Genomic DNA, 109,625 nt, shown 5'->3' with positions numbered 1-109,625 from the left:
ACGCGCTGGCGCTGGGCTCGTGATGAACTCGACCACCCTCGCAAGCCGCAACGCCGCCGCCGCTCCCGCTTCGCCGCGTCACTCCAGCGACGAACTGCTGATCGACGCGGAGGCCGACAGCCTGCCCGCGCCGCGCCCCACGCCGGCGCCGACGCTCGCGCGCCGCATCCTGCTGGGCGCCAGCGTGGTGCTGATCGCCTTCAACCTGCGCCCGGTGTTCGCCAGCCTCTCGGTGGTGCTGCCCGAAATCATCAAGGCCACGGGCCTCTCGGCCACCGCCGCCAGCTTGCTGACCACGCTGCCGATCGTCTGCCTCGGCGTCTTCGCGCCGCTCGCGCCCGGCCTGGGCCGGCGCTTCGGCACCGAGCGCACGCTGCTCGGCTGCATGGTGCTGATCCTGGTCGGCACGGTGCTGCGCGGCACCGGCAACATCCCGCTGCTGTTCCTGGCCTCGGCCATCGCGGGCAGCGGCATCGCGGTGTCGAACGTGCTGCTGTCGGGCCTGGTCAAGCGCGACTTCGCCTCGCAGGCGGCGCTGATGATGGGCCTCTACACCATGGCCGTCTGCGGTGGCGCGGCCAGCGCGGCCGGCCTCACGGTGCCGATCGAGCACGCGCTGGGCGGCGGCTGGACCATGGCGCTCGCGATGTGGGCGCTCCCGGCTGCGCTGGTCACGCTGATCTGGGCGCCGCAGGCGCTGCCGGTGAAGCCGGTGGCGAGCGAATCGGGCTTCACCGTGCGCGGGCTCTGGAGCGACCGGCTCGCCTGGCAGGTCACCTTCTTCATGGGCCTGCAGTCCGCCCTCGCCTACATCGTGATGGGCTGGCTCGCGCCGATCCTGCGCGAGCGCGGGCTGGGCAGCGAGACGGCCGGTTACGTGGTTTCGCTGTCGGTCATGACGCAGGTGGTGACCTGCCTCGTGATACCGGCGCTGGCGGTGAAGCTGCGCAACCAGCGCGGCCTCGCGGTCGTGCTGGCGCTGCTGACGGTCGGCGCGATGCTGGCGATGCTGTTCGCGCCGCTGGGCGGCGTGTTCGGCGTGTGGGCCTGGGCGGTGCTGCTGGGCATCGCGCAGGGCGGCACCTTCGCTCTGGCGCTCACGATGATCGTGCTGCGCTCGCCCGACTCGCACGTGGCCGCGCATCTCTCGGGCATGGCGCAGGGCGTGGGCTACATGGTGGCGGCCTTCGGGCCGCTGGTGGCCGGGCTGCTGCACGGCTGGACGGGGAGCTTCCGCGCCTCGTCGTGGCTCTTCATCGGCCTGGGCATCGCGCTCGTGATCGCGGGGCTGGGGGCCGGCCGCACGATGCACGTGGGCACGACGACCGTGCCGCGCCGCTGAGGCGCGGGCCCGCTGCCTACTGCGGCCCGCCGCAGAAGCCGGCGCGCTCGGTGGTCTTCGCGGTGAACAGCACGCGCGTGGTGGTCGCCGCGCTGCGCGGCTCGTTCTGCGGCCACTCGGTCTGCACCCAGGTGTATTGCCAGTCGTAGGGCGCGCCGGGCTTGAATGTCTCGCCATAGGCGATGCGCAGGCTGCCGAAGCTCTCGTCGTGGCAGTGCTTCGAAGTCTTGTATTCCTTCTCGCTGAAGCAGGCGCGGATCATCTTGGAGCACGAGAAGGGAATGCCCTCCTGCACCGCCTTGCCGCCTTCGAGCGGCACGAAGTCCGCGGTGTCGAACGACGCGCCGCCGCCCGAATAGCCTTCCGACACCGTCTGCAGCACGGCCACGGCCCATCGGCCCTCGGCCACCGGGTAGAGCGCCGGCGCGAGCGAGAGGCGCGCCTCGGAACGGCTGGCGTCGCTGTCTTTCTTCAGGGCCTGCGCGTAGTCGGAGAAATCATGGAGACGAGCGAGCTGCCAGGTCTTCGCGTCGCCTGCATCCCGCCTGATGCGCGCCATGGCGAGCGGCTCGGCGGACAGCACCACGTAGTCGCCGGCCGCGGCGCCGCGCGGGCGGTAGAGGCCCAGCTGCTGCGCGTTGCAGGGCTGCGGCAGCAGTGCGCACAGCCGCGTGCGCCACTGCGCATCGATCGAATCGGGCTTCTTCACCGCATCGAACACCTGCGCCGACGGCGCGGAAAGATCGGGAGCGGCAGACACCGCAGCGGCGAACGGCAGCAGGGCGAGCAGGAGCGGCAGCTTTCTCATGGAGCCGGATGGTAGCCAGCGACGGCGCTTCTGGTTGATAAAGTCGCACGCGACCATGAATCCTTTTTCTCCCGCCCTCCTCCGGATCGACGCACTGCGTTTCGCCTACCCCGACCAACCCGCGCTGGTGTCCGGCTGGAACGCGTCCGTCGGCCCGGGCGTCACGCTGCTGTACGGCGATACCGGCACGGGCAAGTCGGCGCTGCTGCAGGTGATCGCCGGCACGCTGGCCGCCTCCTCGGGCCGGCTGACGGTGGCGGGCGCGAGCCTCGACAGCGCGCCCGAGGCCTATCGCCGCCAGGTGTTCTTCGTCGACCCGACGACCGACCGTTTCGACCAGCTCACGGCCCGCGAATGCACGGCCTCCCTCGCCGAGGGCGACGCCGGCTTCGACCACGCGAAGTGGCAGGCCATCGCCGACGGCTTCTCGCTGGCGCCGCACCTCGACAAGAAGATGTTCATGCTCTCGACCGGTTCGAAGCGCAAGGTGTGGATGGCCGCCGGGCTTGCCTCGGGCCGGCCGCTCGTCCTGCTCGACGAACCGACCGCCGGGCTCGACATGCCCTCCACGCGCTGCCTGTGGGCCACGCTCTCGGAACTGGCGGCGCAGTCGAAGCAGGCGGTGATCGTGGCGAGCGCGGCGCGCATCGACACCGTGCCGCTCGCGGCCACCATCGAACTGCCGCTGCGCGAAGGCTGACCCGTCTTCAGGCCGGGTCGAAGTCGGTGCTGCGGCTCAGGGCTTCCCAGGCCTCCAGGTCCTTGAGCATCGCCTGCGCATGGGCGCGCACCGCGTCGACCGAGTCGCCGCCCAGCGGCAGACGCAGCGGCGTGTTCTCTGCTTGCAGCGCCTTCGCGATGGCCACGGCCGCCTTGCGCGGATCGCCGGCCTGCGTGTTGTGCATGCTGTGCGCGAACTCGCGGGTGGCGCCCACCACCGGCTGGTAGGCCTCGATCACCGGCATGTGGCGCATGCCGCTGCCCGCGAGCTGCGTGCGGAACTGGCCCGGCTCGACGATCAGCACCTTGATGCCGAAGGGCGCCACCTCCTGCGCCAGCGCTTCCGAGGCGCCCTCCAGTGCGAACTTGGAAGCCGAATAGGCGCTGAAGCCCGCGAACGACAGCTGCCCGCCCAGGCTGGAAATGTTGACGATGGCGCCCGACCTCTGCGCACGCAGCACCGGAAGCGCGGCACGGGTAACAGCCATCGCGCCGAAGAAGTTGGTGTTCATCAGCGCGCGCAGCTCTGCGTCGGACGTTTCCTCGAGGGCGCCGACCACGCCGTAGCCCGCGTTGTTGACGAGCACGTCGATGCGGCCGAAGCGCGCGACCGCGGCCTGCACGGCGGCCTCGGCGGCACCGGCCGCGTCCACGTCGAGCGGGGTGGCCAGCACGCGGTCGGGCGCCAGCGCCACGAGGTCGACCAGGCGGCTTGCGTCGCGGGCGGTGGCGACCACGTTGTGGCCCAGGGCCAGGGCGTGCTCGGCGAAGGCGTGGCCGAAACCGGAGGCTGCACCGGTGATGAACCAGGTCTGGCGGGCTTGCGAGGAGGTGGTGGCGATGTTGGAGGCGTTGGACATGAGGCTGGCTCCTTGAGGGGTTGAGGGTTGCCGTGAAGGCATGGCGTGACTGTTCCAGCAAACCCACTCAACGACTAGCCAGTTCAAATTGAAAGCACTGTGCGATACAGTGCATGAATGGACCGCAACCTGCTTCCGCATCTCGCGATCGTGCTGGCGGTGCACCGGCGCGGCGGGTTTGCCGCGGCGGCGGCCGAGCTGGGCATGAGCGCCTCGGCCGTGAGCCACGCGGTGCGCGCCGTCGAGGACCACCTGGGCCAGCCGATCTTCGCCCGCACCACCCGCAGCGTGCGGCTGACCGAGGCCGGCGCGGGCTTCATCGACATGCTGGCCCCGGCCATGGGCGAGATCGCCGACGCGGTGGACCGCTTCGGCGAGTCGCTCGGGCGGGTGAGCGGCGTGCTGCGCGTCAACGCCCCTCACGTGGCGCTGCCGCTGGCCATGACCCCGCTGGTGGCCGAAATGGCGCGCCGTCACCCGGGGCTGGTGATCGAGATCACCTGCGACGACGGGCTGGCCGACATCGTGGCGAGCGGCCACGACGCCGGCGTGCGGCTGGGCCACACCGTCGCGCAGGACATGGTGGCGGTGCGCCTCACCCCGCCCTTCGAGGCCATCCTGGTGGCCACGCCGCGCTACCTGGCCACGGCCGGCGAGCCGCGCAGCATCGCGGCGCTGCAGCAGCACAACTGCATCGGCTTCCGCTTCGTGACTTCGGGCGGCGTCTACGCCTGGGACCTGCGCGACGAGGGCGGCGCCCATGTCTCGGTCGAGGTGCCGGGCACCGTGCGAGTCACCGACGCGCTCTACGCCCGCGACCTGGCGCTGGCCGACGTGGGCATCGCCTACATCTTCGAGCCGCTGGTGCGCGCCGAGCTGCGCGAAGGCCGGCTGCGCCAGCTGCTGCCGCGCTCGGCCTTCGGGGAGCCGGGGCTCTTCTTGTACTTTCCGCGCCGGGCGGCCCAGGCGCCCAAGCTGCGCGCCTTCGTCGACCTGGCCCGGGAAATGCTCGAAAAGTCCGTTTCCGGCCAGCCGGAGGCCCTTTAAGACTCGCTTCCGGCCGGGGCTTGGTAACCCGCATGGCGAAACACGGTCCCGGCGGGCGACAATCGGGGGCTCCGGCAAAAACGGGCCATCCCCCGGACAGCCGGAAGTTCCAGCCAACCCGACAACCAGGATCTACGGAAGCAAGCGCATGAGCTCGAAGCAACCCACCATCGTCTACACCCTCACCGACGAGGCGCCCCTGCTGGCGACCTACGCGTTTCTGCCCATCATTCGCGCCTTCACGAATCCGGCCGGGATCAACGTCGAGACCAGCGACATCTCCGTGGCGGCCCGCATCCTGGGCGAATTCCCCGACTACCTGAGCGACGAGCAGAAGGTGCCCGACAACCTCGCCGAGCTGGGCAAGCTCACGCTCAAGCCCGAAGCCAACATCATCAAGCTGCCCAACATCAGCGCCTCGGTCGCGCAGCTGAAGGCCGCCATCAAGGAACTGCAGGGCAAGGGCTACAAGATCCCCGACTACCCCGAGAACCCGACCACGGACGAGGACAAGGACATCCGCGCGCGCTACAACAAGTGCACCGGCAGCGCCGTGAACCCCGTGCTGCGCGAAGGCAACTCCGACCGCCGCGCACCCAAGGCCGTGAAGGAATACGCGCGCAAGAACCCGCACAGCATGGCCGACTGGAGCCAGGCCTCGCGCTCGCACGTCTCGCACATGCACGGCGGCGACTTCTACCACGGCGAGAAGTCCATGACGCTCGACCGCGCGCGCAACGTCAAGATGGAGCTGATCACCAAGAGCGGCAAGACCATCGTGCTCAAGCCCAAGGTCGCCCTGCTCGACCGCGAGATCATCGACTCCATGTTCATGAGCAAGAAGGCGCTGCTGGCCTTCTATGAAAAGGAGATCGAGGACGCGCACAAGACCGGCGTGATGTTCTCGCTGCACGTGAAGGCCACCATGATGAAGGTCTCGCACCCCATCGTGTTCGGCCACTGCGTGAAGATCTTCTACAAGGAAGCCTTCGAGAAGCACGGCAAGCTGTTCGACGAGCTGGGCATCAACGTCAACAACGGCATGGTCGACCTCTACAACAAGATCGCCACGCTGCCGCAGAGCACGCAGGACGAGATCAAGCGCGACCTGCACGCCTGCCACGAGCACCGCCCCGAGCTGGCGATGGTCGACTCGGCCAAGGGCATCACCAACTTCCACTCGCCCAACGACATCATCGTGGACGCATCCATGCCCGCGATGATCCGCAACGGCGGCAAGATGTGGGGCGCCGACGGCCGCCTGAAGGACGTGAAGGCCGTGATGCCCGAATCGACCTTCGCCCGCATCTACCAGGAGATCATCAACTTCTGCAAGTGGCACGGCGCCTTCGACCCCAGGACCATGGGCACCGTGCCCAACGTGGGCCTGATGGCCCAGAAGGCCGAGGAATACGGCTCGCACGACAAGACCTTCGAGATCGCCGAGGACGGCGTCGCCAACATCACCGACCTGGACACCGGCGAAGTGCTGATGAGCCAAGAAGTTGAGCAAGGCGACATCTGGCGCATGTGCCAGGTCAAGGACGCCGCGATCCGCGACTGGGTCAAGCTGGCCGTCAACCGCGCGCGCAACTCCGGCATGCCGGTGGTGTTCTGGCTCGACGCCTACCGTCCGCACGAGGCGCAGCTGATCACCAAGGTCAAGATGTACCTGCACGAGCACAACACCGCGGGCCTGGACATCCAGATCATGAGCCAGGTGCGCGCCATGCGCTACACGCTGGAGCGCGTGGTCCGCGGCCTGGACACCATCAGCGCCACCGGCAACATCCTGCGCGACTACCTGACCGACCTGTTCCCCATCATGGAACTGGGCACCTCGGCCAAGATGCTGTCGATCGTTCCGCTGATGGCCGGCGGCGGCATGTACGAGACCGGCGCGGGCGGCTCCGCTCCCAAGCACGTGCAGCAGCTGGTGGAAGAGAACCACCTGCGCTGGGACTCGCTGGGCGAATTCCTCGCGCTCGCCGTGAGCCTGGAAGACCTGGGCCTGAAGACGAACAACAAGAAGGCGGCCATCCTGGCGAAGACGCTGGACACGGCCACCGGCAAGCTGCTCGACAACAACAAGAACCCTTCGCCCAAGACCGGCCAGCTCGACAACCGCGGCAGCCAGTTCTACCTGGCGATGTACTGGGCGCAGGAACTGGCCGCGCAGACCGAAGACCTGGAGCTGCAGGCCGCCTTCGCCAAGCTGGCCGAGACGCTCGCAGCCAACGAGCAGAAGATCGTCGACGAGCTCGCGGCCGTGCAGGGCAAGCCGGTGGACATCGGCGGCTACTACCTGGCCGACCCGGTCAAGTTCTCGGCCATCATGCGCCCGAGCGCCACGCTGAACGCGGCGCTGGCCTCGGCGTAAGAAGGTCGATCGACCTCGTGCGGGCGGCAGCCATGAAGCCCTTCAGGCTCGCGATGCTTCCCGCCGTGCTGGCCCTGGCCGGCGCGGCGGTCAGCGCACACGCGGCCGAGGACTGCGAAGCCCTGCGCACCCGCATCGAACAGAAGATCGCCGCGAGCGGCGTGGCGCGCTTCACCGTCGCCGTCGTCGATGCCAACGCATCGGCCGACGGACAGGTGGTGGGCAGCTGCGAGCTCGGCACGAAGAAAGTCGTCTATCTGAAGGACGCGGGGGCTGCAACGGCTCCTGCTCCTGCTCCCGCATCTATCCCTGCATCTTCTGCCCCGAAGCCGGCTCCGGCCCAGGGCGCGGACGAACCCATGATCACCGAGTGCAAGGACGGCACCGTGACCATGGGCGACTGCAGAAGGCAGTAGCGGCAACCCGGCGGCAGCTGCTGCCCGGCCCTGCCCGCCCCATTCATTCCTGTGGCCGGATCGATCCGGCCCTTCAGCCCTTCGCCACCACCCGCGCGATCCACGCGAGCAGCACCGCCTCGACCTCGTCGCGGTTGGTCTCGTTCAGCGCCTCGTGACGCGCGCCGCCGAAGACGTGGCACGACACGTCGCGCAGCCCCGCCTGGCGATAGCGCTCCACCAGCGGGTAGAACCACTCGGCCTTGTTGCTCACCGGGTCTTCGCCGCCGATGAACAGGTACAGGGGCAGCTCGGGGCGGATGGTCTTGCGCATCGCCTCCGGCGTGAGGTCGCCCAGCTTCGCGAACATCGAGCCCAGCCCCTCCGGCGAGACCGTGAAGCCGCACAGCGGATCGGCGATGTACGCATCGACCTGTGCCGGATCGCGGCTGAGCCAGTCGAAGGGCGTGCGCACGTCGGGCAGCGCGGCGTTCATGTCTTCCAGCTTGAAGCCCGACTGCAGCGCGGTTCCCAGCAGGTCGAGCGCCGAAGTGCCGGACAGCGCAGCACCCGCGAGCAGCGAGCCGTGCTCGACCAGGTAGTACTGCAGCGCGAACGAACCCATGCTGTGGCCCAGCAGGATCAGCGGCAGGCCCGGATGCACGCCGCGCACATGGCGGCTCAGCAGCGCCATGTCGTCCACCAGCCCGGCGAACGCGCGCGGACCGAACTCGCCCAGCTCGCCGCGCGCCTGCGCGCCCTTGCCATGGCCGCGATGCTCGTTCGCATAGACCACGTAGCCCGCCTGCACCAGCGATTCGGCCAGATGACGGTAGCGCAGCGAATGCTCGCCCATGCCGTGCGCGAGCTGGACGATGGCGCGCGGCTTCGTCACCGTGCCAAGCCACCGATGAACCTCCACCGTGACGCCGTCGTTGGCGGTGAGCTCGAAGTGGGTCTCGGTGGTCGGCATGCAGTGCTCCATTCAGTGATTGATGGAGCCGATCCTAGGGGCTGGTGCGCGGCGATTCGATCAGGGGTTTCCTGCTTCTGTCGCGCGGTGGACAGCCAGCACCTGCGCCATCTTCCGCAGAGCCGCCTCCGGCGTCGCCTCGATGTGGATCGAACACGCCAGCATCAGGTTCAGCTGCTGCCCGAAGTCCTCGACCGCGATGCCGGTGCCGGCTTCGCGCAGCACGCCGTTCGCGTCGACCTCGCATGGCAGCGCGGCGCGCACGCGGTCCGCGTAGCTGCCTTCGGGCACGCCGTAGGCAACGACCGGGATGCCCAGCGCGATCGCCGCGCCGACCTCGAACACGGTGCCGGAATCTGGCTCCATGCCCCTGAAGCTCGCAAGATTGGCGACCACGCCGTCCGCACCGCGAAGGCGCTGCATGTTGGCTTCGTATATCTGCTTCTCGGGCGCGTCGGAGGTCTGCTCTTCGTTGCCGTCCGCCGGCAGCAGGGCCGCGAGGCCGGCTGCGTCGCAGGCGGCCGACAACCTGACGAAATGCGCCCTGGCGTCGGGGCGAAAGACGTCGGGCCCCGCGAGGTAGATGCGCGGGCGGGCCGTGTTCGGGGAAGGCTTGTTGTCCATCGGCGCAGCATCCGCGATTTCCGGCTCTTGCTCAATCCTTGCGACATGGTGCAAAGCGAATTACCGATGGATGCATCGGCCGGCAGCACCGGCCGATGCGGCTTCGGGGAATCAGGCAAGAAACTCGCACGAAGCGACTAACGCCCCACCCGCGCCTTTTTCAAGAATGGACGCTCCATCCACGAACCAAGGCGCACCATGAACACCGCACGTCGCACAGGCGCACTCACCGCGCTCTCGCTATCGCTTGCCATGGCCTCGGGCCCTTCGCAGGCACAACCCCAACGCCCCAGGCTGCTCGAAGACCCGAACCGCTTCGTGGGCATGTGGGTGACACAAGACGGCCACATCCGCCACGAACTGCTGCCCAACGGCCGCTACGACGAGGCGCGCGGAACGCGCCCGAGCGCCTACCGGGGCAGCTACAGACTGACGGGCAACCACATCGACTACGTCGACGACACCGGCTTCACGGCCGACGGCGAGTTCCGCGACGGCGTGCTGTACCACGCGGGCATGGTGCTCTACCGCGAAAGCACTACGCGGCGCTGAGCCGGGCGAAGCGGCGGACGCAGTCGGCATCGCGTTTTGCAGGATCAGGCAAAAACCGCGTTCGATTCGTCTACCGCTTCGGGCCCGCGAAAACGCACACTTCTCTGCATGCCCGGCTCACGCTCATTCCAGTGTGTGCCCCACGGCAGACAGATCAGCACGAGGAGTTCACCATGACCACGATCCAGGAAAAAGTCGTACTCATCACCGGCGCGAGCAGCGGCATCGGCGAAGCGACCGCCAGGCTGCTTGCGCGGCGCGGCGCCAAGGTGGTGCTCGGTGCGCGCCGCACCGACAGGCTCGCCGCGCTCGCGGCGGAGATCACGGCCACGGGCGGAACGGCGAGCTACCAGCGCCTCGACGTGACGCACCGGCCCGACATGGAAGCATTCGCCGAATTCGCGCTCGAGACGCACGAGCAGATCGACGTGCTCGTCAACGCCGCGGGCGTAATGCCGATGTCACCGCTGTGGAACCGCAAGATCGAGGAGTGGGAACTCATGATCGACGTGAACCTGCGCGGCGTGCTGCTGGGCATCGCGGCGGTGCTGCCGACGATGCAGGAGCAGGGCTGGGGCCACATCGTGAACGTGGCGCCGGTGGCGATGCATGGGCTGTCGCCGGGCTCGGCGGTGTACCACGGCACGCAGTACGCGGTGAACGCGGTCTCCGAGGGCCTGCGGCAGGAGCATGCCGGCCGGCTGCACGTGACGGTGGTGAGCCCCGACGTGCACGGCCCCATCGATCCGCTGGCCGAGCGCATCGCGGCCAGCTACGCACGCGAACGCATGCGCACCAACCGGCGCATCGCGGTGCCCGTTGATGCGGTGGCACGCTCGATCGCGGGCGCCATCGAGGGCTACGGCATCACGGCCGGGGCGATGCGCCCGCCTGCCAGGCAGCAGAGGCCGCGCCCGGCCGAATACGCTCAGTAGGTCTTGTAGGGCAGGAACTTTCCCGACAGCACCACGTTGACGCGGTCGCCCTTCGGGTCGGCCTCGCGCTGGATGTCCATGCTGAAGTCGATGGCGCTCATGATGCCGTCGCCGAATTCCTCATGGATCAGTTCCTTGATGGTGGTGCCGTACACGCTCACCACCTCGTACCAGCGGTAGATGAGCGGATCGGTAGGCACCGGCGTGGGCAGCGAGCCCTTGTAGGGCACGACCTTCAGCCACTTCTGCTCCTCGGCGGTGAGGCCGAAGATCTTGCCGATGATCTTCGCCTGCTTGTCGTCGAGCGTCATCTGGCCGAGGCAGGCGGCGGTGGTCCACTCCTTCGAGAGGCCGACCTTCGTGGCCACGTCGGCCCACTGGATGCCCTTGCTGACCTTGGTGGCGATGATCTTCTCGGTGACGTCGTTGCGGTTCATGGGGTTTGCTCCTGATCGATATGAACGTGATGAAGGGGTGAAGGCGAGGTCACGCCGCCTTCGCGCGCGTGACGAGGAAATCGACGATGTGGTTGCGCAGCGCGTAGTAGCCGTCGAGGTGGTGCAGCGAGGCGCGCGTGCGCTCGCGCGGCAGCGGGTTGACCACCGTCTCGACGATGTTCCCCGCGCGGTACCCGCCCTGCGGCAGGTCGGTGCCGTTGCTCATGAGCAGGATGCGGTCGGCCAGCAGGATGGCCTCGTCCACGTCGTGCGTGATCATGAAGACGGTCTGCTGCGTCTGCCGCACGATGGCCATCAGCTCGTCCTGGATGGTGCCGCGCGTGAGCGCGTCGAGGGCGCCGAAGGGCTCGTCGAGCAGCAGCATCTTGGGGCTGATGGCGAAGGCGCGGGCGATGCCCACGCGCTGCTTCATGCCGCCCGAGAGCTGCGAGGGCTTCTTGTCGATGGCCGCCTGCAGCCCGACCATGGCGACGAAGCGCTCCACCTGCGCATCGACCTGCGCGGCCGACCACTCGGGCCAGCGCGAGACCACCGCGAAGGCGATGTTCCTGCGCACCGTGAGCCACGGCATGAGCGCATGGCTCTGGAACACCACGCCGCGCTCCAGGCTGGGGCCGGCCACCTCTCGCCCATCCATGAAGACATGGCCCGCGCTCGCCTGGTCGAGGCCCGCCAGCACGTTGAGGATGGTGGTCTTGCCGCAGCCCGAGTGGCCGATGATGCAGACGAACTCGCCGCGATCGAGCGTGAACGACACGTCGGCAAACACGGGCCGCGCGGGCATGAAGGCCTTGGCAAGGCCCTCCACGCGCAGGAAGCCGCGGGCGCCCGGCGCCTCCACGGCAGCGGAAACGACAGGCTGGGTCATGGCTTCACCTCGGGCGGCAGGAACGGCGCGCTCACTCCACATAGGTCACCTTCCGCTGCAGCGCCGCGAAGGCCTGGTCGAGCAGCATGCCCACCACGCCGATCAAAAGGATCGCGAAGATCACGTTGGTGAGCGACAGGTTGTTCCACTCGTTCCACACGAAGTAGCCGATGCCGGTGCCGCCCACCAGCATCTCGGCTGCCACGATGACCAGCCACGCGATGCTCATGCTGATGCGCATGCCCGTGAGGATGGTGGGCGCCGCCGCCGGCAGGATGACGCGGAACGCGCGGCGCAGCGGCTTCACCTCGAGCGTGCTGGCCACGTTGAGCCATTCGCGCTTGACCGAGGCCACGCCGAAGGCGGTGTTCAGCAGCATCGGCCAGACCGAGCAGATGAAGATCACGAAGATGCCGCTGACCGACGAGTCCTTGATGGTGTAGAGCGCCAGCGGCATCCACGCCAGCGGCGAGATCGGCTTGAGCACCTGGATGAAAGGGTCGAAGGCCTTGTGCAGCAGCGGCGACATGCCGATGACGAAGCCCAGCGGCACCGCCACCATGCACGCCAGCGCGAAGCCCAGGCCCACGCGCGCCAGCGACCAGGCCAGCTGGATGGCGATGCCCTTGTCGTTGGGGCCGTTGTCGTAGAACGGATTCGACAGGTGCTTCCACGCGGTGGCGGCCATCTCGGCGGGCGTGGGAAAGCCCGAGCTCTTCACCTGGCCCTGCGTCGGGTCCTTGCCGAGCATCTTCTGGTATTCGATCTGCTCGGCTGTCATGCCTGCCGCGGCGGAGGTGCCGCCGGCCGGTGCGGTGGCGACCTGCCACACGCCCACCAGCAGCAGGAACATCAGCAGCGACACCAGCGCCGCCTTGAACGAAAGAGCCTTCTTCCGCATGGCTCAGGCCATCTTCGCGATGGCGAAGCTCTTGAGGTAGTCGTCGGGCTTCGCGGGGTCGAACACCTTGCCCATGATGGTGAACTTCGGGTACGCCCCATCGGGCACCGGCTGGCCCAGGTCCTTCATGCGCTTCTTCGCGTCGGTGAGCAGGAAGACCTTCTCGGCGATACGCCTGTAGTCGATGTCGCCCTTCACGTAGCCCCAGCGCTTCATCTGCGTGAGCATCCACACGGCCATCGACTGCCAGGGGATCGGGTCGAAGTCGGCGCGGTCCGGCACGGTGCGGATGTTGCCCAGGCCGTCGGCGAACTTGCCGGTGAGCACCTGCGTGAGCACGGTCTCGGGCTGGTTCAGGTATTGCGCGGGCGCGATCACCTTGGCGATGAGTTCGCGGTTCTTCGGATCGCGCGCCATGGCCGACGCGGTGAGCACCGAGCGCACCAGCGCGGCGAAGGTGTTGGGGTTCTTCTCGATGAACTCGCTCGACGTACCGAAGGCGCAGCACGGGTGGCCGTTCCACAGGTCCTTGGTCAGCAGGTGGATGAAGCCGATCTCCTCGAACACCGCGCGCTGGTTGAACGGATCGGGGCCGAGGTAGCCGTCGATGTTGCCGGCGCGCAGGTTGGCCACCATCTCGGGCGGCGGCACCACGCGGATCTGGATGTCGGTGTCGGGGTTCAGGCCCGCTTCCGCCACGTAGTAGCGCAGCAGGAAGTTGTGCATGCTGTACTCGAAGGGCACGGCGAACTTCAGGCCCTTCCAGGTCTTGGGGTCGCGCTTGTCCTTGTGCTTGTTGGCCAGCGTGATGGCCTGGCCGTTGGTGTTCTGGATGGTCGCGACGTTCATGGGCACCGCGTTGGAGCCCGCGCCCATCGAGATGGCCAGCGGCATCGGCGACAGGAAGTGCGTGGCGTCGTACTCCTTGTTGAGCATCTTGTCGCGGATGAGCGCCCAGCCCGCCGTCTTCACCACCTCCACGTCGAGGCCCTGCTTCTGATAGAAGCCCAGCGGGTGCGCCATGATGAGCGGCGTGGCGCAGGTGATGGGAATGAAGCCGATCTTGAGCTTCGTCTTCTCCAGCGGCGCCTTCTCCTGCGCCATGGCCTGCAGCGCGCCCAGCGGAAACACCGAGGCGATGGCCGCGCGCGCGGTGCCCGCGCCCACGGCGCGCAGGAAGCCGCGCCGCACGCTGTCGACGGGGAACAGCGCCTTCATGAGGCTGGCTTCCAGCTTGTCCTGCGGCAGCACGCCTGCGCGCTCCGCGCCATGCACGCGCCCGCAGGCGCAGCGCATGTTCAGCGGCCGGTCGGCATCGTAGGGATCGCAGGCGGTCGGTTCGTGCGGGTCGGACATGGTGGTGCACCTCGTTGGAAAGATGCAGCCGCCGTTGCAAGCGCCGGGCCGGAAAGTCCCTGCGCAGGCCGTTGCGGAGCTCGCGGCATCAGATCGTGCCGCCGATGTCGAGGCCTTGTAGGGCTGGCACTACAAGCCGGTGCACGCCGGCGGCGCGTTCGGGCTCTTTTCAGCCTGGAGAGCCCTGCTTGCCGTGGCGTTCGGCATACAGGGCCAGCTCCACGTCGTTCTTGGTGCCGGTCTTCTCGAGGATGCGTGCGCGATATGTGCTCACGGTATTGGGCGCCAGGCCCAGCTGCGCACCGATTTCGCTCACGCTGTGCCCCGCGCTGAGCAGCCGGTACACCTGGTGCTCGCGGTGCGAGAGCACCTCGGCGCCCTGCCCGGCGCCTCGCCCCACGGCCGAGGCCAAGGCCTCGGCCGTGGCCGCGGACACGTAGAGGCCGCCGCCCGCCACCTTGCGCACCGCACCGACCATGTCGTCGGCGTCGGCGCTCTTGTTGAGATAGCCCGATGCGCCCAGCTTGATGCAGCGCACCGCGTATTGCTTCTCCGGATAGGTGCTCAGCATCAGCACCGGAAGCGATGGCCATTGCTTGCGCAGCGCCTGCAGCACGTCGAGCCCGTCGCGGCCAGGCAGGGCGATGTCGAGCAGCACCACGTCGAGGCCCTCGGGTCCGCCGAGCGCCTGCACGGCTTCCAGCACCTCGGGGCCGGTCTGCGCCTCGGCGCGCACGACCATCGCGGGCAGTCCGTTGGAGAGGTCGCCCAGCATCTGCTTCAGGCCCTCGCGCACGATGCGGTGGTCGTCGCCGATGAGCACGCGGATGTCGCTCATTGCGCGCCTCCGTGCGCATCCACGTGCAGCGGCAGCTGCAGCCGGAAGGTGCTGCCCTCGCCCACGCGGCTCTCGATGTCGATGCGCCCGCCGAAGTGGCGCGCTCGCTCGCGCATGCCGAGCACGCCGTAGGAGGTGGCGGCCTCGAAGGCCTGCGCCGGCGCGCCGACGCCGTCGTCTCGCACGCTGATGCTCAGCCGCGCCTGCTCGACGCCGATGCGGATGCCGAGGCTGCTCGCCCTGGCATGGCGCCCGACGTTGCTCAGCATCTCCTGGAAGATGCGGAACACCGCGATGGCCGCGGGCTCGGGCAGCTCCACGCCGGGCGGCACGTCGAAGCGCCAGTCCAGCTCCAGCTCGGCCGCCTGCACGAACTCGTGCGCCTGCCATTCGAGCGCGGCCCACAGGCCCTGGTGGTCGAGGATGCTGGGGCGCAGGTCGGTGATGATGCGTCCCACGTTGTCGACCGCGCGCTCGATGAGCTGGCTCATGTTCGTGCACTTGCAGCGCATCTGCTCGCGCATGGCCTGCGCCGCGTCGGGCGTACGCTCCTGCTGTTCGCCCAGGCGCTTGCCGATCCAGTTGACGTCCATCTTCAGCGCCACCAGCAGGCTGCCGAGTTCGTCGTGCACCTCCCGTGCGATGCGGGTGCGCTCCTCCTCTCGCACCTTGTCGAGCCATGCGGAGAGCTCGCGCAGCTGCGCCAGCGCATCGCTGAGCTCGCGGGTGCGCTCCTGCACGCGCAGGCCGAGTTCGTCCTTGGCCTGCTGAAGCGCCTCCGCCTGGCGCCGGCGTTCGGTGATGTCGACGAAGGTGATGACGGCGCCGCGCACCTGCGTGCCGTCCATGATCGGGTGGCTCGAATACTCGACCGCGAAGGCGCTGCCGTCGCGCCGCCAGAACACCTCGGTGTCGATGCGGCAGGGCAGGCCGCGCCGGAAGGCGTTGAAGATGGGGCAGTCGGTATCGGCGTAATGCGAGCCGTCGGGGTGCGAGTGGTGCGTGAGCTCGTGCATGTTGGAGCCGAGCACGTCGCCCACCTCATGGCCGAGCATCTGCGCGCCAGCCCGGTTGATGAACATGCAGTGGCCGTCGAGGTCGATGCCGAAGATGCCCTCGCCCGTCGATTCCAGCAGCAGGCCGAGCTGGTGCTGCCACAGCGGGTGGCTGGCGGCGGGGTTCAGTACGGGCGTCTCCATGCACCAAAAGCAAGCAACAGCCGTGCCCGGGGCTTGCTCCCTCTCCCCGAGGGGAGGGCAACGCGGGAGCAACGCAGTTCAGCGCGGCTCAGCGCGCCCAGTGGAACTTGCGGTCCGATTCCTTGATGGGCTGGTCGTTGATGCTCGCGAAGCGCCTCTGCATCAGGCCGTTCTCCGCGAACTCCCAGTTCTCGTTGCCGTGGCTGCGATACCACTGGCCCGCGTCGTCGTGCCACTCGTACTCGAAGCGCACCGCGATGCGGTTGTCCATGAAGGCCCAGAGCTGCTTCTTGAGGCGGTAGTCGAGCTCGCGCGCCCACTTGCGCGACAGGAACTCCACCACCTGCTCGCGGCCGTTGACGAACTCGGCGCGGTTGCGCCATTCGGTGTCGGGGGTGTAGGCCAGGCTCACGCGAACGGGGTCGCGCGAGTTCCAGGCGTCTTCGGCGGCCTGCACCTTCTGCGTGGCGGATTCGAGGGTGAAGGGCGGCAGCGGCGGGCGTGATTCCATGGCGGTTCTTTCGATCGAGGTTGAAGGGGAATGCGCCGGAATGTGCCACATGTAGACAGACCTGTCTACATGCCTACAATCGCGCCATGGACATCTCCTCCATCTCCGAACTACCGGCGCGCGAGCGCATCCTTCGCACTGCGCACGACCTCTTCTACGCCGACGGCATCCGCGCCACGGGCATCGACCGCGTCATCGCCGCATCTGGCGTCACCAAGGTCACCTTCTACCGGCACTACCCCTCGAAGGACGACCTGGTGCGGGCCTTCCTCGATCACCGCCACGGCCTGTGGATGGCATGGTTCGTCGATGCGCTCGGCCGGCTCGGCGCGCAGCAGCGCATCGGCGGCGGCCAGGCGCTGGAGGTGCTGGCCGACGCCATGGCCGAATGGTTCGCCGACCCGGCCTTCCGCGGCTGCGCCTTCATCAACTCGGTGGTCGAGGTGGGCGGCAGCGTGAGCGGCGCGAGCGACATCTCGCGCGAGCACAAGCGCGAGATGGTCGAGGTGATCGCCGGGCTGCTGCCCGAATCGCTGGAAAGCCCGCGCCGCATGGCCGTTGCGCAGGCCGCCGCGCTGGGCGTCGACGGCGCCATCGTCAAGGCGCAGATGGGCGGCGCCGCGCTCGCGCGCGAAGCGGTCGACGACCTGCGCCGGCTGCTTCAGGCGCTGGCGGCGACGCTGCCCGCCTCGGCAGCCGTCACTTCACGACCATCAGCGTGAACGGCCACACGTAGGCCTGCAGCGTCACGTAGAAGCCCACGAGGCAGGCCAGCGCGATGGAGTGGAAGAACACGTAGCGCAGGATCTCGCCTTCGTGGTTGAACCAGCGCGTGGCGGTGGAAGCCACCACGATCGACTGCGCATCGATCATCTTGCCCATCACGCCGCCCGAGCTGTTGGCCGCGCCCATCAGGTTCGGGCTCAGGCCGAGCTGGTCGGCCGCCACCTTCTGCATGCCGCCGAAGAGCACGTTCGATGCGGTGTCGGAGCCGGTGAGCGCCACGCCCAGCCAGCCCATCAGCGTGCCGAAGAAGGGATACAGCACGCCGGTGTTGGCGAAGGCGAGGCCGAGCGTGGTGTCCAGCCCCGAGTAGCGCGTGAGCGTGCCCAGCGCGAGCATCAGCACGATGGTGAGCAGCGAGAACTTCACCAGCCACAGCGTGCGGCCGTAGGCGGCCACGAGCTGGATCGGGTTGTACTTCATCACCAGCCCGCCCACGAGCGCCGACACCAGGATGCCGGTGCCCGTGGCCGAGAGCAGCAGCAGCTGGTAGACGGCGCCCTCCTTCGTCGGCTTGGGCACCACCGGCGCCACCTTCTCGACCATGTTGTGCAGCCCGTCGATCGGGAAGCTCGGCGCGAAGATGCCGTTGAGCCAGGTCTTCACCGAGGGCAGGCCCCAGATGAACACGAACACGGTGAGGATGAGCCATGGCGTCCAGGCGCGGATCACGGCGGCGCTGGAATGCTTCGTCGGCGCGACGGCCGCGGAGGCCTCGCCGCCATCGGCCTCGTGCCCCTTGAGCGACACCGAGGTCCAGACCTTCTTCGGCTTCCACACGCGCAGGAACGCGACCAGGCACACCATCGAGACGATGGCCGCGATGATGTCCACCAGCTCCGGCCCGATGTAGTTCGACACCAGGAACTGCGGAATCGCGAAGGACACGCCCGTCACCAGGATGGCCGGCCACACCTCCATCATTCCCTTGCGCCCCGCGAAGGCCCAGATGAGCCAGAAGGGCACCAGCAGCGAGAAGAACGGCAGCTGCCGCCCGATCATCGCGGTGACCGCCATCAGGTCGTAGCCATGCACCTTGGCCAGCGTGATGACCGGCGTGCCCAATGCGCCGAAGGCCACCGGCGCGGTGTTCGCGATGAGCGAGAGTCCCGATGCCGCCAGCGGCGAAAACCCGAGCCCGATGAGGATGGCCGCGGTGACCGCCACCGGCGTGCCGAAGCCCGCCGCGCCCTCGAAGAAGGCGCCGAAGGCGAACGCGATGAGCAGCAGCTGCAGGCGCCTGTCTTCCGTGATGCCGGCGATGGAGTCCTGCAGTATCTGGAAGCTGCCGTTCTGCTGAGTGAGCTGCTGCAGGAAGATGATGTTCAGCACGATCCAGCCGATGGGCAGCAGGCCGGTGATGCCGCCGAGGAAGGCGGCCTTGCCCGCCATGTCGGCCGGCATGCCGAAGGCGAACACCGCGATGAGCACAGCGCTCAGCAGGCCCAGCCCCGCCGCATAGTGCGCCTTGACGTGAAGCAACCCGAGGCACACCAGCATCACCACCACCGGTATCGCGGCCAGCGCCGTCGATACGATCATGTTGCCGAAGGGGTTGTAAACCTGTTGCCAGACCATGCGCTCGTCTCCTGTTGTTTTGGGAATTCTTCTGAGCCGGTGCTTCGGCCGGGGCAGGGCCGGAAGCGTTCGATACCATCCTACCCCGCTACCCCTTCCGACAAAAGATGGTTTCTCCGCGTCTCCCCTCGACACAGGGCCTGCAGGCCTTCGAGGCCGTCGCACGGCTGCGCAGCGTGAACCTCGCGGCCGAGGAGCTCGCCGTGACGCCCAGCGCCGTGAGCCACCGTATCCGCCAGCTCGAGCTGCTGCTCGGACTCAAGTTCTTCACCGGCAGCGACTTCAGCCTCAGCGCCGACGGCATGGCCTACCTGGCGCGCGTGCGCGAGGCCATCGCTGCGCTGCGGCAGGTGCCGGGGCGCGAGCCCGAGTCGCAGGTGCGGCGGCTGCGCGTGGCGGTCACGCCGACCTTCTCGCGCCAGATGCTGCTGCCCCGGCTGGCGCGCTTTCGCGACGCGTACCCGAACATCGAGCTGATGCTGCAGGTGACCATGCCGGTGCGCAACACCACGGCGGAAGAGGCCGACATCGAGCTGCGCTTCGGCACCGGCCCCTTCCATGACCGCGAGTTCGCCCAGCTGCTGGCCGACGACGTCTCGCCGGTGTGCAGCCCCGCCTACCTCGAACGCCACGGACCCTTCGAAGGCTTCGAGACCGACGCCGAGGTGTCGCGCGCGCAGCTGCTGCGCACGCCGCTGGAGTCGTGGCGCACCTGGTTCAAGGCCTGCGGCATCGGCCTGCCCGAGCCCGCCACGGGCCACCAGTTCAACGACCTCGGGCTGGCGCTGGATGCCGCGGCGGAAGACTTCGGCGTGGTGCTGATGCACCTGCGCCTGGGCAGCGCCTGGCTCGACAACGGCCGGCTGGTGCGGCTGTCGCGGCGCAGCGTGCCCTCGCCCAACGCCTACTTCCTGTGCTGGAAGCCCGGTGCCATGGAGCGGTGGGAGTGCGCCACCTTCGTCGAATGGCTGCGCGAGGCCTTGCGCGAGCGCGCGGCCTGATCAGGCTGTCGGGCTGAATTTTTTTCAGCAGCAGGGCCGGCTTTTTTCAGGTGGCGCCCCGCCCTGCCTGCAGATAATGGCCGGTTAGCTTCCGCCGATCCACCAAGAGAACCCGCCAGGAGACCGCCCGTGCCCGACCTTTCCAAGATCACCAACATCGAAGACCTGCGGGTGATCGCCAAGCGGCGCGTGCCGAAGATGTTCTACGACTACGCCGACTCCGGCGCGTGGACCGAGGGCACCTACCGCGCCAACGAGAGCGACTTCCAGAAGATCAAGCTGCGCCAGCGCGTGGCGGTGAACATGGAGGGCCGCTCGCTGCGCACCACCATGGTCGGCCAGGAAACCGCGATGCCCGTGGCCATCGCGCCCACCGGCCTCACCGGCATGCAGCACGCCGACGGAGAGATCCTCGGCGCGCGCGCCGCCAAGGCCTTCGGCATTCCCTTCACGCTGTCCACCATGAGCATCTGCTCGCTGGAAGACATCGCCGAGAACACCGGCCGCCATCCCTTCTGGTTCCAGCTCTACGTGATGAGGGACCGCGACTTCATCGAGCGCCTGATCGAGCGCGCCAAGGCCGCCAACGTGACCGCCCTGCAACTCACGCTCGACCTGCAGATCCTCGGCCAGCGCCACAAGGACATCAAGAACGGCCTCACCGCACCGCCCAAGCCCACCCTCAAGAACCTCATCAACCTCGCCACCAAGCCGCGCTGGTGCATGGGCATGCTGGGCACGAAGCGCCGCACCTTCGGCAACATCGCGGGCCATGCCAAGGGCGTGAAGGACCTGTCGTCGCTGTCGTCGTGGACCGCCGAGCAGTTCGACCCCGCGCTGAGCTGGGCCGACGTGGAGTGGATCAAGAAGCTCTGGGGCGGCAAGCTCATCCTCAAGGGCATCATGGACGTGGAGGACGCGCGCCTCGCGGCCTCCAGCGGCGCCGACGCGCTCATCGTGTCGAACCACGGCGGCCGCCAGCTCGATGGAGCGCCCTCCTCCATCGCGGCGCTGCCGGCCATCGTCGATGCGGTGGGCAGCGAGATCGAGGTGTGGATGGACGGCGGCATCCGCAGCGGGCAGGACGTGCTCAAGGCCCGCGCGCTGGGCGCCCGCGGCACGCTCATCGGCCGCAGTTTCCTCTACGGCCTGGGCGCCTTCGGGCAGGAAGGCGTGACGCGCGCGCTGCAGATCATCCAGAAGGAGCTCGATATCACGATGGCCTTCTGCGGCCGCACGAACATCGACGAGGTCGACTCGAGCATCCTGCTGCCGGGTACCTTCTGAGCTAGCACCCGAGCCCCCCGGAAAGCCATGTCGGAGGGAGGCCGATGCGGCATCGGCCGACACGCGCGCGTCACATGCCGGCGCAGAATGTTTTGGAAACAACACATTGCCTGCACGGCACAAGAAGGCACCATGAGCGCAGTCACGCCTACCTCGGGAGGCCCAGCGGCCTCTGCTTCATCTCCCCCGCACTACACGGCCGAAGAAAAACGCCACCGCGTCTTCGCGATCATGGCGGCCTCCTCCGGCAACCTGGTCGAATGGTTCGACTTCTACGTGTACGCCTTCTCGGCGCTGTACTTCGCGCCGGCCTTCTTTCCCAAGTCCGACCCCACAGCGCAACTGCTGAACACCGCGGGCGTGTTCGCCGCGGGCTTCCTCATGCGGCCCATCGGCGGATGGCTCTTCGGGCGGCTGGCCGACCGGCTGGGGCGCAAGACCTCGATGCTGATCTCGGTGACGATGATGTGCGGCGGCTCGCTGGTCATCGCCTTCCTGCCCACCTATGCGCAGATCGGCGCATGGGCGCCCTTCCTGCTGCTGGTCTTCCGGCTGTTCCAGGGCCTCTCGGTGGGCGGCGAATACGGCACCACCGCCACCTACATGAGCGAGGTGGCGCTGCGCGGGCAGCGCGGCTTCTTCTCGTCGTTCCAGTACGTCACGCTGATCGGCGGACAGCTGCTCGCGGTGCTAGTCATCGTGGTGCTCGAGCAGTTGCTGACCGAGGCCGAGCTCAAGGCGTGGGGCTGGCGCATTCCCTTCGTGATCGGCGCCATCGCCGCGGTGGTGGCACTGCTGCTGCGCCGCACGCTGCACGAGACGCAGACCGACGAGGCCAGGAAGAACAAGGAAGCCGGCAGCATCGGCGGCCTCTTCAGGCACCACACGCCGGCGTTCCTCACGGTGCTGGGCTACACGGCCGGCGGCTCGCTGATCTTCTACACCTTCACCACCTACATGCAGAAGTACCTGGTGAACACGGTGCACCTGCCGATCAAGACGGCGAGCTACGTGATGACCTGCGCACTCTTCGTCTACATGTGCATGCAGCCGGTGTTCGGCGCGCTGTCGGACCGCATCGGGAGGCGCAACAACATGCTGCTGTTCGGCGGACTCGGCGCGCTGACGACAGTGCCCATCCTCACCGCGCTGCAGCACACCACGAGCCCGGTGCTGGCATTCGTGCTCATCATCGTGGCGCTGGCCATCGTGAGCTTCTACACCTCGATCAGCGGCATCGTGAAGGCCGAGATGTTCCCGCCCGAAGTGCGCGCCCTGGGCGTGGGGCTGGCCTACGCGGTGGCGAACGCGATCTTCGGGGGCTCGGCCGAATACGTGGCGCTGGGCCTCAAGTCAATGGGGCACGAATCGGCCTTCTTCTGGTACGTGAGCGCGATGATGGTCATCGCCTTCCTCGTGAGCCTGAGGCTGCCGAGGCAGGCGAGCTACCTGCACCACGATCACTGAAGCGGGCAATAAAAAAGGGGCTATTCCGCCCCTTCCAGCCGCTGTGCCACCTGCTGCTTGCCTAGCCCTCGCACGGCCGCGAGGCTCAGCAGCTGCGCGGCCCTGGGCCTGGCCTTGCCCTGTTCCCAGTGATAGATCGTCTGGCCGGAAACGCCGACCAGCTTTCCGTAGGCGGCCGCGGAGATGCCCAGCTTCGCGCGATGCGCAGCCAGGCGGCCGGCGCTGAACCTGCGCTTGGGACCTTCATCGCCGGAATCGTCCGGTGCGCTCGCCCGTACGCCGCGGGAGGTGCCCCTGGCGACGTTGCGCAGTTCCTTTTCCAGCGAACTGATCTGGCGGCGCAATGCCGCAATGGCCGCACGATGGTGAACCGATGCCTTCTTGAGGGTTTCCATTTCCGCGCGAACTTCCTTGCGGGCGACGCGCGAGATCTCGGATTTAAGAATGGATGCAATGTTTGGCATGGCCGGCATTGTGCCCAGTAAATGTAAACCCGGGCAAAAAACCGAAGCTCGATCAAACTTGAATCTTTTGATTACAAGCAGAAGATTTGCTGCATCGCGGTCCATTTCTCGCCTTCCGGCGTCCATGGCGTGGGTGCCTGGAACTTCCACATCAGCTCTTCCCACTGCCTGATCTTCGGATTGGTGCGCGTGGCGAGAGCCATTGCCTGGGCGTCGTAGCAGGCGTCGTCGGTTTCCATCAGCATCACCATCCGCGTGCCGATCCGATGGATTTCCATGGCCGTCACGCCATGCGAATCCAGATGCGCGCGCACCTCGGGCCAGATATCGTGGTGATAAGCCTCATATTCGGCGATCAGTGCCGGGTCGTCTTTCAAATCGAGAGCAAGGAAATGGCGCATGCACAACTCCAGTCAGGACTGCGAAGCGATCAGGTCAGCGCACGGTCCAGGTGCGTGTAGCCGCCATCCACGAACACCCATTGACCGGTCGTGTGCGAGGCCCGCTCCGACAGCAGGAACACGACGTTGTTCGCGATCTCCTCGGGCGTGGTCATGCGGCGGCCCAGCGGGATCTTGTCGGTGATGTCGGCGAGCTTGCGGTCGGGCTCGTCGAACGCGGATATCCAACGCTGGTAGAGCGGCGTCATCACCTCGGCCGGGATCACCGCGTTCACGCGCACGCCGTCCTCCAGCAACGAGGCGGCCCATTCGCGCGTGAGCGACAGCTGCGCGCCCTTGGCCGCCGTATAGCCGCTGGTGTTGCCCTGCCCCGTGACCGCCGTCTTCGACGAGATGTTGACGATGGCGCCCCTGCTCGCCTTCAGGTGCGGAAGGCAGTGGTGCGCCATCACGTAGCAGTGGATGAGGTTGCGCTCCAGCGAGGAGACGAATGCATCGCGGCCCGCCTCCAGCCCCACGCTGTCGTTCACGCCCGCGTTGTTGACCAGCCCGTCGATGCGGCCGAACTCGGCAGCCGTGTCGGCAACGGCCTTGGCGCAGGCAGCCTCTTCCATCAGCTCCAGCTGGAAGAAGCGCGTGCGCGGCTGCAGCCCGCGAAGCCCTTCCTCGAAGGAAGCATCGAGCGGGTTCTTGCCGAGGATCACCGGCACCGCGCCTTCCTGCGCCAGCGTCGTCGAGATGGCCGCGCCGATGCCGCTGCCGCCGCCGGTGACGATCACCACCTTGTCCTTCAGATGCAGATCCATGTCGTGCGATGCCTTTCCTTATCCGCGAAAGCGGTACTGCTCCAGCGATTGCGCCTTCATCTCGATGGAGAAGCCCGGCCGCTTCGGCGGCATGTAGGCCGCATTGCGGACTTCGCAGGGCTCCACGAAATGCTCGTGCAGATGATCGACGTACTCGGCCACGCGGCCCTCGCGAGTGCCGGAGATGCAGAGGTAGTCGATCATCGAGAGGTGCTGCACGTACTCGCACAGCCCCACGCCGCCCGCATGGGGGCATACGGGCAGCTTGTACTTCGCGGCCATCAGCATCACCGCGAGGATCTCGTTCACGCCGCCGAGCCGGCAGGCGTCGATCTGCACCACGTCGATGCCGCCGCGCATGATGAACTGCTTGAACATGATGCGGTTCTGGCACATCTCGCCCGTGGCCACCTTCACGGGGGCGATACCCTCGCGGATCCTGCGGTGGCCCTCCACGTCGTCGGGGCTGGTGGGCTCCTCGATGAACCACGGCCTGGCGAAGGCGAGCTGACGCACCCAGTCGATGGCCTGGCCCACCTCCCAGACCTGGTTGGCGTCGATCATCAGGTGCCGGTCCGGCCCGAGCACCTCGCGCGCCACCTTCAGGCGGCGAATGTCGTCCTGCAGGTCGCGCCCCACCTTGAGCTTGATGTGGCTGAAGCCCGCGTCGATCGCCTCCTGCGCGAGCCGCCGCAGCTTCTCGTCGGGGTAGCCCAGCCAGCCGGCGGAGGTGGTGTAGCAGGGGTAGCCCTCGGCCTTCAACGTGGCGATGCGTTCCTGCTTGCCCTTCGATGCCTCGCGCAGCAGCGCGAGCGCCTCGTCGGGCGCGATGCAGTCGGTGATGTAGCGGAAGTCGATGCAGCGCACCAGTTCCTCGGGCGACATGTCGGCCACCAGCTGCCACACGGGCTTGCCTTCGGACTTGGCCCACAGGTCCCACATCGCATTGACGATCGCGCCGGTTGCGAGATGGATCGCGCCCTTGTCGGGGCCGATCCAGCGCAGTTGGCTGTCGGAGGTCACGTGCCGCCAGAAGCGGCCCATGTCCTCGGCCACCCATGCGAGGTCGAGCCCCACCACGAGATGCCGCATGGCCTCGATGGCCGCGCAGCAGATCTCGTTGCCGCGGCCGATGGTGAAGGTGAGGCCGTGGCCCTCCAGTCCGGGCTGGTCGGTCTCGAGCACGACGTAGGCCGCCGAGTAGTCGGGGTCGGGGTTCATCGCATCCGAACCGTCCAGATGCTGCGAGGTGGGAAAGCGCACGTCGAGCACGCGCATGGAGCGGACGATGGTCATTTGAATCTGTCTGGAGAGATCGAAGGGGACCGGGCAGCCGAGCGCAGGGGGCGCGAAAGACGAAGTCAAGAAATGATCTGCAGTCTTTTTGGCGGCCTTTGCGCACCTCGACTTTGTTCTGCGTTCGGCTGTGCTTGCTCCGCCTAGTCGTACAGCACCGCCGCAATCTTGGGGTCGGCGATGTTGGTCTTGTCGTACCAGAAGAAGCCGGTGTCGACGATCTTCGGCAGCTTCTCGCCCTTGATGGCCTTCACCGCCATCTCGACGGTCTTGTAGCCCATGCCCACCGGGTTCTGCGTGATGGCGCCGGCCATGCTGCCGTCCATGATCGCGTTCTTCTGCTGCTTGCCCGAGTCGTAGCCGATGACCACGACCTTGCCGGTGCGCTTCATCTCCTTCACGCCGTTGACCACGCCGATGGCCGAGCCCTCGTTGGCGCCGAAGATGCCCTTGATGTTGGGCGACGCCTGCAGGATCGACTTGGTGATCTCGGTGGACTTCAGCTGGTCGCCGCCGCCGTACTGCACGCTCACGATCTTGACGTTGGGGTAGGCCGTCTTGATGCGGCTGACGAAGCCATCGCGCCGGTCGACGCCGGTGCGGCTGGTCTGGTCGTGCACCACCAGCGCCACCTCGCCGCTCTTGCCGATGAGCTCGGCCATCTTGTCGGCGGCCAGCGCCGCGGCGGCCTTGTTGTCGGTGGTGGTCGTGGTCACGGGAATGTCGCTGTCCACGCCCGAGTCGAAGGCCACCACCGGGATCTTCGCGGCCTGCGCCTTCTTCAGCAGCGGAATCGCGGCCTGGCTGTCGAGCGCGGCGAAGCCGATGGCCTGCGGCTTCTTGGCGAGCGCGGCCGAGAGCATGTCGATCTGCTTGTCGACCATGGCCTCGGTCTCGGGGCCCTCGAAGCTCACCTTCACCTTCAGGTCCTTGGCGGCCTGCTCGGCGCCCTGCTTCACCGCCTGCCAGAACTGGTGCTGGAAGCCCTTGGACACGAGCGGGATGTAGATCTCCTGCGCCTGCTGTGCCTGCGCGAACGCCGACACGCTGGCAAGGGCCGCGCCCAGCGCGCAAGCGACGACTGTTCTTCTCTGGATCATGCGATGTCTCCTGTGGTTGTGGGGGAACGAACGGATCGGGGAGGCAGGAAGTTCAATGCACCTTGCTGCCGCTGCGGCGGCGCAGGATGTCGGCGTACACGGCCAGGATGATGATCACGCCCGTGACCACCGTCTGCCATTCCTGCGCAACCGACAGGATGCGCAGGCCATTGGTGAGCACGCTCATGATGAAGGCGCCGATGATGGTGCCCACGATGGTGCCGGTGCCGCCGCTGAGCGAAGTGCCGCCGATGACCACCGCCGCGATGGCGTCGAGTTCGTAGCCCTGCCCCAGCGCGGGCTGCGCCGAATTCAGCCGCGAGGCGATCAGCAGCCCCGCGATGCCGCAGATGCCGCCGCTGACCGTGTAGACCACGATCTTCCAGAAGTCGGTGTTCACGCCCGACAGGCGCACCGCCTCCTCGTTGCTGCCGAGCGCGAAGGTGTAGCGCCCGAGCAGGGTCCTGTTGAGCACGATGCTCGCGGCCACCGCCACCAGGAAGAGGATCAGCACCGCGTTGGGAATGGGCAGCGCCGGAACGATGTCGCCGATCAGCGAGTCCTGCGAGATGGCGGTGAAGCCCGGCGTGTCGTTGAAGTAGATCGGCTTGGTGCCCGAGATCACCAGAGACAGGCCCTTGAGCAGCATCATCATGCCCAGCGTCGCGATGAACGGCGGGATCTTCAGCTTGGCGATCAGCAGGCCAGAGACGAAGCCGCTGAGCGCCCCGAAGAAGATGGCCGCGCAGATGCCCAGCCACAGCGGCATGCCCATGTAGGTGAGCACCACGCCGGTCATGACGGCGCAGAAGGTCATCAGCGTGCCCACCGAGAGATCGATACCCGAGGTGATGATGACGAAGGTGCAGGCGATGGCGAGCACGCCGTTCACCGCGGTCGACTGCAGGATGCCCACGAGGTTGTCGGCCTGCAGGAACTGCGGCGAGGCGAAGCTGAAGAACACCATCAGCACGACGAGGCTGGCGAAGGCCAGGAGCTTCTGCCGCGTGGCTGGACGCAGGAGCCGGTCCTTCAGCGTCTTCGGCGAGAAGCCCGGCGCAGCGGCGGTGGTGGTCACGGTGGGGGTCGTCAAGGGCAGTCTCCGGTCGTGTTCAGGGGGCGGCTTGTGCGGTCTCGCGCCGGGTGGCGAGCTGCATGATCTTTTCCTGCGAGGCCTCGCGCGCCGAGAGTTCGCCGGTGATGCGGCCCTCGCACATCACGAGCACGCGGTGGCTCATGCGCAGGATCTCGGGCAGCTCCGAGGAGATGATGACGATGGCCTTGCCCTGCGCGGCCAGTTCATTGAGCAGGCGGTAGATCTCGGCCTTGGCGCCCACGTCGATGCCGCGCGTGGGCTCGTCGAAGAAGAGCACGTCGCAGTCGCGCAGCAGCCACTTGGCGATGACGATCTTCTGCTGGTTGCCGCCCGACAGCAGCCGCACCTGCTGGCGCACCGAGGGCGTCTTGATGCCGAGCTGCCGCACGTAGCGCTCGCCGGCCGAGGCAAGCGCAGCCTGGTCGACGAAGAAGCCTGCCGACAGGAAGCGCTTCATGCTCGCGAGCGCAATGTTGGTCTCGACGTCCATGCCGGTGGCGAGGCCGAAGTGCTTGCGGTCTTCCGAGAGGTATCCGATGCCGTGGGCCACCGCGTCCTGCGGCGAGGCGATGGCCGCCTTCCGGCCCTTCACGAAGACTTCGCCAGCGTCGATGCGGTCGGCGCCGAACACGGCACGGGCCAGTTCGGTGCGGCCCGCGCCCATGAGCCCGGCAAAGCCCAGGATCTCGCCGCGCCGCAGCACGAAGCTCGCGTCGCGCACCATGCCGCCCCTGCGGATGCCCCTGGCCTCCAGCACCACTTCGTTGGCGGAGGTGTCGGGCATCCCGTGCTCGGCCTCGGCGAGCTGGCGCCCGACCATCATCGCGATGAGCGTGTCCATCGGCGTGCTCGCCATCGGCACGGTGGCGATGTACTGGCCGTCGCGCATCACGGTCACCCGGTCGGCGATGCGCTTCAGCTCATCCATCTTGTGCGAGATATAGACGACGGCCACGCCGCGCGACTTCAGGCGCGCGATGATGCGGAACAGGTCGGCCACCTCCTCGTTGTTCAGCGCGGCGGTGGGCTCGTCCATGATGAGCACGCGCGAATCGAACGACAGCGCCTTGGCGATCTCCACCATCTGCTGCCGGGCCACCGTGAGCTCGCCCACCGGCGTGCGCGGGTCGAGCTTCAGTTTCATGCGCTCGAAGATGCGCTGCGCCTCGCAGCACATGGCTTCCTCGTCGATGAAGACGCCGAAGCGCCCGCGCGGCTCGCGGCCGATGAAGATGTTCTGCGCGGCGCTCAGGTGGTTCATCAGGTTGAGCTCCTGATGGATGATCCCGATGCCCAGCGCCTGCGCGGCGCGCGGGCTTTCGATGTCGACCGGCCGGCCGTCGAGCAGCACCTCGCCCGAATCCTTGCGGTACACGCCCGCCAGCACCTTCATCAGCGTGGACTTGCCCGCGCCGTTCTCGCCCATGAGTGCATGCACTTCGCCGGGCAGCAGCTCGAATTGCGCCCTGTCGAGCGCGCGCACGCCGGCGAAGGACTTGCTCAGGTCGCGGATGGTGACGATGGGTTGCATGGCTGTTCAGTCCGCCGAGAGGCCGTAGAAGCGTTGCGCGGTGCCGTGCCACACCTCGGCCTGCTCCCACGCGGAAAGGCTGCCGATGCAGGCCTGGCTCACCGCGATCCAGCCTGCATAGTCGCCGGCCAGCGTGAGCACGGGCCAGTCGCTGCCCCACATGAGGCGCGAGGGGCCGAAGCACGCCAGCAGGTGGTCCCACACCGGGCGCAGCACGCGGGTGAACACTTCCGCATCGCGCTGCATCGAGGACGGCGCCTCGGTCCACAGCCCCGAGAACTTGCAGCAGACCTGGGGCAGTGCCGCCAGGGCCGCGATGTCTTCGCGCCAGCGGGCGAAGTCTTCGCCGTCCTGGGCGCCCACCGGCGGCTTGGCGCCGTGGTCGATCACCATCGGCAGCTGTGGCCACCGCTTCGCGAACTGCAGGAGCCACGGAAGGTGCCTCGGATTCACGAGCGCGTCGAAGCGCAGGCCGAGCTTCAGCATGGCGTCCACCGCATCGGGGTGCGGGCGGCGCGCGATCCAGTCGTCTTCGGGCAGGTCCTGCAGCATCGGCCGCACGCCCTTGAACTTGGGGTGCCGGGCCATCCGCTCGAGTGAAGCGGCGGCGTCGGCGCGGCCCAGGTCGACCCAGCCGACCACGCCGCCGATCTCGTCGCGGCTGCCCGCGAGGTCGAGCATGAAGTCGGTCTCGGCCAGGGAATCGGCCGCCTGCACCAGCACCGTCCGGCTCACGCCTTGGGAATGCAGCAGCGGCTGCAGGTCTGCGGGCATGAAGTCGCGCAGCAGCGGCGCCAGCGCGGGCACGTCGGCACGCAGCCACGTGTAGTCGCCGCGCGCGGGCCGCCAGAAGTGCTGATGCGAGTCGATGCGCTGGATCATTTTCGGGTCGCCACGGCAGGTCTGCCGTTCGCCTTGCCTCTCTAGTCCATTCGTGAACAGAGTATTTACATACGAACTTTCAGCGTCAACCTCATCCGATGAGTGCTTACCCGTAGAACGAAACTTGCAAGCTCCGTCTCTTGCTGTTGAAATTCATTGGTGAACAAAACAACTCAAAACGACATCTTGAGCAAGCCATCCGACGACCAGGAACAGCAGGACCGCTACCGCGCCCCCGCGCTCGACAAGGGCCTGGACATCCTCGAACTGCTTGCCGACCAGCCCGAGGGCCTGACGCGCGGCGAGATCGTGAAGGCGCTCGACCGCGGCCCGAGCGAGATCTACCGCATGCTCGAAAGGCTGGTGGCGCGGCAATACGTGCTGCGATCGCTCGCCGGCGACCGCTACAGCCTGAGCCTGAAGATGTTCGACCTGGCGCACCGCTACCCGCCGAACCACAGGCTGGTGACCCAGGCGCTGCCGGTGATGGACCGCTACGTGAAGGAAGCCGAGCAGTCCTGCCACCTGGGCGTGTACGACAGGGGCAACGTGCAGATCGTGGCGCAGGTCAACAGCCCCGCGGCGAGCAGCATGACGGTGCGGCCGGGCACGCGCGTGAACCTGCTCGACACCGGCTCGGGCCAGGTGCTGCTGGCCTGCGAGTCCGAGGAGCGTCGCCGGCAGATGCTGGCCGAGCACGTCGCGCTCGACGGCGAGGTGCAGATTCCGCCCGACGAGCTGGAGCACATGCTGGAGGCGGTGCGCGCCACCGGCTACCGGCAGCGCGAGAGCATGCAGTACTTCGGCGTGATCGACATCTCCTGCCCCATCCTCGGCCCGCGCGGGCATGCGCTGGCGGTGCTGACCACACCATACATCCGCCGCATCGACCGGCATGCGATCCCGTCGCTGGACCGCGCGCGCGAGCTGATGCTGCAGGCCGCGCGCGATCTCTCGCTGCTGGCGAACGCCTGAGCGCGCGCCCTGCTCAGGCGAACAGCTTTCCGTTGAGCGCGATCCGCACCGTCTTCACCGTGAGAACCGCCAGCGCCACGTTCAGCGCGGCCAGCAGCAGGATGGCGATCACCCACAACGGCGCGCTCGCATGCGACTCGGCGTACTTCAGCGCGGCATTCGCGAGCGCGGCCATCGGGAAGCCGATCGCCCACCAGCTCGGCGCGAAGCTGGCGCCGCGGCGGAACACCTTCGGCGCGACCACCGCGAACATGAAGAGGCCGAAGTAGAAGAGCAGCGAGGCGAAGCGATCGATCTCGCCGACGATGTTGGTGTAGGCCAGGAAGCCCACCGCGAAGGGCGCCACCAGAATCATCAGCGAGGGCTCCATCGCGGGAGCGAGCGGGTCGCGGTGCACGAGGCGGCCGACGATCATCGTGAAGAGCACGAGCGCGAGCACCACGCCGATCGCGCTCGCGGCCAGGTTGACTTCAGGAGCCCACGCCATCGGCATGTGCGCACCGGTCACGGGAATGTCCAGCGTGGCAACGCCGGGGATGATCCACGCCGGCACGGCGAGCGCAGCGTCCACCTGCCCCTTCAGCAGCCGCGACAGGCCGATGAAACTCAAGGCAAAGGTCGCGAGCAGCCCCGCCGTCCAGGCGAAGTGCGCGAGAGGCGCGCTGTAGGGCGCGACGATGGCCGACAGCAGCAGCACGGAGATCGCGATGGTGCCGAAGAAGTTGCCTGCCACCGGGTGATGGAACTCCGCGCGCACCGCTTGCGGATGCCGCGCCAGCTTCGTCAGGTAGCCCGCCGCGATCAGCAAGAACACGAGCAGCGCGAAGGCCCCGATGGCCTCGCCGACGATGGCCGGCGCGCCCAGGCTGTCGTGCGCCAGCCGCCAGGCGAGGGCCAGGCCCGACAGGCCCATCACGGAAGCGAAGAGGTTGACCGGGAGATTGCGCACGGAGCCCTGCACGCGCGGCGCGGCCGCCGGGGAGGAAGGATTGAGGGGATTCAGAGGGTCCAGAGCCTGTTCCTGCATGTTGTTCTCCTTGGCTGGATTTGCATTAGTTGGTATTTTCCGCCAGACTCGCCAAGCCATTTCACTCAACTCACGGCGTTTTCCGCCAATCCCCGGGCCTTGTCCGCCATGCGTGTCGCCATCCTCGCCTTCCCCCGTTTCCAGCTGCTCGACGTGGCCGGCCCCGCCGACGTCTTCGCGGAGGCGTCGCAGCAGCTGGGCGACCGGCGCGCCTATCACGTGCAGGTCATCGGCGCGGGCGAGGGCATGCTCAAGAGCAGCAGCGGGCTGCGGCTGGGCGTGGATTCGACGGTCGCCACGCATCGCGGCGCCATCGACACCCTGCTGGTCGCGGGCAGCCCGCGCGTGGAAGACATGGCGGCCGACACGCAGCTGCAGGAGTGGCTGCGGCGCCAGGCGCGCACGGTGCGCCGCTACGGCTCGGTGTGCAGCGGCGCCTTCGTCCTGGCCGCCAGCGGGCTGCTCGACGGCAAGCGCGTGGCCACGCACTGGAAGCTCGCCGGCCAGCTCGCATCGGACTACCCGCTCGCCAACGTCGAGTCGGACGCCATCTACGTGCGCGACGGCCAGCTCTTCACCTCCGCCGGCGTCACGGCCGGCATGGACCTCGCGCTGGCGATGGTGGAGGAAGACCACGGCCGCGACCTCGCGCTGAGCGTGGCGCGGCAGCTGGTGATGTTCCTCAAGCGCCCCGGCGGACAGAGCCAGTTCAGCGCCCACCTGGCGGCGCAGACCTCGGAGCGGTCCGCCATGCGCGAGATACAGGACCACGTGCTCGCGAATCTGAAGGACGACCTCTCCGTGCCCGCCCTCGCCCAGCGCGCCGGCATGAGCGAGCGCAACTTCGCGCGCATCTTCCGCAGCGAGACCGGCACCACGCCGGCCGAGTTTGTCGAGAATGCGAGGATCGACGCCGCCCGCCGGCTGGCCGAGGAATCCGACCTGCCGGCCAAGCGGCTGGCCGACGCGGTGGGCTATGCGAACGTGGACGGCTTCAGGCGCGCATTCGGCCGCCGCCTGGGCGTGAGCCTGGTGGAGTACCGCAGGCGCTTCGCCAGCTGAGTGAGAGAGAGTCGAGAGCCGCCGCACGACGACAACCGGAGCGCAGCATGCAGATCGAGCCATTCGACGAGGGACTGGACCAGCGCAACATCCTCGCCTACGACCCGGCCTACGCCGAAGTCTTCGCCGACGCCCGCGCGTACGTGCAGTCGAGGCTGCCCGGCGTGGAGCTGGTGCACATCGGCAGCACGGCCGTCGTCGGGCTGCGCGGCAAGCCCATGATCGACATGGCCGCCATCACCGCGCGCGAGAACCTGCGCGAGGAGCAGGCGGCGTTCGAGCGCATCGGCTTCCACCGCCGCCCGGTCTGGGTCGACCGCGACGAGAAGCCGTATGTCTGCGGTTCGGTGCTGCACGGGGGGCGGCGCTTCAACCTCAACATCCACGTCTGCCACCGCGGCGACCCGGTCCACAAGGATTCGCTGGCCTTCATCGACATCCTCGAGCGCCGCCCCGACCTGCGCCTCAGATACGAGCAGGCCAAGGACCGCGCCCACGCCGTCGATCCGGCCAATCCCCAGATATACAACCGCGAGAAAGAGGCTGTAATCAAGGAAATCGAGGCCCAGATTCCCAGGGAGTGACAGTTCCAGCGACGCACCGGGCCGCACTGCCCGACCGATGCACGGAGGTGAACCGAGATGCCCGCTGCCATGTTTGCCGCCCTGTTCTTCACGGTGGCGCTGCTCGTCACGACGGCCTACTTCATCATGGGCTCGATCCCGCTGCTGGTGCTCAAGCACGACACGCCGCTGGACGCGCGCTTCGTGCGCGGCTTCTTCAACCTCTACTACGTCGCCGCCTTCATCACCGCGAGCGCGACGGCGGTGAGCTTCGCGTCGGCGGGCCGGCTGGGCATCGCGGCCGGTGCTGCGGCACTGGCGGCAATCGCCGTGGTGCTGCGCAGGAAGGTCATCCCGAAGATGGACGCGCTGGGCACGCAGATCCAGGCGAACTACATGGACGCGATCCCGGGGTTCCGCAGAACCCACGTGGTCGCGATCCTGATCAACATCGCACAGCTCGTGGCGATCGTCTGGACGCTGATCGCCATGAGCCGCCAGGCATAGCTTCCGTTCAGTCGGCGTAGACGCCGGCCGCCTTGATCACCGGCGTCCACTTCGCGATCTCGTCGATCACGAACTTCTTGTGGCCCGCCGGCTCGATGCGGCTGTCGGTCGCCACCACGGCGCCGAGCTGCTCTTCGCGGTGGATGAAGTCGGGGTCCTTCAACGCGACCTTGAGCGCATCGTTGAGCTTCTTCAGCACCGGCGCGGGCGTGCCCTTGGGCGCATACAGGCCGTGCCAGATCGTGACCTGGAAGTTCTTCAGGCCGGCCTCGTCGAGCGTGGGCAGGTCCTTCAGCATCGGCAGCGCGAGCCGCTTCGAGGTGGTGACCGCGAAGGCCTTCACCTTGCCCGCCTGGATCTGCGGCGTGGTGTTGGTGGTCTGGTCGCACAGCAGGTCGATCTGGCCGCCGATCAGGTCGGTGATGGCGGGGGCCGTGCCCTTGTACGGCACGGGCGTCATCTCGGTCTTGGTCGCGCTCTGGAAGAGCAGCCCGCACAGGTGCGAGGCCGAGCCAACGCCGGCGTTGCCGAGATTGATCTTGCCCTTGTTGGCCGCGATCCAGCCGCTCAGTTCCTTGTAGTTGGCGGCCGGGATGCTCGGCTTGGAGATGAGCGTCATCGGCACGTCGTTGACGATGCCCAGGTACTCGAAGTCGGTCTCGACCTTGAACGGCACGTTGCGCACCAGGCTCGGCACGGTCGCCATCGCGATGTGATTGAGCAGCAGCGTGTAGCCGTCGGGCGCGGCGCGCGCCACCTTGGTCGCGCCGATGGAGCTGCCCGCGCCGGGCACGTTGTCGATGATGACGGTGCTGCCGCCCAGCGGCTTGCGCAGCGCCTCGGCGAGGTCGCGCGCGACGCGGTCGGTCGGGCCGCCGGCCGCGAAGGGCACGACGATGGTGACGGGCTTGCCGCCCGGAAAGTCCTGCGCATGGGCAGCGACTGCGGCGGCGGCGATCGCTGCGAGGGCGAACAGTTTCTTCATGATGTCTCCGTGACGTTGGATTGAAAAAGGATTCAGGGCGCGCGTGACGGCACGCGGCTTTCGAGCGCGGGCGGCTGCCACGCGGGCTGGATGTGGCAGCCGTTCCTGCCGTCGGTGTCGTAGCGCGGCATCAGCGACTTGCAGCGTTGCGCAAGGCCTTCGGGCGTGGGCTTCTCGCCCTTGTCGATCCAGTCGAGCAGCGCGGCGAAGAGCGCGGGGTATTCCGAATCGCTCAGGTAGCTGTGCTCGCGCTCGTTGCTGAAGCTCTGAACCAGCAGGTCGCCGGTGCCTGCCGCGTCGCGGATGCGGCGGTAGGAGTTCTCGAGTTCGACGAAGGCCGTGGGGTCGTCGATGGCGTGCAGGCCCACTGTGGGCAGCGCGGTGCGGCCGGTGGGCTGGCTGTCGGCGGCGAGCGCACCCTTGGCCTGCGGGTCGGCCGCGTAGCGCAGCACGCCGGCATTGAGCGCCGCGTCGTCGGCCGAGCCGCTGTAGACCACGCCGATGTTGCCGAAGGGATTGCGGCCCTCGAGCCGCTTCTGCACCAGATCCTGGAAGAGCCACGTCGCCCAGGTGAGATGGCCCAGCAGCGAGCGTTCCTGGATCTTCACGACCGAAACAATGGTCTTGAGCCGCGCCGCCTGTTCGGGCGTGCGCTGCGCGGCGGGCAGGCCGATGCCGGTGCACTCCTTCACGCGCGCGGCGAGGTCGGCGCGCGTGAGCTTCGAATCGAGCGGCAGGCCCATCCACAGCGGGTACTGCGGCTCGTCGGGGCGCGGATGGTTGCGGCAGACGTACTGGTAGACCACGCGCAGGTCGAGCCGGAAGTCGTAGGCGCTGTTGCCGCCGCCGAGCACGCCGCTGGTGAGCAGCAGGCCGTCGTAAGGCGATTTGGCGCCGCCGCCCGGCGCATAGAGCTCCGCCGCCTTCGCCGCCACGCCCGCTCCATAACTCTGCCCGTGCAGCAGCGTGCGGTGCGGCTGGCCGAAATGGCGCACGAAGATCCGGCGCAGGCGCTCGGTGTCTTCCGCCGCCATGGTCACGCCGTAGCCGCCGCGCCGGTAGGTGGAGGCGGCCCATGCATAGCCGGCCTTCACCGTGACGGCCCAGCGCTTGAGGTCTTCCTCGCTGCGCTCCAGCTTGGGCGGACCGGTCTCGGGGCCGCCGTGGGCGTGCATCACGAGCACACGGCCGGCGTTGCTCGTCCAGCCCTGGGGAATCGCGATCCAGTAGAAGGAGCCGGCGCCGTCTTCACCGGTGTAGCAGCGGGCCGATTCGGGCACGGGCGAGGGGCAGGCTGCGGGCTTCGGGCCGGAGGGTGCGGCCTGTGCATGCATGGCGGATGCCGCACCCAGCAGTGCGAAGGCCGTGGATACCGCAAGGCGGGACAGGGGGTTTTTCAATGACGTACTCCGAGTTCGAGCGCCGCCTTTGTCGCGTCCGTCGAAACGAATGCGAGGACGCCGCTGTTGAAGATGAAATTGCCCGGCCGGCCGGCATCGGCCTGTGCCACGCCGAGCACCGGTGTGTCGTAGCCCAGCGTGGCCGCGGTACCTGCGAGATTGAAGCCGCTGCCGGCCACCGTGGCATCGTGGTTCTCGCCCTTGACGCTGAGCAGCGCATAGCTTCCGTCCGCCGTGCCGCTGACCAGGCTCTGCTGCAGGCCGAAGAGGCGCATGCCCGCGTTTGCCGCCGACTCGCGCACCAGGTGCACCGGCATCGCCGCGCCGTTGACGAGCCCGATGACCATCGAGCCGGTGAGCGTGCCGCCGGTGGTCACGGCGCTGCCGGTCGGCGATGTAGTGAACAGGTCGAAGGCGTCGCGGGTGCCGTTGTAGGTGATGTAGCCCTTCTCGGTCTGCGCGCAGGTCGTGTCGTAGATCATGAAGCCGTTGGCGGCATCGCGGCAGTACTGGAAGGTGCCGGCATTGCGCAGACGCACCGCCAGCGCCTGCGCGGTCGTGCCGCCGGTGCCCTGCTGCACGCCCACCGCATTGAAGATGTTCGACACCGGGTTGAACACCGTCGGCGTCGCCGCATTCTGGAAGGTGTTCTGGAACGCCAGCAGGGGCGCGAAGCCGCCGCCGCTCGGGGCGTTCACGCCGCCCGACAGCACCCCGCCGGCACCGAAGCTGAACACCGCCCCGCTCTCCGCGCTGGCATAGCTGCAGTTGCCCTCCGACACCAGCGTGCCGGTGCGCACCGTGCCGGCCGTGCGCTGCAGGCTCGCGTCGATGGTCACCGTGTAGGCCATCGTGCCCGGGTCGATCTGCACGCGCAGCTCCTCGCCGAAGCTGTCGCCGCCCTTGTAGGTGGTGACGGCCGCAGGCAGGTTCGGGCAGGCCAGCGGATCGCCGACCTCCGTCACGCAGCTGTAGTTGACGGCCGCGTCAAGGCTGCCGCTGCCGCGGTACTTGGGCCAGGCCGGGAACAGGCACAGAGGACGCGTGCGGCCGTAGGTGCCGGCCACCGCGTCGACCACAACGCCGGTGGCGGGCGCGAGGCCGTTCTCCACCCAGCCTTCGAGCGCGGCCAGCGAGTCCCAGTTGGGAATGAAGCTGCCGGTGCCGTGGCCCATGCCGGGCACGGTGTAGAAGCGCACGCTCCGGTCGACCGACGCCTGCCCCAGCGTGGCGACGAGCTGCTTGTAGTAGTCGATGGTCGAGTTCGGGCTGATCACTTCGTCGGCCAGGCCGTGCAGCATGATGAGGCGGCCGCCGCGTCCGAAGAAGGGCGCGAGGTTCGGGTTGGTCGCGTCGGTGAGGTTCGACACCTCGGTCACGCGCGCCGCGTAGCTGCCCGGGTTCAGCGGGTCGAAGCCCAGCGTGTCGAAGTTCGCGATGCGCGTGACGAAGAACTTCACCCACTGGTCGCCGGTGACGTACATGTTGGCGTCGGCCGACGTGGCGGGGTTGCCCGGCACCTTGCGCGTGCCCAGGTCGCGCGTGGTGAAGGGGCCCGCCACCAGCGCGCCTTCGAGCAGGTTGTAGCCGCCCGCGCGCTTCACGCCGTTGGCCAGCGAGTAGGTCGTGAAATCGAGCGGCGACTCGATGGCCTTCACTGTGTCGAGTTGCGCGTCCGACAGGCAGGTCTTGGCCGTCTTCGTACCGCCGGGGCAGCGCAGCGAGGCCAGGAGCTGTGCATTGAGCTGGCGGCAGCTCTCGACGTTGCTCACGATGTTGTCGGCCGCGCCGTCAAGCTTGTCGCAGGCCTGCATCGCGGCCTTCTGCACCATCAGCGTCTCGCTCAGGTCCATCCAGCCTGCGGCGCTGTTGTTGTAAAGGGCGCGGCCCACGGCCACGTTCGACAGGCGCGTGCCGGTGTAGTTGAGCGCGGGTTCGTTGGCGATCACGCCGTCGTAGTCCAGCGGCCAGCGCTGGATGTAGCTCAGCGCATCGCGCCCGCCCGTGGAGGTGCCCAGGAAGTAGGCGTGCTTCGGCGCCACGCCGTAGCGCGCGAGCACCAGGGCCTGAGCCACGTCGCGCGTCTTCTTGAGCGAGTTGCCGCCGTAGTTGGCGAGCTGCTCGTCGTTGGCCGCGAACTTGCCGTCGGTGATGCTGCCCGACTGGTGGCCCGAGTCGTCGCCGTAGGTGGCGTAGCCCAGCGCGAGCGGCGCGGGCTTGCCGGCGGGGCCGAAGCGGATGACCTCGGTGCCGTCGATCAGCACGCCGTCGAAGCCGCCGCCGCCGAAATGGATGGTCTTCTGGTTCCACTTCTCGGGCAGGTTGACCGCGAAGTTGATGGACTGCGAATTCGGGTCGACCGGCTGGATGGTGCCGCGCACGCGGCAGTAGTCGCCGAGCGTGTTGCCCGCATCGCTCGCGGCGACGGGCGTGGCACTGGTGACGGTGGCGCCCTGCGTGGGCAGGCTGATCAGCGAGGCCGGCAGGCTCCGGCCTGCGAGGTCGGCGCAGGATGCGACCGGCTGCACGGCCGGAGGCGGCGTGTTGTCGGGCGGGTCGCCTGCCGGTGGGTTGTCGCCCACGCCGGCGGGCGGCGTGCTGGTCGGGGGCAGGAAGGCGAAGCCGCCGCCTCCTCCCCCGCCTCCTCCCCCGCCTCCGCCGCCGCAAGCGGCCAGGGCCAATGAGATGCCGATCGCACTGGCGACGGCGAGGTACTTCGATGCAGGGCGCTCTTTGCGCATGGACTTGTCTCCGGCATGCGGCCTCGTTGGACCGCTTGTTCTTGAATGGGCGGCCGGAAGATAGATTCGGTGTGACCTAGGGTCAAATAAAATAACAAGGCACTTCTCATATCAAAAACATATGGACATACGGGCACTGCGCTACTTCGCCGCCGTCGCCGAGACCGGCCACATGACGCGCGCGGCCGAGCAGTTGGGCATCCAGCAGCCGCCTTTGAGCCTGCAGGTCAAGGCACTCGAACGCGAGCTGGGCGTGCTGCTGTTCCGCCGCCATCCGCGCGGCGTGGCGCTCACCGATGCGGGCCGGCTGTTCCAGGCCGAGGCGCTGCGCATGCTGCAGGACATGGATGCGATGAAGCAGCGCATGACCCGGGTGGCCAAGGGCCAGGCAGGCAGGCTGGCGGTGGGCTTCACCAGCTCGGCGGCGGCGCACCGCTTCATGCCCGACGCGCTGCGCGAGTTCCGCCGCGCCTACCCCGACGTCGAGCTGCAGCTGCGCGAGGACAACGCGGCCGAGCTCACCGAGGCGCTGGCGGCCGGCCGCCTGCACTGCGGCCTGCTGCGCGTGCCGGTCGCGCGGCCCGTGGGGCTCCTGTTCGAGACGCTGCTGCGCGAGCCGGTTCTGGTCGCCATGCCGAGCGACCACCGCCTTGCCCGTGGCCGCGACAAGGACTCGCGGGCGCTGCCGCTCGCCAGGCTCTGCGAGGAAGGCATCATCCTCGTGCGGCGTCCGGGCGCGCCGGGCCTGTATGCCGACCTGCTCGCGCTGTGCCACGTCAAGGGGCTGCGCCCGCGCGTGGTGGCCGAAGTCGATCGAATGATGACCAACCTCAATCTCGTGGCCGCAGGGGTCGGCCTCTCGGTGGTGCCTGCGTCGATGCACGGCGTGCACGCGCACGCCATCGCCTACGCGCGACTGGCCGACGGCGGGCAGCTCGACGCGCCGCTCACGCTGGTCTCGCGCGCCGAGGAAGACAACCTGCCCGCGCTGAATTTCGCGGCGCTGCTGCGCAGGCTGGCGCAGGAGAACCCCGGCTCATGACACGACTGGGCCGCCGCCACCTGCTGCAGCGCGCAGGCACCCTGCTGGCCGCGGCCTGCGCATTGCCCGGCGTGCTGCGTGCGGCACCCGCGCAGTGGCCGAACAAGCCGGTCCGCCTGATCGTGGTCTACCCGCCCGGCGGCGTGAGCGACGGCATGGCGCGCGTGCTGGCCGAGCCGCTCGCACGTTCGCTCGGCGTGCCGGTGATCATCGAGAACCGCCCCGGGGCCGGCGGCAGCCTCGGCATGGATACGCTCGCCCGTTCGGCCCCGGACGGCAGCACGCTGGCCTTCTCCGCCATCAGCCCGCTCACGCTGCACCCGCTGCTCGCGCGCGTTCCCTACGACCCGATGCGCGCCTTCGTGCCCGTGGCCAGCGTGATGCGCACGCCGGTGCTGGTGGTGGGCACCCCCGCCTTCACCGGCCGCGGCTTCGGCGAACTGATCGCGCGGGCGCGCAGGCAGCCCGGCGAGGTGCGATGGGCCACCTCGGGCGTCGCCACCATCGGTCACCTCGTGCTCGCGCAGGTGCGCGTGCAAAGCGGCACCGAGATCACGCACATCCCCTACCAGGGCGGCGGCCCGCAGCTCAACGATGCGCTCAGCGGCCAGTTCGAGGTGCTCTCCACCAACGTCGCCGCGCAGCAGCTGCAGTACGTCGAAGGCGGCCGCTTCCAGGCGCTGGCCGTGGGCGCTCCGGCACGCATCGATGCACTGCCTACGGTGCCGACCCTCGCGGAACTCGGCTTCGAGAAGGCCAACCGCGATTCGCTCTTCGGCATCTTCGCGCCGGCCCGCACGCCGGGCGCGGTGGTGCAGATGCTCAACGCCGAGATCAACCGCGTGCTTGAAAGCGACGCGGTGCGCTCCCGGTTGCGCGCGGCCTACAACCTGCCAGCGGGCGGCGGCAGCGACGCCTTCGCGCACGAGATCGCGCTGGACAGGCGGCGCAACCGGGAGCTGGTGACGGGGGATCGGTCGCAGTTCGACTAGGTCGCATCCGCTGCGCCAGATTCGTTATCCCGGCATCACCATTTCTGGTGATGGCCGTTTGCATACAAAAGCGTTTCAATTGTTAACGTGCACTTTCGGGTGCATGCCCAAGCTGCATCGGCGGGGTGGACCTGCAGCTGCATCCCTCATCCGGCAATGCCGGAACAAGTGTTTTTTCGGTCCGGGCCAGTGCCCGGTGTCCGAGGCTGGGGGCTGCTTGGGACTTTCATAAAAATCACCAAGGAAAAAAGGCAATGGATCGCAGAAAGTTTTCGCTCACGATGATCGGTTCCGCTGTGCTGGCGGGATGTGGAGGAGGAGGTGGTGGTGGCGGCGGATTTGCTTTTCCTCTGGTCTCGGCTGCGCCGCCTGCTCCGGCTCCAACTCCAGCGCCGGCTCCTGGCATCGCCCCTCCGGCCCCGGCACCCGCTCCAGTGGCCCCGCCCGCGCCCGAACTCGCGACGGCCACATCGCTGCCGGCCGGCATGAGGTTCCTGCAGACCGTTGCCGCGACCGACGGCGACAACTCGATCGCACCGGGGCAGGCCAACATCTGGGACCTGAGCCGTGGCTTCTCCATCATCGACGGCGGCAACGATCAATTCGACGGCGCGCTGCAACTCTCCGTGGCCGTCGAGGGCGCGCGCGTCGACTTCCCCTCGGACCAGACCTATGCCGAACTGACCGCCCTAGGCCCCGAGATGGGACCGACGGACGGCCTCAAGTCGGTCACGTTCACCGACGACACGGCCTTCCTGAACGGCTCAGGCCGGTATGCCTACCTGCATCCGGGCCTCACGGTGCGCCTGCAGCAGACCCTGAACCTGACCGGCGCGGTCGGCCCCGCGATCTCTCTGACATGGAACGGCACACGCGCTCCCGGCAACACGGTCGACCCGATGTCGGACCCGGACCAGTACGGACAGGTGGTCGTGCGCGATACGGCAGGGGCGCTGCTGGCAACGCTCTTCAAGGCCGACGGCTCGGGTGTCGCGGGGGCATGGGGCTCGGCCTCGCTCGCGGCGTTCGCGGGGCAGACCGTGGTGCTCTCGTTCGAGCAGCGGGTCTGGGCGAATAGTCCGAACGAAGATAACCAGATCGGCGCAGGCACGGCCATCGACAACGTGTCCGTCAAGGACAGCGCCAACACGGAGTTCGTCGTCAACGGCGACTTCGAAGCCCAAGGCACCGGCTGGACCGTGCTTGCCTCCAAGGCCGCGCAGAACGTGCGCACGGGCACGAGAACGCTCCATGGTCTGGAAGTGCAGCGCACGTTCTATACCCAGCCCAATCTGCTGTGGGCACGCATGACCGACGTCTTCCACAATCCCACCGCTGCACCGATCGTGGCCGAGGTTTCCTACGAAACCAACCTCGGATCCGATGGCTTCGGCATCATCTACCCCACGCCCGGCGCCACCGGAAAGGCACTGAGCGCCTGGGATGGCAGCTCGAGCGGTAGCAGGTCCGGCGACCGGGACGTCGGTTTCGCATTCGGCGCAGCCGACCTCGTCGACTACAAGTCCGCCACCGTGCTCGGTGTACGCGACGGAAGCGACGATCCGCTCTTCAAGTTCAACATCACCGTCCCCGCAGGCGGTACCGTCACGCTGATGAACTTCGTGGTGATGACAGGCACGGATACAGGCCTCACCGCGACGGACATCAACGCACGCGCCAGCGAAGTGGACACGCAGCTCGCCGACATTGCCAGCAACTTCCGGACGAACTTCGCCTACCAGCGCGGCCTCACGCAAGCCCAGCTGGATACCTTGAAGAACTTCTGAGTTCGCTTCGAATGACTACTTCTCGGCCACCCAGAGCCGGGGGTAGTCGGCGACGAAGCTGTCGGCCGTCACGCTCAGCGTGGCCGCGTAGTCGAAGCGCTTCGCCTCGTAGGCGTATTCGCTCTCGCTGCGCCGCTCGTAGCGTTGCATCAGTTCGCTGAGCACGCCGCCGCCGTCGATGTCGAGCCACGCGGCGGGGGCGTCGGCGCCCTCGCCCTTCGCGAGGCCCAGGCGGCGCAGCTGCAGCAGGTTGGTGGCGGGCGTGAAGCCCAGGTCGAGGTCGATGCAGTGCGAGAGGTCGGACACGGGCTCGTCGTTGAGCTTCCAGTGGCCGCGCGCGTCGCGGGCGATCGAGAGGTCGACCGCCGAGTCGCCGAGCCATCCGCGCACCGTGCCCCACTGGGTGTGCCATAGCAGGTCGCAGCGCACGCGGTAGTGCAGCTGGCCGATGCGGCCGTCTTCCAGCCGGAACACGGCTGCACCGTCGAGTTGCCAGGCCGAGGCATTGCGTTCGAGGCGGCAGGCATCGTGGCCCGGTACGTCGAGCCTGCGCCAGAGGATGGAGGCGACCGTTTGCATGGCGCGCATGATGGCACCGGCATGCAGCGCGGCGCAAGCAATGACCCGCCGCCCCGCAGGTGCCAGTCAGGTTCGGGGGAGACGATTTCCGTGCATGACGCCACCGGCAGACACCCCTCCCCCCGCGGACTCCGCGCAGCCCTCCGGTCCGCCGGCGCCGCGCTGGCTCGACTGGATCGACCGCGTCGCGATGACCTTCGCCGTCGCCATCGCGCTGCTGCTCTTCGCGCAGTGGCCGCTGCGCGACCTCGCCGGCTCCGGCAACGGCCCGACGCAGGCCAACGACCTCGCGCAGTGGCTGTTCGCGCTGTATGTGGCGGTGGCGCTGAGGCACGCCGGACGGCGCGGCGCGCACCTGGTGGCCCGGCCCGACCTGGCGGCCGACACCGCCGGGCGCCATGCGCGGCTGCGCCGCATCGGCGCGGCGCTGTGCGTGCTGCCCTGGTCGCTGTTCCTGGTCTTCACCGCGGCTGCGCCGGTGATGCGCTCGGTGGAGGCGCTCGAACTCTTTCCCGACACCTTCAACCCCGGCTATTTCATGATCAAGGTGGCCTTGCTGCTGCTCGCCGTGCTGCTGGCGGTGCAGAGCGCGCTCGACCTCCGGCAGGAGCTGCGCCCGGCGAACCCGCCAGAAGACACCGGCCAACCCGGACAGCCCGGCCCGTAGATGCCCTGGCTCGGACTCGCCCTGCTCGCGCTGGCCCTGGCGCTGATGATGACCACCGGCTGGCCGACCTACGCCGTGCTGCTGGGCACATGCACGATCGGCGCGCTGGCCGGCCTGGCACTGGGTGCCTTCGACCTCGCGCTGCTGCAGAACCTGCCATGGCGCATCGTCGGGCTGCTGGAGCACGACCTGCTGCAGGCGCTCGCGCTCTATGCGCTGGTGGGCGCACTGCTCAACCGGCTGGCGCTCGCCGGCCACCTGTACCACGGCCTGCGCAAGGTGCTGGCCCTGGTCGCGCCGCGCGCGGCCCCCGAGCTCGCCGGCATGGTTCTGGGGCTGCTGCTCGCGCCGATGAACGGTTCGGTGGGCGCCAGCCTGCTGACGCTCGCCCGCACCGCCGGCCAAGGCTGGACGCGCGAGGGACTGCCCCCGGCGCGGCGAACTGCGCTCGTGGCCGTGACCAGCACGCTGGGCGTGATCGTGCCGCCCTCGCTGGTGCTTCTGCTGCTCGGCGACGCAATGCTGCGCGCGCACACCGAGGGCATGAACATGGCACGCGAACTGGCGCTGCCTTCGGCGAGCACGGCCAGCCGCGTCGTCAATACGCAGGACATCCTGCAGGCCGCGCTGGTGCCGGCCGCCGCGCTGCTGGTCGGCTGGCTCGCCGTGGCATGGCTAGGCGCGCGCGGCAAGCCAAGGGACGCCGTGCCGCGCGAACCGCTGAGCCGCGGTGAGGGCTGGACCTTGCTGCTGGTGCCGCTGCTGATCGGCGCGCTGCTGGTGCTGGTCACGCTCGGCAGGGTGCGCGCGGTGGAAGGCGCGGCTGCCGCCTGCGTGCTGCTGCTGGCGTGGGGCCTGCTGTCGCGCCAGCTCACGCGTGCGGTGCTGTGGCAGGTGCTCGACGACGCGATGGCGCTCACCGGCGCGCTCTATGCGCTGCTGGTGGCGGCCACCACCTTCTCGCTGCTGCTGCGCGGCTTCGGCACCGACGGGCTGATCGCGCGGCTGATGCTGTCGCTGCAGCAGCATCCGATGATCGGGCTCGCGGTGGTGCTGGCGGTGCTGCTCGCCTTTGCCTTCGTGCTCGACGCCTTCGAGCTGATCTTCCTCATCGTGCCCATCGTCATGCCGCCTGTGCTCGCACAGCTCGACGACGCGGCCTGGATCGCCACGCTCACGCTGCTGGTGCTGCAGGCCGGCTTCCTGCTGCCGCCCTTCGGCTACGCGCTGGTGCTGGCGCGCGGACAGGTGAGGCCGCGCCCACCGGCCGCCGCCCTCGCGCGGGTGCTGGCGCCGTATCTCGCGGTGCTCGCCACTGTCACCGCGCTGGTGATGGCGCTGCCACAGACCACGCGCTGGCTGCGCGCCTCGCCCACCGCGCTCATGCCCGCCGGGCCGATGAACGAGGAGGCGGTGGAGCGCCTGATGCGCGAGATGGCGCCGCCCGATACGGGCGACAGCGCCCCGCCGCCAGAGGAGAAATAGCCACGCATGGCGTGACGCACAATGCGCGTCCATGACCTTCCGGCTCCCAGCAGTCATCGCCCTCGCACTGTCTCTGCTTCTGGCCGGCGCCGCCCGCGCGTCGACGCGGCTGAAGGACGGCGACATCGTCTTCCACACCTCGCGCTCGGCCCAGAGCCTCGCGGTGCAGCGCGCGACCGGCTCGCGCTACAGCCACATGGGCATCGTGCTGACGAGGAACGGCAAGCCCTACGTGTTCGAGGCGGTCTCCACCGTGCGCTACACGCCGCTCGCGCAATGGACGGCGCGCGGGAACGGCGGGCACTACGTGGTCAAGCGGCTGCGCAATGCCGACACGCTGCTCACGCCGGGCGCCGTTGCAAGGCTGCGCGCCGGCACGGCCGACTTCGAAGGCCGCCCCTACGACCTGACCTTCGAATGGTCCGACCAGCGCATCTATTGCTCCGAACTCGTGTGGAAGCTCTACCAGCGCGCGCTGGGCGTGCGCATCGGCGAGCTGCAGAAGATCCGCGAATTCAACCTGAAGGACCCGGCCGTTCGCGCCAAGATGCGCGAGCGCTACGGCGACAGGGTGCCGATGGACGAGCCCGTGATCTCCCCCGTGGCGATGTTCGACTCGCCGCTGCTGGTGACGGTGGAGACGCGCTGACCGGGCCGGGCGAATCGCCCCGCACGCGCAAGCACCGCCCAGCCGCGAGACAATTGTTTCCGTGAGCTCCCAGACCCCATCGGCACCGAAGATCCGCCGCATCGCGCACCTCGACATGGACGCCTTCTACGCGTCCGTCGAGCTGCTGCGCTACCCGCAGCTCAAGGGCAAGGCGGTGGTGATCGGCGGCGGGCGCAGGCGCGTGGACGAGGCCATCCGCAACCTGCCCGAAGGCGGCACGCTGGCCGATATTCCGGTCGAAGACTTCCCGCTGCTCAAGGACTACACCGGCCGCGGCGTGATCACCACCGCCACCTACCCCGCGCGGCAGTTCGGCGTGGGCTCGGCAATGGGGCTCATGAAGGCGGCCAAGCTGTGCCCGCAGGCGATCATCCTGCCGGTGGACTTCGACGAGTACCGCCGCTACTCGCGCGCCTTCAAGAAGATCATCCTGGAGGTCGCGCCGCTCATGGAAGACCGGGGCGTGGACGAGGTCTACATCGACTTCACCGACGTGCCCGGCGGTCAGCGCGAGGGCGGGCGCTCGCTGGCCCGGCTGCTGCAGAAGGCCATCTTCGACGCCACCGGGCTCACCTGCTCCATCGGCGTGGCGCCCAACAAGCTCATCGCCAAGATGGCGAGCGAGTTCAACAAGCCCAACGGCATCTCGATCGTCTACGAGGACGACCTGGAAAAGCTGATCTGGCCGCTGCCCTGCCGCAAGGTGAACGGCATCGGCCCCAAGGCCGACGAGAAGCTCAAGCGCTTCGGCATCGAGACCGTGGGCCAGCTCGCGGCGCGCGACCGCGACTGGCTCATCGCCAACTTCGGCAAGGCCACCGGCGCGTGGATGCACGAGGTGTCATGGGGTCGCGACGACCGTCCCGTGGTGACCGAGAGCGAGCCGGTGTCGATGAGCCGAGAGACCACCTTCGACCGCGACCTGCACGCGGTGCGCGACCGCGCCGAACTGGGCGCGATCTTCACCAGGCTGTGCGAGCAGTTGGCCGCGGACCTGCAGCGCAAGGGCTACGTGGGCAAGACCATCGGCATCAAGCTGCGCTACGACGATTTCAGGATCGCCACGCGCGACCAGACCATCGACCGCTTCACCGACGACGCCAAGACCATCCGCCACACCGGCGGCCTGTGCCTGAAGCGCGTGCCGCTGGAGCGCCCCCTGCGCCTGCTGGGCGTGCGCGTGGGCACACTGGCGAAGGCCGGCAGCCCCGAGGCCCTGGCGCCCGCCGCCACCGGCACGCACCGCGTGGCGGCCGAGCCGGTGGCGACCACCGCGTCGCTCTTCTGAGGGCGCGATGGCCGGACGCTGGCTGCGGCGCATCGTCTTCACCCTGCTGGGTTTCGTCTCACTCGTGGGCCTGTACGTGGCCACGGCCTGCGCACTGGTGCTGTGGCCCGCCAACGCCGAAGCACCGAAGAATGCGGTCGCCGAGGTGCAGGCCTGGGTGCTGAGCAACGGCGTGCATACCGACTACGTGTTCCCGATCCGCTCGGCCACCGTCGACTGGCTGCAGCTCTTTCCGCTGAAGGACTTCAGGGCGCCGCCACCCGACGCCGAATTCATCGCCATCGGCTGGGGCGACCGCGAGTTCTACCTGAACACACCCACCTGGGCCGACCTGACCGCATCGCGCGCGCTCGCAGCCCTGGCCGGAGGCAACCGCGCGCTGCTTCACGTGAGCTACCTGCGGCGCGGCCAGCTGGGGCAAGTCGCCTTCGCGCTGCCGCTCACGCAGGCGCAGTACGCGCATCTCGCAGCCTACGTGCGCGCCGCGCTGCCATCGGGCCGCGCCACACCCATCGCGGGCGCGCACTACGACAACCAGGACGCCTTCTACGAGGCCGAAGGCGGCTACAACCTCTTCGAGACCTGCAACACCTGGACCGGCCGCGGCCTGAGGCAGGCAGGCGTCACCGCGAGCCGCTGGACGCCGTTCGACTTCACGGTGACGTGGCACCTTGAGCCGGTGCGGCCCGGCGCGATCCGGTAGAAGTCAGTAGAGGTGCGGCTCCTCGTTGAACACGCGCACCGGCGGCGTGCTCGCGAAGACGTCGAGCGCGTGCGTGCGATCCACGCACATGAGGTTGGTCGCGCGCCTCTCCCAGGCCCAGCCATCCCACCCGTTGGCACGCCGGTGCGTCACCACGCGCAGCCACTGGCCGGGCCGCAGGACGCCCAGCGGTTACGGCCGACCGGTGTGCCGCACCGCGCCGCCGTGCCACCATCCGATGGCCATGCCGCCCGGCTGCGCGCGCCATTCATAACCCTGCTCGCGCAGCTGGTGCGCGTTCCATGACTTCCAGGCGGCTGGCGCGACAGACTGGCTCTCTAACGCCCCGCCGTCGGGACGCAACGAGATCTCCTGCCACAGCACGCCGCCCACGACGGGCGGCTCCAGCAGTTGCATCTCGAGCCCGGTGAGGGGCAGGCGCATCGGCGCCTGGTTGCGCAGCCTGCCTTGCTCCGCATCGCGCCCGGCTTTCGTCCAGAGGCAGCGGATGCTCTGCACGGCCAGCCACATGGCGGGATCGTCCGTCACGTTCAGGGCTTCGGCACTCCGCCCGACCACTTCGACCAGTTCGCGACGATGTGATCGACCACGCGGCTGCCCACCAGCTCGATGTTCTCCACCGTCTCGGCGAAGCCGCCGGCCGTCTCGCCCGGTGCGGGGTCGAGGTGCTGCAGCGTGGTTTCCTTCGGGTTGCCCTGGTCGAAGTTGACGGCGCCGCGCAGGCTCATCACGCGGTCGGTGCCGTGGGTGCGCTTGATGACGAGGGTGATGGCGGCGGCCTCCATCTCGGTGATGACGTAGTCGTCGGCGCCGTAGAGCTTGGCGATGTACTGCGCCTGCTTCGACATGCCGGGGCCATGGAAGAAGGTGTCGCCGGTCATGTGGGTGCCGGTGCCGACGAAGGGTGCGCGGCGCGCGGCCGCGTCGGGGTAGCGCAGGCGGTACTTGCGGGCCGATTCGGAGTCCTTCAGGGGCGTGTCGGCCGAGAGCTTCATGGCCCAGCTCACGAGATCGGGGTTGAGCTTGAAGCGGCGGTATTCCTCGTAGCCCTTGCGCGGCATGAAGGTGGGCTCGCCGGGCTTGTTCTCCTCGGGCGCCCAGCGGTGGCCCAGGTCGTAGTCGACCAGCCATGTGGCCCAGCTGACCTCGCCGATGGTGCCGCGCGAGGGCGGCGTGCCGGCCACGCCCGAGATGACGTAGTAGCTCTGCGAGAAGTCGAACTGCGGGTTCAGCAGGATGGCCTGCATCGACGACGACGAATTCACCTTGCCCATGCCGAGCACCGAGCCGCACACGCCGTCGGCGTTGCAGTACACGGGCTGCAGCGCGCCGGGCACCGTGATGGCCTTGGCGTCCTTCCAGTAGCGCTCGTACCAGTGCTGGAACTCGCCGGCGCGGTCGCCGGTGTTCTTGCCGATCTCGAACATGGCGGCGACGAAGACCTTGACCTTCACGGGCGCGGCCGCAGCAGGAGCCGTGGTCGTGGACGTGGAGGCGCAGGCGGTGAGCAGCAGCGCCGCTGCCGGCACGGCCAGCCAGCGGACGGCGAAAAGGGAAGACTTGGACGAACTCATTCTGGAACCCGGTAAGAGAGAGAAAACTGCGGAGAAGAACGGAGGCACCGGCGCCGCAAGCGCACCCGGCGCACCGCCGGCGCCTGCGGCGTCCTACACCCGTGGATTGTCGGTGCTGGCAAAAGCAAGGTGTAACGCCACCACGCAAGCCCCATGCCGGCACCTTCCTCTTCTTCCTCCTCCTCGACCGCCAGGCCCCCGTCCAGGCCGACGCCCATCGCCAACGGCCTGGTCTACGTGAACCCCGACATGCCCGGCATCCGCCGCCTGAAGCACGGCGACCGCTTCCGCTACCGCGACGCCCGCGGCATGTGGGTGCGCGACGCCGACGAGCTCTCGCGCATCCGCATGCTGGCCATTCCGCCGGCCTACACCCAGGTGTGGATCTGCCCGCTGCCCAACGGCCACCTGCAGGCCACCGGCATCGACGCGCGCGGCCGCAAGCAGTACCGCTACCACGCCGACTGGCGCTCGATGAAGGACGAGACCAAGTTCGAACGGCTCGAAGCCTTTGCGCTCGCGCTGCCGGGCATCCGTGCCCGCGTGGCGCGCGACCTGCGGCTGCCCCCGGGCCGCAAGATGCCCGGCCGCGCCCAGGTGCTCGCGGCGCTGGTGCGGCTGCTCGACACCACGCTGATGCGCGTTGGCAACGAGGAATACGCGAGCAGCAACGGCTCCTTCGGCCTCACCACGCTGCGCAACCGGCATGCGACGGTGAAGGGCCAGGCGCTCAAGCTGCGCTTCCGCGGCAAGAGCGGCGTGATGCACGAGGCGCAGCTCGACGATCCGCGCGTCGCCAAGGTGGTGCGGCAATGCCAGCAGCTGCCGGGGCAGGCACTTTTCCAGTACGTCGACGAGGATGAGGAAGGCAACGGCAAGACCGGCGAGCTGCGCGGCGTCTCGTCGACCGACGTGAACGACTACCTGGCCGAAGCCGCCGGCGGCGAACGCTTCACCGCGAAGGACTTCCGCACCTGGCACGGCACGGTGCAGGCGCTGGAGCTCACCCGGCTGGCCTGCGAGCCCGGCCGCACCGCCGCCGACGGCAGCCGCTACAGCGCCAAGGACATCCTCGGTGCGGTGGCCAAGCAGCTGGGCAACACACCCGCCGTCTGCAAGAAGGCCTACGTGCACCCTGCGGTGCTGGCGCTGGGCAGCGCGCTGTCGGATGGCGACGAGGCCACCGCCGCGCTGTTCGAGAAGATCGGCGGCAGCCGCACCGCGAGGCCTTCGCGAGGGCTGCATGCGGCGGAACGCCGGCTGCTGTCGTTCCTGAAGGCGCATCGGCGCGACCAGGCCCGGCAGACGCGCGAGGCCGCTCGCGAGAAGAACGGACGGACACGGCGCGAGCAGCGTCGCGCCGCGCGGCCCGTGGCCGGAAAGCAAAAGCCTCAGTTGCGGGTGGCGAGCACCAGGCGCACGCTGGTCGCATCGAGCGCCACGGCGTAGCCCAGGTCTTCCGCCAGGTTCTGCAGCGCAACCGCGTCGATGGCCAGGGCGCGCGGCGCGCGATGTGCGTCGAGCACGGCTTCGGAAGCGTCCGCTTCGCGCGGCAGCGCCACGAGGCGCAGCGCATTCGCGCCGTCGGCCTCGATGCGGATGGTGCCGGCCTCTTCGGCGCCGTCGTGCAGGTAGCCCATCGCACCCAGGAAGAGGTAGCGCAGCGCGGCCGCTGCAGGCCAGCGCTGCTCGTCGTCGGACGGGTTCAGGGACTCGTCCTTCTCGAGCGTCACGCCGTGCAGGTCGAAGGCGGCGCGCATCAGGGTCACGCACTGGGACACCAGCGCGCTGCGGGTGATGCCGTCGTCGACAGTCGCGAGCTCCCAGTCGCGCAGCGAGCGGATCGCCTCCACCAGTTCGGAAACCTGGGTGTCGATCAGCCCCACCCGCTCTTCGCAGGCCGTGGTGTCGACGGTCGGCGCGCTGATCTGCCGCTTGAGCATGAGCAGCGCCATGCGGATCACCGAGACCGGGGCGGCCATGTCGTGGCGCAGGGCGGGCAGCGCGCGCGTGAGGAGTTCGTGACGCACGCCGGCCGCGATCCAGCTGCGCGCACTCGGCGAGGATTTCATCGGGCGGCGGACACGGGCATCGGGTTGATCATCGGCAGGGTCAAGAGCAGCTTGCCTCCAGAAACGTTCTGGTAACAAGTATGAAGTATCAGGCCCTCCCACAGGTGTAGGAGGGTGCCTACCGTGATGCCGCCTCCGCCCGGGCCCCTGCCGGAGCTCCGGAGCCTCCGGAACCGGATTCAGGGCTTGCCGAGGTACGCGCGCACGTCCTTCACCTGCACACCCGCCGCCGCGATGGCCGAGCGCAGCTGCGCCTCGGTCACGCCGAGCGTCTGGGTCCAGTAGCGCACCTCGTGCGCCTCGTTCACGTTGATGCGGGCGCCATCCTGCGGCCCGCGCTTGTTCAGGTCATCGGCCATGGTGTTTTTCCTTTGCAGAAGGCCTTACCTTGCGAGCCGCATCGAGAGCCTTCTGGCAGACGGCGGCGCACCCGCTTGCAGGAGAAGTCCGTACGAGCCGGGTGTGAGGGCCGAGGCACGCGAAGGCCTTCGGCGAAGGCGCTCGCGCCCGCTCAGCCGGCCGCCGGCACGCAGCGCGCCTTCAGCTCGCGCTTGAGCAGCTTGCCGTTGGCCGTGGTGGGCATCGCATCGATCAGCTCGATGCGCGCGGGGCGCTTGTAGGGCGACAGGTTCCCGGCCAGGTGCGTGCGCAGCCCGGCCTCGTCGAGCGTCGCCCCCGGCTTCAGCTCGATGAAGGCGACCACCTGCTCGTTGCCGTCGGCCTCGGGCACACCGATCACCGCGCACAGGTGCACGCCCTCGAAGCGGCCGATGACCGCCTCGATCTCCGCCGGGTACACGTTGAAGCCCGAGCGGATGATCATTTCCTTCAGCCGCCCGACCACGAACAGCGCGCCGTCGTCGCCGAAGCGCCCCAGGTCGCCGCTGGCGTACCAGCCGCCGGGTCGCATCACCTGCGCGGTGGCCGCCGCGTCGCGGAAGTAGCCCAGCATCAGGCCGGGGCCGCGCAGCCAGATCTCGCCCGTGTCGCCCTGCGCCACGTCGTTGCCTTCGGGGTCGACGATGCGCGCCTCGCCGCCCTCCACCGCATGTCCGGCAGACGTATCGGCGCGTGGCGACTCGGTGCGCGTGAGAAACACCGAGCCTGCGTATTCCGACAGCCCGTAGCCGTAGTGCAGCGGCTGGCCGAAGAGCCGCTCGACACGCTGCTTGAGCGCCGGATCGAGCGGCGCCGAGCCGGTGTAGACGTAGCGCAGGTGCGGAAAGCACGGCGCCGCATGCTCGGCCTCGATGTGGGCCAGCAAGCGCGCATACATCGTCGGCGGGCCGAGCAGGTTCGACACCTGCTCGCTGGCCAGCGCGTGCAGCACGTCGGCCGGCGAGAAGCTGCCGCGCAGCACCAGCGAAGCGCCTCCGCTGAGCGCGGCCATCAGCACGGTGCCGATGCCGAAGATGTGCGTCATCGGCAGGAAGGCATAGACGCGGTCGTGCCCGCCCAGCGCGCGGATCCGCGCCGACACGCGTCCGAAGTGCAGCAGGCCGCGATGCGACACCATCACGCCCTTGGGCGTGCCCGAGGTCCCGGAGGTGAAGATGATGGCGGCCGTGTCGGCCAGCGCCGCGTCGGGCTCGGTGCGTGCGCCTTCGCGAGTGGCCGAGCGCATCACGCCTTCCAGCGAAGCCGGCTTCGCACCGGCCCTGCCCGCATGCTGCGCAGCGGCCTCGGAGGCTCCCGTCGTGTAGCAGCACAGCCGCGTATCCGCCTGCTCGGCGATCGCCGCGATCTCGCCCGGCGACATGCGCGCGTTCACGCCGCAAGACCACGCGCCCACGCGGCTGCAGGCCATGATGAGCGCGATGTGCGCGGCGCAGTTCTCCGCCACCAGCAGCACGCGATCGGTCGGCCGCACACCGGCGGCAAGGAGGTCTTGCGTGGCGACTTCGACCATGGACTGGAGCTGCGCGTAGCTGGTCGTGCCGTGGGGCTCGAAGAGAAAGACAGCATCGGGCGTGCTCGCCGCACGCTCTTCGAGCAGGTGATGGATCCGCCGCATCGCTTATTCCGCCTCGATGCCCTTGGAAGCGGTCGCCCACAGCTGCCGGTCGGACCTGCCCTTTGTCGCCAGCACCTCCGCCGCACCCGACCACACGTCGTAGCCCTGCTCGCGCAGCCGGCCGGCGATGTCCTCGCGCGCCAGCATCTTCTGCGCGGCGGCGTTGATGCGCGCGACCAGCGCCGGGTCGATGCGCGCCGGCCCGTACAGGCCGAACCAGCCGCCCACGTCGTAGCCCGGCAGGCCCGACTCGACCATGGTGGGCACATCGGGCAGCATGCGGTTGCGCTGGCGCGAGGTGACGGCCAGCGCACGCACCTTTCCCGTCTGGATGAAGGGCCTGGAGGTGGCGATGATGTCGAACATCATGGTCACGTTGCCGGCCATCACGTCGGCGAGCGCGGGCGCGCTGCCCTTGTACGGTACGTGGGTGAGCTGCACGCCGGCCATCTTCTCCAGCAGCGCGCCGCTCAGGTGGTTGGAGGCGCCCACGCCGGCCGATCCGTAGAACACCTTGCCCGGCCGCGCCTTCGCATAGGCCAGCAGCTCGGCCACGCTGCGCACCGGCACCTCGTTGTTGACGACCAGCACGTTGGTGTAGTCCACCAGCGGCGCGATGGGCGCGAGGTCCTTCATCGGGTCGAAGGCCATGTGGCGCTGCACGTTGGGGTTGATGGTGATCGTCGGGCTCGCGCCGAAGAACAGCGTGGCACCGTCGGGCGCGGCCTTGGCCACTGCGTCGCCGCCGAGCGAGCCGCTGGCGCCGGGCCGGTTGTCCACGATCACCTGCGTGCCCAGCTCCTGGCTCAGTGCGGGCGCGAGCAGGCGCGCAGCGCCGTCCACGGGACCGCCGGCCGAATAGCCGACCACGAGCTTGACGAGCGGTGGCAATGGCTGCTGCGCGAACACGCGCGAAGGCAGAGCGGCCAGCGCCGCGCTGCCCGCCAGCGCCGACAAGATGTGGCGGCGCGAAAGGTCGATGGAAGTCATGAGCGTTGTCTCCTTTTTTGATCTACAAGTCAGGCTCGAAAGCCAGGCAGGACCGTTCTTTCGTGGAACACCGCGGAACCGGCTTTGCCAGGCCGCAGGTGTCGCCCCCGGCAGGGGGTTGGCGCGGCGACACGAAGTGCGCGAAGGCCGGGGGTGAGCCTCATGCGGGCAAGTCCAGAACCTGCCGCGCGAGGATGTTGCGCTGTATCTCGTTGGTGCCGCCATAGATCATTGCGGCGGTGGAGCCGATGAGCGGCGAGAGCACGTTGAAGGTCTGGCCGTCGAGCACCTGGTCGCCGGCCACGGCGCCCTGCTCCTCGCCGGCCTCGACCAGCAGCGCGCCGATGCGGTGGTAGGTCTCGCTCGCCCAGATCTTCAGCAGCGACACCGAGGCCGGCAGCGGCTTGCCCGCGCGCACGATGTTCGCGAAGCCGGTGTAGGCGGCCGAGAGGTCGAGCACGTCGAGCCGCAATGCCGCGAAGCGCTGCGCGAACACCGGGTCGGCGAAGAGACGCCGCGCCTGCGCCAGCCGCGCGAGCTGGCCCAGTGCGTACTGCGACTGCTTGGGGCTGCCCAGGAAGATGCGCTCGAAGCCCAGCAGCGCCTTCGCGATGCTCCAGCCGCCGTGCAGCCTGCCCACGAGGTTCTCGGCCGGCACGCGCACGTTGTCGAAGAACACCTCGCAGAACTCCGGCTCGCCCGCCAGCGTGTGGATCGGCCGGATGGTGATGCCCGGCGTGCGCAGGTCGCACAGCAGGAAGCTGATGCCCTCCTGCTTGCGCGCGTCCTTGTCGGTGCGCACCAGCATGAAGATGTGATTGGCGTCCTGCGCGAGCGTGGTCCATATCTTCTGGCCGTTGACGATGAAGTGCTCGCCCTGCGCGTCGCGCGCCGGCATCGCCTCGGTGCGCAGGCCCGCGAGGTCGGAGCCGGCATTGGGCTCCGAATAACCCTGGCACCACACATGCTCGCCGCTGAGGATGCGCGGCAGGAAGCGTTGCTGCTGCTGCGGCGTGCCGTGCTGGATCAGCAGAGGCCCGATCATCACGATGCCCTGGTCGGGCGCGCGCGCCACGCCGAACTGCTCCAGCTCCTCGATCCATGCGATGAGCTTGTCCGCGGGCAGCCCCATGCCGCCGTGCGACTGCGGCCATGCCGGCGCGATCCAGCCCTGTGCCGAGAGCGTGAGGTACCACTCGCGCATCTCGCTCCAGCGCGCACGGTGCGAGAGGTAGCGCAGCTGCTGCGGATATCGCTGCTGCAGGAAGGCGCGCACCATGCGGCGGAAGTCGGCCTCGGGCATGGCGGACCAGTCGGCGGTGCGCGGAAACTCGCCGTTCCACCCGGCCACGCCGGACGCGGCCTCCGCATCGCCCGACAGCACGGCATGCCTGCGCTGATGCGCGCTCGCGTTGCCCAGCCATGCCGAGAGGCACAGCACCCGCTTGTAGAACAGGCTCAGGTCGCACTCCTGCGTGTAGCCGATGGCGCCGTGCAGCTGCACGGACGCTCGCGAGGCCTGCAGCGCGGCGGCGGTGCAGCGCGCGTTGACGCGGCTGGCCTCGGCCTCGAGCCGCTGCGCCGGCAGGCCCTGCGCCGCGAGCGCCAGCACTTCGTCCAGCGTGGCCTTCGCCACTTCGAGGTGGATGAACATGTCGACGCATCGGTGCTGCAGCGCCTGGAAGCTGCCGATGGGCTTGCCGAACTGCGAGCGGGTGCGCAGGTAGGCCAGCGTCTGCGCCAGCATCGCCTGCCCCGCGCCCAGCAGTTCCGCCGACTGCAGGATCTGGCCGGCCGCGAGCGCATGGCGCAGCGCCTCCTGCGCGGCCGGGCCATCGGCGAGCACCGCATCGGCCGGCAGCACGACCTGCTCGAAGCGCAGGTTCGAAGCCTGGCTGCCATCGACCAGCGGTACCGGCGTTTCGATCACGCCTGCGGTGCCGCGCGGCACCCACAGCAGCACGGCGTCGTCGTCACCGCGCGCCGACACCAGCCAGCCGCTGGCGGCCGCGCCGGGCAGCACCATCAGCTTCTCGCCCTGCAGCAGCACGCCGCCCCCGGGTCGGGCCTCGCAGCCGCAGGCCAGCGGCACCGCGCTCAGGTCGCCCGCGCTCTCCTGCCATGCGAGCGCGGGCAGGCTGCGGCCTGCGACCAGCTCGGCGAGCAGCGCGTTCGCGCCGGGCGTGCCCAGCCGCGCCAGCAGCAGCGCGCCGAGGCCGGCCACGGCCAAGAGCGGCTGGGGTGCCGCATGCTCGCCGGCTGCGCGGAAGATCTCGCCAGCTCCGTCGAGCCCCAGCGCCAGCCCTGCGGCCGACTCGGGTGCCAGCATGCCGGTCCAGCCGAGTGCGGCGATGTCCTGCCAGCCCTCGGCCTCGTCGCCGCCGGGGCGCTCCATGCGCTCGCGCCGGCGCTGCAGGGCACGGCTGCGTTCGAAGTAGTCCAGTGCCGATTCGCGCACTGCAGCAAGTGATTCGAGGTCCATCGCCGCAGCGTGACAGAAGGCCCCGCAAAGCGGCATTTGCATTTGCCGAAGGGAGGGTTTCGCAATCAGAGAGCCGCTGCGCGCGCGTGCGGGCTAGATTCGGCCCCATGACCACCAAGATCAAGAAATCCCTGCACACGGAGCTGGGCCGCAGCACGCCCGACCGGATCACCGTGCGCGGGCGCGACCTGCCTTCGGAGATCCTCGGCCACCTCAACCTGGGCGACATGGCTTTCCTGGAGCTGACCGGGCGCATTCCCACGCCGCAGGAGTCGGTGACCTTCAACGCCATCGTCGTCACGCTGGTGGAGCACGGCGTCACGCCCAGCGCGCTGGCGGCGCGCCTCACCTATGCAGGCGCACCCGAGGCGCTGCAGGCGGCCGTGGCGGCGGGTCTGTGCGGGCTGGGCACGGTGTTCGTCGGCAGCACCGAGGGCGCCGCGAAGATGCTCTACGAGGCGATTCCCTTCGGCGAGACACCCTCCCGCCCGCTGGCAGACATGGCCAAGGACATCGTGGCCGACCACCGAGCGCGCAAGCTGATCGTGCCGGGGCTGGGCCATCCGCTGCACAAGCCCATCGACCCGCGCACGCCGCGGCTCTTCCAGATCGCGGCGGAGAACGGGCTTTCCACGCACTACGTCGCGCTGATGCAGGCGGTGCAGGAGGAAGCCGAGCGCGTGTCGGGCAAGTCGCTGCCGATCAACGCGACCGGCGCCATCGGCGCGATCGCGGCCGAGTTCGGCTTTCCCTGGAAGATCATCCGCGGCTTCGGCGTGATGGCGCGGGCCATCGGGCTGGTGGGCCACATCCTGGAAGAGATCGACGACCCGATGGCCGTCGAGATCTGGCAGCGCGTGGAGAAGGAAGCGGGCGAGCCGCGCCAGGACTGAACAGCAGCAGCAAGAACCGATGAACAACGCCAACGACAAGAACTTTCCCGACATCCGCGATGCCGTGCGCGACCTGTGCGCGCAGTTTCCCGACGCCTACTTCCGCAGGATCGACGAGGCGCGCGGCTACCCCGCCGAATTCGTCGACGCGCTCACCAGGGCCGGCTGGATGGCCGCGCTGATTCCGCAGGAGTACGGCGGCTCTGGCCTGGGCCTGACCGAGGCCTCGGTCATCATGGAAGAGATCAACCGCTGCGGCGGCAACTCGGGCGCCTGCCACGGCCAGATGTACAACATGGGCACGCTGCTGCGCCACGGCAGCGAGGCGCAGAAGCGCGCCTACCTGCCCAAGATCGCCAACGGCGAACTGCGCCTGCAGTCCATGGGCGTGACCGAGCCCACCACCGGCACCGACACGACCAAGATCAAGACGACCGCCGTGAGGAAGGGCGACCGCTACGTCGTCAACGGCCAGAAGGTGTGGATCTCGCGCATCCAGCACTCCGACCTGATGATCCTGCTGGCGCGCACCACGCCGCTTTCGGAGGTGAAGAAGAAGTCGGAAGGCATGTCGATCTTCATCGTCGACCTGCGCGAGGCCATCGGCAAGGGGCTGGAAGTGCGGCCCATCCTCAACATGGTGAACCACGAGACCAACGAGCTGTTCTTCGAGAACCTGGAGATCCCGGCCGAGAACCTCATCGGCGAGGAAGGCCAGGGCTTCAAGTACATCCTCGACGGGCTCAACGCGGAGCGCACGCTGATCGCGGCCGAGTGCATCGGCGACGGCTACTGGTTCATCGACCGGGTCACGAAGTACACGAAGGAGCGCGTGGTGTTCGGCAGGCCCATCGGCCAGAACCAGGGCGTGCAGTTCCCCATTGCCGAGTCGTTCATCGAGGTGGAGGCGGCCAACCTCATGCGCTACGAGGCCTGCCGCCTCTTCGACGCGCACCAGCCCTGCGGTGCGCAGGCCAACATGGCGAAGTACCTCGCTGCCAAGGCGAGCTGGGAGGCGGCCAATGCCTGCCTGCAGTTCCATGGCGGCTTCGGCTTCGCCTGCGAATACGACATCGAGCGCAAGTTCAGGGAGACGCGGCTGTACCAGGTGGCGCCGATCTCGACCAACCTCATCCTGAGCTACGTCGCCGAACACATGCTCAGCCTCCCCCGTTCGTTTTGACTAACCCCCAGGCTTCGCGCACTTCGTGTCGCTTCGCCAACCCCCTTGCTGGGGGCAACGCCTGCGGCCCGGCAAGGCCGGTTCCGCGGCATTCCACGAAAGGATCATTCATGACGTCCGCCGCTGTCGACCATCCGAGCAAGGTGCTCGCCACGTTCGCTGCCGACCTGAAGTTCGACGCCATCCCCGCGCCCGTGCTTCGCCGCACCGAGGACCTGATGCTCGACTGGCTGGGCTCCGTGCTCGCCGCGCGCACGGCGCGTCCGGTGCGCAGCATCGAGCGCTTCGCGCAGATGATGGGGCCCGCCGAAGGCCCCAGCGAACTGCTGACCTCGCGGCGCACCACTTCGCCGGTGTTCGCCGCGCTGGTCAACGCGGCGGCCTCGCATTTCGTGGAGCAGGACGACGTGCACAACGGCTCGGTGTTCCACCCGGCCGCAGTCGTCATCGCGCCAGCCCTGGCCGTGGCGCAGAGCATCGGCGCGAGCGGTGCGCAGCTGCTCACGGCCGTCGTCGCAGGCTACGAGGTCGGCATCCGCGTGGGTGAATTCCTCGGCCGCTCGCACTACAAGACCTTCCACACGACCGCGACGGCGGGCACCCTCGCGTCGGCCGCGGCGGTGGGCCGGCTGCTGGAGCTCTCGCCGCAGCAGATGCTGCACGCCTTCGGCTCGGCAGGCACGCAGTCGGCCGGCGTGTGGGAGTTCCTGCGCGACGCGGCGGATTCCAAGCAGCTGCACTGTGCGCACGCCGCCGCCAGCGGGCTGATGTCGGCCTACCTCGCGCAGGACGGCTTCACCGGGGCCGCGAAGATCCTCGAAGGCGCGCAGGGCCTGGGCGTGGGCATGTCGAGCGATGCCGACCCGGCGAAGCTCACCGACGGCCTGGGCACGCGCTGGACGCTGGCCGAGACCTCCTTCAAGTACCACGCCTCCTGCCGCCACACCCACCCCGCCGCCGACGCGCTGCTGCAGGTGATGCAGCAGAACAGGCTGAAGCCGGCCGACGTGTCGCGCGTGACCACGCATGTGCACCAGGGCGCCATCGACGTGCTGGGCCGCGTCGACGTTCCAGCCACGGTGCACCAGGGCAAGTTCTCGATGGGCACGGTGCTGGGCCTGATCGCCGTGCACGGCCGCGCGGGCCTGGGCGAGTTCGACCGCGACTTCCTCGCGCCCGAGGTCTCGGCCTTCCGCGAGAAGGTGACGATGCAGCTCGACGAGGAAGTCGACACGGCCTACCCGGCACGCTGGATCGGCAAGGTCAGCGTGCAGACCGCCGACGGCCGCACGCTGCAAGGCCGCGTGGACGAGCCCAAGGGCGACCCCGGCAACAGCCTGAGTCGCACGGAGATCGAGGACAAGATGCAGCGCCTCGCGCACTACGGCGAAGGCGCCACGGCCGAGGAGGCGAAGGCGCTGTGCCGGCGCGTCTGGCAACTGGCCGACACGCCGCGCGTGGGACGCTGGCTGGCTTGAGCCCGTTCAGGCTGGCGCGGTCCAGGCGAAGAGCCGGCCGCAGCCCGGCGAGCGCGCATCGAGCCCCGCTGTGCGCACCAGGTCCCAGAAGCCGGCTGGCGAGCTGGACACCACGGGCACCTGCAGGCGCTCCTCCACTTCGCGCACCGCGTCGAGCGTGACCAGCCCGCCGCAGGAGATCAGGATGCCGTCGGCTCCCGGCTGCGCCTCGAACACCTTCACGCACAGGTCCACCAGCGCCTGGGTCGGCACCTTGCCGACGGCCTGCACGTCGGAGATCGACAGGCCTTCGAGCGCCAATGGCTCGAAGTCGCTCTGCTCCAGGTAGCCACGCAGCTGCTCGTTGACCTCGTCGATGTAGGCCGTGGCCACCGCCACGCGCCGCACCTTCAGGTGGCGCAGCCCGTTGACGATGGCGTTGCTCATGGTCGTGCAGGGCAGGCCGGTGGCACGCGCCATCTCGACCTCGAGCTGGCGGTTGAAGGCCGCGCCGCGGAAGAAGCTCAGGGAGGTGCCCATGAGCGAGATCGCGGAAACGCCCTCTTCCTTCTTCAGTGCCACCGCCTTCTCGACCACCGAGTCGATCACGTCGAGATAGCCGCGCGTGGAGATTTCCCCCAGGCCCAGGCCGCGCGCGCTGAAGCGGATGCGCTCGCCGTACAGCAGCGGGCCGTCCACCGGCACCGCGCCCGCGGCGGGCGGCACGATCAGTCCAAGGTGAGGCTGCGCCATGCTCAGCTCCCCTCGGCCACGATGTGCTGCTCCGCGATGATCTTCTTCCATCGCGCGGTCTCGGCGGCCATGTCCTTGCCGAGCTGGGCCGGCGTGGCGTACGCGCGCAGCGTGCCCTGCGCCGCCGCGGCGGTGCCGGCCTCGGGCGTGTCGAGCACTGCCTTCACGGCGGCCGAGAGCTTGTCGACGATCTCGTTGGGGGTGCCGGCCGGCGCCAGCACGAAGATGCGCGGCGCCACGTCGAAGCCCGGCAGGGCATCGGCCAGCGGCGGCACGCTCTCGGCGCCTTCGAGCTTGGCGGTGTTCATCATCGCGAGCGCGCGCAGCTTGCCCGCCTTGGCCTGCGCCATGCCGGCGGTGGCGCTCACCACGCCGATCGGAATCTGGCCGCCGATCACGTCGGGCACGATCTGCGCCGCGCCGCGATAGGGCACGTGCACCACCGGGCTGCCGGTGGCCTGCTTGAGCATCTCGAAGCCCAGGTGCTGCACCGTGCCCACGCCCGAGGTCGCGTACGAGTAGCGCGAGGCGTTGGCCTTGAGCTCCTTCACCAGCTCCGCCGGAGTCTTGGCGGGGAAGTCGTTGCCGACGACGATCATCAGCGGCGAGATGAAAGCCCCCGCCACCGGCTTGAAGCTGGTGAGCGGGTCGATCGCGATCTTCGGCTGCAGCAGCTTGGCGGCGAGCAAGGCGCTGTCGCCCATCATCAGCGTGTAGCCGTCGGGCGGCGCCTTGGCGACGAAGTCGGCCGCGATGAGCCCGGTCGCGCCGGTGCGGTTCTCCACCAGCACCTGCTGGCCCAGCACGTTCGACAGGCGCGTGCCGAGCAGCCGCGCCACCGCATCGACGCCGCCGCCGGCGGAGTAGCCGACGATGAGCCGGATGGGCTTGTCGGGGTACTTCTGGGCCTGGGCCCAGGCCGCGGGCGCCGAGAGGGCTGCAGCGAGGCCCAGGGCGGCCATCGCGCGCAACGCATGGCGGTGCGCGGGTGGTCGAATCGCTTGTGTGGCTTTCATCATGTCTCCGTTGTCTTTGATCGGACGCCGGCCGTCTGTCGCGGCCTGGTCGTGAAGGAAGAAAGTGTCGCGCGAGGGGTGGCGCCGGCCGCTCAGGCCTTGCCCTTGCCGTGCGAGGTCGGCAGCTTCGCCAGCTCGCGCACGCGCTCGGCGTTCGGAGCGAAGCCCAGGCCCGGCGTCTCCGGCAGCGTGAGCCAGCCCTGCTCGGGCACGGGCAGGCCGTCGAAAATCTGCTTGAGCATCTGCACCGCCACGTAGTGGTACTCGACCAGCCCGCCGTTCGACACGCCCGCATGCAGGTGCATGTTGTGGAAGGGCCAGGCGCCGCCGTTGTCGATGGGCACGTTGAAGGCCTGCGCCATGCCGGCGATCTTCAGCACCTGCGAGTAGCCGCCCGAGATGGTCACGTTGGGCTGCAGCACGTCGGCCGCCTGGTTCACCAGCAGGTCGCGGAAGCGGAAGGCCAGGCCCTCGTTCTGCCCGCAGGCCAGCGGGATGCGTGTGCGCGCGCGCAGCTGGGCCATCTGGCGCACGTCGTTCTGCGTGAGCGGCTCCTCGAAGAAGCTGATGCCGTAGGGCTCGATGCGGTGCGCGAGCTCGGTGGCGTGGAACAGGTCGAGGCCGCAGTTGGCGTCGACGTAGAGCTTCACGTCGGGGCCCACGGCCTCGCGCACGGCGGCGACGCGGCGCACGTCTTCCGCAATGACTTCGTCGAGCGGGCGTGGCTCGTCGCGGCGCGCGAGCGCATGGTTGCCGACCGTCATCTTCAGCCGCTGGAAGCCCTGCGACACCCACAGTTTGGCGGCGGCGGCAAGCTGGTCGCGCTCGAAGAAGCCGAAGCCGAAGGTGGCGTACACCGGCACCTTCGCGCGCGCGCCGCCGAGCAGGCGCCACAGCGGCTGGCCCAGCGCGCGGGCCTTGATGTCCCACAGCGCGATGTCGAGCGCGGCGATGGCGTGGCTGGCGTAGCCGGTCTGGCCGCGCGGCGAGAGCAGCCAGTAGAGCTTCTCCCACAGGCGCTCGGTGGCCATCGGGTCCTCGCCGATCAGCGCGGGGCCCGCCACCTCGCGCACGGCGGCGGCGATGATTTCTTCTTCCGTGATGGCCGTCATGCCGTGGCCGACGAGGCCGGTGTCGGTCTCGATCTCGGTGAGGCACAGCGACAGCGAGGTCTGCTTGTTCATGCCGACCACGTCGATGGTGACGGGAATGTTCAGCGGCGTGGCGCTGACGCGAACGATCTTCAAGTGTGTCTCCTTCGTTGATGCACGCATCTTTGCGTGCGAACCGCGGGAGAACAATTCGTTTTTGGCGAGTCCGAGCCTTCGCGTGCCACGAAGGCTGGCCTGCGGGCAGGCTCAGTCGGGTCGGCCCAGGTGCTCCAGCACCGAGCGTGCGGCCACCGTCAGCTCCTGCTGCCTGCGCACGCACAGCAGGTGGCGCCTGTGGGCCCAGGGCGCATCGAGCTTCAGGCAGCGCAGCTTCAGTATCTGCAGTTGCGGCAGGATGGCCGCATAGGGCAGCACGCCGATGCCCGCGCCCTGCTCCACCATGCGGCAGACCATGTCGAAGCTGCCCACCTGCATGCGCACCTTCAGCGGCACGCCGGCCTCCAGCGCCGCGGACAGCAGCACGCGGTGCAGCGCCGTGCCTTCGCGCACCACGATGTGGTCGTGGCTCAGCACCTCGTCGACGCCGATGCGCCGGCGCCGCGCGAGCGGATGGTCGCGCGCCACCACCACCGCCAGCTCGTCGTTGCGGTACGGCAGGCATTCGAGCCCCTCGGCGGGCGTGTTGCCCTCGATCACGCCGATGTCGGCCAGGCCGGCCTGCACCGCCTTCACCACCTCGGTGCTCGCACGTTCCTGCAGGTCGATCTTCAGCACCGGATGCAGGTGCAGGAAGGAGCCGATCTGCGACGGAAGGAACTGCGCGATGGTCGATGCGTTGGCCGTGATGCTCACCACGCCCGCCACACCGTTCTGGAAGTCGTCGAGCTCCGCGCCGAGACGGTCCATGGCAGACAGCACGGCGCGCGCATGCAGCAGCAGGCCGTGGCCCGCCGAAGTGAGCGTGACGCCGCGCGCATGCCGCACCAGCAGCGGCAGCCGCGCGCGGGCCTCGAGGTCGGAGATGCGCTTGCTGGCTGCAGCCAGCGCGATGTGGCAGCGCTTGGCGCCTTCGCTGATGCTGCCGTTGTCGGCAACGGCGACGAACAGGCGCAGCGACTTCAGGTCGGCCGACATGGCTGCGGCCTCCTCAGCGCGTCGCGAGGTGGTCGAACAACTCGCGCGCCAGGGCGGGCAGCTGCTCGCGGCTGCGCGCGATCAGCTTCAGCTCGCGCTCGGCCCAGGTGTCGCTGAGCGCCACCGTCGAGATGCGCATCGCCATCGACAGCCGCTGCGCCGACGACGCCGGCAGCACGCCGATGCCCACGCCCGCCTCGATCATCAGGCAGATGGCCTCGAAGCTGCTGACCTGGATGCGCGGGTTGAAGCCGCGCCCCGCGAGTTCGGCCCGGCGCTGCAGGAAGCGGTGGATGGCGCTGCCGTGGTGCAGGCCCACGTGCTGTTCGTCGAGCGTGTCGGCAAAGGCCACCGAGGGCGCTCCGGCAAGGCGATGCGTGACCGGCACCACCAGCACGAGCTGGTTGCTGCCGAAGGGCCGCGAGTCGAAGTCGCCCGTGTGCACGTCGCCTGCGAGGATGCCGATGTCGGCCTCGCCGTCGGCCACCGCGCGCACGATCTCCTCGCTGAGGTATTCGCGCAGGTCGACCTGCACGGCCGGATGCTGCGTGAGGAAGCCCGCCAGCTTCTGCGGCAGGTATTCGGTGATGGAGGTGGTGTTGGCGAACACCCGCACATGGCCCTTGATGCCCTTGCCGAAGTCCTGCATGTCGCAGCGCAGATGCTCCATCTGCTGCATCACGCGCTTGGCGTGGTAGAGCACCGCCTGGCCCGCCGCCGTGAGGCTCACGCCCTGCGCACTGCGGTGCAGCAGCTTGCCGCCCACGGCCTCCTCCATCTGCTTGATGCGCGTGGAGGCGGCGGCCAGCGAGATGCAGGCCTTCTCCGCGCCGCGCGTGAGGCTGTGCGCGTCCGCCACGTAGACGAACAGTTTCAGGTCGAACAGGTCGAAGTGCAGGTTCACCGGGCGCCGGAATCAAGGGGAAGCGGAACGCGCATTGTCCGGCGAATGGCCTCCCGCATGGCCTGATGCGGGTTTGTCCTCAGACCGGGTCCCAGCTGAACACGTCTGCCGAGCGGTCGAGCTCGAAGAAGCTGGCGCGCATTGCGGGCATGGCGTGCTCGGCGATGCTCTGCGGCGTCCAGCCCTCCGAGCGGTGGATGGAGCGCACCGGCCGCGGCTGGCTGATGAGCGAGATCTCGTTGTTGCGCACCGAGAAGATCTGGCCGTTGACCGCCGCCGCGGCATCGCTCGCAAGGTACACGGCCAGCGGAGCGACCTTGGCGGGCGTCATCTGCTTGATCTTGTCGACGCGGGCGCGCTGCTCGTCGGTATCGGTGGGAATGGCGCCGATCATGCGGCTCCAGGCGAAGGGCGCGATGCAGTTGGAGCGCACGTTGAATTTCTGCATGTCCAGCGCGATCGACTTCGACAGCGCCACGATGCCCAGCTTGGCCGCCGCATAGTTGGCCTGGCCGAAGTTGCCGATCAGGCCCGACGTGGAGGTCATGTGCACCAGCGCGCCCGACTCCTGCTCCTTGAAGTGCGTGGCGGCGGCGCGGCTCACGTAGTAGGCGCCGTACAGGTGAACCTTGAGCACCGAGTCCCATTCGTCGACCGACATCTTGTGGAAGAAGCGGTCGCGCAGGATGCCCGCGTTGTTGACCACCGCGTCGATGCGCCCGAAGCAGTCGATGGCGCACTGCACGATGCGCGCCGCGCTCGCGGCATCGGCCACGCTGTCGGTGCTGGGCACCGCCTGCCCGCCGGCCGCGCGGATCTCGTCGACCACCTGCTGCGCGGGGCCGGCGCTGCCCCCTGCTCCGTCGAGCGCCGCGCCGATGTCGTTGACCACCACCTTCGCGCCATGCGCCGCCATCGCCAGCGCGATGTCGCGCCCGATCCCGCCACCCGCGCCGGTGACGACGACCACTTTTCCTTCAACCATGCTTGTCTGCGCTCCAGATGTTCGTTCGCCCGCGGGGTCGCGGGCGAAATCCAGAATGCCACAGGGAGGGGTGAAGCGGGTTTCGGGTTTCCGAAGAGGGGCTTCGGCAACGCCCCCGACTACTGCCTCGCCGTGCGGATGTTCGGCGGCAGCGCCTGCGGCCAGCTCGTGCGGAAGGGGTTGATGTCGAGCCCGCCGCGGCGCGTGTAGCGCGCGTACACCGCGAGCTTGTTCGGCTTGCAGCGCGTCCAGATGTCCGTGAACATGCGCTCGGCGCAGGGCTCGTGGAACTCGTTGTGGTTGCGGAAACTGACGATGTACGCGAGCAGGCCGGCCTGGTCGATGGGCGGGCCGCTGTAGCGGATCTGCACGCTACCCCAGTCGGGCTGGCCGGTGACGAGGCAGTTGCTCTTGAGCAGCCGGCTGGTGAGGGTTTCGTTGACGGGCGCCTGCGTGGCGTCGCTGCTCAGCAGCTCGGGGGTGGGCTGGTAGTGGCTGCACTCGATGTCGAGGCGGTCGAGGTCGAGGCCGTCGAGTTCGTGCACCGGCTCGCGGTCGAACATGTCGGGCGCCAGCAGGGTCACGCCGATGGTGGCCTGCTGGTCGCTGCCGCGCCATGCTGCCTCGGACAGGTCGGCGCGCAGGCGCTCGCGCACCGCGTCGACGCTCGCGAACTGGCTGTTGTTGAAGCTGTTGAGGTAGAGCTTGAAGCTCTTGCTCTCGATGATGTTGGGCGTCTCGCAGGGGATGGTGAAGTGCGCGATGGCCAGCTGCGGCTTGCCGCGCAGGTTGAGCCAGCTCACCTCGAAGGCGGTCCAGAGGTCGGCGCCGAAGAATGGCAGCGCGCCTGTCCTGATGCCCATGGCCTCGCGCTGCGTGGCGCGCGGAATGGGAAAGAGCAGCGTCGGGTCGTAGTGGTCGGCGTAGGCGGACGCGCGGCCCAGCTGGGATTGCTCGGGGGTGTTGGGGTTCGGGTCTTGGCTCATGATGGTCTTGTCTGGGCGGCATCCGCCGCGTGCGCGAAAGGCGCGATGTGGTTGGCGAGGATGTCGCACACCTCGGGCGGCAGGTCGTGGCCCATGCCGGGAACGGAAACGAACTTCGAGCCCGGGATGCGCCGGGCCGTGTCTTCGCCGCAGGCGATGGGCACGAGCGCGTCAGCCTCGCCGTGCAGCACCAGCGTGGGCGACTGGATGCGCGGCAGCAGCGCGGGGCGCTCGTCGTCGGCGCCGATGGCGAGCATCTGCCGCATCAGGCCGGCCGGGTGGTAGGAGCGGCGCATGCTGAAGACGAGCCGCTCGGAGAGCTCCTCGTCGGTCTGCGGATAGGCCGGGCTCTGGATGAGCCGCAGCAGCCGGATGCTGTGCGCGACCAGCGCGGCCTCGTCGCGGCCCATCGGTCGGCGCATGAGCATGGCGGCGACCTGGCGGCGCGGACCGGGCAGGCCGCGCGCCCCGCTGGAGCTCATGATGCTCACGAGGCTGGCCGTGCGCTGCGGCGCGGCGGCAGCGATGCGCTGGGCGATCATGCCGCCCATGGAGGCTCCGACGATGTGGGCCCTTTCGATGCCGAGCGCGTCGAGCACGCCGAGCGAATCGAGGGCCATGTCCTGCAGCGCGTAGGGCGAGCGCACCTTCAGGCCGAGGCGGTGGCGAATGGTCTCCCACACGATGTTGCCCACGCCCGCGTGGTCGAAGCCCTGGCTCAGGCCGATGTCGCGGTTGTCGTGGCGCACCACGCGGAAGCCCGCGTCCACCAGCTGCTGCACGAAGGCCGTCGGCCATGCAACGAGCTGCATGCCCAGGCCCATGATGAGCAGGATGACGGGGCGACCCTCGCCCCCCGTGTCGTCGACCTCGATCTGCAGCCCGTTGGCGGTGACTTTCATCGATTGCTTCGTCGTGCCTGCGCTTCTTACTTGAACTCGCGCTCGCGCAGCCACTTGGTGGCGACCCACTTCTCGCCCGCGAGCACCGGCGCGCCGCCGTGCAGGGTGCGGGTGACGGGGTCGGGCCGGTCGTAGCTGAAGAACACGCCGCAGCCGCGCGCCGGGGCCACTTCGAGGCCCACGTCGGGGAAGGTGGTGGCGCCGCCGCCCTCGGGCTCCTGCAGGTACATCACCAGGGTAGCCACGCGCTGGCCGCCGCGCTTGAGGATGGTGGGCGTGCCGGGTTCGTTGGGGTCGAAGTAGTCGTAGTGCGGGCGGTACTGCGCGCCGGGGGCGTAGCGCAGGATCTGCAGGCCCTCGCCGAACTCGAGCGGCCAGCGCAGCAGCTCGGCGATGCGCTGCTCGACGCGGGCGACGATCTCGTTCTCGCCGCGTTCGAAGAACATGCCGTCGCTGGTGCGGTCGACGTTGAGCACCTCGCCGCCGGTTCGCGTCTCCACCGTGAGCGAACGCGCGAGCCGCACGCGCGCGGCGGCGATCAGTCCTTCGCATTCCTCCGCCGACAGCAGGTTGCCGAAGACCACCACGCGCGGATGCCGCATGGTCTGCAGCACCTGCACGCGGCGGTCGCCCGCGTCGATGTACAGCGGCGCGCCGTCGAGGTCGGGCCCGGGCATCTTCGCCTGCACGGCCGGCAACGCGACCTCCACGTTGGGAAATCCGGCTTCGAGCTGCGCCAGCGCCGTATCGGCGGCGGCGTCGTGCCAGCCGGCCGCGCGCATGGAAGCGCGCAGCGCCGGCACCGAATGCCCGGCGGCGAGCTGGGCTACCAGCCACTCGCGCAGTTCCGGACTGATCGCTTGCGACATATCAATTACTCCTCCACGCTGCGGCAAGCCCCGCAACGCATGAAAAAACAGCCACGCCCCATTCCAGGAACACCGCGGAACCGGCTTTGCCGGGCCGCCGGTGTTGCCCCCTGCAAGGGGGTTGGCGAAACGACACGAAGTGCGCGAAGACTGGGGGTCAGCCCAGCCTTCTCCTGAACACCAGCCTGTCGGGCCTGGATACGGATGCATCGAAACCATAACCTTCGAGGTCGAACTTTTCCAGTGCCTTGGGCGTGGCCGCCTTGTGCTGCACGGCCCAGCGCGCCAGCAGGCCGCGGGCGCGCTTGGCGAAGAAGCTCACGATCTTGTACCGGTCGCCCTTCCACTCCTCGAAGACGCATTCGACCACGCGGGCCTTGAGCACCTTCAGGTCGACCGACTTGAAGTATTCCTGCGACGCCACATTGACCACCACGGGAGTGCGGTCGGCCGCGAGGCGCTCGTTCAGGTGCTCGGCGATGCGCGGGCCCCAGAAGGCGTAGAGGTCCTTGCCGTGGCGGTTGGCCAGCTGGGTGCCCATCTCCAGGCGGTAGGGCTGCAGCAGGTCGAGCGGGCGCAGCAGGCCGTAGAGGCCGCTGAGGATGCACACGTGCTCCTGCGCCCAGGCCAGCTGGGCCTTCGTGAGGCTGCGGGCGTCGAGGCCGCCGTAGACGTCGCCGTCGAAGGCGAAGGCCGCCTGGCGGGCGTTCTTCGGCGTGCTCTTGCTGGACCAGGCCTCGTAGCGAGCCACGTTCAGGGCCGAGAGCTTGTCCGACAGGCTCATGAGCTCGGAGATCTGCTGGGGCGACTTCTCGCGCAGCAGCTTGATGAGCTCGACCGAGGGGCCGCGGGGCGATTCGAAATGGGGCTGGGTGGCGGGGATTTCGGCGGGGACGGGGGTTTCGTAGTCGAGCGACTTGGCGGGGGAAAGCAGGAACAGCATCCCGGAATTATCAGTGGCGGCCGTGACGGGGAGCCGCCCCGGTAAAATCGCCGGCTACCCACCTGTGTCCCCCCAGACGGCGCCCCGAGAGGGCCGTTCTGCATTTCCGTTCTGCATTTCCCATGAGCGAACCCACCACCCCTCCCGCCCAGCCTGGTCTGGACAGCCTTTCCAAATCGTTCGAGCCCGCCGCCATCGAGGCGCACTGGGGCCCCGAATGGGAGAAGCGCGGCTATGCCAAGGCCGGCTTCCGAGGCACGCAGCAACCCAAGGAAGGCGCCGAGTCGTTCGCGATCCAGCTGCCGCCGCCCAACGTCACGGGCACGCTGCACATGGGCCATGCGTTCAACCAGACGATCATGGACAGCCTCACGCGCTACCACCGCATGAAGGGCGACAACACGCTGTGGGTGCCCGGCACCGACCACGCCGGCATCGCCACGCAGATCGTGGTGGAGCGCCAGCTGCAGGAGCAGAAGGTCAGCCGCCACGACCTGGGCCGCAAGAACTTCGTGGCGCGCGTGTGGGAATGGAAGGAGAAGTCGGGCAACACCATCACCCAGCAGATGCGCCGCCTGGGCGACACGGTGGACTGGAGCCGCGAGTACTTCACCATGGACGACGACCTCTCCAAGGTCGTCACCCACACCTTCGTGAAGCTGTACGAAGAAGGCCTGATCTACCGCGGCAAGCGCCTGGGCAACTGGGACCCGGTGCTCAAGACCTCGGTGAGCGACCTCGAGGTCGAGAGCGAGGAGGAAGACGGCTCGCTCTGGCACATCGCCTACCCGCTCGAAGACGGCAGCGGCACCCTGACCGTGGCCACCACCCGACCCGAGACCATGCTCGGCGACACGGCCGTGATGGTCCACCCCGAGGATGAGCGCTACAGGCACCTCGTCGGCAAGCGCGTGAAGCTGCCGCTGGTGGACCGTCTGATCCCGATCATTGCCGACGACTACGTCGACAAGGAATTCGGCACCGGCGTCGTGAAGGTCACGCCCGCGCACGACTACAACGACTATGCGGTCGGCCAGCGCCACAAGCTCGAGATGATCGGCGTGCTCACGCTCGACGCCACCATCAACGACAACGCCCCCGAGAAGTACCGCGGCCTCGACCGCTTCATGGCGCGCAAGGCCATCGTGGCCGACCTCGACGCGCTGGGCCTGCTGGTCGAGGTGAAGAAGCACAGGCTGATGGTGCCGCGCTGCGCGCGCTCGGGCGCCATCGTCGAGCCGATGCTCACCGACCAGTGGTACGTGGCCATGACGCGCCCCGGCGCCGACGGCCAGTCGATCGCGCAGAAGGCCATCGACGTGGTGAAGTCGGGCGAGGTGCGCTTCGTGCCCGAGAACTGGGTCAACACCTACAACCACTGGATGGAGAACATCCAGGACTGGACCATCTCGCGCCAGCTCTGGTGGGGCCACCAGATTCCGGCCTGGTACGACGAGGAAGGCAACGTGTACGTGGCGGAGGACGAAGCCGCCGCCCAGGCCAAGGCGCCCGGCAAGAAACTGACGCGCGACGAGGACGTGCTCGACACCTGGTATTCGTCGGCGCTGGTGCCCTTCTCGTCGCTCGGCTGGCCCGAGAAGACGCAGGACCTCGACCTGTACCTGCCCTCCACGGTGCTGGTGACCGGCTACGACATCATCTTCTTCTGGGTCGCCCGGATGATCATGATGACCAAGCACTTCATCGGCAAGGTGCCCTTCAAGCACGTGTACATCCACGGCCTGGTGCGCGACGCGCAGGGCAAGAAGATGAGCAAGTCGGAAGGCAACGTGCTCGACCCGGTGGACCTGATCGACGGCATCGAGCTGCCCGCGCTGCTCGACAAGCGCACGCAGGGCCTGCGCAAGCCCGAGACGGCACCCGCCGTTCGCAAGAACACCCAGAAGGAATTCCCGGAGGGCATCCCCGCCTTCGGCGCCGACGCGCTGCGCTTCACCTTCGCCTCGCTCGCGTCGCTCGGCCGCAGCATCAACTTCGACTCCAAGCGCTGCGAGGGCTACCGCAACTTCTGCAACAAGCTGTGGAATGCCACGCGCTTTGTGCTGATGAACTGCGAGGGCCAGGACTGCGGCCTGCTGGAGCACACCAAGGAAGAATGCCAGGTCGGCGGCAAGGCCCATGGCTACCTGAAGTTCAGCCGCGCCGACTACTGGATCGTGTCCAAGCTCCAGCGCGTGGAAGCCGAGGTGGCCCAGGGCTTCGAGGAATACCGCCTCGACAACGTGGCCACCGCGATCTACCAGTTCGCCTGGGACGAGTTCTGCGACTGGTACCTCGAGATCGCCAAGGTGCAGATCCAGACCGGCGACGACGCGCAGAAGCGCGCCACGCGCCGCACGCTCATCCGCGTGCTCGAGACCCTGCTGCGCCTCGCGCACCCGGTGATTCCGTTCATCACCGAAGAGCTGTGGCAGAAGGTGTCGAAGGTTGCAGGACGTGAGGGCGAGTCGATCATGATCGCCGCCTATCCGAAGAGCCAGCCCGAGAAGATCGACGAGGCGGCCGAAGCGTACGTCGCGCGCCTGAAGGCGCTGGTGGATGCATGCCGGACGCTGCGCGGCGAGATGAACGTGTCGCCCGCCACGCGCCTGCCGCTCTACGCCGTGGCCGACGACGCAGAAGGCGCGGCCTTCCTGCGCGAATCGGCGCCGGTGCTGCAGGCGCTGGCCAAGCTCAAGGAAGTGAAGGTCTTCGACGACGAGGCCTCCTGGTCGGCTGCCGCCGAGGCTGCGCCCGTGGCCGTGGTGGGTGCCGCACGCCTGTGCCTGCACATGGAGATCGACAAGGCCGCGGAGAAGGTCCGCATCGGCAAGGAAGTCGCCCGCGTCGAAGGCGAGATCGCCAAGGTGCACTCCAAGCTGGGCAACGAAGCCTTCGTCGCGAAGGCTCCGCCGGCCGTGATCGAGCAGGAACGTAAACGTCTGACTGACTTCACCGCCATGCTGGAGCGCCTGCGCGACCAGCTTGTACGCCTCGGCTGACAGACCGGGGGCTTCGAAGACGTATAGGATGCCAGGAGCGGCTGCGCGCCGTTTCGCATCCTGCCATCCCCCTCTTTGACGAAAGACGCTGAACCGCCCATGTCCACTACCGCGACCCGCATCCGCAAGGCCGTATTCCCCGTTGCAGGCTTCGGCACCCGTTTCCTGCCGGCCACGAAGGCGCAACCCAAGGAAATGCTGCCCGTGGTCGACAAGCCGCTGATCCAGTACGCCGTCGAAGAGGCGTACGCAGCCGGCATCCGCGACATGATCTTCGTGACCGGCCGCAACAAGCGCGCCATCGAAGACCACTACGACACCGCCTACGAGCTCGAGAGCCAGCTCGAAGCCAGCGGCAAGACCGCCCTGCTGAACATCGCCCGCTCGGTCATGCCCGACGACATGACCTGCTCCTACGTGCGCCAGCCGCGCATGCTGGGCCTGGGTCACGCGGTGCTGTGCGCCGAGCACCTGGTCGGCAACGAGCCCTTCGCCGTGCTGCTGGCGGACGACCTGATGGTCGGCCCCGACGGCGGCCAGCCGGTGCTGGCTCAGATGACCGAAGCCTTCGGCCGCCTCGGCGGCTCGCTGCTCGCGGTGCAGGAAGTGCCGCTCGAGCACGTCAAGCGCTACGGCATCGTGGCCGGCGACAAGGTCGAGGAAGGCCTGGTGAAGGTCAGCCGCATGATCGAGAAGCCGAAGCCCGAAGAAGCGCCCTCGCGCCTGGGCGTGGCCGGCCGCTACATCCTCACGCCGGGCGTGTTCGCCGAGATCCGCAACCAGCCCAAGGGCGCGGGCGGCGAGATCCAGCTGACCGACGGCATCGCGGCGCTGATGAAGAAGGAATCGGTCTACGCGTACTCGTACAAGGGCACCCGCTACGACTGCGGCAGCAAGGAGGGCTTCCTGCAGGCGTCGGTGGAACTGGCGCTGGCGCACCCCGAGGTGGGCGCGGATTTCCGCGAGTACCTCAAGAGCCTGAAGCTGTAATCCTTCGCTTCGCGCTCATGCAGAAAGGGCCGCAACAGCGGCCCTTTTCTTTTTGTAATGCCTGCCGTTTCGTCAACGGCGCTTCAGCACGTGGATGAAGTCGGTACCGACGGTTTCCTGCTCCATCAGCTCGTTGCCGGTCTGGCGCGCGAAGGCCTGGAAGTCGCGGATCGATCCGGGGTCGGTCGACACAACCTTCAGCAGCTGGCCGCTCGCCATGTCATTGAGCGACTTCTTCGCCTTGAGGATGGGCAGCGGGCAGTTCAGCCCGCGCGTGTCGAGTTCGCGATCAACTTGCATTGCCCGGCTCCGGCGGCAGGTTCAGGCCGCGGCGGCGCTCCTCGTTTTCCGCGGCGGTGAAGAACACGGGCTCGTGCCCGCGCGTGCGCAGCCAGTCGGCCAGCGCATAGCCGGTGCCGGCGGGCCAGCACTTGAGATCGGGCAGGTCGTAGAGGCGGTAGTCGACCAGCTCGGGCGAGAGCTTCACCTCGCCGTCGGCCACCACGTGGTAGGCGATGATGACCTGGTTCATTCGCTGGAAGTCGTAGGCGCCGACGATCTTCGTGGCGCTCACGTCGAGGTTGGTCTCTTCCTTCACCTCGCGTGCGATGCCCTCCTCGGGCGTCTCGCCGGCCTCCATGAAGCCGGTGATGAGCGCGAACATCTTGCCCGGCCACGCGGCATTGCGCGCCAGCAGCACCTGGCCGCGGTACTCGACGATGGCCGCGAGCACGGGCGTCGGGTTGTTCCAGTGCGTGTGGCCGCAGTTGGGGCAGCGCAGCCGCTCCTTGGGGCCGCCGTCTTCCATCAATGCAATCCACTCGAGCGGCGTGGCGCAGACCTGGCAGTACTTGGGATGGGGCATGGGGTTCTCAGCCTTCTTGTTGTTGAGTCGTGGCCCCTTCCGGGAACACCGCAGAACCGGCTTTGCCGCGCTGCAGGTGTTGCCCCCGGAGGGGGTTGGCGAAGCGACACGAAGTTCGCATGGCCTGGGGGCGGGCCTTGTCAGGCGGGGAAGACGCCGGTGGAGAGGTAGCGGTCGCCGCGGTCGCAGACCACGAAGACGATGGTGGCGTTCTCGACCGTCTTCGACACTTCGAGCGCAGCCCACAGCGCGCCTGCGGCCGAAATGCCGCCGAAGATGCCCTCCTCGCGCGCGAGGCGGCGGCACATCTCTTCGGCATCGCTCTGGCTCACGCTGATCTCCTCGTCGACGCGGCTCGGATCGAAGATCTTCGGCAGGTACTCGGCCGGCCACTTGCGGATGCCTGGGATGCGCGAGCCCTCTGCCGGCTGCGCGCCGATGATGCGCACCGCGGGGTTCTTCTCCTTGAGGAAGCGCGACACGCCGGTGATGGTGCCGGTCGTGCCCATCGCGCTCACGAAGTGCGTGACCTTGCCCTTGGTGTCGGCCCAGATCTCGGGGCCGGTGGTCTCGTAGTGGATGCGCGGGTTGTCGGGGTTGGCGAACTGGTCGAGCACACGGCCCTTGCCCTGGGCCACCATCTGTTCGGCGAGGTCGCGGGCATACTCCATACCGCCGCTCTTGGGCGTGAGCACGAGCTCGGCGCCGAAGGCCTTCATGGTCTGCGCACGCTCCACGGAAAGGTCCTCCGGCATGATGAGCAGCATGCGGTAGCCCTTGATGGCGGCGGCCATCGCGAGCGCGATGCCGGTGTTGCCGGAAGTGGCTTCGATCAGGGTGTCGCCAGGCTTGATCTCGCCGCGCTCCTCGGCGCGCCGGATCATCGAGAGAGCGGGCCGGTCCTTCACGGAGCCGGCGGGGTTGTTGCCTTCGAGCTTGCCGAGAATCACGTTGCCGCGCCGGGCATTTTCTGCGGCATTGATGCGTTGCAGTGCGACCAGAGGGGTCTTGCCGATGGCGTCTTCGATCGTCGGATAGTTCATGCCAGCCACTGTGCCATAATTTTGGGCTTCGTTCAGAACCCTGCCCGGGTGGTGAAATTGGTAGACGCAGGGGACTCAAAATCCCCCGCCGCAAGGCGTGCCGGTTCGATTCCGGCCCCGGGCACCACAGGTTCTGGCTCGCCCCCAGTCTTCGCGCACTTCGTGTCGCTACGCCAACCACCTTCCGGGGGCGACACCGGTGGCCCGGCGAAGCCGGTTCCACGGTGTCCCTGGAATTGGGCCTTCTCCTTCCCTTTCTTCTTACGCCGTTTCGCGCAGGCCGGTGTGTACCGTCGGATGCGCCAGGCGCACCCTCAACTCGCGCTTCAGCCGCGTGTTGTCCAGCCGGCGCGATTCCCCCATGAAGCTCAGCAGCTGCAGCGGAAGCTGCCGCTCGGCCTCGCCCCGGGCCACGCGGGGCGGGCGGGGCATGCCGTAGAGGTCGGCGGCGAGGTCCATGTAGTCGCCCATGCGCAGTTCGGTGTCGTCCGCGGCGTGCACGACGCGCTGCGGCTTGCCGCGGAAGAGCGCGGCGATGCAGGCGCGGGCGAGGTCGTCGGCGTGGATGTGGCTGGTGTAGACGTCGTCCTGGCGCCGCAGCACGGGCGTGCCGCGCTGCAGGCGGGCGCGGGGGGTGCCGTTCTTGCGGTCGGGAGCATAGATGCCGGGGATGCGCAGGATGCTGGCGCGCACGCCTGCGCTGCGGCCGAGCCAGCGCACGGCGCGTTCGGCGTCGACGCGGCGGTGCGAGCGCGGGGTGTCGGGGCGCAGGGCGCGGGTTTCGTCGATGCGCGCGCCGCCGCAGTCGCCGTAGACGCCGCTGGTCGAGCCGTAGACGAAGGCCGAGGGCATCGAACGCAGTCGCAGGGCCCGCGCCAGCGTGGTGGTGCGCTGGTCGCGCCACCAGGCGGGGCCGCCGTCGCGCGCAGGGGGGGCCAGGTGCAGCACCCGGGTGGCAATGCCGGCGAGCCGGCGCAGGGTGCGCGGATCGTCGAGATTGCCCACCAGCGGGCGTATTCCGGCAGTGCGCAGGGCGTCCAGCCGCCCCATTGACGAAGTGAGCGCCACCAGCTGCAAGCGCCCGCGCAGGTCGCGCGCCACGCGCTGGCCCACGTCGCCGCAACCGACGATCAGCAGGCGTTCTCGCCGGAACCGCGCTGGCAGCGCGCCGGAGGGGCTATTGATTGAAGGCAAAATCCTGTTCCCGTCTTCCCAATTCAGTTCCAGCTCCCCTGGCCGCCAGCGGCCCGGAGGGAGCGTTACCCCTCGAAGAATACCGATGACTGCCACAGCGCCGCACGAAGCGGGCTTTTCCATCACCGTCGAGCCCAGCGGGCGCAATTTCGTGGTCCAGGGCGACGAAACCATCCTGGCCGCAGGCATCCGCCAGGGCATCGGCCTGCCCTACGGCTGCAAGGACGGCGCCTGCGGCTCGTGCAAGTGCAAGAAGCTCTCGGGCGAAGTCACCCTCGGGCCGCACCAGAGCAAGGCCCTGAGCGCCGAGGAGCAGCTGGCCGGCTACGTGCTCACCTGCTGCGCCCATCCCACGAGCGACGTGGTGCTCGAATCGCGCCAGGTCACCGAGGCCGGCGCGCTGCCGATCCGCAAGATGCCGGTGCGCGTGATGGCCCTCACGCGCCAGTCGCACGACGTGATGCTGGTGCGCCTGCAGCTGCCGGCCGGGGAGCCACTGCAGTTCTACGCTGGCCAGTACGTCGAGTTCATCCTGCGCGACGGCTCGCGCCGCAGCTACTCGATGGCCAACGCGCCGCACACGCTGGCGCAACCCGGCACCGGCATCGAACTGCACCTGCGGCACCTGCCCGGCGGCAAGTTCACCGACCACGTCTTCGGCACGATGAAGGAAAAGGAGATCCTTCGCATCGAGGGCCCCTTCGGCAGCTTCTTCCTGCGCGAGGATTCCGACAAGCCGATGATCCTGCTGGCCTCCGGTACCGGCTTCGCGCCCATCAAGGCGCTGCTGGAGCACATGCAGTTCAAGGGCATCGACCGCCCCGCCACGCTGTACTGGGGCGGCCGCCGGCCCGAAGACCTGTACATGGACGGCTGGCTGCACGAGCAGATGGCTCGGATGCCGAACCTGCGCTACGTGCCGGTGGTCTCCAACGCAACGCCCGAGGACAACTGGACCGGCCGCACCGGCTTCGTCCACAAGGCCGTGCTCGAGGACTTCGCCGACCTGTCGGGCCACCAGGTGTATGCCTGCGGCGCGCCCATCGTGGTCGACTCGGCCAAGCGCGACTACGTGGCGCTGGCCGGCCTGCCCGAGGAAGAATTCTTCGCCGACGCATTCACCACGGAGGCGGACAAGGCCCTGCCCTGAGACTCCCCGGTTCCACCGGTTCCCCGAGAACGACAGACCCAAGAACAAATGAAGACGAGACACTTCCTCCTCACCCTCATCGCAAGCGCCGCCGCCCTGCTGGGCACCGGACAGGCCATGGCGCAGCAGTCGCAGCGGCCCATCCGCCTGATCGTCCCCTACGCAGCGGGCGGCCCCATCGACAACACCGCGCGCATCCTGGCAGAGCGCGTGAAGGACTCGCTGGGCACGGTCATCATCGACAACAAGCCCGGCGCGGGCGGCAACATCGGCGCCGATGCGGTGGCGAAGGCGCCTGCCGACGGCCTGACGATCGGCATCGCGGCCACCGCCACCAACGCGGTGAACCCGTGGCTCTACAGCAAGATGCCGTTCAACGCCGCGACCGACTTCGCGCCGATCACGCAGATGGTCCGCGTGCCCAACGTGCTGGTGATGAACGCCGACACGGCCAGGCGCCTGAACATCAACAGCGTGGCCGACCTGATCCGCTACGCCAAGGCCAACCCCGCCAAGCTCAACTACGGCAGCGGCGGCAACGGCAGCGCGGGACACCTCGCGGGCGAGCTGTTCAAGAAGGAAGCGGGCATCTTCGCGCTGCACATTCCGTACAACGGCGGCAATCCGGCGCAGCTGGCGCTGATCTCGGGCCAGGTCGACTTCAACTTCGACAACCTCGCCACCGCCGCGCCGAACATCCGCTCGGGCAAGCTCAAGGCGCTGGCGGTGACGACGCTGCAGCGCAGCAGTTCGCTGCCCGAGGTGCCGCCCGTGGCCGACACGCTCAAGGGCTTCTCGATCGACACCTGGTGGGGCCTGGTCGCGCCGGCGGGCACGCCGCATGACGTGGTCGTGAAGCTCAACCAGGCCTTCGTCGCGGCGCTGAACGCGCCGGAGACGAAGACCCGCTTCGCCTCGCTGCTGGCCGAGCCGGTGGGCAGCTCCCCCGAGCAGTTCGGCGCCTTCATGAAGAGCGAGCTCGCCAAGTACGAGAAGGTCGTCAAGGCCACCGGCGCGAAGGTGGACTGACGAGGTCCTCGGGCAGGGCCTCCTCGCGGCGCAGCGCCACCGAGGAGGCATCGCCCGAATAGCTGCGCAGCCCCGCGAGGTCGAGCACCTCGACACCGCCGTGCTCCACGCGCAGCAGGCCGTCGCGCTGCAGGGCGTGCAGCGCCCGGTTCGCGCGCTGGCGCGACACCGCCGACAGCAGGCCGATCTCGTCCTGACTCAACCGCACGAAACGGTCGGCGCGCGGATAGAGGATCGGATCGAACAGGCTGGCGAGGCAGCGCGCCACGCGCGCGTCGGGCCCCAGCAGGCGATCGAATTCCATGAGCCCGATGAACAGGCTCAGTCGCGCATTGATGTGTAACAACAGAAACCGATTGAATTCGATGTTCGAGGCCAGGAGGCGCTCGAAGCTGTGCTTCGGGATGCATGCGACGCGGGTGGGTCTCAGCGCCACGCCGTCGTAGCGCCAGGGTCCGGGGGTGAGCAGGGAGCCCTCGCCGCTCCAGCCGCCGGCGGTGACGCCGGTGAAGGTGGAAACGCGGCCGTCGGGCAGCGACACGGACATCTTCAGCAGGCCGTCCATCACGCCGACCCAGTGATCGGCGGGCTCGCCGCGCCGCACGACGAAACCGCCAGCAGGAATGGTGCGCTCGTGGGACTCCTGCACGACGCGATCGAGCTCCTCGCTCGTGAGGGCTCGTGCCCACAGGCTCTCGCGGAGCATGTTCTCCAGCGCGCTCGTCGACATCGTCGGGTCTCCTCCCAGGACACGGCCGGCTCGTCGCAAGAGCCGGTCCATCGCGGGCCGTAAGGAATGTCGTTCCAACGACATCCCGGGCGCGGCGATGATGCCACAGTCGCTCGCGTTCGCCACCACAACAAGGAGACAACGATGAAGCGTTCGAACGAGAGCCCGCGTCCCTCGCGCGGGCCGGACGGCGGTGACGCGCCGGGCCTGCGCCGGCGCGAGGTCCTGGGCTACGCGACGGCCGCGCCGCTGGTCTCGGCCACGGCCGGGGTCGCCGGACTTGCAGGCCTCGCGGCGCCCTCCACGGCAGCCGCCGCGCTGCTGCCGATGACGCCTCCGGACACCACCGACCTGTTCGACATCGGCGATGCGGTGACGCTGACCGCGCTGCCGACCATGCCCCTCGTGAAAGTGACCAACGGCGAGAACGGACGCGTGCGGCTCGCGCTGCCGCGCCTGGAGGTGGGCCAGGGCATCGCCACGGCCACCGCGATGATGCTGGCCGACAAGCTGCGCCTGCCGCTGAGCGCCATCGAGGTGACCTCGGCCGACGCCAGCCCCGAGCTGATCTGGAACCAGCTCACCGGCGGCTCGTCGAGCGTGCGCTCGCTGCATGCCGGGATGCCGCTGCTGGGCGGCCTGGGCGGTGTGCTCTCGGGCTCCACGCCCTCGGTGGTCGGGCAGCGCGTCACGCGGCTCGATGCGCTGGACATCGTCACCGGGCGCAAGAAGTTCACGCTCGACCAGGCTGTGCCCGGCGCGATGCCGACCATGGTGCGGCGCCCGCCGACCATCAACGGCAAGTTCGTGAGCATCAACAACATGAACACGGTGATGGCCATGCCGGGCGTGATCGGCGTGGTGCCGATTCCGTCGACCAACGGCATCACGCCGACGCCGCCCGGCGTGGCCGTGATGGCCGAGACCTTCGGGCAGGCATGGGCCGCGGTGAACGCGCTCGACGTGACCTGGGCCGCCGGGCCGATCGACGGCGAGTCGAACGCCACCATCATGCGCAAGCTGAAGTCGGCGCTGCTGCCCTTCGCGCTGCCGCCGCTGGGCGCGCTGACCGTGGAGGGCGAGTTCGAGTTCGCACCGGTCTCGCACTGTCCGATGGAGGTGGAATGCGCGATCGCCGACGTGCGTCCCGACCGGGCCGAGATCTGGGCCGGCCTGCAAAGCCCCATCGTAACCCAGCAGGCGGTCGCGGCCGAACTCGGCCTGCCCTTGAACAGAGTGACCGTGCACGTGGTGCCCTCGGGCGGCTCCTTCGGCCGGCGGCTCTTCTGGGACCCGGTGCTGCAGGCGATCCAGGTATCGAAGGCGCTCGGGCGCCCCTGCCGCCTGATGTACCACCGCACCGACGACATGCGCCACACGCGCATGCGCCCGCCGATGTTCCACAAGGCGCGCGCCACCATGCTGCTGGGCCAGGTGATCGCCTTCGAGCAGCGCGTCGCCGGCGTGCGGCTCGACACGCGCCACGGCTTCGGCAACATGCTGGAGGCCGCAGCCATCGCGCTGCCCAACGCCTTTCCGCAGACGGTGGGCAACTTCGCGATCGAGCAGACCATGTTCAAGACCATGGTCTCCTCGCCCTACAACTTCGGCGTCACGACCAAGCTGCTGACGCCGGTGCCGATCGACATGAACACCTGCTCGTACCGCTCGGTGCACATCCAGCCCTCGCGGCTGGTGGAGGAGATCCTGGTCGACGAGATGGCCAAGGCGGCGGGCAAGGACCCGGTCGCCTTCCGGCTCGAGTACCTGCGGCTGCCGCGCGCCCGCGCGGTGCTCAAGGCCGTGGCCGAGGCGGCGCAATGGGGCAAGGCGATGCCCGCGGGCTTCGCGCAGGGCGTGGGCGTGCACCAGGAGACGAAGTCGTTCACGGCCTGCATCGTCGAGATCGACGCGCGGGTGCCGTCTGCCGCGCAGGTGGTTCGCGCCACCATCGCGATCGACGTGGGCACGCCGATCAACCCCTCGGGCATCGAGGCGCAGCTGCAGGGCGGCCTGTGCGAGTCGATCGCGCTGGTGCTCAGTGCGGGGCTGCACATCCAGAACGGCCTGCCGCTGGAAGGCAGCTATTCGCAGTACCACTTCTCGCGCATGAAGAACTACCCGAAGGACGTGAAGATCATCATCATGCCGCCCAGCGCCGAGGCCATCGGCGGCCTGGGCGAGGTCGGCCTCTCGGCCAGCTCCGGCGCCATCGCCAACGCCTATGCGCGCGCCACCGGCACCAGGCCGCGCAGCTTCCCGCTGAACTTCCCGGTCGACTTCACGCCGATCCCGCCGGGCAAGCTGCCCACGCCCGTCAACGTCCAGATCCCGACCTGAGGAGACTCCCCATGCCCGTGCAATCTTTCAAGGTGAACGGCCAGAACGTCGACGTCGAGGCGCCCGACGACATGGCCCTGCTCTGGGTGCTTCGCGACAAGCTCGGCATCACCGGGCCGAAGTACGGCTGCGGCATCAACGTGTGCAAGGCCTGCACCTGCCACGTCGACGGCAAGGCGGTGACGGTGTGCTCGGTGCGCGTGTCCGACGTGCGTGGCCGCCAGGTGACGACCATCGAGGGGCTGGCCAATGCCAACACGCTGCATCCGGTGCAGCAGGCCTGGCTGAACCTCGACGTGCCGCAATGCGGCTTCTGCCAGCCGGGGCAGATCATGGCGGCGGTGGACCTGCTGCGCCGCACGCGCAACCCGACGGATGCCGACATCGACGCCATCGAGAACGTGTGCCGCTGCGGCACCTACGGGCGCATCCGCGAGGCGATCAAGGCCGCCGCGGCGATGATGTAGCCGGCAGGAAAAAAGAAAAAAGGCGGTGCGCACTGCCGCGCCATCCGGGCGCGGCCCGCACCGCCTGTGGCGAACGGAACGCCCGCCTATTCGCCGAGGTACGCGGCCCGCACGCGCGGGTCGCTCAGCAGGCCCTTGGCATCGCCGCTCATGGTGATGAGGCCCGACTCCATCACGTAGCCGCGGTCGGCCAGCTGCAGCGCGCGATTGGCGTTCTGCTCGACCAGCAGGATGGTCACGCCCTGCGAGGCCACGGTCTGCACCACCTCGAAGATCTTGTCGCACATGATGGGCGACAGGCCCATGGTGGGCTCGTCGAGCAGCAGCACCTTGGGGCGTGCCATGAGCGCTCGGCCCATGGCCAGCATCTGCTGCTCGCCGCCCGACATGGTGCCGGCCAGCTGGTCCTTGCGTTCGCGCAGGCGCGGGAAGGTGACGAACACGCGCTCCATGTCGCTCGCGATGCCGGCCTTGTCCTTGCGGATGTAGGCGCCGATCTGCAGGTTCTCGGTGATGGTCATGCGCGTGAACACGCCACGGCCTTCCGGCACCATCACCAGGCCCTCTTCCACGAGGTCCCAGGCGCCGCGGCCCTTGATGCTGCGGCCCAGGAACTCGATGTTGCCAGCCCCTGCCGGCAGCGTGCCGGTGATGGCCTTCATGGTGGTGGTCTTGCCGGCGCCGTTGGAGCCGATCAGCGAGACCAGCTCGCCCTCGCGCACCTCGAAGTCCACGCCCTTGACGGCCTGGATGCCGCCATAGCCCACCTTCAGGCCGTTGACCTTCAGCAGCACCTTGCCCGCCGTCTTCGTCGCGGTGTCTTGTTCGCTCGTCATCGTTGCTGCGCTCATCTCAATGTCCTCCGGTGCCGAGGTAGGCCTCGATCACCTTCTCGTTCTTCTGCACGTCCACCGGGGTGCCTTCGGCGATCTGCTTGCCGTAGTCCAGCACGGTGACGCGGTCGCACAGGCCCATGATGAGCTTGACGTCGTGCTCGATGATCAGGATGGTGCGGTTGTCGCGGCGGATGCGGTCGATCAGCTCGCGCAGCGCCACCTTCTCGGTGGAGTTCATGCCGGCAGCGGGCTCGTCCAGCGCGATGAGCTGCGGGTCGGTGGCCAGCGCGCGTGCGATCTCGAGGCGGCGCTGGTCGCCGTACGACAGCGTGCGCGCCTTGTAGTCGGCGAACTTGCCGATGCCCACGTAGTCGAGCAGTTCGTGCGCCCGCTCGGCGATGGCCTTCTCCTCGGCCTTGAAGCCGCCGGTGCGGAACATCGCTCCGAGCACGCCCGAATGGGTGCGGATGTGGCGCCCGACCATCACGTTCTCGAGCGCCGTCATTTCGGCGAAGAGGCGGATGTTCTGGAAGGTGCGCGCGATGCCGGCCTTGGCCACTTCGTGCACCGCCGTCGGCTGGTAGGGCTTGCCCGCGAGCTCGAAGGTGCCGCTGTCGGGCGTGTACAGGCCGGTGATCACGTTGAAGAACGTGGTCTTGCCGGCGCCGTTGGGGCCGATCAGGCCGTAGACCTGGCCGCGCTTGATGGTGATGCCCACATCGGACAGGGCCTGCAGCCCGCCGAAGCGCTTGGAGATGCCCCGGACGTCGAGGATGGTGTCGGTCGTCATGTTGATTCTTCCTCGTGCGTTCAGGGATTGATCGACATGGGACGGGAAGCGGCGCCAGGCAGCTCGTCGGCGGGCGTATCGATGCCCGGTGCGTGCGTCTGCAGCGAGCCGGGTGCCACTGCGGCATGGGTCGGGTCGACGGGCGCTCCGCCCTTCCTGGTCAGCGACTTGCCATGCTCCGGCGAGGGCCACAGGCCGCGCGGGCGCACCAGCATGATGACGATCATGGCCAGCGCGATGAACAGCTGGCGCAGGATGGAAGCGTCGAGGCGGCCATCGGTCATCGACTGCAGCGGGCCCGCCACGTAACGCAGCACCTCGGGCAGCGCGGCCAGCAGGATGGCGCCCAGGATCACGCCGGGCAGGTGGCCGATGCCGCCGAGCACGACCATCGCAACGATCATCACCGACTCCATCAGGCTGAAGGACTCGGGCGACACGAAGCCCTGGAAGGCCGCGAACATCGCGCCGGAGACGCCGCCGAAGCTCGCGCCCATGCCGAAGGCCAGCAGCTTCATGTTGCGGGTGTTGATGCCCATGGCCTTGGCGGCGATCTCGTCCTCGCGGATGGCCATCCAGGCGCGGCCGATGCGCGAAAGCTGCAGGCGGTGCGAGATGAGGATGGTGACCAGCACCAGCGCCAGGAACAGGTAGTAGTAGAGCGTGACCGACGAGATGGTGAAGCCGTCGAACTTCAGCGCCTTGCCGAGGTCGAGCCCCCAGAACTTGATCGAGTCGATCGAGGTGATGCCCTTCGGACCGTTGGTGATGTTCACCGGCTGGTCGAGGTTGTTCAGGAACACGCGGATGATTTCGCCGAAGCCGAGCGTGACGATGGCGAGGTAGTCGCCGCGCAGCTTGAGCGTTGGCGCGCCCAGCAGCACGCCGAGCACCGCCGCGAGCACGAAGGCCAGCGGTATCACGATCAGCAGCGAGGTGTGCATGCCGTTCGGGAAGGTGATCTTGAACCACTCGAAGGTCTCGGACAGGTGCGACGAGCCCATCAGCGCGAAGAGGTACGCCCCCACCGCGAAGAAGGCCACGTAGCCCAGGTCGAGCAGGCCGGCGTAGCCGACCACGATGTTCAGGCCCAGGGCCAGCAGCACGTAGAGCAGTGCGATGTCGGCGATGCGCACCCAGGCGTTGCCCTGCATCTGCAGCAGCAGCGGCAGCGCGAGCACGGCGATGGCGCCGATGACGTACAGGGCGAGGTTCTTGCTGTTCTTCATGATGGCAAGCTCCTCAGGCGCGGTCGGCCACGCGTTCGCCCAGCAGGCCCGAAGGACGCAGCGTGAGCATGGCGATCAGCACGATGAACGCGAAGATGTCGCTGTAGTTGCTGCCGAGCACGCCGCCGGTCAGCGTTCCGATGTAGCCCGAGCCGATCGCTTCGATGAGGCCCAGCAGGATGCCGCCGACGACCGCACCGGCCAGGTTGCCGATGCCGCCGAACACGGCCGCGGTGAAGGCCTTGAGGCCGGGCAGGAAGCCCATCGCGTGCTGCGCGATGCCGTAGTTGGAGGCGTACATGACGCCGGCGATGGCCGCGAGCACGGCACCGATGATGAAGGTGGCCGAGATGACCATGTCGGGTCGGATGCCCATGAGCGCCGCGACGCGCGGGTTCTCGGCGGTGGCGCGCATCGCGCGGCCGAGCTTGGTGTAGTTGACCAGCCACATGAGCACCACGAGCGAGAACGCCGTGACGCTGAGGATCATGACCTGGGTCGGGGAGATGACCGCACCGCCGAGGTGGATGGGGTCGGAAGGCAGGAGGGTGGGATAGGCCTTGTTGGTCGGCTTCCAGATGATCATCGCCAGCGTCTGCAGCAGGATCGACATGCCGATGGCGGTGATGAGCGGCGCGAGCTTGGGGCTGTTGCGCAGCGGCCGGTAGGCCACCTTCTCGATCACGAAGTTGAGGGTTGCCGCGACGACGCAGGCGATGATCAGCGCGATGAAGAGGATCAGCCAGCCCGGGGTGTTGGGCATGCCGTCCTTCATGAGCCCGATGATGGTCCAGCTCGTGAGAGCCCCCACCATCAGCACCTCGCCGTGCGCAAAGTTGATCAGATTGATGATGCCGTACACCATGGTATAGCCCAGGGCTATCAAGGCATACATGCTGCCGAGAACCAGACCGTTGATGATCTGCTGCAGCAAAATGTCCATAACGCGATTTCCTATGTGTTGCACCGTTGGGGTGCCATTCACCCACCGGGACACCGGTTTGGCGCCCCTGGCTTGACAAGCAAAAAACCAGCCAACATGTGTCGCCGGCGGATTTGTGGGCGGGATTGTAGTCACGCGCCAGCGCCGATTCGGTGCGCGCGGACCGGGGTTTACCCGCTCACGTCATGCTGTATGCGCGTGGGGTCATGCACGCTTTGCGCGCGTGCTGCAAGAGGGTATCGACGGCCGTATCAGCCCTTGGCTTCGTCGTTGCGCCGGCGCAGGTCGCGCAGCTTTTCCGCGATGCGGATCTCGAGTCCACGCTCCACCGGTTCGTAGAAGACCTGGCCCTCCAGGCCGTCGGGAAGGTAGCGCTCGCCGGCGGCGAAACCGCCCTCCTCGTCGTGCGCATAGCGGTAGCCCTTGCCGTAGTCGAGCTGCTTCATGAGCTTGGTCGGCGCATTGCGCAGGTGCATGGGCACCGGGCGCGTGGTGTCGGTCTTCACGAGGGCGCGTACCGCGTTGTAGGCCTTGTAGACGGCATTCGACTTGGGCGCGATCGCGAGGTAGACCACGCACTCGGCCAGCGCGAGTTCGCCCTCGGGGGTACCCAGCCGCTCATACACCTCGGCAGCGTCGAGCGCGAGGCGCAGCGCGCGCGGGTCGGCCAAGCCGATGTCTTCGCTGGCCATGCGCACCAGCCGGCGCGCCATGTAGCGCGGATCGGCGCCGCCATCGAGCATGCGCACGAACCAGTAGAGCGCGGCATCGGGGTCGCTGCCACGTACCGACTTGTGCAGCGCGCTGATGGTGTCGTAGAACTGCTCGCCGCCCTTGTCGTAGCGCCGCATGCGCTCGCCGAGCACGCGCAGCAGCCACTCGTCGGTGATGTGGTCGAGCTTCTCCGCGCGCGCTGCGACCGCGAGCGTCTCGAGCGTGTTGAGCAGCCGGCGCGCATCGCCGTCCGCATAGGCCACGAGACGGTCGACCGCGGCGTCGTCGATGGCGGGCACGGCCTGTATGGCCTGCGCCCGCGCCACGATCTGCTTGAGATTGCTCTCGTCGAGCGACTGCAGCACGTAGACGGCGGCACGCGACAGCAACGCCGAATTGACCTCGAACGAGGGGTTCTCGGTGGTCGCGCCGATGAAGGTGAACAGGCCCGACTCCACGTGCGGCAGGAAGGCGTCCTGCTGGCTCTTGTTGAAGCGGTGCACCTCGTCGACGAAGACGATGGTGCGCTGCTGCGTGAGCCCGTCGCGCGCGGCGGTGGCGCGCTCCACCGCTTCGCGGATGTCCTTCACGCCGCCGAGCACCGCGCTGATGCTCAGGAACTGCGCGTCGAAGGCGTCGGCCATCAATCGTGCGATGGTGGTCTTGCCCGTGCCCGGCGGGCCCCACAGGATGCAGGAATGCGGCTGGCCCGATTCGAAGGCGATGCGCAGCGGCATCCCGGGGCCGAGCAGGTGCTGCTGGCCGATCACCTCGCCCAGCGTCTTGGGACGCAGGCGTTCAGCGAGGGGTTGATGAGCGGTGGTGGCCAATCCGGTGGGCTTGCTTGCGCGGTTACTTACTGCTTGACGACGTCCGCGCCGGCCGGCGGCTTGAAGTCGAACACGCTGGCGGGCAGGGACGGGTTCACCTCGACCTTGCTGAACTTGAGCACCGAGCGCTGGCCGAAGCTGTCGAGGATTTCGAGCGCCGCCAATGCATCGCCCTGGAAACCGACCTGCACGCTCTGCAGCTGGCCATCCTTGTTCTTCGGCGTGGCCTTGACCCACTGCAGGCCGTCGCGGTCGGGCGCGGACTCCAGCGTGAAATCGGCCTGCAGAGCCTTGAGGTCGGGCGCCGCCGCGATCAGCGCCGCGGGCGTGGAGCCCAATGCCTGCGCCTGCGCACGCTGCGTGACCTGGTTCAGGTCGGCATCGTAGAGCCACAGCGTCCTGCCGTCGGCCACGATGCTCTGCGCGAAGGGCTTCTGGTAGTCGAACTTGAACTTGCCGGGGCGCTGGAATTCGAAGGTGCCGGCCGAGGTCTTGGTACGGCCCGGCTGGCCTTCACGCGCGGGCGCGGTGACGGTCTGGGTGAAGTCGGCGCGGCCGGACTTCACCGTCTTCACGAAGGTTTCGAGGCTGTCGAGCCCGCTTGCCCAGGCGTTGACGGAACTCAGCAGGCCTATCAGCAGCCAGTGACGCAGTTTCAATTTGGATTCCTCTGAATGGCTATGGCACCAGGCTTTCGACCCTACCCGCCGCGAATTGCGGCAGGTGTAGGCCTTGATGAAGATTTGCAATGCCGAAAGGCGCTTTTGCAAATTGCCTTTCAGCAAGTAACCTGGGCGATCCGGGTTTCGCGGCCCGTCATTCGGCCGCACGCGCGGGCACCAGGATCTCGCGCTGGCCGCTGCCGCTCATGGCGCTGACGAGGCCGGCCTTCTCCATGTCCTCGACGAGCCGCGCGGCGCGGTTGTAGCCGATCTTCAGGTGGCGCTGCACCAGCGAGATGCTGGCCTTGCGGTTCTTGAGCACCACTTCGACCGCCTGGTCGTACATCGGGTCCTTCTCGCCGTCGCCACCGCCGCCGAGCAGGTCGCCTTCACCGTCGCCATCGACCGTGCCGCCTTCGAGCACGCCCTCGATGTAGTCGGGCTCGCCCTGGCTCTTGAGGTAGGCCACCACGCGATGCACTTCGTCGTCGCTGACAAAGGCGCCGTGCACGCGGATCGGCAGGCCGGTGCCGCTGGGCATGTAGAGCATGTCGCCCATGCCGAGCAGTGCCTCGGCGCCCATCTGGTCGAGGATGGTGCGGCTGTCGATCTTGCTCGACACCTGGAAGGCGATGCGGGTCGGGATGTTGGCCTTGATCAGGCCGGTGATCACGTCCACGCTGGGGCGCTGGGTGGCAAGGATGAGATGGATGCCGGCGGCGCGCGCCTTCTGCGCGAGGCGGGCGATCAGCTCTTCGATCTTCTTGCCGACCACCATCATCAGGTCGGCCAGTTCGTCGATCACCACGACGATGTGCGGCTCGCACTTGAGCGGCTCGGGATCGTCGGGCGTGAGGCTGAAGGGGTTGTAGATGAACTCCTCGCGCGCCTTGGCTTCGTCGATCTTGGTGTTGTAGCCGGCCAGGTTGCGCACGCCCAGCTTGCTCATGAGCTTGTAGCGGCGCTCCATCTCGGCCACGCACCAGTTCAGGCCGTGCGCGGCCTGGCGCATGTCGGTGACCACGGGCGCCAGCAGGTGCGGGATGCCTTCGTAGACCGACATTTCGAGCATCTTCGGGTCGATCATGAGCAGGCGCACGTCGCGCGCCTCGGCCTTGTAGAGCAGCGAAAGGATCATCGCGTTGATGCCCACCGACTTGCCCGAGCCGGTGGTACCGGCCACCAGCACGTGCGGCATCTTCGCGAGGTCGGCCACCACCGGGTTGCCGATGATGTCCTTGCCGAGGCCCATGGTGAGCATCGACTTGCCTTCGTTGTAGACCTGCGAGCCCAGGATCTCGCTGAGCTTGATCGACTGGCGCTTGGCGTTCGGCAGCTCCAGCGCCATGTAGTTCTTGCCCGGAATGGTCTCGACCACGCGGATCGACACCAGCGAGAGCGAACGCGCAAGGTCCTTCGCGAGGTTGACGATCTGCGAGCCCTTGACGCCGGTGGCCGGCTCGATCTCGTATCGCGTGATGACGGGGCCCGGCGAAGCGAGCACCACGCGCACCTCGACGCCGAAGTCCTTGAGCTTCTTCTCGATCATGCGCGAGGTCATCTCGAGCGTGTCGGCCGAGACCGTCTCCTGGCGCGCCTGGGCGGGGTCGAGCAGGTCGACCTGCGGCAGCTTGCTGTCGGGCAGTTCCTTGAAGAGAGGCTTCTGGCGCTCCTTGACGACGCGGTCGCTGCGGGGCACCTCGGTCATCGCGGGTTCGATCTGCACCGGTGGCGATGGCGGGCGGCGCTTGGGACGCGGCTCGATGAGGATCTCGTCGTCGCCTCCGCCACCGCCGGCAAAGGCACCGGACGATGGCGACAGCGAGGGCTCGGAGCGGCCGGAATCGATGTCGTCGCGCGCGTAGGCGGACTCGTCGGCTTCCGCACGCTCGCGGGCAGCCTGCTTGCCCATGGCGATGTCTGCAGCCATCTCGCGCTTTTCACGGCGCGACTCGAACAGCGAATAGAAGCGTGCGCCGATGCGCTCGGCGATCAGACTCCAGGAGAAGCGGAACACCAGCGCGGAGCCGATCACGCCCCCGGCGATGGCCACCAGCGCCGAGCCGGTGAAGCCCATCCAGCGCACGCTGGCGGGACCGACCAGATAGCCCAGCGCACCGCCGCCGGAGCCCGGAAGGTGGGCTTCGAGCCGGTAAAGGCGCGACCATTCGAGCACCGTGCTCGCGCAGAGCAGCAGGACGAGGCCGAGCCAGAAGGCAAGGCGGCTGCGGTTGAAGCGCCCGCGCGGCGCAGTCTGTTCGGCGGCCGAGGGTTCGCCGCCGCGCAGCCAGTTGGCCAGCGAAGACAGCCAGGCGCGCAGCCCGGCGAAAAGGCACCACCAGACGGAATAGCCGGCGGCGTAGTAGCTGCCGTCGGCCAGCCAGGCGCCGATGCGGCCGCCCCAGTTCTTGATTTCGCCCCCGGTGCCCGAAGTGGACCAGGCGGCGTCGGAGGGCGTGAAGCTCAGCATCGAGAGCAGCCAGAACAGCAGCGCTGCGAATCCTGCGATCAGCGTGATCTCGTGCGCGAAGCGCATGGCGCGCACGCGCACGGGTTGCCCCTCGGCAGCAGAAGAAGATTGAAGCGTATTCAGCGAATAGGTCATGAAAAACACGGCGCCCGGCCTCGGGAAATTGGGGCCGGATGCACGAACACTACAACAAAAGGCCGGGGCCGCCGTTACAGGCGGCCCCGGCCCTGGAGGCTCAGGCCAGCGAAAGGAGCCGTTCCTTGACGATCATCGAACCGTCTTCCTGCGTCTGGACGAAACCGCGCTCCTCGAGATCCTTCATCACCCGGCTCACCATCTCGCGCGAGGCGCCGACCATCTTGGCCAGATCCTGGCGGGAGATCTTCTCGCGCACTTTGAGATTGCCGGCGCCGTCCTCGATGGCGAACTCGAGCAGCGAACGGGCCACGCGCCCGTAGACATCCATCAGCGCCAGCGACTCGATCTTGCGGTCGGCATGGCGCAGGCGCTGCACCAGGCCGCGCATGATGTTGTAGGCCATGGAGGAGTTCTCGGGCAGGCAGCGCGCGAAGGCGTCGCGGCCCAGCATGAGCACGTCGCACTGGATCTCGGTGCGCACGGTGGCCGAATGGGGCTCGTCGTCGATCAGGCTCATCTCGCCGAGGTAGTCGCCGGGATGCAGCGTTGCCAGGATGACCTCTCGTCCGCGGCTGTCGGCGCTGGTGACGCGAGCGCGGCCGGTCAGGATGATGTAGAGCGCATCGGACTTCTTGCCCTGCTCCACGACGACCTCCGCGCGCTTGAAGCGCTTCTTGATGATCGCGTCCGCGATGCTAGCGGACTGCGTGGCTGTCAACGACGCGAACAATGGAACGCGCCGAAGCAATTCGAGGTTGGACAGCATCGACATTTATCAATCCCTGAGATAGCGGGCGGAGCAATCCAGAAAGCAGCAAGCCGATGGATTACTACAATCGCGCGCATTGAAAACACCGTTTACCCGGTGTTGAACCGGGCAGTGATACTCCATATATATCGCTACCACCCTGAAAATGTACACGCTGACGCAGCGTCCATCCTAGGTTTCTACTCATGTCCGCTCCCCAACACGCCAAGGTTTTGATTCTGGGCTCCGGCCCTGCCGGCTATACGGCCGCCGTCTATGCAGCACGCGCAAATCTGCAGCCCCTGCTCATCACCGGCATCGCCCAGGGCGGGCAGCTGATGACCACCACCGAGGTCGACAACTGGCCGGCCGACGTGCATGGCGTGCAAGGACCCGACCTCATGCAGCGCTTCCTGGAGCATGCGGAGCGCTTCAAGACGCAGATCGTCTTCGACCACATCAACAAGGTCGACCTGAGCAAGCGCCCCTTCACCCTCACCGGCGACAGCGGCACCTATACCTGCGACGCGCTGATCATCGCCACCGGCGCTTCGGCGAAGTACCTGGGCCTCGACTCCGAACAGAAGTTCATGGGCCGCGGCGTCTCCGCCTGCGCGACCTGCGACGGCTTCTTCTACCGTGAGCAGGAAGTGTGCGTGATCGGCGGCGGCAATACGGCCGTCGAGGAAGCGCTCTACCTCGCCAACATCGCGAACAAGGTCACCCTGGTGCACCGCCGCGACAAGTTCCGGGCCGAGCCGATCCTGATCGACAAGGTCATGGAGAAGGTCGCCGAGGGCAAGATCGAGCTGAAGCTGCACAACGAGCTCGACCAAGTGCTGGGCGACGACTCGGGCGTGACGGGCATCCGCATCAAGAACACGCAGACCGGCGCCACGGAGCAGATCGACCTGAAGGGTTGCTTCATCGCGATCGGCCACCACCCGAACACCGACATCTTCCAGGGCCAGCTGGAGATGAAGGACAACTACATCCTGACCCGCTCCGGCCTGCAGGGCTTCGCCACGATGACCAGCATTCCGGGCGTCTTCGCCGCCGGCGACGTGCAGGACAACGTCTACCGCCAGGCCATCACCAGCGCCGGCACCGGCTGCATGGCCGCTCTCGACGCCCAGCGATTCCTGGAGCAGGACGGCACCCTGTAACCTGCAGGGCCCACAAAAGGGCTATAATCCGAGGCTTTGCCGAAACAGGGCTCTCTCACGAGCTACGGCAAAGCCGGGGTACCGCCACCCGTTTTCTGGCGAGGTCAAGCTGCAAAACACCTGCAATCGCCCTGATTGCCCCGGTGCCAGCTGTTCAAGAAAGAGTGTCCTCATGGCACGCGTATGCGACGTAACGGGCAAGGGCCCGATGGTCGGAAACAACGTTTCCCACGCCAACAACAAAACCAAGCGCCGGTTCCTGCCGAACCTGCAATACCGCCGTTTCTGGGTCGAAAGTGAAAACCGTTGGGTTCGCCTGCGTGTTTCGAGCGCCGCGCTGCGCCTGATCGACAAGAACGGTATCGACTCCGTGCTCGCAGACCTGCGTGCACGCGGCCAAGCCTAAGGAGCTGAATCATGGCAACGAGCAAAGGCGGACGCGAAAAGATCAAGCTGGAATCCACCGCGGGTACCGGCCACTTCTACACGACCAGCAAGAACAAGAAGACGATGCCTGAAAAGATGTCGATCATGAAGTTCGACCCCAAGGCGCGCAAGCACGTCGAATACAAGGAAATCAAGCTGAAGTAATTCGGCTCAGGTCTCCAAATAAAAAACCCGCTGCAAACACAGCGGGTTTTTTATTGCCTGTCTCTACACGTTTCGTATTTTCGCTCTGCCCTCTTTCATTGGGAATCTGGCACCCGCGAGAATTCGACGGCCATAAAAAAGCCGGCCTGAGGGCCGGCTTTTTTCGGGGAGAGCCCCGCTTCGCGTCAGGCGCGAGCGGCGCGCAGGCGGGTCGAGAAGTCGCGCAGGCCTGCGATGCCGCTGGCTTCCGCACGATGGCACCAGGCCGCCAGATCGGCCGCCAGCTGCTCGCGCGACTGCGAGGTGTTCAGCCACAACTGGCGCAGCTCTTCGCGCATCGTGACCATCTTGTCGAGCACTGGATGCGCGGCACGAGCCTGCACCACGTGCGAGCGGGCCGATGCAGGCACCTTGTCGTCGTCGCGGTGCAGCCAGCGCTTGGCAGCCTTGAGCACCGACAGGTCGGCGCCCTTGTTCTTCAGGGCAGCCAGCTCCTGGCTGGTGGCGCGGCGCATTTCACGCGCATAGCCGGCCATGACTTCGTAGCGGTTGGCGATGACGGCCTCGAGCGTCTTCTCGTTAGCCACGGGCTGGATATCGCCCATCAGCATCTTCGGCGGCACCTTCTTGACCTTGGCCCAACCCAGCTTCTGCAGCGCCTGGATGTAGATCCAGCCGATGTCGAACTCGTACTTCTTGACCGAGAACTTGGCCGATGTGGGGTACGTGTGGTGGTTGTTGTGCAGCTCTTCGCCGCCGATGATCAGGCCCCAGGGCATGATGTTGCGGCTTGCGTCGGGCGCCTCGAAGTTGCGATAGCCCCAGTAGTGGCCGATGCCGTTGATCACGCCGGCAGCGGTAATCGGAATCCAGAGCATCTGCACAGCCCACACGGCCATGCCGAGCGTGCCGAACAGCGCCAGGTTCAGGACCAGCATCAGGCCGACGCCCTGCCAGCTGTAGCGCGAATACAGGTTGCGCTCGATCCAGTCGTCGGGCGTGCCGTGACCGTAGCGCTCCATCGTTTCCTTGTTCTTCGACTCGGCACGGTACAGCTCGGCGCCGCGCCAGAGCACCTCCTCAATGCCCTTGACCTGCGGGCTGTGCGGGTCGTCCTGCGTTTCGCACTTGGCGTGGTGCTTGCGGTGGATCGCGACCCACTCCTTCGTCACCATGCCGGTGCCGATCCAGAGCCAGAAGCGGAAGAAATGCGACGGGATCGGGCCCAGATCCATGGCCCGGTGCGTCTGCGTGCGGTGCAGGAAGATCGTGACCGCGGCAATCGTGATGTGCGTGGTGGCGAGCGTGTAAAGCACGATCTGCCACCAGGTGAGATCCCAAAGGCCGTGTCCGAGCCAATCGATGGCCGCATTGAGGACGGCGGAGTCAGGAAGCAACATTGAGTCAGGTACTCCATCATGGCCACACGAATGTGCAGCCTTCAGATAACCCGCGATTTTAAGGCGCGAGGGCCTAAAACAAGCCCTTTAAACCTTCACGAAAAGCGCAGATTAACCCTAGTTTGGAGTCCGTCCTCTATTTGCGGTTCCAGGCTGCGGCAAAGAAACCGTCGGTCGAATGCAGGTGCGGCCAGAGCCGCAGATAGCGCCTGCCGCCCTCCCCGCCGGCACACAGCGCCTCGAAACCCTCGACCTTGAGCCCCTGCAGCAAATCCGCCACATCCACCGGCACGAAGTCGGGATTGGCCGCGCTGAAGGCCTCCGCGATGGCCTCGTTCTCCTCCGGCAGCACGCTGCACGTGGCGAAGACGAGACGCCCGCCCGACTTCACCAGCCGCGCGGCACTCTGCAGGATGGCCGTCTGCTTGACGGTCAGTTCCTCCACCGACTTCGGCGACTGCCGCCATTTCAGGTCCGGATTGCGCCTGAGCGTCCCCAGCCCCGAGCAGGGCGCGTCGACCAGCACGCGGTCGATCTTGCCCGCGAGGCGCTTGATCCGGTCGTCGCGCTCATGGGCGATGGCGGCCGGGTGCACGTTCGACAGCTTGCTGCGCGCCAGACGCGGCTTGAGCGCGTCCAGCCGGTGTGCCGAGACGTCGAAGGCGTAGAGGCGGCCGGTGTTGCGCATCGTGGCGCCAATGGCCAGCGTCTTGCCGCCCGCCCCCGCGCAGAAATCGACCACCATCTCGCCACGCTTGGCATCCAGAAGCAGCGCCAACAGCTGCGAGCCCTCGTCCTGCACCTCGATGGCTCCGCGGGCGAAGGCATCGAGTTTGGTCAGCGCCGGCTTGCCTTCGATGCGCAGGCCCCAGGGCGAGAACGGCGTTGCTTCCGATTTGATAGCAGCCAGCGCAAGCTCAGCCTTCACATCCGCACGCTTGTCGGTCAGGGCATTGACGCGCAGGTCGAGCGGCGCGGGCTCCTGCAGGGCCGCCACCAGCGGCCAGAAGCCCTCGCCGAGCTGCGCCTTCAGCGGCGCCACGAGCCACTCGGGCAGGTTGTGGCGATGGCGCTCCAGCAGGTCGTCGGCCTTGACCGCGTCGCAGTTGTCGAGCCAGCGCTTCTCGGTGTCGTTGAGCGCGCTCTTCAGGAAGTCGCGCGGGCCATGGAAACCCAGGATCGCCATCCGGCGCTCCTTGGAGCCGCTGCCCGAGGGCGAGAGGTGATCGAACAGCAGCTTCTTGCGAAGCACGGTGTAGACGGTTTCGGCGAGCGTCGCGCGCTCGCGCGGGCCGAACTCGCGGTGGTCGCGGAAGAACCGCGACACGACCTGATCGGCAGGGTGATCGAACTTCAGGACGAGGCCGACCAGATCGGCGGCGGCCTCCAACAGGGCTTTGGGATGCATTCCCCGATTGTCTCAGCCGCGGGAAACCCGGCCGGAGTCCTAGGCGTCGCGAACCCAGACCGCCCCGAAAGCCTCGCGCTCGACGTCTTCGAGCTTCGGCGAATGCCCGGCCCACAGCACCAGCGCGGCACCCGGCAGGGTGAGCGTCTGTTCCAGCTGGCGGCAGAGGTTCCAGCGGTCCTCGTCGTCGAGCCCCGGCAGTTCGACGAAGACGATGTAGGCGCGGCGCCACGGGAATTCGCGCAGGTTCTTGCGCACCAGCCAGGCCCGGGAGGCCGGCAGGCAGCGCACGAGGTCGGCCCGCAGCTCGCCCAGTTCGAAGTCGCTCAGGTCGTGCCGCGAAATCTGGCTGAAGAAGGGCGTGCCGGTGATCTCCTCCCAGGCGCGCGCCTCCGCCTCCTCCGCCTCCTTGAGGCGGCTGCGCCACAGCTTCAGCGCCTCTTCGTCGTGCGGGCCCGAGTCCGGGTCCTCCAGCGAGGCCACGGCGCTCTTGGCGGCCCACCACCGGCTGGCCGCGCCCGAACCGTGCAGTCGCTCGAGCACCGCGAGACGCGCCTCGCGATCGCTCGCCGGCAGCATCTGGGCCAGTCCGCGCAGCGCGCCGGGGTGCTCGGGAGCGATCTGGAGCGCGCTCTCGTAGCGCACGCGCACGGCGGCGGACGGGTCGAGCCGCCGCTCGGAATCGGCCCATTCGACCATCTCGTCGGGCGTGTTGCGGTCGCCGCGGGCGGCCAGCACGGCGATGCGCTCGCGGATGCGCGAGCGGTGCGCATGGTGCTGCTTCCAGTCGGCGGCATGGGCGCGGCGCCACTGGCTGTCGAAATGCGCGATCCATTTCTTGCGGTCGGCCAGCATCTCGAGCGCAGGGCGCATCGACCACTCGGGCATGGCCGCAGTCTGGCCCAGCGCCTCCAGCCGGTCGCGCAGCACCGGGTGGGTGTCTTCCAGGTCGCTCACGCGGCGCATTGCCTCGCGCAGTGCCTGGCGGGCGAAGTTGTCGTCGGGGGGCGTGCGCACGCGCTTGCGCAGCGCCTCGAACGGCCCCGGCGGCAGCGGTTCGTGCTCGGCGCGGGCCCAGTGCCAGGGCCAGAACTCGTTGGCGTACCAGTTGGCCTTGATCGCGATCTCGGTCAGCGCGGCCGACGCCACCGACGTTCCCAGCAGCCGGCCCGCGATGCGGTCGGCCTCGTATTCGTCCTGCCGCGCCAGCGCGAAGGTCTTGGCGGCGAAGCGCGGGAAGTACCAGCGGAAGAAGGCCTGCGAGAACAGCGCCATCACGCCTTCGTTGCGCTGCAGGCTGGCATCGAGCTTGAGCCAGGACAGCCGGGTGCGGTAGATCCACGCGCTGAGCTGGCCGTGATTGCCCCGCAGGTGGCCGTATTCATGGGCCAGCACCGACAGCAGCCGCCGGCGGTCGAGCATCATCAGGAGCGGCAGGCCGATGCTCAGCGAATTGACGGCGCCGCCGAACAGGCCGAAGCGCGGCACCTGCCGGATGCTGGCGTTGAAGTCGTCATCGAGGTAGACGTGGTGGACCGGCGGCCCCTTGATGCGGGCGCGGATGCGATCCAGCGCCTCGAAAAGAGCGGGCGCGTCTTCCCGGCGCAGCTCGATGCCCTCGGGATCGTCGAAGCGCACCCACAGCGCGCGAAGCGTCGCCCACAGCAGGCCCAGGGCGAACAGCAGCAGCCAGCCGCGCGTGAAGTTGAAGCGCTGTTCGCCGATCGTGGAAAGGACCCAGGCGATGATGCCCACCGACAGCCCCAGGCAGCCCAGCACCCACAGGTAGCCGAGCGCGGCAAAGGCCGCGACGCTGCGTCGATAGCGCGCGCCGTCGTCCGCACTGGCATGCTCGCTCAGTCGAACCAGGTGAACAAAATCAGCGCGATCCATCCGACTCCAGTCAAATCAAGCCCGCCAGTTTTTTGAAGAAAGGCAAGCCGCCGTTGAACGACGAAGACCTCCCTCCCCTGATCGAAACGCCTCCCGGCCGCTATCGCCACTACAAGGGCGGCGAATACGAAGTGCTCGGCACCGTGCGCCACAGCGAGACGCTGGAGCCGATGACGCTGTACCGCGCCCTGTACGGCGCGCACGGCCTCTGGGTCCGGCCGGCCGCCATGTTCGGCGAAACCGTGGAGATAGACGGCGTCGCCCGCAGAAGATTCACACCGATCTGACCAGACAGGCTGCCAAAGTTCATCCTGCCTGGTCTGGTTGCTACCTTTTTCGCAGCAATCCGGAGAGGGTCAGCCGCAGCGGACGTCCGTCACGCGGTTGCGGGCGTCGACGTCGAGGTTGAGCCGCCCGCCATTGAGTTCCATCGTGGTCGCTTCGCCCGGCTTGAGGACGCGCACCGTGCCGGCCCCGGCCCGCACACGGGCGGCTGCTTCGAGCTGCGGCGACAGCGGCTGGCCGACGGCGAAGCGGGCGCCGTCCGCATTGCACTGATACACCGGCTCCGGCGGCGGCGCAGGAGGTGCCGCGGGTGCGGGCGCAGGCGCCGGAGCGGCGCAGCCCGCCATCAGGGCAGCGCCTGCAAGCGCCAGCAGCAACGATTGGTTCTTCACTTTTCTGACTCCCGAAAACCCACCAATATAAACAACTTTACTCATTGTGACTCGATGTATCCGCGAGCCAACCGGCGATGGCTCGCGGATACAACAGATGCTCCTGCGAGAGCACCCGGGCTGCCAGCGCGGCCGCCGTGTCACCAGGCAGCACGGGCACCACCGCCTGCGCGAGGATCGGTCCGTGGTCGAGCTCAGTTGTTACCTGGTGCACCGTCACGCCAGCCACCTTGCAGCCCGCCTCGATGGCGCGCTGGTGCGTGTTCAGCCCCGGAAATGCCGGCAGCAGCGAGGGATGGATGTTGACCAGCCGGCCGGCATAGCGGTTGACGAAGCCCGGTGTCAGGATGCGCATGAACCCCGCGAGCACCACCAGTGCCGGTTCGTAGCCGTCGACCACCTTCGCCAGCGCCTCGTCGAAGTCCTCGCGGGTGGCGAAATCCTTGTGCGGCACCACCGCGGTGTCGATGCCCTGGGCCCTGGCGATGGCCAAACCGCCGGCCTCGGCCTTGTTGCTCAAGACGGCGGCGATGCGGGCGCCGAAGCGCTCGGCCCAGCGGTCGCGCCCGGCGGCGCGCACGATGGCCTCCATGTTGGAGCCGCCGCCGGAGATCAGGATCACGATGTTCTTCATGGGAGGCGGGATTATCCGTGCCCGGCATCCGCCACCTCGTCCGGCAAGCCGCGCTTGTCGCGGCGCGGACACCGCATCACAGCACGACCGTGCTAAAACTCGCGATTCCGGAGACACACCGACCGCGTCTGCGGTGGACCGATCAACACAGCGAGGCACGCATGGATTTGAGCTTCACACCCGAAGAACAGAAGTTCCGCGAAGAAGTTCGCGCCTGGGTCAAGGACAACCTTCCCAAGGAGATTTCTCACAAGGTACACAACGCGCTCGAACTGACGCGCGACGATCTGCAAGGCTGGGCCAAGATCCTCGGCAAGAAGGGCTGGCTCGGCTATGCCTGGCCGAAGGAATTCGGCGGCCCGGGCTGGACCGCCATCCAGCGCCACCTGTTCGAGGAAGAAACCGCCCTGGCCGGCGCGCCGCGCATCGTGCCCTTCGGCCCCGTGATGGTCGCGCCGGTGATCATGGCCTTCGGCAACGCGGAGCAGCAGAAGCGCTTCCTGCCCGGCATCGCCAGCGGCGAAGTCTGGTGGAGCCAGGGCTACAGCGAACCGGGCTCGGGCTCCGACCTGGCCTCGCTGAAGACCAAGGCCGAGCGCAAGGGCGACAAATACATCGTCAACGGCCAGAAGACCTGGACCACGCTCGGCCAGTACGGCGACTGGATGTTCAACCTCGTGCGCACCAGCAGCGAGGGCAAGCCCCAGACCGGCATCAGCTTCCTGCTGCTCGACATGAAGTCGCCCGGCGTCACCGTGCGCCCGATCAAGCTGCTCGACGGCAGCCACGAGGTCAACGAGGTGTTCTTCGACAACGTCGAGGTGCCCGCCGAGAACCTGATCGGCGAGGAGAACAAGGGCTGGACCTACGCCAAGCACCTGCTCTCGCACGAGCGCACCAACATCGCCGACGTGAACCGCGCCAAGCGCGAGCTCGAGCGCCTCAAGCGCATCGCCAAGGCCGAAGGCGCCTATGACGACCAGCGCTTCCGCGACGAGATCGCCAAGCTCGAAGTCGACATCGTCGCGCTCGAGATGATGGTGCTGCGCGTGCTCTCTGCCGCCACCTCGGGCAAGAACTCGCTGGACGTGGCGGGCCTGCTCAAGATCCGCGGCAGCGAGATCCAGCAGCGCTACAGCGAACTGATGATGCTGGCCGGCGGCGCCTACTCGCTGCCGCTGATCCGCGAGGCGATGGAAGCCGGCTGGCAGGGCAACTTCCCCGGCGGCAACCCGGCGCTCGCGCCGCTGGCGTCGACCTTCTTCAACATGCGCAAGACCACCATCTACGGTGGCTCGAACGAAGTGCAACGCAACATCGTCGCGCAGACGGTTCTGGGCTGAGGAGACAACGAGCATGGACTTCAATTTCACCGACGACCAGGAACAGCTGCGCGACGCGGTCCGCAAGTGGGTCGACAAGGGCTACGACTTCGAGCGCCGCCGCGGCATCGAGGCCAAGGGCGGCTTCTCGCGCGAAGCGTGGGACGAACTGGCCGAGCTCGGCCTGGGCGGCCTCTACATCAGCGAGGACGACGGCGGCCTGGGCATGGGTCCGGTCGCGGGCATGGTCGTCATGGAAGAACTGGGCCGCGGCATCGTGCTGGAGCCCTTCTCGCAGACGCTGATCGCCGGCGCGGTGCTCAGCGGCTACGCGGGCGCCGACACCAAGGAAAGCTGGCTGCCGCGCATCGCGGGCGGCCAGGCCATCGTGGTGCTGGCCTACCAGGAGCGAAAGGCGCGGTGGCGCCTCGACGTGTGCGAGGCGCACGCCGCCAAGGCTGGCGACGGCTGGTCGCTGACCGGCGCCAAGAGCGTGGTGCCCGTGGGCGATGAAGCCGATGCCTTCCTGGTGCCGGCCAAGGTCGACGGCAAGATCGCCCTCTTCCTGGTCGAGCGCAGCGCCAGCGGCGTGGAAGCGCGCGGCTACGGCACGCAGGACGGCTCCCGCGCCGCCGAGGTCGTGTTCGACAAGGCCGACGCCACGCTGCTGACGCTCGACGGCCTCGCCGCGCTCGAATACGCGGTGGACGTCGGCATCGCCGCCCTCTGCGCCGAAGGCGTGGGCGTGATGGACAAGACCGTGGACCTCACCGTCGAGTACCTGAACCAGCGCAAGCAGTTCGGCGTGGTCATCTCCAGCTTCCAGGCGCTGCGCCACCGCGTGGCCGACATGAAGATGCAGTTGGAGCTCGCCCGCTCGATGAGCTACTACGCCACGCTCAAGCTCAACGCCCCGGCCGACGAGCGCCGCCAGGCGCTGGCCCGCGCCAAGTACCAGCTCGGCGTGTCGATGCGCTACATTGCCGCGAATTCGGTGCAGCTGCACGGCGGCATCGGCGTGACCGACGAATACATCGGCAGCCACTACTTCCGCAAGCTCACGCAGATGGAAATGACCTTCGGCGACACGCTGCACCACCTGGGCGAAGTCTCCGCCCGCATGCAGGACACCGCCGGCGTCTTCGCCTAGGACAAGGCTCGCCCCCGGGCTGCGCACACTTCGTGTCGCCGCGGCCCGGCGAAGCCGGCTCCGCGGTGTTCCGCTAGCATCCAACGCCCGCCCGCTTCGCGCTGGCGGGCGTTTTCACTTGGCCCCTCACACCCGGACCCCAGGAACGAAACATGCAGACTCGCCGCTCTCTTCTGGTCGCCATGGCCGCCACCGGAACCACTGCCGCCATGCTGACCGCCTGCGCCACCTCTCCCACGCCTTCCTACACCGAGCGCCCGCCGATCGTGTTCATGCACGGCAACGGCGACTCGGCCGCGCTCTGGCAGACGACGATCTGGCGCTTCGAATCGAACGGCTGGCCGCGCGACCGGCTTTTCGCGGTGGACCAGCCCAACCCGGTGGCTCGCGACGATGACGCCGTGGCGCAACCCGGGCGCAGTTCGACCGGCGAATCGGCCGTGTTCCTCAAGGCCGAGGTCGACAAGGTGCTGAAGGCCACGGGCGCGAGCAAGGTCGTGCTGATAGGCAACTCGCGCGGCGGAAACACCATCCGCAACTACGTGCAGAACGGCGGCGGCGCGGCGGTCGTGAGTCACGTGGTGCTGGGCGGCAACCCGGCTCACGGAATCTGGGCGGTGAAGGGCCTGCGCGAGAACAACGAGTTCTCGGGGCTCTCGGGCTTCATGCAGCAGCTCAACGCGCCGAAGGGACCGAACGGCGAGGAAGTCACGCCCGGCGTGAAATGGCTGACGCTGCGCTCCGACAACAACGACAAGTACGCGCAGCCCGACGGCGTGTGGATCGGCTCCCCCGGCAAGCCGACCAACATCGGCTTCGACGGGCCGGCGCTCAAGGGCGCGACCAACATCGTGCTGCCGCGCGTCGACCACCGCGAGACCTCCTTCTCGCCCGCCGCCTTCGCCGCGACCTGGCAGTTCCTGACCGGACAGGCACCCCGCACCACCGAGGTCGCGCCCGAGGCGACCGTCGTGCTCAACGGCCGCGCGCTCGGTGCCGAGAACCTCCCGCTCAACGGTGCCACGGTCACCGTCTACGCGGTCGATCCAGCCACCGGCGCCCGGCTCGGCGAAGCGGTCTTCACCAAGTCCATCGGCGCCGACGGCCGCTGGGGGCCCTTCAAGGCGCGGGGGGACGCGGCCTACGAATTCGTGCTGGCCACGCCCAGCTACGGCACCACCCACATCTACCGCAGCCCCTTCCCGCGCAGCAGCGGCGTGGTGAACCTGAAGCCGGAGCGCGTCACGCCGGCCGACGGCAGCACCGGCGCGGTCGTCGTCTTCACCCGGCCGCGCGGCTACTTCGACGCCCAGCGCGACACCATGCGCTTCGACGGCCAGAGCCCGCCGGCGGGCGTACCGCCCAAAGGCTCGGGCGTGTCGAGCTCGCGGCTGCGTACCGCCGCCGCCGAACCACAGCGCGCGGTGACGGGCGAATTCAACGGCGAGCGCATCACCGGCCTGACCTGGCCCGCAGCGAGGGAGCACGTGACGGTGCTCGAACTGACCTACTGAACAAGGCAAGCAGGCCATGACAGACGGCAACGACGCTCCCTTCGTCCTGCAGTCGCGCGACGCGCGCGGCGTGGTCACACTGACGCTGAACCGGCCGGCCGCGTTCAACGCGCTCTCCGAAGGCATGCTCGGCGCGCTCGAGCAGGCGCTGGGCGAAGTCACGGCCGACGGCGGCGTGCGCGCGGTGGTCATCGCCGGGGCCGGCAAGGCCTTCTGCGCCGGCCATGACCTGAAGGAGATGCGCGCCGCGCCCTCGCTCGACTATTACGAGCAGCTGTTCGAGCGCTGCGGCGCGATGATGCTGTCGATACAGAAGCTGCCCGTACCGGTGATCGCGCGCGTGCACGGCATCGCGACGGCGGCGGGCTGCCAGCTGGTCGCGGTCTGCGACCTGGCGGTGGCTTCGAGCGACGCGCGCTTCGCGGTCAGCGGGGTGAACGTCGGCCTCTTCTGCGCCACGCCGAGCGTCACGCTTTCGCGCAACCTCGGGCGCAAGCAAGCCTTCGAGATGCTGGTGACGGGCGAATTCATCAGCGCGCAGGAGGCGCGCGAGAAGGGCCTGGTCAACCGCGTGGCTCCGGCCGGGGAACTGGATGCGACGGTCGAATCGCTGGTCGCCAGCATCGTCGCCAAGCCCCGCACCGCGCTCGCGCTGGGCAAGGCCCTCTTCTACCGCCAGCTCGAAACCGGCATCGAGGCAGCGCTGGCCGATGCCAGCCAGACCATGGCCTGCAACATGATGGACGAGAGCGCGCTGGAAGGCGTGCAGGCCTTCATCGAGAAGCGCCCGCCGGCCTGGAAGCGCTGATCAGGCGGCCGGCCAGCTAGGAATCGTGCAGCCGCGAGCTCTGCGGCAGGTGCGCCATCAAAAACTCCATCTGGTCCGCGAGGATGCGCCTGTTTCGCAGGATGAAGTCTTCCCAGAGGCTGGGCACGTAGGGCGCATACAGCAGCGGCATGCCGGCCTGCTCGGGCGTGCGGCTGCTCTTGCGGTGGTTGCAGGGCCTACAGGCCGTGACCACGTTCATCCAGGTGTCGATGCCCCGCTGGGCGAACGGGATGATGTGCTCGCGCGTGAGTTCGTCTTCGTGGAAGTGGCCGCCGCAGTAGGCGCAGATGTTGCGGTCTCGCGCGAAGAGCTTGCTGTTGGTGAGCCCGGGGCGCAGCGCGAAGGGGTTGATGCGGGGCACGCCCTTGGTGCCGATGATGCTGTTGATCGCGATCTGCGACTGCTCGCCGGTGATCGCGTTGTGGCCGCCACGGAACACCGCCACCTGCGCACCCACTTCCCAGCGGACTTCGTCCGCGGCGTAGTGGATCACCGCCTGTTCCAGCGAAATCCATGACTGGGGCAGCCCTTGGGCCGACAGCTTCAAGACCTTCACACACGCCTCCTCGAAAAGGGAGAGAACACGGAAAGACCAGGGACACGGAGCGCGTTGGAGACCCACGCCGATCAACGCACTGCGTCACAATATACCGGCTTTGTGACAAATCGGCCTGATCCGCCCAATCGACGGGCGGAAGGCGCTATCAAAAAGATACTCACCGATGCAGGTTTTTCGTGGCTTCCGGCACCCTGGCGTTGCCCCCGCCTGCGCCCTCACCATTGGCAATTTCGACGGCGTGCACCGCGGCCACCAGGCCATGCTCGCGCTCTTGCAGACCGAGGCCCGCCAGCGCGGGCTGCCGAGCTGCGTGCTCACATTCGAGCCCCATCCGCGGGACTATTTCGCCGCCGTCACCAAGAAGCCCGACCTCGCGCCGGCGCGCATCGGCACGCTGCGCGACAAGCTCAGCGAACTGGCCGCCTGCGGCGTGACGCAGACCGTCGTGCTGCCCTTCGACGCCCGGCTGGCCTCCCAGTCGCCGGAGGAATTCATCCAGAAGGTGCTGATCGACGGCCTGGGCGCGCGCTACGTGCTGGTGGGCGACGACTTCCGCTTCGGCGCCAGGCGGGCCGGTGACTACGCCATGCTCGACGCGGCCGGCGATACCCACGGCTTCGACGTGGCGCGCATGAACAGCTACGAGGTGCACGGCCTGCGGGTGTCCAGCTCCGCCGTGCGCGAGGCGCTGGCCGAAGGCCGCATGGCCGACGCCCACACCCTGCTGGGCCGTCCGTACGCCATCTCGGGCCACGTGGTCCACGGCCGCAAGCTGGGCCGCGCGCTGGGCGCCTCGGCGCCGGGCAAGGACGATGGCTTTCGCACCCTCAACCTGCGCTTCAAGCACTGGAAGCCGGCCGCCAGCGGCATCTTCGCGGTGCTGGTGCACGGCCTGTCCGAGCGGCCGCTGCCGGGCGTGGCCAACCTGGGCGTGCGCCCTTCGCTGGACGCCAACGACGTCAACGGCGGGCGGGTGCTGCTCGAAACCCATTGCCTGGAGTGGCCCTCCCATCTGGGAGCCGAAGGGGCCTACGGTAAAATCGTCCGCGTGGAACTCCTGCACAAACTGCACGACGAATTGCGCTACACCAGCCTCGAGGCCCTCACCGCGGGCATCGCGAAGGATGGCCGCGACGCTCGCGCGTTCTTCGCATCGACCCACGCCGAAACCCACCGCCAGACCACGCGGGACCGAATTTAGCCCTGCACGCACCGTGCTGCCGCCCTTCGACAAGCTCAGGGCGAACGGCTTCACCTTCCGCACCGACACGCTTCATGCAGTTCGGGCTGAGCCTGTCCAAGCCCCCTCTGTTTCGCACCCAACATGTCTGACGCTGCTTCCCCCAAAGACTACCGTTCCACGCTGAACCTGCCCGACACCCCCTTCCCGATGCGCGGCGACCTGCCCAAGCGCGAGCCGGGCTGGGTGAAGGAATGGAATGACGAAGGTGTCTACCACCGCCTGCGCGACGCCCGCCACGGCGCGCCCAAGTTCATCCTGCACGACGGCCCGCCCTACGCCAACGGCCAGATCCACATGGGCCACGCGGTGAACAAGATCCTGAAGGACATGATCACCAAGGCGCGCCAGCTCGAAGGCTACGACGCGCTCTACGTGCCCGGCTGGGACTGCCACGGCCTGCCGATCGAGAACGCCATCGAAAAGCAGTACGGCCGCAACCTCAGCCGCGACGAGATGCAGGCCAAGAGCCGCGCCTTCGCCACCGGGCAGATCGCCCAGCAGATGGCCGACTTCCAGCGCCTGGGCGTGCTGGGCGAATGGGACCATCCCTACAAGACGATGGACTTCGCCAACGAGGCCGGCGAGCTGCGCGCGTTCAAGCGCGTGATCGAGCGCGGCTTCGTCTACCGCGGCCTCAAGCCGGTGTACTGGTGCTTCGACTGCGGCTCGTCGCTGGCGGAGTTCGAGATCGAGTACGCCGACAAGAAGAGCCAGACCGTCGACGTCGCCTTCAAGGCGCACGACCGCGAGAAGGTGCTCAAGGCCTTCGGCACCGACCACACGATCCTGGGCGACATCTTCGCCGTGATCTGGACCACCACCGCCTGGACCATCCCCGCCAACCAGGCGATCAACCTGAACCCCGAGCTCGAGTACTCGCTGGTCGACACCGAGCGCGGCCTGCTGATCCTGGCCAACTCGCTGGTCGAGATGTGCATGACGCGCTACGCGCTCGACGGCAAGGTGCTGGCCACGGTCAAGGGCGAGAAGCTCGGCGGCCTCGAGTTCGAGCATCCGCTGTACGACGCGGACGCCGGCTACAGGCGCCTGTCGCCGGTGTACCTGGCCGACTACGCCACCGCCACCGACGGCACGGGCCTGGTCCACTCCTCGCCCGCGTACGGCCTGGACGACTTCAACTCCTGCGTCGCCCACGGCGTGGCCTACGACGACATCCTGAACCCGGTGCAGGGCAACGGCAGCTACGCGCCCGACTTCCCGCTCTTCGGCGGCCAGAACATCTGGAAGGCCGTGCCGGAGATCATCGCCGCGCTGCGCGATGCCAACCGCCTGCTGACCACCGAGACCATCACCCACAGCTACCCGCACTGCTGGCGCCACAAGACGCCGGTGATCTACCGCGCGGCCGCGCAGTGGTTCATCCGCATGGATGAGGGCGAGGGCGTGTTCACCAAGGACAAGGCGCCCAAGACGCTGCGCCAGACCGCGCTCGACGCCATCGAGCAGACCAGCTTCTACCCCGAGAACGGCAAGGCGCGCCTGCACGACATGATCGCCGGACGGCCCGACTGGTGCATCTCGCGCCAGCGCAGCTGGGGCGTGCCGATCCCGTTCTTCCTGCACAAGGACTCGGGCGAGCTGCATCCGCGCACCATGGAGATCCTCGACCAGGCCGCCGACATCGTCGAAAAGGGCGGCATCGAGGCCTGGAGCCGCGTCACCGTCGAGGAAATCCTCGGGGCGGAGGACGCGCCGCACTACACCAAGAGCACCGACATCCTCGAGGTGTGGTTCGACTCGGGCTCGACCTTCTCGCACGTGCTGCGCGGCACGCACCCCACCGTGCACCACGAGACGGGGCCCGAGGCCGACCTGTACCTCGAAGG

General features: G+C 68.2%; 106 protein-coding genes and 1 tRNA gene (2 of these 107 only partly in view). 45 read left to right on the top strand and 62 right to left on the bottom strand.

Annotated elements, in window-relative coordinates:
• Both ACTJLF_RS12830 and ACTJLF_RS12825 read left to right on the top strand, forming a co-directional pair.
• Positions 1 to 23, top strand: partial view of a FadR/GntR family transcriptional regulator gene (locus ACTJLF_RS12830; protein WP_019654182.1) — the 3' portion only. 655 nt of this gene lie to the left of the window's left edge; 23 of the gene's 678 nt are visible here — the last part of the coding sequence; the start codon falls outside the window, past its left edge; it ends in the stop codon at positions 21 to 23.
• Positions 23 to 1,342, top strand: coding sequence for a CynX/NimT family MFS transporter (locus ACTJLF_RS12825; protein ID WP_440883204.1), 1,320 nt, complete (start codon positions 23 to 25; stop codon positions 1,340 to 1,342). The genes ACTJLF_RS12830 and ACTJLF_RS12825 overlap by 1 nt, the downstream gene beginning before the upstream one ends.
• Before the next feature lie 16 nt (positions 1,343 to 1,358).
• On the opposite strand, the gene ACTJLF_RS12820 is transcribed toward ACTJLF_RS12825, so the two are convergent.
• Positions 1,359 to 2,150: a hypothetical protein gene (locus tag ACTJLF_RS12820; RefSeq protein ID WP_132752466.1), complete on the bottom strand. Its 792-nt coding sequence runs from the start codon at positions 2,148 to 2,150 to the stop codon at positions 1,359 to 1,361.
• Between the two features lie 55 nt (positions 2,151 to 2,205).
• Between ACTJLF_RS12820 and ACTJLF_RS12815 the strand changes: the two genes are divergently transcribed.
• Positions 2,206 to 2,850 carry an ABC transporter ATP-binding protein gene (locus ACTJLF_RS12815; protein WP_440883203.1) on the top strand — a complete coding sequence of 215 codons (645 nt, stop codon included), beginning with the start codon at positions 2,206 to 2,208 and terminating at the stop codon, positions 2,848 to 2,850.
• Between the two features lie 7 nt (positions 2,851 to 2,857).
• Here the strand turns inward: ACTJLF_RS12815 and ACTJLF_RS12810 are convergent, their stop codons facing one another.
• Positions 2,858 to 3,730 (bottom strand): oxidoreductase, encoded by an 873-nt coding sequence (locus ACTJLF_RS12810; protein ID WP_440883202.1) that lies wholly within the window; start codon positions 3,728 to 3,730, stop codon positions 2,858 to 2,860.
• Between the two features lie 117 nt (positions 3,731 to 3,847).
• On the opposite strand from ACTJLF_RS12810, the gene ACTJLF_RS12805 reads away from it, so the two are divergent.
• The 3 genes from ACTJLF_RS12805 to ACTJLF_RS12795 all read left to right on the top strand — a co-directional run bounded on the left by ACTJLF_RS12805 (position 3,848) and on the right by ACTJLF_RS12795 (position 7,573).
• Entirely contained in the window at positions 3,848 to 4,777 is a 930-nt protein-coding gene (locus ACTJLF_RS12805) for a LysR family transcriptional regulator (RefSeq protein WP_440883201.1), read from the top strand.
• A 148-nt stretch (positions 4,778 to 4,925) separates the two neighbouring features.
• Entirely contained in the window at positions 4,926 to 7,157 is a 2,232-nt protein-coding gene (locus ACTJLF_RS12800) for an NADP-dependent isocitrate dehydrogenase (protein WP_019654188.1), read from the top strand.
• 32 nt (positions 7,158 to 7,189) lie between these two features.
• Positions 7,190 to 7,573 (top strand): DUF1161 domain-containing protein, encoded by a 384-nt coding sequence (locus ACTJLF_RS12795; RefSeq protein WP_440883200.1) that lies wholly within the window; start codon positions 7,190 to 7,192, stop codon positions 7,571 to 7,573.
• Between the two features lie 73 nt (positions 7,574 to 7,646).
• Here the strand turns inward: ACTJLF_RS12795 and ACTJLF_RS12790 are convergent, their stop codons facing one another.
• Positions 7,647 to 8,525: an alpha/beta fold hydrolase gene (locus tag ACTJLF_RS12790; protein WP_132797078.1), complete on the bottom strand. Its 879-nt coding sequence runs from the start codon at positions 8,523 to 8,525 to the stop codon at positions 7,647 to 7,649.
• 60 nt (positions 8,526 to 8,585) lie between these two features.
• Positions 8,586 to 9,149 (bottom strand): nucleoside 2-deoxyribosyltransferase, encoded by a 564-nt coding sequence (locus tag ACTJLF_RS12785; RefSeq protein WP_440883199.1) that lies wholly within the window; start codon positions 9,147 to 9,149, stop codon positions 8,586 to 8,588.
• Positions 9,150 to 9,347: 198 nt separating this feature from the next.
• Between ACTJLF_RS12785 and ACTJLF_RS12780 the strand changes: the two genes are divergently transcribed.
• Together ACTJLF_RS12780 and ACTJLF_RS12775 are read left to right on the top strand one after the other, a co-directional pair.
• On the top strand, positions 9,348 to 9,701 hold the full coding sequence (locus ACTJLF_RS12780; protein ID WP_026346336.1) for an Atu4866 domain-containing protein: 354 nt from the start codon (positions 9,348 to 9,350) through the stop codon (positions 9,699 to 9,701).
• 173 nt (positions 9,702 to 9,874) lie between these two features.
• Complete coding sequence (locus ACTJLF_RS12775; RefSeq protein WP_019654194.1) at positions 9,875 to 10,636, top strand: SDR family oxidoreductase; 762 nt, start codon at positions 9,875 to 9,877, stop codon at positions 10,634 to 10,636.
• On the opposite strand, the gene cynS is transcribed toward ACTJLF_RS12775, so the two are convergent.
• The 7 genes from cynS to ACTJLF_RS12740 all read right to left on the bottom strand — a co-directional run bounded on the left by cynS (position 10,630) and on the right by ACTJLF_RS12740 (position 16,767).
• Positions 10,630 to 11,073 carry a cyanase gene (gene cynS / locus ACTJLF_RS12770; protein ID WP_019654195.1) on the bottom strand — a complete coding sequence of 148 codons (444 nt, stop codon included), beginning with the start codon at positions 11,071 to 11,073 and terminating at the stop codon, positions 10,630 to 10,632. The genes ACTJLF_RS12775 and cynS overlap by 7 nt on opposite strands.
• Before the next feature lie 49 nt (positions 11,074 to 11,122).
• A complete protein-coding gene (locus ACTJLF_RS12765) occupies positions 11,123 to 11,962 on the bottom strand; it encodes an ABC transporter ATP-binding protein (protein ID WP_132752459.1) in 840 nt (279 codons plus the stop codon).
• A 31-nt stretch (positions 11,963 to 11,993) separates the two neighbouring features.
• On the bottom strand, positions 11,994 to 12,863 hold the full coding sequence (gene ntrB / locus ACTJLF_RS12760; protein WP_019654197.1) for a nitrate ABC transporter permease: 870 nt from the start codon (positions 12,861 to 12,863) through the stop codon (positions 11,994 to 11,996).
• A gap of 3 nt (positions 12,864 to 12,866) precedes the next feature.
• Positions 12,867 to 14,219, bottom strand: coding sequence for a CmpA/NrtA family ABC transporter substrate-binding protein (locus ACTJLF_RS12755; protein WP_126182798.1), 1,353 nt, complete (start codon positions 14,217 to 14,219; stop codon positions 12,867 to 12,869).
• Positions 14,220 to 14,388: 169 nt separating this feature from the next.
• Positions 14,389 to 15,057, bottom strand: a complete 669-nt coding sequence (locus ACTJLF_RS12750; RefSeq protein ID WP_440883198.1) for a response regulator transcription factor — start codon at positions 15,055 to 15,057, stop codon at positions 14,389 to 14,391.
• Positions 15,054 to 16,256, bottom strand: a complete 1,203-nt coding sequence (locus tag ACTJLF_RS12745; protein WP_126022572.1) for a sensor histidine kinase — start codon at positions 16,254 to 16,256, stop codon at positions 15,054 to 15,056. The genes ACTJLF_RS12750 and ACTJLF_RS12745 overlap by 4 nt, the downstream gene beginning before the upstream one ends.
• 88 nt (positions 16,257 to 16,344) lie before the next feature.
• A complete protein-coding gene (locus tag ACTJLF_RS12740) occupies positions 16,345 to 16,767 on the bottom strand; it encodes a nuclear transport factor 2 family protein (RefSeq protein ID WP_019654201.1) in 423 nt (140 codons plus the stop codon).
• Between the two features lie 86 nt (positions 16,768 to 16,853).
• Between ACTJLF_RS12740 and ACTJLF_RS12735 the strand changes: the two genes are divergently transcribed.
• A complete protein-coding gene (locus ACTJLF_RS12735; RefSeq protein ID WP_019654202.1) occupies positions 16,854 to 17,489 on the top strand; it encodes a TetR/AcrR family transcriptional regulator in 636 nt (211 codons plus the stop codon).
• Here ACTJLF_RS12735 and ACTJLF_RS12730 read toward each other — a convergent pair.
• Complete coding sequence (locus tag ACTJLF_RS12730) at positions 17,467 to 19,128, bottom strand: L-lactate permease (protein ID WP_145760483.1); 1,662 nt, start codon at positions 19,126 to 19,128, stop codon at positions 17,467 to 17,469. The two genes, ACTJLF_RS12735 and ACTJLF_RS12730, sit on opposite strands and share 23 nt — an antisense overlap.
• 107 nt (positions 19,129 to 19,235) lie before the next feature.
• On the opposite strand from ACTJLF_RS12730, the gene ACTJLF_RS12725 reads away from it, so the two are divergent.
• The 3 genes from ACTJLF_RS12725 (at position 19,236) to ACTJLF_RS12715 (ending at position 22,883) form a co-directional block, all read left to right on the top strand.
• A complete protein-coding gene (locus tag ACTJLF_RS12725; protein ID WP_145760484.1) occupies positions 19,236 to 20,129 on the top strand; it encodes a LysR substrate-binding domain-containing protein in 894 nt (297 codons plus the stop codon).
• Between the two features lie 129 nt (positions 20,130 to 20,258).
• Complete coding sequence (locus ACTJLF_RS12720; RefSeq protein ID WP_019654205.1) at positions 20,259 to 21,416, top strand: alpha-hydroxy acid oxidase; 1,158 nt, start codon at positions 20,259 to 20,261, stop codon at positions 21,414 to 21,416.
• A 132-nt stretch (positions 21,417 to 21,548) separates the two neighbouring features.
• Positions 21,549 to 22,883 (top strand): MFS family transporter, encoded by a 1,335-nt coding sequence (locus ACTJLF_RS12715; protein WP_440883197.1) that lies wholly within the window; start codon positions 21,549 to 21,551, stop codon positions 22,881 to 22,883.
• Between the two features lie 20 nt (positions 22,884 to 22,903).
• Here the strand turns inward: ACTJLF_RS12715 and ACTJLF_RS12710 are convergent, their stop codons facing one another.
• The 8 genes from ACTJLF_RS12710 to ACTJLF_RS12675 all read right to left on the bottom strand — a co-directional run bounded on the left by ACTJLF_RS12710 (position 22,904) and on the right by ACTJLF_RS12675 (position 30,459).
• Positions 22,904 to 23,347: a helix-turn-helix domain-containing protein gene (locus ACTJLF_RS12710; protein ID WP_440883196.1), complete on the bottom strand. Its 444-nt coding sequence runs from the start codon at positions 23,345 to 23,347 to the stop codon at positions 22,904 to 22,906.
• A gap of 71 nt (positions 23,348 to 23,418) precedes the next feature.
• The gene (locus tag ACTJLF_RS12705) at positions 23,419 to 23,748 is read right to left on the bottom strand and encodes an L-rhamnose mutarotase (protein ID WP_354327253.1); all 330 of its coding nucleotides are present in this window, start codon (positions 23,746 to 23,748) and stop codon (positions 23,419 to 23,421) included.
• Between the two features lie 29 nt (positions 23,749 to 23,777).
• A complete protein-coding gene (locus ACTJLF_RS12700; RefSeq protein WP_184604281.1) occupies positions 23,778 to 24,554 on the bottom strand; it encodes an SDR family oxidoreductase in 777 nt (258 codons plus the stop codon).
• An 18-nt stretch (positions 24,555 to 24,572) separates the two neighbouring features.
• Positions 24,573 to 25,850, bottom strand: a complete 1,278-nt coding sequence (locus ACTJLF_RS12695; RefSeq protein ID WP_440883195.1) for an L-fuconate dehydratase — start codon at positions 25,848 to 25,850, stop codon at positions 24,573 to 24,575.
• A 143-nt stretch (positions 25,851 to 25,993) separates the two neighbouring features.
• Complete coding sequence (locus ACTJLF_RS12690) at positions 25,994 to 26,950, bottom strand: ABC transporter substrate-binding protein (protein ID WP_440883194.1); 957 nt, start codon at positions 26,948 to 26,950, stop codon at positions 25,994 to 25,996.
• Positions 26,951 to 27,002: 52 nt separating this feature from the next.
• Positions 27,003 to 28,043 carry an ABC transporter permease gene (locus tag ACTJLF_RS12685; RefSeq protein WP_416490875.1) on the bottom strand — a complete coding sequence of 347 codons (1,041 nt, stop codon included), beginning with the start codon at positions 28,041 to 28,043 and terminating at the stop codon, positions 27,003 to 27,005.
• 19 nt (positions 28,044 to 28,062) lie between these two features.
• On the bottom strand, positions 28,063 to 29,577 hold the full coding sequence (locus ACTJLF_RS12680) for a sugar ABC transporter ATP-binding protein (RefSeq protein WP_126182789.1): 1,515 nt from the start codon (positions 29,575 to 29,577) through the stop codon (positions 28,063 to 28,065).
• Between the two features lie 6 nt (positions 29,578 to 29,583).
• Complete coding sequence (locus ACTJLF_RS12675) at positions 29,584 to 30,459, bottom strand: amidohydrolase family protein (RefSeq protein WP_132797056.1); 876 nt, start codon at positions 30,457 to 30,459, stop codon at positions 29,584 to 29,586.
• Between the two features lie 186 nt (positions 30,460 to 30,645).
• Here ACTJLF_RS12675 and ACTJLF_RS12670 point away from each other — a divergent pair, with 186 nt between their 5' ends.
• Complete coding sequence (locus ACTJLF_RS12670) at positions 30,646 to 31,434, top strand: IclR family transcriptional regulator (protein WP_132797054.1); 789 nt, start codon at positions 30,646 to 30,648, stop codon at positions 31,432 to 31,434.
• Positions 31,435 to 31,447: 13 nt separating this feature from the next.
• Here the strand turns inward: ACTJLF_RS12670 and ACTJLF_RS12665 are convergent, their stop codons facing one another.
• The gene (locus ACTJLF_RS12665; RefSeq protein ID WP_440883193.1) at positions 31,448 to 32,461 is read right to left on the bottom strand and encodes an SLAC1 anion channel family protein; all 1,014 of its coding nucleotides are present in this window, start codon (positions 32,459 to 32,461) and stop codon (positions 31,448 to 31,450) included.
• 108 nt (positions 32,462 to 32,569) lie between these two features.
• Here ACTJLF_RS12665 and ACTJLF_RS12660 point away from each other — a divergent pair, with 108 nt between their 5' ends.
• Genes ACTJLF_RS12660 through ACTJLF_RS12650 form a run of 3 tightly spaced genes read left to right on the top strand, consistent with a single transcriptional unit; the run spans position 32,570 to position 34,593 of the window.
• On the top strand, positions 32,570 to 33,523 hold the full coding sequence (locus ACTJLF_RS12660; protein WP_126182893.1) for a GlxA family transcriptional regulator: 954 nt from the start codon (positions 32,570 to 32,572) through the stop codon (positions 33,521 to 33,523).
• Between the two features lie 47 nt (positions 33,524 to 33,570).
• Positions 33,571 to 34,107, top strand: a complete 537-nt coding sequence (locus tag ACTJLF_RS12655) for a GrpB family protein (protein WP_126182785.1) — start codon at positions 33,571 to 33,573, stop codon at positions 34,105 to 34,107.
• A gap of 57 nt (positions 34,108 to 34,164) precedes the next feature.
• The gene (locus ACTJLF_RS12650) at positions 34,165 to 34,593 is read left to right on the top strand and encodes a hypothetical protein (RefSeq protein ID WP_019654219.1); all 429 of its coding nucleotides are present in this window, start codon (positions 34,165 to 34,167) and stop codon (positions 34,591 to 34,593) included.
• A gap of 7 nt (positions 34,594 to 34,600) precedes the next feature.
• Here the strand turns inward: ACTJLF_RS12650 and ACTJLF_RS12645 are convergent, their stop codons facing one another.
• The 3 genes from ACTJLF_RS12645 to ACTJLF_RS12635 are packed head-to-tail and all read right to left on the bottom strand — an operon-like array spanning position 34,601 to position 39,719.
• Positions 34,601 to 35,578: a tripartite tricarboxylate transporter substrate-binding protein gene (locus ACTJLF_RS12645; RefSeq protein ID WP_019654220.1), complete on the bottom strand. Its 978-nt coding sequence runs from the start codon at positions 35,576 to 35,578 to the stop codon at positions 34,601 to 34,603.
• Between the two features lie 32 nt (positions 35,579 to 35,610).
• On the bottom strand, positions 35,611 to 36,978 hold the full coding sequence (locus ACTJLF_RS12640) for a hypothetical protein (protein WP_440883192.1): 1,368 nt from the start codon (positions 36,976 to 36,978) through the stop codon (positions 35,611 to 35,613).
• The gene (locus tag ACTJLF_RS12635; protein ID WP_440883191.1) at positions 36,975 to 39,719 is read right to left on the bottom strand and encodes a tannase/feruloyl esterase family alpha/beta hydrolase; all 2,745 of its coding nucleotides are present in this window, start codon (positions 39,717 to 39,719) and stop codon (positions 36,975 to 36,977) included. The genes ACTJLF_RS12640 and ACTJLF_RS12635 overlap by 4 nt, the downstream gene beginning before the upstream one ends.
• 121 nt (positions 39,720 to 39,840) lie before the next feature.
• On the opposite strand from ACTJLF_RS12635, the gene ACTJLF_RS12630 reads away from it, so the two are divergent.
• From ACTJLF_RS12630 to ACTJLF_RS12620, 3 genes are all read left to right on the top strand, one after another.
• Positions 39,841 to 40,761, top strand: a complete 921-nt coding sequence (locus ACTJLF_RS12630; RefSeq protein WP_440883190.1) for a LysR substrate-binding domain-containing protein — start codon at positions 39,841 to 39,843, stop codon at positions 40,759 to 40,761.
• Positions 40,758 to 41,753, top strand: a complete 996-nt coding sequence (locus tag ACTJLF_RS12625) for a Bug family tripartite tricarboxylate transporter substrate binding protein (protein ID WP_440883189.1) — start codon at positions 40,758 to 40,760, stop codon at positions 41,751 to 41,753. The genes ACTJLF_RS12630 and ACTJLF_RS12625 overlap by 4 nt, the downstream gene beginning before the upstream one ends.
• A 434-nt stretch (positions 41,754 to 42,187) precedes the next feature.
• On the top strand, positions 42,188 to 43,540 hold the full coding sequence (locus tag ACTJLF_RS12620; RefSeq protein ID WP_440883188.1) for a hypothetical protein: 1,353 nt from the start codon (positions 42,188 to 42,190) through the stop codon (positions 43,538 to 43,540).
• Positions 43,541 to 43,555: 15 nt separating this feature from the next.
• Here the strand turns inward: ACTJLF_RS12620 and ACTJLF_RS12615 are convergent, their stop codons facing one another.
• On the bottom strand, positions 43,556 to 44,128 hold the full coding sequence (locus ACTJLF_RS12615; protein ID WP_309936427.1) for a putative glycolipid-binding domain-containing protein: 573 nt from the start codon (positions 44,126 to 44,128) through the stop codon (positions 43,556 to 43,558).
• 85 nt (positions 44,129 to 44,213) lie between these two features.
• On the opposite strand from ACTJLF_RS12615, the gene ACTJLF_RS12610 reads away from it, so the two are divergent.
• From ACTJLF_RS12610 to ACTJLF_RS12590, 5 genes are all read left to right on the top strand, one after another.
• Positions 44,214 to 44,786, top strand: a complete 573-nt coding sequence (locus ACTJLF_RS12610; protein ID WP_354406656.1) for a C4-dicarboxylate ABC transporter substrate-binding protein — start codon at positions 44,214 to 44,216, stop codon at positions 44,784 to 44,786.
• Positions 44,787 to 46,271 (top strand): TRAP transporter large permease subunit, encoded by a 1,485-nt coding sequence (locus ACTJLF_RS12605; protein WP_440883187.1) that lies wholly within the window; start codon positions 44,787 to 44,789, stop codon positions 46,269 to 46,271. It begins immediately after the preceding gene.
• A 31-nt stretch (positions 46,272 to 46,302) separates the two neighbouring features.
• The gene (locus ACTJLF_RS12600) at positions 46,303 to 46,920 is read left to right on the top strand and encodes a YiiX family permuted papain-like enzyme (protein ID WP_440883186.1); all 618 of its coding nucleotides are present in this window, start codon (positions 46,303 to 46,305) and stop codon (positions 46,918 to 46,920) included.
• Positions 46,921 to 47,035: 115 nt separating this feature from the next.
• Positions 47,036 to 48,229 (top strand): DNA polymerase IV, encoded by a 1,194-nt coding sequence (gene dinB, locus ACTJLF_RS12595; protein WP_440883238.1) that lies wholly within the window; start codon positions 47,036 to 47,038, stop codon positions 48,227 to 48,229.
• 7 nt (positions 48,230 to 48,236) lie between these two features.
• Complete coding sequence (locus tag ACTJLF_RS12590) at positions 48,237 to 48,932, top strand: TIGR02117 family protein (protein WP_440883185.1); 696 nt, start codon at positions 48,237 to 48,239, stop codon at positions 48,930 to 48,932.
• 3 nt (positions 48,933 to 48,935) lie between these two features.
• Here ACTJLF_RS12590 and ACTJLF_RS12585 read toward each other — a convergent pair whose 3' ends face one another.
• The 3 genes from ACTJLF_RS12585 to ACTJLF_RS12575 are packed head-to-tail and all read right to left on the bottom strand — an operon-like array spanning position 48,936 to position 50,527.
• Positions 48,936 to 49,085 carry a hypothetical protein gene (locus tag ACTJLF_RS12585; RefSeq protein WP_440883184.1) on the bottom strand — a complete coding sequence of 50 codons (150 nt, stop codon included), beginning with the start codon at positions 49,083 to 49,085 and terminating at the stop codon, positions 48,936 to 48,938.
• A 39-nt stretch (positions 49,086 to 49,124) separates the two neighbouring features.
• Entirely contained in the window at positions 49,125 to 49,481 is a 357-nt protein-coding gene (locus ACTJLF_RS12580; RefSeq protein WP_440883183.1) for a hypothetical protein, read from the bottom strand.
• A gap of 2 nt (positions 49,482 to 49,483) precedes the next feature.
• On the bottom strand, positions 49,484 to 50,527 hold the full coding sequence (locus ACTJLF_RS12575) for a purine-nucleoside phosphorylase (protein ID WP_440883182.1): 1,044 nt from the start codon (positions 50,525 to 50,527) through the stop codon (positions 49,484 to 49,486).
• 153 nt (positions 50,528 to 50,680) lie between these two features.
• Between ACTJLF_RS12575 and ACTJLF_RS12570 the strand changes: the two genes are divergently transcribed.
• On the top strand, positions 50,681 to 51,976 hold the full coding sequence (locus ACTJLF_RS12570; protein WP_440883181.1) for a DNA topoisomerase IB: 1,296 nt from the start codon (positions 50,681 to 50,683) through the stop codon (positions 51,974 to 51,976).
• Here the strand turns inward: ACTJLF_RS12570 and ACTJLF_RS12565 are convergent.
• The 5 genes from ACTJLF_RS12565 to ACTJLF_RS12545 all read right to left on the bottom strand — a co-directional run bounded on the left by ACTJLF_RS12565 (position 51,919) and on the right by ACTJLF_RS12545 (position 58,085).
• Positions 51,919 to 52,599 carry a hypothetical protein gene (locus ACTJLF_RS12565; RefSeq protein ID WP_019654232.1) on the bottom strand — a complete coding sequence of 227 codons (681 nt, stop codon included), beginning with the start codon at positions 52,597 to 52,599 and terminating at the stop codon, positions 51,919 to 51,921. The genes ACTJLF_RS12570 and ACTJLF_RS12565 overlap by 58 nt on opposite strands.
• A 179-nt stretch (positions 52,600 to 52,778) precedes the next feature.
• A complete protein-coding gene (locus ACTJLF_RS12560) occupies positions 52,779 to 52,958 on the bottom strand; it encodes a DUF3606 domain-containing protein (protein WP_019654233.1) in 180 nt (59 codons plus the stop codon).
• A gap of 152 nt (positions 52,959 to 53,110) precedes the next feature.
• Positions 53,111 to 54,613 carry a class I adenylate-forming enzyme family protein gene (locus ACTJLF_RS12555; protein WP_440883180.1) on the bottom strand — a complete coding sequence of 501 codons (1,503 nt, stop codon included), beginning with the start codon at positions 54,611 to 54,613 and terminating at the stop codon, positions 53,111 to 53,113.
• 3 nt (positions 54,614 to 54,616) lie between these two features.
• Positions 54,617 to 55,603, bottom strand: a complete 987-nt coding sequence (locus ACTJLF_RS12550; RefSeq protein WP_126182773.1) for a Bug family tripartite tricarboxylate transporter substrate binding protein — start codon at positions 55,601 to 55,603, stop codon at positions 54,617 to 54,619.
• A gap of 160 nt (positions 55,604 to 55,763) precedes the next feature.
• Positions 55,764 to 58,085 (bottom strand): acyl-CoA dehydrogenase, encoded by a 2,322-nt coding sequence (locus tag ACTJLF_RS12545; protein ID WP_440883179.1) that lies wholly within the window; start codon positions 58,083 to 58,085, stop codon positions 55,764 to 55,766.
• 107 nt (positions 58,086 to 58,192) lie between these two features.
• Between ACTJLF_RS12545 and ACTJLF_RS12540 the strand changes: the two genes are divergently transcribed.
• The 3 genes from ACTJLF_RS12540 (at position 58,193) to ACTJLF_RS12530 (ending at position 61,639) form a co-directional block, all read left to right on the top strand.
• Positions 58,193 to 58,978, top strand: coding sequence for a citryl-CoA lyase (locus ACTJLF_RS12540; protein ID WP_019654237.1), 786 nt, complete (start codon positions 58,193 to 58,195; stop codon positions 58,976 to 58,978).
• Positions 58,979 to 58,997: 19 nt separating this feature from the next.
• Positions 58,998 to 60,161 carry an acyl-CoA dehydrogenase family protein gene (locus tag ACTJLF_RS12535; RefSeq protein WP_440883178.1) on the top strand — a complete coding sequence of 388 codons (1,164 nt, stop codon included), beginning with the start codon at positions 58,998 to 59,000 and terminating at the stop codon, positions 60,159 to 60,161.
• Positions 60,162 to 60,271: 110 nt separating this feature from the next.
• A complete protein-coding gene (locus ACTJLF_RS12530; RefSeq protein WP_132752429.1) occupies positions 60,272 to 61,639 on the top strand; it encodes an MmgE/PrpD family protein in 1,368 nt (455 codons plus the stop codon).
• Between the two features lie 6 nt (positions 61,640 to 61,645).
• On the opposite strand, the gene ACTJLF_RS12525 is transcribed toward ACTJLF_RS12530, so the two are convergent.
• From ACTJLF_RS12525 to yaaA, 10 genes are all read right to left on the bottom strand, one after another.
• Positions 61,646 to 62,371: an arylmalonate decarboxylase gene (locus ACTJLF_RS12525; protein ID WP_132752428.1), complete on the bottom strand. Its 726-nt coding sequence runs from the start codon at positions 62,369 to 62,371 to the stop codon at positions 61,646 to 61,648.
• Positions 62,372 to 62,373: 2 nt separating this feature from the next.
• Entirely contained in the window at positions 62,374 to 63,387 is a 1,014-nt protein-coding gene (locus ACTJLF_RS12520) for a Bug family tripartite tricarboxylate transporter substrate binding protein (protein ID WP_440883177.1), read from the bottom strand.
• Positions 63,388 to 63,479: 92 nt separating this feature from the next.
• Positions 63,480 to 64,634 carry a mandelate racemase/muconate lactonizing enzyme family protein gene (locus ACTJLF_RS12515; RefSeq protein ID WP_126182767.1) on the bottom strand — a complete coding sequence of 385 codons (1,155 nt, stop codon included), beginning with the start codon at positions 64,632 to 64,634 and terminating at the stop codon, positions 63,480 to 63,482.
• Positions 64,635 to 64,745: 111 nt separating this feature from the next.
• A complete protein-coding gene (locus ACTJLF_RS12510) occupies positions 64,746 to 65,633 on the bottom strand; it encodes a LysR family transcriptional regulator (protein WP_440883176.1) in 888 nt (295 codons plus the stop codon).
• Between the two features lie 13 nt (positions 65,634 to 65,646).
• Positions 65,647 to 66,537 (bottom strand): LysR substrate-binding domain-containing protein, encoded by an 891-nt coding sequence (locus ACTJLF_RS12505; RefSeq protein ID WP_019654244.1) that lies wholly within the window; start codon positions 66,535 to 66,537, stop codon positions 65,647 to 65,649.
• Positions 66,538 to 66,616: 79 nt separating this feature from the next.
• Positions 66,617 to 67,522: an SDR family NAD(P)-dependent oxidoreductase gene (locus tag ACTJLF_RS12500; protein WP_126182765.1), complete on the bottom strand. Its 906-nt coding sequence runs from the start codon at positions 67,520 to 67,522 to the stop codon at positions 66,617 to 66,619.
• A 119-nt stretch (positions 67,523 to 67,641) separates the two neighbouring features.
• Positions 67,642 to 68,508, bottom strand: coding sequence for an NADPH-dependent 7-cyano-7-deazaguanine reductase QueF (gene queF, locus ACTJLF_RS12495; RefSeq protein WP_019654246.1), 867 nt, complete (start codon positions 68,506 to 68,508; stop codon positions 67,642 to 67,644).
• A complete protein-coding gene (locus ACTJLF_RS12490) occupies positions 68,505 to 69,410 on the bottom strand; it encodes an alpha/beta fold hydrolase (protein WP_440883175.1) in 906 nt (301 codons plus the stop codon). The genes queF and ACTJLF_RS12490 overlap by 4 nt, the downstream gene beginning before the upstream one ends.
• Before the next feature lie 26 nt (positions 69,411 to 69,436).
• A complete protein-coding gene (locus ACTJLF_RS12485) occupies positions 69,437 to 70,279 on the bottom strand; it encodes a 2OG-Fe(II) oxygenase (RefSeq protein WP_019654248.1) in 843 nt (280 codons plus the stop codon).
• Between the two features lie 157 nt (positions 70,280 to 70,436).
• Positions 70,437 to 71,222 (bottom strand): peroxide stress protein YaaA, encoded by a 786-nt coding sequence (gene yaaA, locus ACTJLF_RS12480; protein WP_019654249.1) that lies wholly within the window; start codon positions 71,220 to 71,222, stop codon positions 70,437 to 70,439.
• Positions 71,223 to 71,344: 122 nt separating this feature from the next.
• Between yaaA and ACTJLF_RS12475 the strand changes: the two genes are divergently transcribed.
• Positions 71,345 to 74,224, top strand: coding sequence for a valine--tRNA ligase (locus ACTJLF_RS12475; RefSeq protein WP_440883174.1), 2,880 nt, complete (start codon positions 71,345 to 71,347; stop codon positions 74,222 to 74,224).
• 99 nt (positions 74,225 to 74,323) lie between these two features.
• Positions 74,324 to 75,214, top strand: a complete 891-nt coding sequence (galU, locus tag ACTJLF_RS12470; protein ID WP_132797010.1) for a UTP--glucose-1-phosphate uridylyltransferase GalU — start codon at positions 74,324 to 74,326, stop codon at positions 75,212 to 75,214.
• A gap of 72 nt (positions 75,215 to 75,286) precedes the next feature.
• Here the strand turns inward: galU and ACTJLF_RS12465 are convergent, their stop codons facing one another.
• The 3 genes from ACTJLF_RS12465 to cysM all read right to left on the bottom strand — a co-directional run bounded on the left by ACTJLF_RS12465 (position 75,287) and on the right by cysM (position 77,122).
• Positions 75,287 to 75,514 carry a sulfurtransferase TusA family protein gene (locus ACTJLF_RS12465; RefSeq protein ID WP_019654252.1) on the bottom strand — a complete coding sequence of 76 codons (228 nt, stop codon included), beginning with the start codon at positions 75,512 to 75,514 and terminating at the stop codon, positions 75,287 to 75,289.
• Complete coding sequence (locus ACTJLF_RS12460) at positions 75,504 to 76,079, bottom strand: NUDIX domain-containing protein (protein ID WP_126182759.1); 576 nt, start codon at positions 76,077 to 76,079, stop codon at positions 75,504 to 75,506. Before ACTJLF_RS12460 ends, ACTJLF_RS12465 begins: the two co-directional genes overlap by 11 nt.
• 140 nt (positions 76,080 to 76,219) lie before the next feature.
• The gene (cysM, locus tag ACTJLF_RS12455) at positions 76,220 to 77,122 is read right to left on the bottom strand and encodes a cysteine synthase CysM (RefSeq protein WP_019654254.1); all 903 of its coding nucleotides are present in this window, start codon (positions 77,120 to 77,122) and stop codon (positions 76,220 to 76,222) included.
• A 42-nt stretch (positions 77,123 to 77,164) separates the two neighbouring features.
• Between cysM and ACTJLF_RS12450 the strand changes: the two genes are divergently transcribed.
• Positions 77,165 to 77,249, top strand: a tRNA-Leu gene (locus tag ACTJLF_RS12450).
• 134 nt (positions 77,250 to 77,383) lie between these two features.
• Here the strand turns inward: ACTJLF_RS12450 and ACTJLF_RS12445 are convergent.
• On the bottom strand, positions 77,384 to 78,316 hold the full coding sequence (locus tag ACTJLF_RS12445; protein WP_440883173.1) for an NAD-dependent epimerase/dehydratase family protein: 933 nt from the start codon (positions 78,314 to 78,316) through the stop codon (positions 77,384 to 77,386).
• A gap of 85 nt (positions 78,317 to 78,401) precedes the next feature.
• On the opposite strand from ACTJLF_RS12445, the gene ACTJLF_RS12440 reads away from it, so the two are divergent.
• Positions 78,402 to 79,466, top strand: a complete 1,065-nt coding sequence (locus ACTJLF_RS12440) for a CDP-6-deoxy-delta-3,4-glucoseen reductase (protein WP_132752418.1) — start codon at positions 78,402 to 78,404, stop codon at positions 79,464 to 79,466.
• A 48-nt stretch (positions 79,467 to 79,514) separates the two neighbouring features.
• Positions 79,515 to 80,495, top strand: coding sequence for a Bug family tripartite tricarboxylate transporter substrate binding protein (locus tag ACTJLF_RS12435; RefSeq protein ID WP_019654257.1), 981 nt, complete (start codon positions 79,515 to 79,517; stop codon positions 80,493 to 80,495).
• On the opposite strand, the gene ACTJLF_RS12430 is transcribed toward ACTJLF_RS12435, so the two are convergent.
• Complete coding sequence (locus tag ACTJLF_RS12430; protein ID WP_019654258.1) at positions 80,467 to 81,225, bottom strand: Crp/Fnr family transcriptional regulator; 759 nt, start codon at positions 81,223 to 81,225, stop codon at positions 80,467 to 80,469. The genes ACTJLF_RS12435 and ACTJLF_RS12430 overlap by 29 nt on opposite strands.
• A 144-nt stretch (positions 81,226 to 81,369) precedes the next feature.
• Here ACTJLF_RS12430 and ACTJLF_RS12425 point away from each other — a divergent pair, with 144 nt between their 5' ends.
• A complete protein-coding gene (locus ACTJLF_RS12425) occupies positions 81,370 to 83,565 on the top strand; it encodes a xanthine dehydrogenase family protein molybdopterin-binding subunit (RefSeq protein ID WP_019654259.1) in 2,196 nt (731 codons plus the stop codon).
• Positions 83,566 to 83,576: 11 nt separating this feature from the next.
• Entirely contained in the window at positions 83,577 to 84,032 is a 456-nt protein-coding gene (locus ACTJLF_RS12420) for a (2Fe-2S)-binding protein (RefSeq protein ID WP_440883172.1), read from the top strand.
• Between the two features lie 86 nt (positions 84,033 to 84,118).
• On the opposite strand, the gene ACTJLF_RS12415 is transcribed toward ACTJLF_RS12420, so the two are convergent.
• The 8 genes from ACTJLF_RS12415 to ACTJLF_RS12380 all read right to left on the bottom strand — a co-directional run bounded on the left by ACTJLF_RS12415 (position 84,119) and on the right by ACTJLF_RS12380 (position 93,416).
• A complete protein-coding gene (locus tag ACTJLF_RS12415; RefSeq protein ID WP_240649914.1) occupies positions 84,119 to 84,883 on the bottom strand; it encodes an ABC transporter ATP-binding protein in 765 nt (254 codons plus the stop codon).
• Position 84,884: 1 nt separating this feature from the next.
• Entirely contained in the window at positions 84,885 to 85,658 is a 774-nt protein-coding gene (locus ACTJLF_RS12410; RefSeq protein WP_019654262.1) for an ABC transporter ATP-binding protein, read from the bottom strand.
• Positions 85,659 to 85,678: 20 nt separating this feature from the next.
• On the bottom strand, positions 85,679 to 86,887 hold the full coding sequence (locus tag ACTJLF_RS12405) for a branched-chain amino acid ABC transporter permease (protein ID WP_019654263.1): 1,209 nt from the start codon (positions 86,885 to 86,887) through the stop codon (positions 85,679 to 85,681).
• A 13-nt stretch (positions 86,888 to 86,900) separates the two neighbouring features.
• Positions 86,901 to 87,830, bottom strand: a complete 930-nt coding sequence (locus tag ACTJLF_RS12400; RefSeq protein ID WP_019654264.1) for a branched-chain amino acid ABC transporter permease — start codon at positions 87,828 to 87,830, stop codon at positions 86,901 to 86,903.
• Between the two features lie 251 nt (positions 87,831 to 88,081).
• Positions 88,082 to 89,374 (bottom strand): replication-associated recombination protein A, encoded by a 1,293-nt coding sequence (locus ACTJLF_RS12395; protein ID WP_019654265.1) that lies wholly within the window; start codon positions 89,372 to 89,374, stop codon positions 88,082 to 88,084.
• A 26-nt stretch (positions 89,375 to 89,400) separates the two neighbouring features.
• Positions 89,401 to 90,033, bottom strand: a complete 633-nt coding sequence (gene lolA / locus ACTJLF_RS12390) for an outer membrane lipoprotein chaperone LolA (RefSeq protein ID WP_440883171.1) — start codon at positions 90,031 to 90,033, stop codon at positions 89,401 to 89,403.
• A gap of 157 nt (positions 90,034 to 90,190) precedes the next feature.
• Complete coding sequence (locus ACTJLF_RS12385) at positions 90,191 to 92,641, bottom strand: DNA translocase FtsK (RefSeq protein WP_440883170.1); 2,451 nt, start codon at positions 92,639 to 92,641, stop codon at positions 90,191 to 90,193.
• Positions 92,642 to 92,741: 100 nt separating this feature from the next.
• A complete protein-coding gene (locus ACTJLF_RS12380) occupies positions 92,742 to 93,416 on the bottom strand; it encodes a Crp/Fnr family transcriptional regulator (RefSeq protein WP_019654268.1) in 675 nt (224 codons plus the stop codon).
• Between the two features lie 182 nt (positions 93,417 to 93,598).
• Here ACTJLF_RS12380 and trxB point away from each other — a divergent pair, with 182 nt between their 5' ends.
• From trxB to rpmG, 3 genes are all read left to right on the top strand, one after another.
• Entirely contained in the window at positions 93,599 to 94,558 is a 960-nt protein-coding gene (gene trxB, locus ACTJLF_RS12375) for a thioredoxin-disulfide reductase (RefSeq protein WP_019654269.1), read from the top strand.
• Between the two features lie 172 nt (positions 94,559 to 94,730).
• Complete coding sequence (rpmB, locus tag ACTJLF_RS12370; protein WP_019654270.1) at positions 94,731 to 94,964, top strand: 50S ribosomal protein L28; 234 nt, start codon at positions 94,731 to 94,733, stop codon at positions 94,962 to 94,964.
• Positions 94,965 to 94,975: 11 nt separating this feature from the next.
• The gene (rpmG, locus tag ACTJLF_RS12365) at positions 94,976 to 95,149 is read left to right on the top strand and encodes a 50S ribosomal protein L33 (protein WP_007830291.1); all 174 of its coding nucleotides are present in this window, start codon (positions 94,976 to 94,978) and stop codon (positions 95,147 to 95,149) included.
• A gap of 185 nt (positions 95,150 to 95,334) precedes the next feature.
• Here the strand turns inward: rpmG and ACTJLF_RS12360 are convergent, their stop codons facing one another.
• The 3 genes from ACTJLF_RS12360 to ACTJLF_RS12350 all read right to left on the bottom strand — a co-directional run bounded on the left by ACTJLF_RS12360 (position 95,335) and on the right by ACTJLF_RS12350 (position 99,850).
• The gene (locus ACTJLF_RS12360; RefSeq protein ID WP_019654271.1) at positions 95,335 to 96,549 is read right to left on the bottom strand and encodes a DesA family fatty acid desaturase; all 1,215 of its coding nucleotides are present in this window, start codon (positions 96,547 to 96,549) and stop codon (positions 95,335 to 95,337) included.
• Positions 96,550 to 96,685: 136 nt separating this feature from the next.
• Entirely contained in the window at positions 96,686 to 97,957 is a 1,272-nt protein-coding gene (locus ACTJLF_RS12355) for an RsmB/NOP family class I SAM-dependent RNA methyltransferase (protein WP_440883169.1), read from the bottom strand.
• Between the two features lie 39 nt (positions 97,958 to 97,996).
• Positions 97,997 to 99,850: a M48 family metallopeptidase gene (locus ACTJLF_RS12350; RefSeq protein ID WP_440883168.1), complete on the bottom strand. Its 1,854-nt coding sequence runs from the start codon at positions 99,848 to 99,850 to the stop codon at positions 97,997 to 97,999.
• Between the two features lie 53 nt (positions 99,851 to 99,903).
• Here ACTJLF_RS12350 and ACTJLF_RS12345 point away from each other — a divergent pair, with 53 nt between their 5' ends.
• Positions 99,904 to 100,137, top strand: coding sequence for a DUF1653 domain-containing protein (locus ACTJLF_RS12345; protein WP_019654274.1), 234 nt, complete (start codon positions 99,904 to 99,906; stop codon positions 100,135 to 100,137).
• A 69-nt stretch (positions 100,138 to 100,206) separates the two neighbouring features.
• Here ACTJLF_RS12345 and ACTJLF_RS12340 read toward each other — a convergent pair whose 3' ends face one another.
• Together ACTJLF_RS12340 and purN are read right to left on the bottom strand one after the other, a co-directional pair.
• Positions 100,207 to 100,527 carry an I78 family peptidase inhibitor gene (locus tag ACTJLF_RS12340; protein WP_019654275.1) on the bottom strand — a complete coding sequence of 107 codons (321 nt, stop codon included), beginning with the start codon at positions 100,525 to 100,527 and terminating at the stop codon, positions 100,207 to 100,209.
• Positions 100,528 to 100,564: 37 nt separating this feature from the next.
• A complete protein-coding gene (purN, locus tag ACTJLF_RS12335; protein WP_440883167.1) occupies positions 100,565 to 101,161 on the bottom strand; it encodes a phosphoribosylglycinamide formyltransferase in 597 nt (198 codons plus the stop codon).
• 161 nt (positions 101,162 to 101,322) lie between these two features.
• Here purN and ACTJLF_RS12330 point away from each other — a divergent pair, with 161 nt between their 5' ends.
• The 4 genes from ACTJLF_RS12330 to ACTJLF_RS12315 all read left to right on the top strand — a co-directional run bounded on the left by ACTJLF_RS12330 (position 101,323) and on the right by ACTJLF_RS12315 (position 105,955).
• Complete coding sequence (locus tag ACTJLF_RS12330; protein WP_019654277.1) at positions 101,323 to 102,504, top strand: acyl-CoA dehydrogenase family protein; 1,182 nt, start codon at positions 101,323 to 101,325, stop codon at positions 102,502 to 102,504.
• A gap of 13 nt (positions 102,505 to 102,517) precedes the next feature.
• The gene (locus ACTJLF_RS12325) at positions 102,518 to 103,633 is read left to right on the top strand and encodes an acyl-CoA dehydrogenase family protein (protein WP_019654278.1); all 1,116 of its coding nucleotides are present in this window, start codon (positions 102,518 to 102,520) and stop codon (positions 103,631 to 103,633) included.
• Between the two features lie 152 nt (positions 103,634 to 103,785).
• Positions 103,786 to 105,147 (top strand): alpha/beta fold hydrolase, encoded by a 1,362-nt coding sequence (locus tag ACTJLF_RS12320; protein ID WP_440883166.1) that lies wholly within the window; start codon positions 103,786 to 103,788, stop codon positions 105,145 to 105,147.
• Between the two features lie 16 nt (positions 105,148 to 105,163).
• Positions 105,164 to 105,955 (top strand): enoyl-CoA hydratase, encoded by a 792-nt coding sequence (locus ACTJLF_RS12315; protein WP_440883165.1) that lies wholly within the window; start codon positions 105,164 to 105,166, stop codon positions 105,953 to 105,955.
• A 16-nt stretch (positions 105,956 to 105,971) separates the two neighbouring features.
• Here ACTJLF_RS12315 and ACTJLF_RS12310 read toward each other — a convergent pair whose 3' ends face one another.
• Positions 105,972 to 106,532, bottom strand: a complete 561-nt coding sequence (locus ACTJLF_RS12310; RefSeq protein WP_019654281.1) for an HNH endonuclease — start codon at positions 106,530 to 106,532, stop codon at positions 105,972 to 105,974.
• 166 nt (positions 106,533 to 106,698) lie between these two features.
• Here ACTJLF_RS12310 and ACTJLF_RS12305 point away from each other — a divergent pair, with 166 nt between their 5' ends.
• A complete protein-coding gene (locus tag ACTJLF_RS12305; protein WP_145760520.1) occupies positions 106,699 to 107,736 on the top strand; it encodes a bifunctional riboflavin kinase/FAD synthetase in 1,038 nt (345 codons plus the stop codon).
• Positions 107,737 to 107,859: 123 nt separating this feature from the next.
• On the top strand, positions 107,860 to 109,625 hold the 5' portion of the coding sequence (ileS, locus tag ACTJLF_RS12300; RefSeq protein ID WP_019654283.1) for an isoleucine--tRNA ligase. It continues 1,084 nt past the right edge of the window; 1,766 of the gene's 2,850 nt are visible here — the first part of the coding sequence; the start codon lies at positions 107,860 to 107,862; its stop codon lies off the right edge, out of view.

Origin of the sequence: Variovorax sp. 22077 (assembly GCF_052044195.1) — a bacterium.
Taxonomy (GTDB): domain Bacteria; phylum Pseudomonadota; class Gammaproteobacteria; order Burkholderiales; family Burkholderiaceae_C; genus Variovorax; species Variovorax atrisoli.
The sequence above is the reverse complement of the archived record's forward strand: the minus strand, read 5'-3'. Positions and strand labels throughout refer to the sequence as shown.

What these genes read in the sequence shown, in the direction of transcription:
- ACTJLF_RS12825 (WP_440883204.1), top strand. Translation starts at nt 23, where the DNA reads ATGAACTCGACCACCCTCGCAAGCCGCAACGCCGCCGCCGCTCCCGCT.
- ACTJLF_RS12820 (WP_132752466.1), bottom strand. Translation starts at nt 2,150, where the DNA reads ATGAGAAAGCTGCCGCTCCTGCTCGCCCTGCTGCCGTTCGCCGCTGCG.
- ACTJLF_RS12815 (WP_440883203.1), top strand. Translation starts at nt 2,206, where the DNA reads ATGAATCCTTTTTCTCCCGCCCTCCTCCGGATCGACGCACTGCGTTTC.
- ACTJLF_RS12810 (WP_440883202.1), bottom strand. Translation starts at nt 3,730, where the DNA reads ATGTCCAACGCCTCCAACATCGCCACCACCTCCTCGCAAGCCCGCCAG.
- ACTJLF_RS12805 (WP_440883201.1), top strand. Translation starts at nt 3,848, where the DNA reads ATGGACCGCAACCTGCTTCCGCATCTCGCGATCGTGCTGGCGGTGCAC.
- ACTJLF_RS12800 (WP_019654188.1), top strand. Translation starts at nt 4,926, where the DNA reads ATGAGCTCGAAGCAACCCACCATCGTCTACACCCTCACCGACGAGGCG.
- ACTJLF_RS12795 (WP_440883200.1), top strand. Translation starts at nt 7,190, where the DNA reads ATGAAGCCCTTCAGGCTCGCGATGCTTCCCGCCGTGCTGGCCCTGGCC.
- ACTJLF_RS12790 (WP_132797078.1), bottom strand. Translation starts at nt 8,525, where the DNA reads ATGCCGACCACCGAGACCCACTTCGAGCTCACCGCCAACGACGGCGTC.
- ACTJLF_RS12785 (WP_440883199.1), bottom strand. Translation starts at nt 9,149, where the DNA reads ATGGACAACAAGCCTTCCCCGAACACGGCCCGCCCGCGCATCTACCTC.
- ACTJLF_RS12780 (WP_026346336.1), top strand. Translation starts at nt 9,348, where the DNA reads ATGAACACCGCACGTCGCACAGGCGCACTCACCGCGCTCTCGCTATCG.
- ACTJLF_RS12775 (WP_019654194.1), top strand. Translation starts at nt 9,875, where the DNA reads ATGACCACGATCCAGGAAAAAGTCGTACTCATCACCGGCGCGAGCAGC.
- cynS (WP_019654195.1), bottom strand. Translation starts at nt 11,073, where the DNA reads ATGAACCGCAACGACGTCACCGAGAAGATCATCGCCACCAAGGTCAGC.
- ACTJLF_RS12765 (WP_132752459.1), bottom strand. Translation starts at nt 11,962, where the DNA reads ATGACCCAGCCTGTCGTTTCCGCTGCCGTGGAGGCGCCGGGCGCCCGC.
- ntrB (WP_019654197.1), bottom strand. Translation starts at nt 12,863, where the DNA reads ATGCGGAAGAAGGCTCTTTCGTTCAAGGCGGCGCTGGTGTCGCTGCTG.
- ACTJLF_RS12755 (WP_126182798.1), bottom strand. Translation starts at nt 14,219, where the DNA reads ATGTCCGACCCGCACGAACCGACCGCCTGCGATCCCTACGATGCCGAC.
- ACTJLF_RS12750 (WP_440883198.1), bottom strand. Translation starts at nt 15,057, where the DNA reads ATGAGCGACATCCGCGTGCTCATCGGCGACGACCACCGCATCGTGCGC.
- ACTJLF_RS12745 (WP_126022572.1), bottom strand. Translation starts at nt 16,256, where the DNA reads ATGGAGACGCCCGTACTGAACCCCGCCGCCAGCCACCCGCTGTGGCAG.
- ACTJLF_RS12740 (WP_019654201.1), bottom strand. Translation starts at nt 16,767, where the DNA reads ATGGAATCACGCCCGCCGCTGCCGCCCTTCACCCTCGAATCCGCCACG.
- ACTJLF_RS12735 (WP_019654202.1), top strand. Translation starts at nt 16,854, where the DNA reads ATGGACATCTCCTCCATCTCCGAACTACCGGCGCGCGAGCGCATCCTT.
- ACTJLF_RS12730 (WP_145760483.1), bottom strand. Translation starts at nt 19,128, where the DNA reads ATGGTCTGGCAACAGGTTTACAACCCCTTCGGCAACATGATCGTATCG.
- ACTJLF_RS12725 (WP_145760484.1), top strand. Translation starts at nt 19,236, where the DNA reads ATGGTTTCTCCGCGTCTCCCCTCGACACAGGGCCTGCAGGCCTTCGAG.
- ACTJLF_RS12715 (WP_440883197.1), top strand. Translation starts at nt 21,549, where the DNA reads ATGAGCGCAGTCACGCCTACCTCGGGAGGCCCAGCGGCCTCTGCTTCA.
- ACTJLF_RS12710 (WP_440883196.1), bottom strand. Translation starts at nt 23,347, where the DNA reads ATGCCAAACATTGCATCCATTCTTAAATCCGAGATCTCGCGCGTCGCC.
- ACTJLF_RS12705 (WP_354327253.1), bottom strand. Translation starts at nt 23,748, where the DNA reads ATGCGCCATTTCCTTGCTCTCGATTTGAAAGACGACCCGGCACTGATC.
- ACTJLF_RS12700 (WP_184604281.1), bottom strand. Translation starts at nt 24,554, where the DNA reads ATGGATCTGCATCTGAAGGACAAGGTGGTGATCGTCACCGGCGGCGGC.
- ACTJLF_RS12695 (WP_440883195.1), bottom strand. Translation starts at nt 25,850, where the DNA reads ATGACCATCGTCCGCTCCATGCGCGTGCTCGACGTGCGCTTTCCCACC.
- ACTJLF_RS12690 (WP_440883194.1), bottom strand. Translation starts at nt 26,950, where the DNA reads ATGATCCAGAGAAGAACAGTCGTCGCTTGCGCGCTGGGCGCGGCCCTT.
- ACTJLF_RS12680 (WP_126182789.1), bottom strand. Translation starts at nt 29,577, where the DNA reads ATGCAACCCATCGTCACCATCCGCGACCTGAGCAAGTCCTTCGCCGGC.
- ACTJLF_RS12675 (WP_132797056.1), bottom strand. Translation starts at nt 30,459, where the DNA reads ATGATCCAGCGCATCGACTCGCATCAGCACTTCTGGCGGCCCGCGCGC.
- ACTJLF_RS12665 (WP_440883193.1), bottom strand. Translation starts at nt 32,461, where the DNA reads ATGCAGGAACAGGCTCTGGACCCTCTGAATCCCCTCAATCCTTCCTCC.
- ACTJLF_RS12660 (WP_126182893.1), top strand. Translation starts at nt 32,570, where the DNA reads ATGCGTGTCGCCATCCTCGCCTTCCCCCGTTTCCAGCTGCTCGACGTG.
- ACTJLF_RS12655 (WP_126182785.1), top strand. Translation starts at nt 33,571, where the DNA reads ATGCAGATCGAGCCATTCGACGAGGGACTGGACCAGCGCAACATCCTC.
- ACTJLF_RS12650 (WP_019654219.1), top strand. Translation starts at nt 34,165, where the DNA reads ATGCCCGCTGCCATGTTTGCCGCCCTGTTCTTCACGGTGGCGCTGCTC.
- ACTJLF_RS12645 (WP_019654220.1), bottom strand. Translation starts at nt 35,578, where the DNA reads ATGAAGAAACTGTTCGCCCTCGCAGCGATCGCCGCCGCCGCAGTCGCT.
- ACTJLF_RS12635 (WP_440883191.1), bottom strand. Translation starts at nt 39,719, where the DNA reads ATGCGCAAAGAGCGCCCTGCATCGAAGTACCTCGCCGTCGCCAGTGCG.
- ACTJLF_RS12630 (WP_440883190.1), top strand. Translation starts at nt 39,841, where the DNA reads ATGGACATACGGGCACTGCGCTACTTCGCCGCCGTCGCCGAGACCGGC.
- ACTJLF_RS12625 (WP_440883189.1), top strand. Translation starts at nt 40,758, where the DNA reads ATGACACGACTGGGCCGCCGCCACCTGCTGCAGCGCGCAGGCACCCTG.
- ACTJLF_RS12615 (WP_309936427.1), bottom strand. Translation starts at nt 44,128, where the DNA reads ATGCGCGCCATGCAAACGGTCGCCTCCATCCTCTGGCGCAGGCTCGAC.
- ACTJLF_RS12610 (WP_354406656.1), top strand. Translation starts at nt 44,214, where the DNA reads ATGACGCCACCGGCAGACACCCCTCCCCCCGCGGACTCCGCGCAGCCC.
- ACTJLF_RS12605 (WP_440883187.1), top strand. Translation starts at nt 44,787, where the DNA reads ATGCCCTGGCTCGGACTCGCCCTGCTCGCGCTGGCCCTGGCGCTGATG.
- ACTJLF_RS12600 (WP_440883186.1), top strand. Translation starts at nt 46,303, where the DNA reads ATGACCTTCCGGCTCCCAGCAGTCATCGCCCTCGCACTGTCTCTGCTT.
- dinB (WP_440883238.1), top strand. Translation starts at nt 47,036, where the DNA reads ATGGACGCCTTCTACGCGTCCGTCGAGCTGCTGCGCTACCCGCAGCTC.
- ACTJLF_RS12590 (WP_440883185.1), top strand. Translation starts at nt 48,237, where the DNA reads ATGGCCGGACGCTGGCTGCGGCGCATCGTCTTCACCCTGCTGGGTTTC.
- ACTJLF_RS12575 (WP_440883182.1), bottom strand. Translation starts at nt 50,527, where the DNA reads ATGAGTTCGTCCAAGTCTTCCCTTTTCGCCGTCCGCTGGCTGGCCGTG.
- ACTJLF_RS12570 (WP_440883181.1), top strand. Translation starts at nt 50,681, where the DNA reads ATGCCGGCACCTTCCTCTTCTTCCTCCTCCTCGACCGCCAGGCCCCCG.
- ACTJLF_RS12565 (WP_019654232.1), bottom strand. Translation starts at nt 52,599, where the DNA reads ATGAAATCCTCGCCGAGTGCGCGCAGCTGGATCGCGGCCGGCGTGCGT.
- ACTJLF_RS12560 (WP_019654233.1), bottom strand. Translation starts at nt 52,958, where the DNA reads ATGGCCGATGACCTGAACAAGCGCGGGCCGCAGGATGGCGCCCGCATC.
- ACTJLF_RS12555 (WP_440883180.1), bottom strand. Translation starts at nt 54,613, where the DNA reads ATGCGGCGGATCCATCACCTGCTCGAAGAGCGTGCGGCGAGCACGCCC.
- ACTJLF_RS12550 (WP_126182773.1), bottom strand. Translation starts at nt 55,603, where the DNA reads ATGACTTCCATCGACCTTTCGCGCCGCCACATCTTGTCGGCGCTGGCG.
- ACTJLF_RS12545 (WP_440883179.1), bottom strand. Translation starts at nt 58,085, where the DNA reads ATGGACCTCGAATCACTTGCTGCAGTGCGCGAATCGGCACTGGACTAC.
- ACTJLF_RS12540 (WP_019654237.1), top strand. Translation starts at nt 58,193, where the DNA reads ATGACCACCAAGATCAAGAAATCCCTGCACACGGAGCTGGGCCGCAGC.
- ACTJLF_RS12535 (WP_440883178.1), top strand. Translation starts at nt 58,998, where the DNA reads ATGAACAACGCCAACGACAAGAACTTTCCCGACATCCGCGATGCCGTG.
- ACTJLF_RS12530 (WP_132752429.1), top strand. Translation starts at nt 60,272, where the DNA reads ATGACGTCCGCCGCTGTCGACCATCCGAGCAAGGTGCTCGCCACGTTC.
- ACTJLF_RS12525 (WP_132752428.1), bottom strand. Translation starts at nt 62,371, where the DNA reads ATGGCGCAGCCTCACCTTGGACTGATCGTGCCGCCCGCCGCGGGCGCG.
- ACTJLF_RS12520 (WP_440883177.1), bottom strand. Translation starts at nt 63,387, where the DNA reads ATGAAAGCCACACAAGCGATTCGACCACCCGCGCACCGCCATGCGTTG.
- ACTJLF_RS12510 (WP_440883176.1), bottom strand. Translation starts at nt 65,633, where the DNA reads ATGTCGGCCGACCTGAAGTCGCTGCGCCTGTTCGTCGCCGTTGCCGAC.
- ACTJLF_RS12500 (WP_126182765.1), bottom strand. Translation starts at nt 67,522, where the DNA reads ATGGTTGAAGGAAAAGTGGTCGTCGTCACCGGCGCGGGTGGCGGGATC.
- queF (WP_019654246.1), bottom strand. Translation starts at nt 68,508, where the DNA reads ATGAGCCAAGACCCGAACCCCAACACCCCCGAGCAATCCCAGCTGGGC.
- ACTJLF_RS12490 (WP_440883175.1), bottom strand. Translation starts at nt 69,410, where the DNA reads ATGAAAGTCACCGCCAACGGGCTGCAGATCGAGGTCGACGACACGGGG.
- ACTJLF_RS12485 (WP_019654248.1), bottom strand. Translation starts at nt 70,279, where the DNA reads ATGTCGCAAGCGATCAGTCCGGAACTGCGCGAGTGGCTGGTAGCCCAG.
- yaaA (WP_019654249.1), bottom strand. Translation starts at nt 71,222, where the DNA reads ATGCTGTTCCTGCTTTCCCCCGCCAAGTCGCTCGACTACGAAACCCCC.
- ACTJLF_RS12475 (WP_440883174.1), top strand. Translation starts at nt 71,345, where the DNA reads ATGAGCGAACCCACCACCCCTCCCGCCCAGCCTGGTCTGGACAGCCTT.
- galU (WP_132797010.1), top strand. Translation starts at nt 74,324, where the DNA reads ATGTCCACTACCGCGACCCGCATCCGCAAGGCCGTATTCCCCGTTGCA.
- ACTJLF_RS12465 (WP_019654252.1), bottom strand. Translation starts at nt 75,514, where the DNA reads ATGCAAGTTGATCGCGAACTCGACACGCGCGGGCTGAACTGCCCGCTG.
- ACTJLF_RS12460 (WP_126182759.1), bottom strand. Translation starts at nt 76,079, where the DNA reads ATGCCCCATCCCAAGTACTGCCAGGTCTGCGCCACGCCGCTCGAGTGG.
- cysM (WP_019654254.1), bottom strand. Translation starts at nt 77,122, where the DNA reads ATGAACTATCCGACGATCGAAGACGCCATCGGCAAGACCCCTCTGGTC.
- ACTJLF_RS12440 (WP_132752418.1), top strand. Translation starts at nt 78,402, where the DNA reads ATGACTGCCACAGCGCCGCACGAAGCGGGCTTTTCCATCACCGTCGAG.
- ACTJLF_RS12435 (WP_019654257.1), top strand. Translation starts at nt 79,515, where the DNA reads ATGAAGACGAGACACTTCCTCCTCACCCTCATCGCAAGCGCCGCCGCC.
- ACTJLF_RS12430 (WP_019654258.1), bottom strand. Translation starts at nt 81,225, where the DNA reads ATGTCGACGAGCGCGCTGGAGAACATGCTCCGCGAGAGCCTGTGGGCA.
- ACTJLF_RS12425 (WP_019654259.1), top strand. Translation starts at nt 81,370, where the DNA reads ATGAAGCGTTCGAACGAGAGCCCGCGTCCCTCGCGCGGGCCGGACGGC.
- ACTJLF_RS12420 (WP_440883172.1), top strand. Translation starts at nt 83,577, where the DNA reads ATGCCCGTGCAATCTTTCAAGGTGAACGGCCAGAACGTCGACGTCGAG.
- ACTJLF_RS12415 (WP_240649914.1), bottom strand. Translation starts at nt 84,883, where the DNA reads ATGAGCGCAGCAACGATGACGAGCGAACAAGACACCGCGACGAAGACG.
- ACTJLF_RS12410 (WP_019654262.1), bottom strand. Translation starts at nt 85,658, where the DNA reads ATGACGACCGACACCATCCTCGACGTCCGGGGCATCTCCAAGCGCTTC.
- ACTJLF_RS12405 (WP_019654263.1), bottom strand. Translation starts at nt 86,887, where the DNA reads ATGAAGAACAGCAAGAACCTCGCCCTGTACGTCATCGGCGCCATCGCC.
- ACTJLF_RS12400 (WP_019654264.1), bottom strand. Translation starts at nt 87,830, where the DNA reads ATGGACATTTTGCTGCAGCAGATCATCAACGGTCTGGTTCTCGGCAGC.
- ACTJLF_RS12385 (WP_440883170.1), bottom strand. Translation starts at nt 92,641, where the DNA reads ATGACCTATTCGCTGAATACGCTTCAATCTTCTTCTGCTGCCGAGGGG.
- ACTJLF_RS12380 (WP_019654268.1), bottom strand. Translation starts at nt 93,416, where the DNA reads ATGTCGATGCTGTCCAACCTCGAATTGCTTCGGCGCGTTCCATTGTTC.
- trxB (WP_019654269.1), top strand. Translation starts at nt 93,599, where the DNA reads ATGTCCGCTCCCCAACACGCCAAGGTTTTGATTCTGGGCTCCGGCCCT.
- rpmB (WP_019654270.1), top strand. Translation starts at nt 94,731, where the DNA reads ATGGCACGCGTATGCGACGTAACGGGCAAGGGCCCGATGGTCGGAAAC.
- rpmG (WP_007830291.1), top strand. Translation starts at nt 94,976, where the DNA reads ATGGCAACGAGCAAAGGCGGACGCGAAAAGATCAAGCTGGAATCCACC.
- ACTJLF_RS12360 (WP_019654271.1), bottom strand. Translation starts at nt 96,549, where the DNA reads ATGTTGCTTCCTGACTCCGCCGTCCTCAATGCGGCCATCGATTGGCTC.
- ACTJLF_RS12355 (WP_440883169.1), bottom strand. Translation starts at nt 97,957, where the DNA reads ATGCATCCCAAAGCCCTGTTGGAGGCCGCCGCCGATCTGGTCGGCCTC.
- ACTJLF_RS12350 (WP_440883168.1), bottom strand. Translation starts at nt 99,850, where the DNA reads ATGGATCGCGCTGATTTTGTTCACCTGGTTCGACTGAGCGAGCATGCC.
- purN (WP_440883167.1), bottom strand. Translation starts at nt 101,161, where the DNA reads ATGAAGAACATCGTGATCCTGATCTCCGGCGGCGGCTCCAACATGGAG.
- ACTJLF_RS12330 (WP_019654277.1), top strand. Translation starts at nt 101,323, where the DNA reads ATGGATTTGAGCTTCACACCCGAAGAACAGAAGTTCCGCGAAGAAGTT.
- ACTJLF_RS12325 (WP_019654278.1), top strand. Translation starts at nt 102,518, where the DNA reads ATGGACTTCAATTTCACCGACGACCAGGAACAGCTGCGCGACGCGGTC.
- ACTJLF_RS12320 (WP_440883166.1), top strand. Translation starts at nt 103,786, where the DNA reads ATGCAGACTCGCCGCTCTCTTCTGGTCGCCATGGCCGCCACCGGAACC.
- ACTJLF_RS12315 (WP_440883165.1), top strand. Translation starts at nt 105,164, where the DNA reads ATGACAGACGGCAACGACGCTCCCTTCGTCCTGCAGTCGCGCGACGCG.
- ACTJLF_RS12305 (WP_145760520.1), top strand. Translation starts at nt 106,699, where the DNA reads ATGCAGGTTTTTCGTGGCTTCCGGCACCCTGGCGTTGCCCCCGCCTGC.